The 110139-nt window shown below is 68.3% G+C and carries 102 protein-coding genes, 2 tRNA genes and 3 rRNA genes (2 of these 107 running past the window's edge); 46 read left to right on the top strand and 61 right to left on the bottom strand.

The annotated features are described in order from the left end of the window. From N7L95_RS11475 to N7L95_RS11460, 4 genes are all read right to left on the bottom strand, one after another. On the bottom strand, positions 1–518 hold the 5' portion of the coding sequence (locus tag N7L95_RS11475; protein WP_301259949.1) for a PEP-CTERM sorting domain-containing protein. It extends 94 nt beyond the left edge of the window; the window shows 518 of its 612 coding nt (coding positions 1–518); the start codon lies at positions 516–518; the stop codon falls past the left edge of the window. 146 nt (positions 519–664) lie between these two features. Continuing rightward, positions 665–1696: a serine/threonine protein kinase gene (locus N7L95_RS11470; protein ID WP_301259948.1), complete on the bottom strand. Its 1032-nt coding sequence runs from the start codon at positions 1694–1696 to the stop codon at positions 665–667. Between the two features lie 31 nt (positions 1697–1727). Further along, positions 1728–2495 (bottom strand): DUF2726 domain-containing protein, encoded by a 768-nt coding sequence (locus N7L95_RS11465; RefSeq protein WP_301259947.1) that lies wholly within the window; start codon positions 2493–2495, stop codon positions 1728–1730. A 162-nt stretch (positions 2496–2657) separates the two neighbouring features. Next, a complete protein-coding gene (locus N7L95_RS11460) occupies positions 2658–3389 on the bottom strand; it encodes a GNAT family N-acetyltransferase (RefSeq protein WP_301259946.1) in 732 nt (243 codons plus the stop codon). Between the two features lie 342 nt (positions 3390–3731). On the opposite strand from N7L95_RS11460, the gene rplM reads away from it, so the two are divergent. The 6 genes from rplM (at position 3732) to erpA (ending at position 7436) form a co-directional block, all read left to right on the top strand. After that, positions 3732–4160 carry a 50S ribosomal protein L13 gene (gene rplM / locus N7L95_RS11455; RefSeq protein ID WP_265405198.1) on the top strand — a complete coding sequence of 143 codons (429 nt, stop codon included), beginning with the start codon at positions 3732–3734 and terminating at the stop codon, positions 4158–4160. Between the two features lie 9 nt (positions 4161–4169). Continuing rightward, complete coding sequence (rpsI, locus tag N7L95_RS11450; protein WP_301259945.1) at positions 4170–4562, top strand: 30S ribosomal protein S9; 393 nt, start codon at positions 4170–4172, stop codon at positions 4560–4562. A 162-nt stretch (positions 4563–4724) separates the two neighbouring features. After that, a complete protein-coding gene (gene argC, locus N7L95_RS11445) occupies positions 4725–5765 on the top strand; it encodes an N-acetyl-gamma-glutamyl-phosphate reductase (RefSeq protein ID WP_301259944.1) in 1041 nt (346 codons plus the stop codon). Between the two features lie 28 nt (positions 5766–5793). Next, entirely contained in the window at positions 5794–6504 is a 711-nt protein-coding gene (locus N7L95_RS11440; RefSeq protein ID WP_301259943.1) for a DUF6776 family protein, read from the top strand. Positions 6505–6582: 78 nt separating this feature from the next. Continuing rightward, complete coding sequence (locus N7L95_RS11435) at positions 6583–7023, top strand: bactofilin family protein (RefSeq protein ID WP_301259942.1); 441 nt, start codon at positions 6583–6585, stop codon at positions 7021–7023. A 35-nt stretch (positions 7024–7058) separates the two neighbouring features. Continuing rightward, on the top strand, positions 7059–7436 hold the full coding sequence (gene erpA / locus N7L95_RS11430; protein ID WP_301259941.1) for an iron-sulfur cluster insertion protein ErpA: 378 nt from the start codon (positions 7059–7061) through the stop codon (positions 7434–7436). A gap of 92 nt (positions 7437–7528) precedes the next feature. On the opposite strand, the gene N7L95_RS11425 is transcribed toward erpA, so the two are convergent. The 3 genes from N7L95_RS11425 to N7L95_RS11415 all read right to left on the bottom strand — a co-directional run bounded on the left by N7L95_RS11425 (position 7529) and on the right by N7L95_RS11415 (position 12565). Continuing rightward, complete coding sequence (locus N7L95_RS11425) at positions 7529–8641, bottom strand: anhydro-N-acetylmuramic acid kinase (RefSeq protein ID WP_301259940.1); 1113 nt, start codon at positions 8639–8641, stop codon at positions 7529–7531. A 36-nt stretch (positions 8642–8677) separates the two neighbouring features. Further along, positions 8678–10882 carry a beta-glucosidase gene (locus tag N7L95_RS11420; protein WP_301259939.1) on the bottom strand — a complete coding sequence of 735 codons (2205 nt, stop codon included), beginning with the start codon at positions 10880–10882 and terminating at the stop codon, positions 8678–8680. A 306-nt stretch (positions 10883–11188) separates the two neighbouring features. Beyond that, on the bottom strand, positions 11189–12565 hold the full coding sequence (locus N7L95_RS11415) for a M23 family metallopeptidase (RefSeq protein ID WP_301259938.1): 1377 nt from the start codon (positions 12563–12565) through the stop codon (positions 11189–11191). Between the two features lie 194 nt (positions 12566–12759). On the opposite strand from N7L95_RS11415, the gene tyrS reads away from it, so the two are divergent. The 3 genes from tyrS to dtd are packed head-to-tail and all read left to right on the top strand — an operon-like array spanning position 12760 to position 15476. Beyond that, entirely contained in the window at positions 12760–14073 is a 1314-nt protein-coding gene (gene tyrS, locus N7L95_RS11410) for a tyrosine--tRNA ligase (RefSeq protein WP_435870079.1), read from the top strand. 7 nt (positions 14074–14080) lie between these two features. Further along, a complete protein-coding gene (locus N7L95_RS11400) occupies positions 14081–15016 on the top strand; it encodes a cation diffusion facilitator family transporter (RefSeq protein ID WP_301259936.1) in 936 nt (311 codons plus the stop codon). Positions 15017–15026: 10 nt separating this feature from the next. Then, complete coding sequence (gene dtd / locus N7L95_RS11395; RefSeq protein ID WP_301260130.1) at positions 15027–15476, top strand: D-aminoacyl-tRNA deacylase; 450 nt, start codon at positions 15027–15029, stop codon at positions 15474–15476. 81 nt (positions 15477–15557) lie between these two features. Here dtd and N7L95_RS11390 read toward each other — a convergent pair whose 3' ends face one another. Then, positions 15558–16529, bottom strand: coding sequence for a tripartite tricarboxylate transporter substrate binding protein BugD (locus tag N7L95_RS11390; protein ID WP_301259935.1), 972 nt, complete (start codon positions 16527–16529; stop codon positions 15558–15560). A 142-nt stretch (positions 16530–16671) separates the two neighbouring features. Next, complete coding sequence (locus N7L95_RS11385) at positions 16672–17607, bottom strand: LysR family transcriptional regulator (protein WP_301259934.1); 936 nt, start codon at positions 17605–17607, stop codon at positions 16672–16674. A gap of 118 nt (positions 17608–17725) precedes the next feature. Between N7L95_RS11385 and N7L95_RS11380 the strand changes: the two genes are divergently transcribed. After that, complete coding sequence (locus N7L95_RS11380) at positions 17726–18439, top strand: type 1 glutamine amidotransferase domain-containing protein (RefSeq protein WP_301259933.1); 714 nt, start codon at positions 17726–17728, stop codon at positions 18437–18439. A gap of 378 nt (positions 18440–18817) precedes the next feature. Here the strand turns inward: N7L95_RS11380 and N7L95_RS11375 are convergent, their stop codons facing one another. The 8 genes from N7L95_RS11375 to N7L95_RS11340 all read right to left on the bottom strand — a co-directional run bounded on the left by N7L95_RS11375 (position 18818) and on the right by N7L95_RS11340 (position 27589). After that, positions 18818–20086, bottom strand: a complete 1269-nt coding sequence (locus N7L95_RS11375; protein WP_301259932.1) for a phenylacetate--CoA ligase family protein — start codon at positions 20084–20086, stop codon at positions 18818–18820. Further along, the gene (locus N7L95_RS11370) at positions 20083–20376 is read right to left on the bottom strand and encodes a hypothetical protein (protein WP_301259931.1); all 294 of its coding nucleotides are present in this window, start codon (positions 20374–20376) and stop codon (positions 20083–20085) included. Before N7L95_RS11370 ends, N7L95_RS11375 begins: the two co-directional genes overlap by 4 nt. Before the next feature lie 36 nt (positions 20377–20412). Then, on the bottom strand, positions 20413–21276 hold the full coding sequence (locus N7L95_RS11365) for an ABC transporter ATP-binding protein (protein ID WP_301259930.1): 864 nt from the start codon (positions 21274–21276) through the stop codon (positions 20413–20415). Continuing rightward, positions 21273–22595, bottom strand: coding sequence for an ABC transporter substrate-binding protein (locus N7L95_RS11360; RefSeq protein ID WP_301259929.1), 1323 nt, complete (start codon positions 22593–22595; stop codon positions 21273–21275). The genes N7L95_RS11365 and N7L95_RS11360 overlap by 4 nt, the downstream gene beginning before the upstream one ends. Positions 22596–22674: 79 nt before the next feature. Continuing rightward, positions 22675–23739, bottom strand: coding sequence for a branched-chain amino acid ABC transporter permease (locus N7L95_RS11355; protein WP_301259928.1), 1065 nt, complete (start codon positions 23737–23739; stop codon positions 22675–22677). A 32-nt stretch (positions 23740–23771) separates the two neighbouring features. After that, positions 23772–24701: a branched-chain amino acid ABC transporter permease gene (locus N7L95_RS11350; RefSeq protein ID WP_301259927.1), complete on the bottom strand. Its 930-nt coding sequence runs from the start codon at positions 24699–24701 to the stop codon at positions 23772–23774. 54 nt (positions 24702–24755) lie between these two features. Then, positions 24756–25646, bottom strand: a complete 891-nt coding sequence (locus N7L95_RS11345; RefSeq protein WP_435870078.1) for an ABC transporter ATP-binding protein — start codon at positions 25644–25646, stop codon at positions 24756–24758. Then, positions 25643–27589: an AMP-dependent synthetase/ligase gene (locus N7L95_RS11340; protein ID WP_301259926.1), complete on the bottom strand. Its 1947-nt coding sequence runs from the start codon at positions 27587–27589 to the stop codon at positions 25643–25645. The genes N7L95_RS11345 and N7L95_RS11340 overlap by 4 nt, the downstream gene beginning before the upstream one ends. Positions 27590–27722: 133 nt before the next feature. Between N7L95_RS11340 and N7L95_RS11335 the strand changes: the two genes are divergently transcribed. Together N7L95_RS11335 and N7L95_RS11330 are read left to right on the top strand one after the other, a co-directional pair. Then, complete coding sequence (locus N7L95_RS11335; RefSeq protein ID WP_301259925.1) at positions 27723–28445, top strand: Crp/Fnr family transcriptional regulator; 723 nt, start codon at positions 27723–27725, stop codon at positions 28443–28445. Positions 28446–28587: 142 nt separating this feature from the next. Continuing rightward, positions 28588–30450, top strand: a complete 1863-nt coding sequence (locus N7L95_RS11330; RefSeq protein WP_301259924.1) for a M48 family metallopeptidase — start codon at positions 28588–28590, stop codon at positions 30448–30450. A gap of 25 nt (positions 30451–30475) precedes the next feature. Here N7L95_RS11330 and N7L95_RS11325 read toward each other — a convergent pair whose 3' ends face one another. Continuing rightward, positions 30476–30742: a hypothetical protein gene (locus N7L95_RS11325; RefSeq protein WP_301259923.1), complete on the bottom strand. Its 267-nt coding sequence runs from the start codon at positions 30740–30742 to the stop codon at positions 30476–30478. Next, positions 30739–30948, bottom strand: coding sequence for a transcriptional regulator (locus N7L95_RS11320; RefSeq protein WP_301259922.1), 210 nt, complete (start codon positions 30946–30948; stop codon positions 30739–30741). Before N7L95_RS11320 ends, N7L95_RS11325 begins: the two co-directional genes overlap by 4 nt. Positions 30949–31194: 246 nt before the next feature. Here N7L95_RS11320 and N7L95_RS11315 point away from each other — a divergent pair, with 246 nt between their 5' ends. The 4 genes from N7L95_RS11315 to N7L95_RS11300 all read left to right on the top strand — a co-directional run bounded on the left by N7L95_RS11315 (position 31195) and on the right by N7L95_RS11300 (position 33988). Further along, positions 31195–31518 (top strand): 4a-hydroxytetrahydrobiopterin dehydratase, encoded by a 324-nt coding sequence (locus N7L95_RS11315; protein ID WP_301259921.1) that lies wholly within the window; start codon positions 31195–31197, stop codon positions 31516–31518. After that, positions 31515–32402 carry a phenylalanine 4-monooxygenase gene (gene phhA, locus N7L95_RS11310; protein ID WP_301259920.1) on the top strand — a complete coding sequence of 296 codons (888 nt, stop codon included), beginning with the start codon at positions 31515–31517 and terminating at the stop codon, positions 32400–32402. Before N7L95_RS11315 ends, phhA begins: the two co-directional genes overlap by 4 nt. Before the next feature lie 3 nt (positions 32403–32405). After that, a complete protein-coding gene (locus tag N7L95_RS11305; protein ID WP_301259919.1) occupies positions 32406–33110 on the top strand; it encodes an SDR family NAD(P)-dependent oxidoreductase in 705 nt (234 codons plus the stop codon). Between the two features lie 158 nt (positions 33111–33268). Continuing rightward, positions 33269–33988, top strand: coding sequence for an SDR family oxidoreductase (locus N7L95_RS11300; protein ID WP_301259918.1), 720 nt, complete (start codon positions 33269–33271; stop codon positions 33986–33988). 22 nt (positions 33989–34010) lie between these two features. Here N7L95_RS11300 and N7L95_RS11295 read toward each other — a convergent pair whose 3' ends face one another. Beyond that, positions 34011–34916 (bottom strand): 5'-nucleotidase, encoded by a 906-nt coding sequence (locus N7L95_RS11295; RefSeq protein WP_301259917.1) that lies wholly within the window; start codon positions 34914–34916, stop codon positions 34011–34013. Positions 34917–35081: 165 nt separating this feature from the next. On the opposite strand from N7L95_RS11295, the gene N7L95_RS11290 reads away from it, so the two are divergent. After that, positions 35082–36035, top strand: a complete 954-nt coding sequence (locus N7L95_RS11290; protein ID WP_301259916.1) for a hypothetical protein — start codon at positions 35082–35084, stop codon at positions 36033–36035. Between the two features lie 76 nt (positions 36036–36111). Here the strand turns inward: N7L95_RS11290 and N7L95_RS11285 are convergent, their stop codons facing one another. The 12 genes from N7L95_RS11285 to gspG all read right to left on the bottom strand — a co-directional run bounded on the left by N7L95_RS11285 (position 36112) and on the right by gspG (position 47911). Beyond that, positions 36112–37110, bottom strand: a complete 999-nt coding sequence (locus N7L95_RS11285) for an AAA family ATPase (protein ID WP_301259915.1) — start codon at positions 37108–37110, stop codon at positions 36112–36114. A 186-nt stretch (positions 37111–37296) separates the two neighbouring features. After that, positions 37297–38511: a type II secretion system inner membrane protein GspF gene (gene gspF, locus N7L95_RS11280; protein ID WP_301259914.1), complete on the bottom strand. Its 1215-nt coding sequence runs from the start codon at positions 38509–38511 to the stop codon at positions 37297–37299. A gap of 40 nt (positions 38512–38551) precedes the next feature. Beyond that, entirely contained in the window at positions 38552–39973 is a 1422-nt protein-coding gene (gene gspE / locus N7L95_RS11275; RefSeq protein WP_301259913.1) for a type II secretion system ATPase GspE, read from the bottom strand. 15 nt (positions 39974–39988) lie between these two features. Next, on the bottom strand, positions 39989–42259 hold the full coding sequence (gene gspD, locus N7L95_RS11270) for a type II secretion system secretin GspD (protein ID WP_301259912.1): 2271 nt from the start codon (positions 42257–42259) through the stop codon (positions 39989–39991). Between the two features lie 2 nt (positions 42260–42261). Continuing rightward, positions 42262–43119 (bottom strand): type II secretion system protein N, encoded by an 858-nt coding sequence (gspN, locus tag N7L95_RS11265; protein WP_301259911.1) that lies wholly within the window; start codon positions 43117–43119, stop codon positions 42262–42264. Beyond that, complete coding sequence (locus N7L95_RS11260; protein WP_301259910.1) at positions 43116–43610, bottom strand: type II secretion system protein M; 495 nt, start codon at positions 43608–43610, stop codon at positions 43116–43118. Before N7L95_RS11260 ends, gspN begins: the two co-directional genes overlap by 4 nt. After that, complete coding sequence (gene gspL, locus N7L95_RS11255) at positions 43607–44854, bottom strand: type II secretion system protein GspL (protein WP_301259909.1); 1248 nt, start codon at positions 44852–44854, stop codon at positions 43607–43609. Before gspL ends, N7L95_RS11260 begins: the two co-directional genes overlap by 4 nt. Before the next feature lie 97 nt (positions 44855–44951). Then, a complete protein-coding gene (gene gspK / locus N7L95_RS11250) occupies positions 44952–45926 on the bottom strand; it encodes a type II secretion system minor pseudopilin GspK (RefSeq protein ID WP_301259908.1) in 975 nt (324 codons plus the stop codon). 13 nt (positions 45927–45939) lie between these two features. After that, entirely contained in the window at positions 45940–46608 is a 669-nt protein-coding gene (locus tag N7L95_RS11245; RefSeq protein ID WP_301259907.1) for a PulJ/GspJ family protein, read from the bottom strand. 1 nt (position 46609) lies between these two features. Then, entirely contained in the window at positions 46610–46996 is a 387-nt protein-coding gene (gene gspI, locus N7L95_RS11240) for a type II secretion system minor pseudopilin GspI (protein WP_301259906.1), read from the bottom strand. Further along, the gene (locus N7L95_RS11235) at positions 46993–47532 is read right to left on the bottom strand and encodes a prepilin-type N-terminal cleavage/methylation domain-containing protein (protein ID WP_301259905.1); all 540 of its coding nucleotides are present in this window, start codon (positions 47530–47532) and stop codon (positions 46993–46995) included. Before N7L95_RS11235 ends, gspI begins: the two co-directional genes overlap by 4 nt. Continuing rightward, positions 47459–47911, bottom strand: a complete 453-nt coding sequence (gene gspG / locus N7L95_RS11230) for a type II secretion system major pseudopilin GspG (protein WP_301259904.1) — start codon at positions 47909–47911, stop codon at positions 47459–47461. The genes N7L95_RS11235 and gspG overlap by 74 nt, the downstream gene beginning before the upstream one ends. A gap of 106 nt (positions 47912–48017) precedes the next feature. Between gspG and N7L95_RS11225 the strand changes: the two genes are divergently transcribed. Further along, complete coding sequence (locus N7L95_RS11225; RefSeq protein ID WP_301259903.1) at positions 48018–48542, top strand: general secretion pathway protein C; 525 nt, start codon at positions 48018–48020, stop codon at positions 48540–48542. A 199-nt stretch (positions 48543–48741) separates the two neighbouring features. Here N7L95_RS11225 and N7L95_RS11220 read toward each other — a convergent pair whose 3' ends face one another. After that, a complete protein-coding gene (locus N7L95_RS11220) occupies positions 48742–49716 on the bottom strand; it encodes a nicotinate-nucleotide--dimethylbenzimidazole phosphoribosyltransferase (protein WP_363324870.1) in 975 nt (324 codons plus the stop codon). A gap of 211 nt (positions 49717–49927) precedes the next feature. Continuing rightward, positions 49928–51529, bottom strand: a complete 1602-nt coding sequence (ilvA, locus tag N7L95_RS11215; RefSeq protein WP_301259901.1) for a threonine ammonia-lyase, biosynthetic — start codon at positions 51527–51529, stop codon at positions 49928–49930. Positions 51530–51855: 326 nt separating this feature from the next. Here ilvA and N7L95_RS11210 point away from each other — a divergent pair, with 326 nt between their 5' ends. Next, the gene (locus N7L95_RS11210) at positions 51856–52278 is read left to right on the top strand and encodes an OsmC family protein (RefSeq protein ID WP_301259900.1); all 423 of its coding nucleotides are present in this window, start codon (positions 51856–51858) and stop codon (positions 52276–52278) included. Between the two features lie 51 nt (positions 52279–52329). Here N7L95_RS11210 and coq7 read toward each other — a convergent pair whose 3' ends face one another. Further along, complete coding sequence (coq7, locus tag N7L95_RS11205; protein WP_301259899.1) at positions 52330–52974, bottom strand: 2-polyprenyl-3-methyl-6-methoxy-1,4-benzoquinone monooxygenase; 645 nt, start codon at positions 52972–52974, stop codon at positions 52330–52332. Positions 52975–53246: 272 nt separating this feature from the next. Here coq7 and N7L95_RS11200 point away from each other — a divergent pair, with 272 nt between their 5' ends. The 8 genes from N7L95_RS11200 (at position 53247) to N7L95_RS11165 (ending at position 63116) form a co-directional block, all read left to right on the top strand. Continuing rightward, positions 53247–54272, top strand: a complete 1026-nt coding sequence (locus tag N7L95_RS11200; protein ID WP_301259898.1) for a porin — start codon at positions 53247–53249, stop codon at positions 54270–54272. 351 nt (positions 54273–54623) lie between these two features. Further along, positions 54624–56147: an ABC transporter substrate-binding protein gene (locus N7L95_RS11195; protein WP_301259897.1), complete on the top strand. Its 1524-nt coding sequence runs from the start codon at positions 54624–54626 to the stop codon at positions 56145–56147. Between the two features lie 137 nt (positions 56148–56284). Further along, positions 56285–57268 carry an ABC transporter permease gene (locus N7L95_RS11190; RefSeq protein ID WP_301259896.1) on the top strand — a complete coding sequence of 328 codons (984 nt, stop codon included), beginning with the start codon at positions 56285–56287 and terminating at the stop codon, positions 57266–57268. Between the two features lie 4 nt (positions 57269–57272). Further along, the gene (locus N7L95_RS11185) at positions 57273–58508 is read left to right on the top strand and encodes a M20 aminoacylase family protein (protein WP_301259895.1); all 1236 of its coding nucleotides are present in this window, start codon (positions 57273–57275) and stop codon (positions 58506–58508) included. Beyond that, positions 58505–60073, top strand: coding sequence for an ABC transporter substrate-binding protein (locus N7L95_RS11180; RefSeq protein ID WP_301259894.1), 1569 nt, complete (start codon positions 58505–58507; stop codon positions 60071–60073). Before N7L95_RS11185 ends, N7L95_RS11180 begins: the two co-directional genes overlap by 4 nt. A gap of 64 nt (positions 60074–60137) precedes the next feature. Then, positions 60138–61052, top strand: a complete 915-nt coding sequence (locus N7L95_RS11175; RefSeq protein ID WP_301260128.1) for an ABC transporter permease — start codon at positions 60138–60140, stop codon at positions 61050–61052. Positions 61053–61065: 13 nt separating this feature from the next. After that, on the top strand, positions 61066–62052 hold the full coding sequence (locus N7L95_RS11170) for an ABC transporter ATP-binding protein (protein ID WP_301259893.1): 987 nt from the start codon (positions 61066–61068) through the stop codon (positions 62050–62052). Further along, positions 62049–63116 (top strand): ABC transporter ATP-binding protein, encoded by a 1068-nt coding sequence (locus N7L95_RS11165; protein ID WP_435870077.1) that lies wholly within the window; start codon positions 62049–62051, stop codon positions 63114–63116. Before N7L95_RS11170 ends, N7L95_RS11165 begins: the two co-directional genes overlap by 4 nt. 222 nt (positions 63117–63338) lie before the next feature. On the opposite strand, the gene ybeY is transcribed toward N7L95_RS11165, so the two are convergent. Then, positions 63339–63797, bottom strand: a complete 459-nt coding sequence (gene ybeY, locus N7L95_RS11160) for an rRNA maturation RNase YbeY (protein ID WP_301259892.1) — start codon at positions 63795–63797, stop codon at positions 63339–63341. Next, positions 63797–64759, bottom strand: a complete 963-nt coding sequence (locus N7L95_RS11155) for a PhoH family protein (RefSeq protein ID WP_301259891.1) — start codon at positions 64757–64759, stop codon at positions 63797–63799. The genes ybeY and N7L95_RS11155 overlap by 1 nt, the downstream gene beginning before the upstream one ends. Positions 64760–64844: 85 nt before the next feature. On the opposite strand from N7L95_RS11155, the gene N7L95_RS11150 reads away from it, so the two are divergent. The 4 genes from N7L95_RS11150 (at position 64845) to ruvB (ending at position 69175) form a co-directional block, all read left to right on the top strand. After that, positions 64845–66719 (top strand): sensor histidine kinase, encoded by a 1875-nt coding sequence (locus N7L95_RS11150; protein WP_301259890.1) that lies wholly within the window; start codon positions 64845–64847, stop codon positions 66717–66719. 114 nt (positions 66720–66833) lie between these two features. Continuing rightward, on the top strand, positions 66834–67499 hold the full coding sequence (locus N7L95_RS11145) for a response regulator (RefSeq protein WP_265405137.1): 666 nt from the start codon (positions 66834–66836) through the stop codon (positions 67497–67499). Positions 67500–67527: 28 nt separating this feature from the next. Continuing rightward, positions 67528–68100 (top strand): Holliday junction branch migration protein RuvA, encoded by a 573-nt coding sequence (gene ruvA, locus N7L95_RS11140; RefSeq protein ID WP_301259889.1) that lies wholly within the window; start codon positions 67528–67530, stop codon positions 68098–68100. A gap of 7 nt (positions 68101–68107) precedes the next feature. Next, complete coding sequence (gene ruvB, locus N7L95_RS11135; RefSeq protein ID WP_301259888.1) at positions 68108–69175, top strand: Holliday junction branch migration DNA helicase RuvB; 1068 nt, start codon at positions 68108–68110, stop codon at positions 69173–69175. 22 nt (positions 69176–69197) lie between these two features. Here the strand turns inward: ruvB and N7L95_RS11130 are convergent, their stop codons facing one another. From N7L95_RS11130 to N7L95_RS11105, 6 genes are all read right to left on the bottom strand, one after another. Further along, a complete protein-coding gene (locus N7L95_RS11130) occupies positions 69198–69602 on the bottom strand; it encodes a hypothetical protein (RefSeq protein ID WP_301259887.1) in 405 nt (134 codons plus the stop codon). Between the two features lie 27 nt (positions 69603–69629). Next, a complete protein-coding gene (locus tag N7L95_RS11125; RefSeq protein ID WP_363324869.1) occupies positions 69630–70760 on the bottom strand; it encodes a sterol desaturase family protein in 1131 nt (376 codons plus the stop codon). A 114-nt stretch (positions 70761–70874) separates the two neighbouring features. Continuing rightward, positions 70875–71546, bottom strand: a complete 672-nt coding sequence (locus tag N7L95_RS11120; protein WP_301259886.1) for a histidine phosphatase family protein — start codon at positions 71544–71546, stop codon at positions 70875–70877. A gap of 93 nt (positions 71547–71639) precedes the next feature. Next, positions 71640–72266: a YbhB/YbcL family Raf kinase inhibitor-like protein gene (locus tag N7L95_RS11115; protein WP_301259885.1), complete on the bottom strand. Its 627-nt coding sequence runs from the start codon at positions 72264–72266 to the stop codon at positions 71640–71642. Positions 72267–72309: 43 nt separating this feature from the next. After that, positions 72310–72633 (bottom strand): DUF1840 domain-containing protein, encoded by a 324-nt coding sequence (locus tag N7L95_RS11110; protein ID WP_301259884.1) that lies wholly within the window; start codon positions 72631–72633, stop codon positions 72310–72312. Between the two features lie 3 nt (positions 72634–72636). Then, positions 72637–73872 (bottom strand): class I SAM-dependent methyltransferase, encoded by a 1236-nt coding sequence (locus N7L95_RS11105; protein WP_301259883.1) that lies wholly within the window; start codon positions 73870–73872, stop codon positions 72637–72639. 175 nt (positions 73873–74047) lie between these two features. Here N7L95_RS11105 and ptsP point away from each other — a divergent pair, with 175 nt between their 5' ends. The 6 genes from ptsP (at position 74048) to rrf (ending at position 81585) form a co-directional block, all read left to right on the top strand. Continuing rightward, positions 74048–75841, top strand: coding sequence for a phosphoenolpyruvate--protein phosphotransferase (gene ptsP / locus N7L95_RS11100; protein WP_301260126.1), 1794 nt, complete (start codon positions 74048–74050; stop codon positions 75839–75841). A gap of 431 nt (positions 75842–76272) precedes the next feature. Further along, positions 76273–77803 (top strand): 16S ribosomal RNA (locus N7L95_RS11095). 153 nt (positions 77804–77956) lie between these two features. Then, positions 77957–78033: transfer RNA gene (locus tag N7L95_RS11090), tRNA-Ile, on the top strand. 23 nt (positions 78034–78056) lie between these two features. Then, positions 78057–78132: transfer RNA gene (locus tag N7L95_RS11085), tRNA-Ala, on the top strand. Between the two features lie 304 nt (positions 78133–78436). Further along, positions 78437–81310, top strand: a 23S ribosomal RNA gene (locus N7L95_RS11080). Positions 81311–81472: 162 nt separating this feature from the next. Beyond that, positions 81473–81585: ribosomal RNA gene (gene rrf, locus N7L95_RS11075) — 5S ribosomal RNA — on the top strand. Together the 16S, 23S and 5S rRNA genes with 2 tRNA genes alongside form the textbook arrangement of a ribosomal RNA operon. A gap of 395 nt (positions 81586–81980) precedes the next feature. On the opposite strand, the gene N7L95_RS11070 is transcribed toward rrf, so the two are convergent. After that, complete coding sequence (locus tag N7L95_RS11070) at positions 81981–82910, bottom strand: MBL fold metallo-hydrolase (protein WP_301259882.1); 930 nt, start codon at positions 82908–82910, stop codon at positions 81981–81983. A gap of 158 nt (positions 82911–83068) precedes the next feature. Beyond that, complete coding sequence (locus N7L95_RS11065; RefSeq protein WP_301259881.1) at positions 83069–84760, bottom strand: long-chain-fatty-acid--CoA ligase; 1692 nt, start codon at positions 84758–84760, stop codon at positions 83069–83071. Positions 84761–85054: 294 nt separating this feature from the next. Between N7L95_RS11065 and N7L95_RS11060 the strand changes: the two genes are divergently transcribed. Genes N7L95_RS11060 through N7L95_RS11050 form a run of 3 tightly spaced genes read left to right on the top strand, consistent with a single transcriptional unit; the run spans position 85055 to position 88135 of the window. Beyond that, complete coding sequence (locus N7L95_RS11060; protein ID WP_301259880.1) at positions 85055–85561, top strand: hypothetical protein; 507 nt, start codon at positions 85055–85057, stop codon at positions 85559–85561. A 9-nt stretch (positions 85562–85570) separates the two neighbouring features. Beyond that, positions 85571–87184, top strand: a complete 1614-nt coding sequence (locus tag N7L95_RS11055) for a GMC family oxidoreductase (protein ID WP_301259879.1) — start codon at positions 85571–85573, stop codon at positions 87182–87184. 6 nt (positions 87185–87190) lie between these two features. Further along, a complete protein-coding gene (locus N7L95_RS11050) occupies positions 87191–88135 on the top strand; it encodes an esterase/lipase family protein (RefSeq protein WP_301259878.1) in 945 nt (314 codons plus the stop codon). Here the strand turns inward: N7L95_RS11050 and N7L95_RS11045 are convergent. Further along, entirely contained in the window at positions 88036–88845 is an 810-nt protein-coding gene (locus N7L95_RS11045) for a hypothetical protein (protein WP_301259877.1), read from the bottom strand. The genes N7L95_RS11050 and N7L95_RS11045 overlap by 100 nt on opposite strands. Positions 88846–89294: 449 nt before the next feature. Here N7L95_RS11045 and N7L95_RS11040 point away from each other — a divergent pair, with 449 nt between their 5' ends. Beyond that, positions 89295–89777, top strand: a complete 483-nt coding sequence (locus N7L95_RS11040) for an Lrp/AsnC family transcriptional regulator (RefSeq protein WP_301259876.1) — start codon at positions 89295–89297, stop codon at positions 89775–89777. 153 nt (positions 89778–89930) lie between these two features. Here the strand turns inward: N7L95_RS11040 and N7L95_RS11035 are convergent, their stop codons facing one another. The 6 genes from N7L95_RS11035 to N7L95_RS11010 form a co-directional block, all read right to left on the bottom strand. Further along, a complete protein-coding gene (locus N7L95_RS11035; RefSeq protein ID WP_301259875.1) occupies positions 89931–90545 on the bottom strand; it encodes a methyltransferase domain-containing protein in 615 nt (204 codons plus the stop codon). A gap of 17 nt (positions 90546–90562) precedes the next feature. Then, positions 90563–90838 carry a hypothetical protein gene (locus N7L95_RS11030; RefSeq protein WP_301259874.1) on the bottom strand — a complete coding sequence of 92 codons (276 nt, stop codon included), beginning with the start codon at positions 90836–90838 and terminating at the stop codon, positions 90563–90565. Between the two features lie 91 nt (positions 90839–90929). Next, the gene (locus N7L95_RS11025; RefSeq protein ID WP_301259873.1) at positions 90930–91754 is read right to left on the bottom strand and encodes an HDOD domain-containing protein; all 825 of its coding nucleotides are present in this window, start codon (positions 91752–91754) and stop codon (positions 90930–90932) included. An 83-nt stretch (positions 91755–91837) separates the two neighbouring features. Continuing rightward, positions 91838–92860, bottom strand: a complete 1023-nt coding sequence (locus N7L95_RS11020) for an ABC transporter substrate-binding protein (RefSeq protein WP_301259871.1) — start codon at positions 92858–92860, stop codon at positions 91838–91840. A 34-nt stretch (positions 92861–92894) separates the two neighbouring features. Beyond that, positions 92895–93668, bottom strand: a complete 774-nt coding sequence (locus N7L95_RS11015) for an ABC transporter permease (RefSeq protein ID WP_301259869.1) — start codon at positions 93666–93668, stop codon at positions 92895–92897. Continuing rightward, entirely contained in the window at positions 93665–94423 is a 759-nt protein-coding gene (locus tag N7L95_RS11010) for an ABC transporter ATP-binding protein (RefSeq protein WP_301259867.1), read from the bottom strand. Before N7L95_RS11010 ends, N7L95_RS11015 begins: the two co-directional genes overlap by 4 nt. 217 nt (positions 94424–94640) lie before the next feature. On the opposite strand from N7L95_RS11010, the gene N7L95_RS11005 reads away from it, so the two are divergent. Beyond that, on the top strand, positions 94641–95207 hold the full coding sequence (locus N7L95_RS11005) for a Yip1 family protein (RefSeq protein ID WP_301259866.1): 567 nt from the start codon (positions 94641–94643) through the stop codon (positions 95205–95207). A 97-nt stretch (positions 95208–95304) separates the two neighbouring features. After that, the gene (locus N7L95_RS11000) at positions 95305–96447 is read left to right on the top strand and encodes a mechanosensitive ion channel family protein (protein WP_301259865.1); all 1143 of its coding nucleotides are present in this window, start codon (positions 95305–95307) and stop codon (positions 96445–96447) included. A 248-nt stretch (positions 96448–96695) separates the two neighbouring features. On the opposite strand, the gene fusA is transcribed toward N7L95_RS11000, so the two are convergent. Continuing rightward, positions 96696–98759 (bottom strand): elongation factor G, encoded by a 2064-nt coding sequence (fusA, locus tag N7L95_RS10995; protein WP_301259864.1) that lies wholly within the window; start codon positions 98757–98759, stop codon positions 96696–96698. 217 nt (positions 98760–98976) lie between these two features. Here fusA and N7L95_RS10990 point away from each other — a divergent pair, with 217 nt between their 5' ends. Beyond that, positions 98977–99225: a KTSC domain-containing protein gene (locus N7L95_RS10990; RefSeq protein ID WP_301259863.1), complete on the top strand. Its 249-nt coding sequence runs from the start codon at positions 98977–98979 to the stop codon at positions 99223–99225. On the opposite strand, the gene N7L95_RS10985 is transcribed toward N7L95_RS10990, so the two are convergent. After that, the gene (locus tag N7L95_RS10985; protein ID WP_301259862.1) at positions 99209–99418 is read right to left on the bottom strand and encodes a dodecin; all 210 of its coding nucleotides are present in this window, start codon (positions 99416–99418) and stop codon (positions 99209–99211) included. The genes N7L95_RS10990 and N7L95_RS10985 overlap by 17 nt on opposite strands. 534 nt (positions 99419–99952) lie before the next feature. Continuing rightward, a complete protein-coding gene (locus N7L95_RS10980) occupies positions 99953–101443 on the bottom strand; it encodes an AMP nucleosidase (RefSeq protein WP_301259861.1) in 1491 nt (496 codons plus the stop codon). A gap of 175 nt (positions 101444–101618) precedes the next feature. On the opposite strand from N7L95_RS10980, the gene N7L95_RS10975 reads away from it, so the two are divergent. Beyond that, the gene (locus N7L95_RS10975) at positions 101619–102866 is read left to right on the top strand and encodes an aminotransferase class V-fold PLP-dependent enzyme (protein ID WP_301259860.1); all 1248 of its coding nucleotides are present in this window, start codon (positions 101619–101621) and stop codon (positions 102864–102866) included. A 16-nt stretch (positions 102867–102882) separates the two neighbouring features. Here N7L95_RS10975 and N7L95_RS10970 read toward each other — a convergent pair whose 3' ends face one another. Together N7L95_RS10970 and N7L95_RS10965 are read right to left on the bottom strand one after the other, a co-directional pair. After that, the gene (locus N7L95_RS10970) at positions 102883–103200 is read right to left on the bottom strand and encodes a hypothetical protein (RefSeq protein ID WP_301259859.1); all 318 of its coding nucleotides are present in this window, start codon (positions 103198–103200) and stop codon (positions 102883–102885) included. 134 nt (positions 103201–103334) lie between these two features. Beyond that, on the bottom strand, positions 103335–103997 hold the full coding sequence (locus N7L95_RS10965) for a cysteine hydrolase family protein (protein ID WP_301259858.1): 663 nt from the start codon (positions 103995–103997) through the stop codon (positions 103335–103337). Positions 103998–104103: 106 nt separating this feature from the next. Between N7L95_RS10965 and N7L95_RS10960 the strand changes: the two genes are divergently transcribed. Continuing rightward, positions 104104–105087 (top strand): GlxA family transcriptional regulator, encoded by a 984-nt coding sequence (locus N7L95_RS10960; protein ID WP_301259857.1) that lies wholly within the window; start codon positions 104104–104106, stop codon positions 105085–105087. Positions 105088–105100: 13 nt separating this feature from the next. Here the strand turns inward: N7L95_RS10960 and N7L95_RS10955 are convergent, their stop codons facing one another. The 4 genes from N7L95_RS10955 to icmF all read right to left on the bottom strand — a co-directional run. After that, positions 105101–106120, bottom strand: coding sequence for a metal-dependent hydrolase (locus N7L95_RS10955; protein ID WP_301259856.1), 1020 nt, complete (start codon positions 106118–106120; stop codon positions 105101–105103). Between the two features lie 271 nt (positions 106121–106391). Beyond that, positions 106392–106943, bottom strand: a complete 552-nt coding sequence (locus N7L95_RS10950; protein ID WP_301259855.1) for a hypothetical protein — start codon at positions 106941–106943, stop codon at positions 106392–106394. Between the two features lie 103 nt (positions 106944–107046). Further along, the gene (locus N7L95_RS10945) at positions 107047–108216 is read right to left on the bottom strand and encodes a zinc-dependent alcohol dehydrogenase (protein WP_301259854.1); all 1170 of its coding nucleotides are present in this window, start codon (positions 108214–108216) and stop codon (positions 107047–107049) included. Between the two features lie 249 nt (positions 108217–108465). Next, positions 108466–110139 carry the 3' portion of a fused isobutyryl-CoA mutase/GTPase IcmF gene (gene icmF, locus N7L95_RS10940; RefSeq protein WP_301259853.1) on the bottom strand. It continues 1617 nt past the right edge of the window, so only the last 1674 of its 3291 coding nucleotides appear in the window; its start codon lies beyond the right edge, outside the window; the stop codon is at positions 108466–108468.

The following is a 110139-nucleotide window of genomic DNA, read 5'->3' as shown; positions in this document are numbered from 1 at the left end:
AGGCTCAGACCGACAACCAGGTCATCGTAGTCGGCGTCGGTGGTGGCGCCGTCATTGAAGGCCAGGATGTACTGGAACTTGCCATAGGCCGGCGAGGTCTCGCCCAGGGAAGCGACGTCGATCAGGACGTAGCTGCCATAGCTGGAGCTCGGGCCGCCGTTGGGCACGGTGTCGCCATCGATGGTGTCCTTGAACGTGAAGTCCAGCTTGCCAGCTGCCACGTCGAAGGTGAAGGCTTGGCCCAGGGCGGTTGCCTTGTTGTCGATGACCACATCGCCGAAGGACAGCGTGTTGGTGTGCCACGCGTTGTCCTTGCCCAGGAACGTAGCGGTCAGCTTGCCGCCCAGACCTGCGTCAAGGGCGCCGTTGCGGATGCCGCTGGTCAGCGTGCCGGTGAAGCTCGTCGCGTCGCCGTCGTAGCCGGAGAACGTGATGTTCGAGCCCGATCCAGCAGACAGTTGCGCGCTGGCGGAGCCAGCCACGAGCGCCAGGCCCAGTGCGAGCAAATGACGTTTCATTATTAAGATCCTCCTGAGGGAAGTAAAAGCCCACTTGGGGCGATAACGCATGGGGCAGTCAGGAGCGTATAGAGAGCTGCTAGAAGATGCAGCCCCCGGGTAAGGGTATCTCTAGGGGTATTGTGGGCACGGCTCTCGCGGCGGGGTTACAGGTGCAACGGTGGTTCTTGCATTGCTTGCAACTGCTCACGCAAGCGCACCACCTGTTCAGACCAATAGCCTGAACTGCCGAACCATGGGAAGGCCAGCGGGAATGCGGGATCCTCCCAACGCCGCGCCAACCATGCACTGTGATGGAGCAGCCGCAGAGTGCGCAGCGCTTCTACCAGCTGTAACTCGCGGGGGTCGAAATGCCGGAAGTTCCGGTAACCCTTCAAAACAAAAAACAGCTGGGTTGCCATGGCTTCCGCGTTGCCGGACAACAACATCCACAGGTCCTGCACGGCAGGGCCCATGCGGGCGTCGTCCAGGTCGACGAAGTGAGGGCCTTGTTCGGTCCAGAGGATGTTGCCCAGATGGCAATCGCCATGCAACCTCAGGTGGGGCACCTCGCCGGCCTCGCGAAAGCGCTCGTCGATGCTCTCCAGTGCCCGGTCGACCGCGTCGCGCCAGGCCGGCAGGACTTCAGGCGGCACCATGTCGTGCTGCAGCAGCCAGTCGCGCGAGGCCAGGCCGAAGCTCTCGAGGTCGAGGCGGGGGCGCGCCACGAAGCCTTCCCGGGCGCCGATCGTGTGGATGCGGCCGAGGAAGCGTCCGATCCATTCGAGCGTCGCCGGGTCCTCCAGTTCAGGGGCGCGGCCACCGCGACGAGGGTAGACGGCGAAGTGAAAGCCGTCATGGCGGCCCAGCGTGCCATGGCTGCCGCTGGCCGGCCCAACGAGCGGCAGCGGCGCAACCACCGGCACCTCGTCCTCGGCCAGCTCCAGCGCGAAGCGGTGCTCTTCGTCCAGTTGTGCCTCGCTCCAGCGGCCGGGCCGGTAGAACTTCGCGACCACCGGCGCCCCCTCTTCGAGGAACACCTGGAACACGCGGTTCTCGTAGGAGTTGAGCTGGATCATGCGGCCGTCGCCGCGCAGGCCGACGGCATCGAGGGCGTCGAGAACGGTGTCGGGGGTGAGGCCGGCGTAAGGATGCAGGGCGTCGGGGGCGGGCGGGGGAGGGGGTGTCGGGATCGGCATCACGCCATCCTAACCAGCCGCAGCACCGGCATCAGGCGGGATCTGCCTGTGCCGGGCTCAGCGCAGCCGCTTCGGTGTCCGTGCTGGCGGCACGCGCCGGCGCCGGACCGGCTGCAGGTGCGGCCGCCGTGGCGGGCGCAATGTCCATGAAGCCACTCTCCACCAGGCCGTCGAGGCGGTTGTCGGGCGCGAAGAAGGAGTCCTGCGAGAAGCTGGAGTCCTGCCAGCCACCAGAGCGCTGCTCCCGGCGCTTGCGCACGGTGGTGGCCAGTGTGTCGCGTGCTTCGGCAAAACCCGCCGGGGCGGCGGCCAGGCCCGCCGGGTCGGGTTCGACCAGCCGCTGCACGTCCTGCAGCGAGGGCAGCTCATCGGCGAAGAACCGGAGGTAGCGCACGCGGCAGGCTTCGAGCACGCCGGTCTTGATGGCCGTGGCCCGCCGAGAGGCAGCTTGCCGGCCTTCGATGTCGATCGCCGCCACCACCCGGCCGTTGGGCGTGCAGATCGCAAATGTGAAGTGCAGGGAGCCGATCAGGTCGTGCCAGTAGCTCACACGGCTCGGCTGGGTGGGCTGGGTGAAGCGCGTCAACGGCAGCTTGGCCAGCACCACATGCTGGGGAAAGGCGTCGCGCAACTGCCGGTGCATGCGGCGCTCGTCGGCGGTGAAGACGGGCCGCAGCATCAGGTGCCATTCCTTGGGCAGCGGGCGGCGCCGACGGCGGGTGGACAGCATCCCGGCGGCCAGGCCCAGCATCACCAGGGCGGCACCCGCCAGGGCGGCGATCAGCAGCTCGGTCTGCATGGCGTCATGCAGCGGATGCCGCGGGTCGTGGGGGTTCTCATCAGTCCAGTCGCGTGCGCACGGTGTGCGCGAAGATCGATGGCCCATCATAGGCCGCGACTGGCGGGGCGAATACCGCCCATCCCGGGGATCGAGCCGCCGGGACAGTGCCCGGCCGGGCGATCACTCGATGACGCTGCGCTTGCGGGCTCCGATGCCTGCCCGCACCTCGGCAATGCCTTCGAGCAGGCTCTCCAGGCGCTTGGCGTGGACCTTGATGCGATAGTCCACCTCCGCGGCCTGGCGCTCCAGCATCTGTTCGAGATGGGTGGCCAGGGTGTCACGCGGCAGCTTGAGGTAGGCGGCCGACTCGCTGCCGTCGCGCTCGACCTTCGCACCGGCGCGCCGGGCGATCTTGAGCATCGCGGTGTTCTCGCTCAGCGCGTGGATGTAGAGCGTATCGATGCGGCGGTTGCGGGCGTGCATCACCGCGCGGTCGAACAGTCGCGCTCCCAGGCCGCGGCCCCGTGCGCTGCCAGACACCGACACACCGAACTCGGCCATCGCCGGGCGGCCGACGATCTGCTGCGGCGCGTCGTAGGCGAGGTGGGCCACCGCGATCAAGGCCAGGCGGCGGTTGAAGACGCCGAACACCTCGTCGCGCTCGAAGTTCAGCGAGGCCACGTACTTCTCGATCTGCTCGTCAGTGGCCGCATAGCCGAAGCGCAGGTAGCGGTCGCCCCGTTCCAGCCCCAGCAGGTGCTGCAGAATGCGGCCGCGATGGCGAGGCGCCAGCGAGCGGATCGGCACCCACGCGAAGGGACGCGGCTTGGGGCCGCCGTCCAGGCCTTCGCTGCGATCCCGTCCCGCCGATCCAAAAACCGGCGCACCGAGTGCGTCTGCGGAAAGGCCCATGCTGTTCTCCTACCCCTAGGGTTAACCCTGATGGCCGAATCATATGACAAGTCAGACAGGTGACAACGGCAGAATTGCACGCCATGCAATGCGCATTTGCTCTGCCTCACGTTTAGCGGATATACTCGCGCGCTTTCCCGTTCTCAACCCCGGGGAAGATCTGCCCTGCCTTCGCTTGTCCTTGTCCACTTCGGTGGGCGATGCCGCGGTCGGTGGCAGAGGTGCCTAAGAGGCTGCCGTCGCGTCCCCCGGGGCGCGGCCCAATAAGCAGCGCCGACCGCACCGGTGCTCTTGCGAGATGCGAGGGCGCGCAGGGTTGGACAAACCAACTTGGAATTGCTCATGAAAACCTTCAGCGCCAAGCCGGCCGAGGTGAAGCACGAGTGGTTTGTGATTGACGCCACCGATAAGGTGCTCGGACGAGTGGCCAGCGAAGTCGCTCTCCGTTTGCGCGGCAAACACAAAGCCATCTACACGCCTCACGTCGATACCGGTGACTTCATCGTCATCGTCAACGCCGACAAGATCCGTGTCACCGGCCAGAAGGCCGAACAAAAGGTGTACTACCGTCACTCGGGCTTCCCGGGCGGCATCTATGGCACCAAGTTCAAGGACATGCAGGCCAAGCACCCTGGCCGCGCGCTGGAGAAGGCCGTCAAGGGCATGCTCCCGAAGGGTCCTCTGGGCTACGCCATGATCAAGAAGCTGAAGGTGTATGCCGGTGCGACCCACCCGCACACCGCTCAGCAGCCCAAGGCGCTGGAAATCTAAGGAGCGGCGATGATCGGCAATTGGAATTACGGTACCGGCCGCCGCAAGTCGTCGGTGGCCCGCGTCTTCATCAAGAAGGGCAGCGGCCAGATCACGGTCAACGGCAAGCCGGTGGACCAGTACTTCGGTCGCCAGACCTCGATCATGATCGTTCGCCAGCCCCTGGTGCTGACGAGCAATGGCGAGGCCTTCGACATCAAGGTCAACGTCCACGGTGGTGGCGAGTCGGGCCAGGCCGGTGCGGTGCGCCACGGCATCACCCGCGCGCTGATCGACTATGACGCCGGCCTGAAGCCCCAGCTGAGCCAAGCCGGCTTCGTGACCCGTGACGCTCGTGAAGTCGAACGGAAGAAGGTCGGTCTGCACGGCGCACGTCGCCGCAAGCAGTTCAGCAAGCGCTGATCCCGACACTGCCTGCCGGCAGTACCTCAAAGGCCGCCTTCGGGCGGCCTTTGTCCTTCCCGGGCTGTTCTTCCCCAGGGCAGACCCTAAAATCCCTTCCTCTTTTGACAGCCCGAGGCGCCGCTGCCAGATGGATGCCGGCGCCCCTCGTTGGAGGTTCACATGCTCAAGATCGGTATCGTCGGTGGCACGGGCTACACCGGGGTGGAGTTGCTGCGCATCCTGTCGCAGCATCCGCAGGCGCACATCACGGCCATCACGTCGCGCAAGGAAGCCGGCCTGCCGGTGGCCGACATGTACCCGTCGCTGCGCCGTCGTATCGACCTGGCCTTCGTGACGCCCGACGAGGCGAAGCTGGCCGAGTGCGATGTCGTCTTCTTCGCCACCCCGCACGGTGTGGCGATGGCGCAGGCCCGCGAGCTGCTGGACGCCGGCGTCAAGATCATCGACCTGGCGGCCGACTTCCGCCTGAAGAACGTGGCCGAGTTCGAGCAGTGGTACGGCATGCCCCACACCTGCCCGGACATCCTCGGCGAGGCGGTCTACGGCCTGCCGGAGCTGAATCGCGAGGCCATCAAGCGGGCCCGTGTGGTGGGCAATCCCGGCTGCTACCCCACCAGCGTGCAGTTGGGCTTTGCGCCGCTGCTCAAGACGGCCGGGCTCGTCGAAGCCACCCAGCTGATCGCCAACTGCGCCTCCGGCGTGTCCGGCGCCGGGCGCAAGGCCGAGGTGCACACGCTGTTCCCCGAGGCCAGCGACAACTTCAAGGCCTATGGCGTCAAAGGCCACCGCCATGGTCCGGAGATCAACCAGCAGCTGCGCATGATCGCCGGCCACGAGCAGGTGAACTGCCTGTTCGTGCCCCACCTGCTGCCCACCATCCGCGGCATCCATTCGACCCTCTATGCCCGGTTGACGCCGCAGGGCCAGGCGGCCGACCTGCAGCGCCTGTTCGAGGACTTCTACGCCGGTGAGCCCTTCATCGACGTGATGCCGCCGGGCTCCGCACCCGAGACGCGCTCGGTGCGCGCTTCCAACATCGTGCGCATCGCGGTGCACAAGCCGCAGCCCGACCTGGCGATGGTGCTGGTGGTGGAGGACAACCTCACCAAGGGTGCTTCCGGGCAGGCGGTGCAGTGCATGAACCTCATGTGTGGCCTGGACGAGACCACCGGCCTGATGCTGGTGCCGGTGCTGCCGTGAGCGCGAACCTGTCGACGAGCCCCGAGCCATGCGCTGGAAGCTGATTCGCCGCCGGCTGTCGATCAGCTCGCCGCGCATGACGGTGCGCAGCCACCTGCCCTGGCCACTGCGCTGGGTGGTGCTGGCGCTGACGCTCGGCTTCTCGGCGGCGCTGGCGCTGTGGGCCTTCGAGCTGGGCAAGTCGCTGGCCGGCCTGGACCGTGGCAACCCCGAGGAGCTGCGCCGGCTGCGCGCCGAGGTGGCGCAGCTGCGCGAGGAGCGCGACAAGGCCCAGTCCATCGCCAACACCGCCGAGAGCCTGCTGACGGCCAAGCGGGTGGCGCAGGAGCGGCTGGCCGACCAGGTCAAGGACCTGGAGACCGAGAACCTGGCGCTGAAGAACGACCTCGGCTTTTTCGAGCGGCTGTTGCCCTCGTCCGGCCAGCAGGCGCTGGCGGTGCGTTCGCTGCAGGCCGAGCCCACCGGCCCGGGCCAGATGCGCTACCAGCTGCTGATGATGCAGAACGGCAAGACCCTGCCTGAATTCAACGGCCGGTATGAGGTGACCTTGAGTGGCACGCTGGACGGCCGGCCCTGGAGCCTGCCGATGCCGGGCGGGGCCCGGCCGCTGCAGGTCAAACAGCACCAGCGCGTGGAAGGTGTCATCGACTTCCCGGCGCAGGCCGTGGTAAAACAAGTCCAGGTCCGCGTCACCGACGCGGCCGGCGCCGTGCGAGCACAACAAGCCATCAAGCTCTAGCCCCAGCGCGGGCTGGCGTCATCAAGAGAGCGGTACTGCCCCCCGGCCAAGCCGCCTTCAAACTCGTTGGAGAAACACATGTTCGGCAAGAAAAAGCAGCCGCCCATCCGCACGCTGATCGGCGAGGGCACCCGCATCGAAGGTCGTCTCTCGTTCAGCGAGGGCCTGCGCATCGATGGCGAAATCTCCGGCGACGTGGTCGCCAGTGGCGAGGGCGGCACCATGCTCGTCATCAGTGAAAAAGCCAAGGTGCAGGGCAAGGTCAAGGCCGGGCATGTCATCATCAACGGTACTGTTGAAGGCCCGGTGGAATCGGACGAACTGCTGGAGCTGCAGCCGAAGGCGCGCATCCTCGGCGACGTCCGCTACCACTCGCTGGAAATGCACCAGGGCGCCACGATCCAGGGCGAGGTGCATCCCTTGAAGAGTGAAGCCGTGGCCTCAACTGCCAGCCTTGCCAGCACCAGCAATTCCGCCGCATCGGCCAATGCGCTGAAGCTGGCGTCCAACAACGGATAATTCCGCTGTCGGACCCGAAGTCCCCAGGAGAATTTATGACTGCCGCCGCCGAGACCCTCGCCCCCGTCAACACCGACCTGCCGCCCGCTCCCATCGTCTTCACCGACAGCGCGGCCGCGAAGGTCAAGGAACTGGTCGAGGAGGAGGGCAACCCCGACCTGAAGCTGCGCGTGTTCGTGCAAGGTGGCGGTTGTTCCGGCTTCCAGTACGGCTTCACCTTCGACGAGATCACCAACGAGGACGACACCCAGATGCAGAAGAACGGTGTCACCCTGCTGATCGACGCGATGAGCCTGCAGTACCTGGTGGGCGCCGAGATCGACTACAAGGAAGACCTCGAAGGCGCGCAGTTCGTGATCAAGAACCCGAACGCCACCACCACCTGCGGTTGCGGCTCCAGTTTCTCGACCTGATGAAGCTGAAGTCGGCCTCCCGCCGCCCCTGACCAGGCCGCCTCCGGGCGGCTTTGTCGTTCCGGGTGGCCGTGGTGTTCGCCAGGCGGTGGTCAGGGCGCGTGCAGGCCGCCGAGCACGCGCAGGCCCGCCGCGCCGGTGACTGCCGGGAGATTGCCCGGGGCGCCGTGCAGTCGCTGGCGAGCCAGCCAGGCGAAGGCCGCCGCTTCGACCTGCAGCGGCGGCAGGCCGCGCTGGCCGCTGTCGATCACGGCCACACCGGGCAGCAGGGCGGCGAGGCGCCGCATCAACTCGGCATTGAAGGCGCCGCCGCCACAGACCAGGAGCGCCTCGGCCTGCGCCGCGTGTTCCTGGAGATGGTGGGCGCTTGCCATCGCGGTGAATTCGCACAGCGTGGCTTGGATGTCGACCGGGCTGGCCGGGTGGTCCGCGAGGCGGCGCTCGAGCCAGGCCGTATTGAACAGGTCGCGGCCAGTGCTCTTGGGCGGGGGCGCCTGCAGCCACGGTTCCGCCAGCAGGGCGGACAGCAGGGCCGGCTGCACCCGGCCCTGTGCGGCCCAGGCGCCGTGTTCGTCATAGGGGCGGGCCAGGTGGCGTTGGCACCAGAGGTCCATCAGCGCATTGCCCGGGCCGCAGTCGAAGCCGAGCGTGCGGCCGTCGGCATGCAGCAGGGTGAGGTTGGCGATGCCGCCCAGGTTCAGGACCGCGATGGTGGCGTGCGGCCGGCCAAAGACGGCCCGATGGAAGGCCGGCACCAGCGGCGCGCCCTGGCCCCCGGCGGCCACGTCGCGGCTGCGGAAGTCCGACACCACGGCCACGCCGCTGAGTTCGGCCAGCAGGGCCGGGTTGTTCAACTGGATGGTATAGCCGCTGGCGTCGAATTCCCCCGGGCGATGGCGCACCGTCTGGCCGTGGGCGCCGATGGCCTGGACCGCCCCGGGAGGCAGCCCGGCCCGTTCCAGCAGCGCCTGCACCACGTCGGCATAGGCTCGTGCCAGCTGGTTGGCGGCCAGCGCCGCACGGTGCAGTTCGTTGTCGCCGGGCGTGTTGAGGTCCAGCAGCTGTTGACGAAAGCCGGCCTCGAAGGGATGGGCCACATGGGCCAGTACGCGCAGGGGCGCCGCCCCGGGGCCGAAGTCGGCCAGCACGCCGTCGACGCCGTCCAGCGAAGTGCCGGACATCAGTCCGATGTAGAGATCGTTCATGCGCAGGATTGTGCCGGCGTGGCAGGCGGGTGGCCGTCAGCGTTCCACCAGCGTGGAGAGCGCCTGCGGGTCGCGCGAGGAGCCGCCCACATGCAAGGTGTAGCGGCCGGTGGGCAGCCGCCAGGCATGGTGCAGCGTGTCCCAGGCGGCCAGGCGCTGCTGTGGCACGCTCAGGGTCAGCTCGCGGCTTTCGCCGGCGGCCAGGCGCACCTTCAGCCATGCCACCAGGCGTTGCGGCGGTTCGCCGGCCTGGGCCGGCAAGCCGGCGTAGACCTGTGCCACCTCGGCGCCGTCGCGCTCACCGATGTTCTTCAGCGTGAAGCGCAGCTGCAGGTCGCCATGGCGGTCGAAGCTGGCGCTCAATCCGGAGTAGGCATAGCGGCTGTAGGACAGCCCATGGCCGAAAGGGAACAGCGGCTCGATGCCGCGTGAATCGAACCAGCGATAGCCCATGGCGAGGCCTTCGAGGTAGTACACGTCGAGCTCGCTGGCCGAGATGCGGGGCTGGGGCAGGTCGACTTCGCTGCGCGGGAAGCTGAGTGGCAGCCTGCCCGACGGGTTGACCCGGCCGAGGAGCACGTCAGCGATCGCCTCGCCGCCCTTCACGCCGGGATACCAGGCTTGCAGCACCGCGGCGACATCGCCGAGCCAGGGCATGGTGACGGCCGTGCCGGTCTGCAAGACCACCGCGGTGCGCGGATTGCGGGCGGCCACTGCGCGGATCAGCGCCTCCTGGTCATAGTGGTGGTTGACCGGGTCCGCCGCCGGGCCGGGCAGGGCCAGCGAGGGCAGGTCGAACTGCTCGCTGGTCCACTGCGAGGCGAAGACGATGGCCACGTCGGCGCTGGCGGCGGCCGTTGCGGCGGCCGCGGCGTCGCGGCCATCGAGAAAGCGCACGCTCGCCTGGGGGGCGCCAGCCCGCAGCGCCAGCAGCGGCGAGGAAGGGTAGTACGTGGCGCAGGCACGAAACAGCACCTCCGGGCCGCTGCCCTTTTCGGGCTCCCGGCAGGGCACCGGGTCGATCTCATCCTGCGGCGGCACGCGGGCGGAGCCGCCGCCCGAGATCACGCCCACATCGGCATGCGCGCCGACCACCAGGATGGACTTCACCTGCTCGGCAGGCAGCGGCAGCAAGGGGGTCGCGCTGCCCGCCGGCGGCGTGTTCTTCAACAGCACCATGGACTCCGCCGCGATTCGGCGGGCGAGGGTGTGGCCAGCCTGGCGGTCGATGGGGCGGCGCGGGCCCGGCGGGGCGTCCAGCAGGCCGATGCGATGCAGGGTGCGCAGCTTGCGCCTCACCATGTCGTCGAGCCGGGACAGCGGCACGCGGCCATCCTGCACAGCAGCTTTCAGGCGCTGGTTGAAGTAGGTCGGCATGCCATAGCTGCCGATGCTGTCGTCCAGCGCGCCGGGCTGTTCCTCGTCGAGGCCGGCGAGGGCGGCGCGCTCGGTGTCGGTCACCGCCATGACCCAGTCGCTTTGCACGACGCCCGGATAGCCCCATTCCTGCTTCAGCACGGTGTCGATCAGGTAGCGGCTTTCGCAGGCCTTGTGGCCGTTGACCAGGTTGTAGGCGCACATCACGTTGCCGGGCCGGCCTTCCTTTACCGCAATTTCGAAGGCCAGCAACTCCAGCTCGCGCATGGTCCGCTCGTCGACCACCGAGTTGGACCAGAAGCGGCGGGTTTCCTGGTGGTTGAAGCCAAGGTGCTTGATGGTGGCGATCACCTTCTCTTCCTGCGTGGCCACCGTGCGTCGGGCGGCCAGCGTGCCGGCGAGCACCGGGTCTTCGCCAAGGTACTCGAAGGTGCGGCCGTTGCGCGGCTCGCGAGCCAGGTTGATGCCGGTGCCCAGGCCCACGGCCAGCCCGAGGGTGCGCAATTCGCGACCGATCAGGCGGCCATATTCGGCCGCCAGTTCCGGGTCCCAGCTGGCGGCCAGGGCGATCGGTGCGGGCAGCGGCGTGGCGTTGGAATGGGCCAGGTTGATGCCGCTGGCGCTGTCGACCGACGTGAGGTCGGGAATGCCGAGTCGCGCGATGCCGGGGATGTGGCCGGCGCCCTCGGCCGGGTGGCCGATGCCGTGCACCAGCTGGATTTTCTCGTCCAGGGTCAGCTGGCCGAGCAACTGTGCGGCTCGGAGGTCCGACGGATCCGGTGGCGCACCGCCGGTGCCGCAGGCGCCGAGCAGCGAGACGGTGGCTGCCGTGCAGGCGAGGCGCAGGAAATGAAGGCCGGGCATGGGTGCTCCTCTGTTGAGCCGCACGCAGGCCACGGCGCATCGGCATTCCACCGCTGCCTGCCGCACCTGCGTCACCGATGAGCAGCACAGCGTGCACGGCCTCGCCGCAGGCGGCAAGCCGAGACACTCTTCAGTGAGGGGAACTGCTGGAGGGGAACGGCTGAAGGCGCCAACCCACAGGGAAAAGCCCCGGACGGGGGCTTCTTGTGCGCGGGGCAGGGTGACGCCACGAGGTGGGCGGCGCCGGAGGGCGGCCCGCACCGATGTTCACACCGGCCGGCCTGGTGGCCGGCCGGTGACCGGCACTCAGTCCGCGTTGGCGACGCTGATGCCGCCGGCCGCTGCGGCCAGCTGGGTCTGCATGGCCTTTGCCATTTCAAGGAACTTCGGCCGCGCGGCCGGCGAGATGGTCAGCGCTTCGGAGGCGCGCGCCACCTGCAGCGGATCCACCTGCTCGCCGCCCTGGCGGAATTCGAAGTGCAGGTGCGGCCCGGTGGCCCAGCCGGTGGCGCCGACGGCGCCGATGAACTGGCCTTGCGACACCGTCTGGCCCTTGCGGACATCGATGCGGCTCAGGTGAGCGTAGACCGTCACGCGGTCGCCGCTGTGCTTGATGTAGACCACGTTGCCGTAGCCGTTCTGCATGCCGGCGAACTCCACCACGCCCTCGCCCACCGTGCGCACCGCGGTGCCGGTCGGCGCGCCGTAGTCCACGCCCAGGTGGCGGCGCCACGTCTTGTGGATGGGGTGCATGCGCATCGCGAAACCCGAGGTCACGCGGGAGAACTCCATCGGCGAAGCCAGGAAGGCGCGCCGCATGCTTTGGCCGTTGAAGTCGAAGTAGGCGCCCTTGCCGCCCGGCTCCTGGTACCACACGGCCTCGAACTTGCGGCCGCGATTGCTGAACTCGGCCGCCAGCACACGGCCGGCTGCCTGGTTCCAGGTGATGGGCTCGCCGTCGGCCTCCAGCGCTTCCCACAGCAGGCTGAAGTGGTCGCCGCGCCGCAGGTCGCGTGCGAAATCGATCTCGTTGGCGAACATCTCCGCCAGCTGGCTGGCCACGGTGTCGGGCAGGCGCGCTTCGTCGGTCGCGGCGAACAGCGTGGAGCGGATGGTGCCGCCGCCCAGGCGCACCTGGGTCGTCAGCGGGGCCTGCTCGGTCTTGGCGCGGAAGCCCATCGGGTCGCGCGTGATCGTCAGGCGGGTGAAATGCGTGTTGAAGCGGGCGCTGTCTTCGGCCGGGTAGCGCGCGATGAGCTCACGCAGCTGCCCCATGTCGCCGGTGACCACCTGCACCATCTTGCCGGGCCGGCCCTGCAGCAGCTTGCGCGCGACGCTGTCGTTGCGCAGGAAGGAGGCCGCCTCGGCGTCGGTGACATTGAGGCGGCTGAGCAGCGAGTCGATGGTGTCGCTGCTGCGGGTCAGGTCGCTGCGGGTCAGCTCCAGCAGGTAGTCGTCCAGCGCCTCGACTTGCGCATCGAGCGCAAGCGGCTGCACGTCTTCGGCGACGGTGCGCTGAGGCAGCGGGGGCAGGTCGGTGGCGGTCAGTGGCGCCACGCCGAAAGCCGTGATGCCGGTCCCCAGCAGCAGCGTGACGACGGCGGCGGCAATGCCGCGGTGGTGACGGTGCGCCCACCCGGTGGCGCGGCCGAAACCACGCTCGAAAGACTCCAACGCTTTCAATTTATTCAGTGTCTTTTCGGAGCGCCCGGCAGGGATCGCGAGATCCGCCAGACCGCCCACTGTGTGAACCGACCCCTCAGGCACCGCAGTGACGGCATGACCGTCCACTAGAATGCCGAGGCACCAAGCTTGGGGGCAAAAGTGCGGCGAAGTATAGCAACCGCATTTTCGCGACCCTCATTGAAATAACCCGTATGTCGCTACCTTTTGAACCGTCCGCCCCGGCCTCCGATGTGTCAACAACCGTGACGACGGCGGCGAGCGAAGCTGCTCAGGCGTCAGCCCCTGTCACCAGACACCCGATCACCGACAAAGTTCGGGCGGCACTGACAATTTCTTTGCGAGGTTGCGACGAACTGTTGCCCGAAGCCGAGTGGCTGAACAAGCTGGCCCGGTCAGAAGCAACAGGTGTGCCACTGCGGATCAAGCTCGGGCTGGACCCAACGGCCCCTGACATCCATATCGGCCACACGGTGGTGCTCAATAAGATGCGCCAGCTGCAGGATCTCGGCCATACCGTGATATTTCTCATCGGCGACTTCACGTCGACGATCGGCGACCCGTCCGGCCGCAACACGACCCGCCCGCCGCTGACGGCCGAGCAGATCAAGGCCAACGCCGAGACCTATTACCGCCAGGCCAGCCTGGTGCTCGACCCGGCCCGCACCGAGATTCGCTACAACTCCGAGTGGAGCGACCCGCTGGGCGCACGGGGGATGATCGAGCTAGCCGCCAAGTACACGGTGGCCCGCATGATGGAGCGGGACGATTTCACGAAACGCTTCAAGGCCGGCACGCCGATCTCGGTGCACGAGTTCCTCTACCCGCTGATGCAGGGCTACGACTCGGTGGCCCTGAAGGCCGACCTGGAACTGGGCGGCACCGACCAGAAGTTCAACCTGCTGATGGGGCGCCACCTGCAGCAGGAATATGGCCAGGAGCCGCAGTGCATCCTGACCATGCCGCTGCTGGTGGGCCTGGACGGCGTCGACAAGATGTCCAAGTCCAAGGGCAACTACATCGGCATCACCGAGCCGGGCAACGACATGTTCGGCAAGCTGATGAGCATCTCGGACGACCTGATGTGGCGCTACTTCGAGCTGCTGAGCTTCCGCTCGCTCGAAGAGATCGCCCGACTGAAGGCCGAGTGCGAGGGCGGCCGCAACCCGCGCGACGCGAAGGTGATGCTGGCGCAGGAGATCGTCACCCGCTTCCACAGTGCCCGGGCGGCCGATGAGGCGCTGGCTGATTTCAACAACCGCGCCAAGGGCGGCATCCCGGACGACATTCCGGAGCTCACGCTCGGTGGCGCACCCCTGGGCATCGGCGCGCTGCTCAAGCAGGCGGGCCTGGCGCCCTCCAGCACCGAGGCCAACCGGCTGATCGAGCAGGGCGGCGTGCGCATCGACGGTGCGGTGGTCAGCGACCGCGCGCTGAAAGTCGCGGCCGGCACCTTCGTCGTGCAGGTCGGCAAGCGCAAGTTCGCGAAGGTGACGCTGCAGTCTTGAGCCGGGCATGTCGGTCGCGGGGCACCTGAAGCTGTCGATCGTCGCGGCCGTCGCGACGATCGCGCTGAAGACGGCGGCCTGGTGGTTCACCGATTCAGTGGGCCTGCTGTCCGACGCGATGGAGTCGGTGGTCAACCTGGCGGCGGCGGTCTTCGCGCTGGCCATGGTGACCATCTCGCGGGCGCCAGCCGACCTCGACCATCCCTACGGCCATAGCAAGGCCGAGTATTTCTCCAGCGGCTTCGAGGGCCTGTTGATCCTGGTGGCGGCCCTCGCCATCGTTTGGGCCGCCGTGCAGCGCCTGCTGGCGCCGCAGCCGCTGGCCGAGCTGGGGCTGGGCGTGGTGCTGTCGCTGCTCAGCTCGGCGATCAACGGTGGCGTGGCCTGGCTGCTGCTGCGCGCGGCGCGCCTCTACGACTCGATTGCGCTGGAGGCCGACGGCCGCCACCTGCTCACCGACGTCTGGACCTCCGCCGGCGTGGTGGTGGGCCTGCTACTGGTGCCGCTGACCGGTGCGCTGTGGCTGGATCCGCTGCTGGCGATCGCGGTGGCGCTCAACATCGCGCGCGAGGCGCTCGGGCTGCTGCGCCGCTCCATCGACGGCCTGATGGACCGCGCGCTGAGCGAGGACGAACTGGCCCGCATCGGGGCGGCGCTGGCCGGCCTGGCGGGGCCGGAGGTGCGCTTCGATGACCTGCGCACCCGTCGTGCCGCCGGCGCCAAGTTCTGCCAGCTGCACATGCACGTGCCGGGCGCCTGGCGGCTGGACGTCGCCGCGGCCCGGCGCGAGCAGGCGGAGCGTGCCCTGATGCAGGCAGTGCAGGGGCTGAACGTGACGATCGAGCTGCTGCCCACGCATGTGGAGCCGCTGGGCCACCCCGGCACGGCGGTGGCCCAGCCGCCGCCCGGGCCGGTGCCCCCGGCCGATGCCCCAAACCGATGAGAAGGAAGCCATGCTTGCCGTGATCCAGAGAGTGGCCGAAGCCCGCGTGCAAGTGGCCGGGCGCACCGTTGGCGAAATCGGCCCCGGCCTGCTGCTGCTGGTATGCGCCGAGGTCGGTGATGCCGAGGCCCAGGCCGACCGGCTGCTCGACAAGCTGCTGAAGCTGCGCATCTTCAGCGACGCGGCCGGCAAGATGAACCTCAGCCTGCGCGATGTCGGCGGCGGGTTGCTGGTGGTCTCGCAGTTCACGCTGGCGGCCGACGTGTCGGGCGGCAACCGGCCCAGCTTCGCCCAGGCCGCACCGCCCGCCGAGGGCCGCCGGCTCTACGACCACCTGGTGGCCCAGGCGCGGCGGCTGCACCCGGAGGTTGCCACCGGCGAGTTCGGTGCCGACATGAAGGTGCAGCTGGTCAACGACGGGCCGGTGACCCTGCCGTTGCGCTTTCCGCCCGCTGCATGAAAAAAGCCACCCGGCCCTGCGGCGGGGTGGCTTGTGGCCCACGGGCCGGCCGCACGGTGGCGGCCGGCTGCCGTGCGGCACTCAGTCGGCGTACTGGCCAGCGGCCTTGATGACCGGCGTCCACTTGTTGATCTCGGACTCGACGAACTTCTTGTGTTCGGCCGGATTCACGCGGCCATCGGTCACGATGACGGCGCCCAGCGCTTCCTCGCGCTTGATGAACTCGGGGTCCTTCAGCGCCGCCTTCAGTGCTGCGTTCAGCTTGTCGAGCACCGGCTTGGGCGTGCCCTTGGGCGCGTACAGGCCGTGCCAGATCGCGACCTGGAAGCCCTTGAGGCCCGACTCGTCCAGCGTCGGCAGGTTCTTCAGCGCGTCGGTGGTCAGGCGCTTGGGGCTGGTGACGGCATAGGCCTTCACCTTGCCGCCGCTGATCTGCGGCGTGGTGTTGGTGGTCTGGTCGCACATCAGGTCGACCTGGCCGCCGATCAGGTCGGTCATGGCCGGGCCGGTGCCCTTGTACGGAACGGTGACCATGTCGATCTTCACGGTCGACATGTAGAGCAGGCCGCACAGGTGCGAGGCCGATCCCAGGCCGGCATTGGCCATGTTGATCTTGCCCTTGTTGTCGTTGATCCACTTGTTCAGCTCGCCGTAGTTGTTGGCGGGCAGGGAGGGCCGGGCAATCAGCGTCATCGGCACCTCGTTGACCAGGCCCAGGTACTCGAAGTCCTCCAGGGTCTTGTACTGCAGGTTGCGGTAGAGCGCGGGGGCGGTGGCCATCGCGATGTGGGCGAGCAGCAGCGTGTAGCCGTCGTTGGCGGCCTTGGCCACCTTGGTCTGGCCCAGTGTGCCGCCGGCGCCGCCGACGTTCTCGATGATGATCTGGGCGCCCAGCGGCTTGCGCATCGCTTCGGCCAGGTCGCGTGCGACCTTGTCGGTGGGGCCGCCGGCGGCGAAGGGCACCACAAAGGTCACCGGCTTGGCCGGGTAGTCCTGCGCGACTGCGCCAGTCACAGCAAGGGCCGCAGCGGCAGCCATCAGCAAGCGTTTCATTTGGGGTCTCCCAGGTGAAGCAACGGAATCAGGAAAACGCCGTGATGCTAGGCCCGGGGCCCGCACGGTGCATCACGGAAACTACGTAAAAACATGTCACTTTACGCGGCCCGGTCATTTGTCTGCAGCAACACCCCGCGCCTCAGTTTCCCGCGCTCAGCCCGGGGGTGCTGCCGACGGCCTGAACCAGGAAGTCGACGAAGGCCCGTACCCGCGCCGAGAGGTGGCGGTTGCGAGGGTAGAGGATGGAGAACGGCCGGCTGCGGCCGCCGTGCGCCTGCATCAGTTCCACCAGCTCGCCGCGACGCACGCTCTCCTCGGCGATGAAGTGGTACATCTGCACCAGCCCGCCACCAGCGCGGGCGTAGCCCAGGCAGCCGAGCGGGTCTTCCAGCACCCGCAAGCGACTGTCGGGATGGACGTCGATGTCGACGCCGTCGTCCCGCAAGACCCAGGGCACGGGCCGGCCGGTGCTGGGCAGCACGAAAGCCACGCAGTCATGCGCGGCCAGCTCGGCCACCGAGCGCGGCGTGCCGCGGCGGCGCAAATAGTCGGGCGCGGCGAAGATGCCCAGCGAGGCGTGCTCCAGCAGGCGTGCCACCAGCGTGGCGTCGCGCGGCTGGCCCAGGCGGATGGCCAGGTCGTGGCCCTCCTCGACGAAATCGATGTTGCGGTTGGCGATGTGCAGTTCCACCTTCACCGCGGGGTAGCGCTCGGTGAAGCGCGGCAGCATCGGCAGCACCCGGTAGTGGGCATAGGTGGTGGGCACGCTCAGGCGCAGCAGCCCGGCCGGCTCGCGCTGCTGGCCGGCAATGCTGCGCTCGGCCGCCTCGATCTGGGCCAGCGCCTGCCGGCATTCCTCGTAGTAGGCCTGGCCATCGTCGGTCAGGCGGATGCGGCGGGTGGTGCGGGCGAACAGCCGCACTCCCAGGCGGGCTTCGAGCCGACCCACCGAGCGGCTCACCGCCGCCGGCGTGAGGCCCAGGTGGCTGGCCGCGGCGGTGAAGCTGCCCAGCTCGGCGGCCTTGCAGAACGATTCGATGCTGCCCAGCTGCACCGGCCGGCTGTCTCGTGCCATGAATTACGCGGTGTAATGAATGAAGCTACAGCACGTGACTTTATCGCTCCTCAGCCTCTGAATAAAGTGGCTGCATCGCGGGCCCGCCCCGCTCACCTGCCACTCAAGGAGTTCATCGATGGCCCAGCGCATCCTCATCATCGTCACGTCCAACGCCCGCATGGGCGAGCACGCCAAGCCGACCGGCCTGTGGGCCGAGGAGCTGGCGGTGCCCTACTACGCACTGCTCGATGCGGGCGCGGAGGTCGAGATCGCCTCGCCGCGGGGCGGCCAGGTGCCGCTCGACCCTGGCAGCCTGAAGCCGGCCGGGCAGAACGACCCGGCGGTGGAGCGCCTGCTGGCCGATCCGGTCGCGATGGACCGGCTGGCGCACAGCCGGGTCGTCGCCGAGCTGGACGCCAGTCGCTTCGACGCGGTGTTCTTCCCCGGCGGCCACGGCACGATGTGGGATCTGCCGCTGGACGCCGGTGTGACGCGGGCGGTGGAAGCCGCCTTCGCGGCCGACAAGGTGATCGCGGCGGTGTGCCATGGGCCCGCCGGGCTGGTGACGGCGCGCCGGCCCGACGGCCAGTCCATCCTCGCGGGCCGCCGGGTCAACGGCTTCACCGATGCCGAGGAAGCGGCCGCGGGCCTGGACCAGGTGGTGCCCTTCAAGCTGGAGAGTCGCATGCGCGAGCTGGGCGGCCGCTTCGAGAGCGGCCCGCTGTGGCAGCCCTACGCGGTCACCGACGGTCGCCTGGTGACCGGGCAGAACCCGGCCTCCTCGCGGCTGGTGGCCGAGCACACGCTGGCCTTGCTGGGGCTGGCCGCGGCGCCTGCCACCGCCGGTTGAGCCGGGCTGGCGGGGGGGCGTCGCCGGCCTGTGCACAACTTTGTGGGAAAGTGGTGGGAAGGCGGTGAAAAGCTGCGCTTCACTCCGCCGCAACCCCAGCACTGGCGGGTGTTTTCCCCTCGACAGCGGGCGGTGGACCGAGGCCGCCTCCGTGAATCCACAGCTGGTGTGGATGGCTTTGTGGAAAAGCTGTAGTCGGAACGCGCCGAGCCACTGTTCATGCGGCCTGTCATCAGGCTGCCACAAGTTTGTGCAGGCGCTGCGCGCGGCGCGGGCTGGCAGGCTCAGCCCGGACCGGTGTGCCCGGGGCGGATGGCCGTTGCGGCCGCCAGACCGGCCGGTGCAGCCGGGCTGCGGCCTGGTGATCGAGCGCGCGGCTCAGTCGTAGCGTCGGGCGTCCTCGATGAGCCGGCCGTCGCCGGGCAGGCTGCCGGGCGGCAGCAGCTCCACCTCGCCGCGCAGCCGGGTCAGCTCCCGCAGCGTGGTGGCCAGGCGGGCGGCCAGGGCCTCGTCACGCTCGGCAGCTTCGGCACGCAGCAGCAGGTGGTCCTGCGCCAGCGCGCCGCTGACCACCAGGCGCGCCCGGCCCACCTCGGGATGGCGCTTGAGCAGCTCGGCCACCTGGGCCGGGTGCACGAACATGCCGCGCACCTTGGCCGCCTGGTCGGCCCGGCCCAGCCAGCCGCGCAGGCGGGCATTGGTGCGGCCGGTGGGGCAGGGCCCGGGCAGCAGGGCCGACAGGTCGCCGGTGGCGAAGCGGATCAGCGGGTGGTCGGGGTTCAGCGTGGTCACCACCACCTCGCCCACCTCGCCGGCGGGCAGTGGCGTGCCGCCGCCGGGCTCGACGATCTCGACGATCAGCTGCTCGTCCAGCACCAGGCCCTCGCGCGCCTCGGTCTCGTAGGCGATCAGGCCCAGCTCGGCGGTGGCATAGAACTGGTAGACCGTCACGCCGCGCGCGGCGAACCAGTCGCGCAGCGCCGGCGGGCAGGCCTCGCCGGAGACCAGGGCGCGACGCAGCGGCAGCGCAGCGCCGGCGGCCTCCTCGGCCTTCTCCAGCAGGATCTTCAGGAAGCTGGGCGTGCCCACGTAGCCGTGCGGCTTCAGGTCGCGCATGGCCTGCAGCTGCAACTCGACCTGGCCCACGCCGCCGGGGAAGACGGTGCAGCCGAGCGCGAGAGCGCCGTTCTCCACCATGGAGCCGGCCGGCGTCAGGTGGTAGCTGAAGCTGTTGTGCACCAGGTCGCCGGCGCGAAAGCCGGCTGCATGCAGCGCGCGGGCGATGCGCCAGTAGTCGCTGGCCGCGCCCTCGGGCTCGTAGAGCGGCCCGGGCGACTGGAACACCTTGCCGGCGCCGCGCCCGCTGCCGGTGCCGAGCCAGCCGATGGCCGCGTAGCCGCCGAAGGGGTCGGCGTCGCCGCGCGCCTGGCGCCGCTGCAGCAGCTCGTGCTTGCGGGTCAGTGGCAGGCGGGCCAGGGCCTCGCGCGAGGTGATGCGGTCGGCCTGCACGCCCGCCAGCACCTCGGCATAGGCGCGGGTATGGACCTGGGCGTGCGCCACCTGGGCGGGCAGCGCCGCCATCAGCGCGGCCTCGCGGGCGCCGGGATCGCGGCTTTCCAGCCGGTCGTAGTGGTCGGTGGCGCTCATTCGTCGCTCCAGTGGGCCAGCCGGCGCTTCACCTCGGCGGTGAAGTCGCGCACGTCGGCCGCGCTGGCCAGGGGGCGGCGCTCCCACTCGGGGCTGCGTGCCGGGCGGCGGACCAGGCCGGCCTGCAGCCGGTCGCCGTCCTGCGCCAGCTCGATCACCGGCTGGCCCTGCAGCTCGAAGGCGTTGCCGCGCTCCTGCAGGGGGCGCAACTCCCGCAGGCTGCGCTTGAGCAGCACCAGTGCCTCGGCAGCGTTGAAGGGAGGCGGGGCGAAGAAGTCGTCGTCCATCATGAAAGGCGCTCCGTGGCGGGAGGGGAATCGGGGCGGTCAGGCCAGCCAGCGCTTGCGCCGGCGGTAGCTCTTGACGTCGCGGAAGCTGCGGCGGTCGCCGCCGCCCATGCCGAGGTAGAACTCCTTGACGTCCTCGTTGTCGGCCAGCGCGGCGGCGCTGCCGTCCATCACGATGCGGCCGTTCTCCAGGATGTAGCCGTGGTCGGCATGGCGCAGCGCCATCGCGGTGTTCTGCTCGGCCAGCAAGAAGGTCACGCCCTCGCGCTGGTTCAGGTCGCGCACGATGCCGAACACCTCCTCGACGATCTGCGGCGCCAGGCCCATCGAGGGCTCGTCGAGCAGCACCATGCGTGGCTGGCTCATCAGCGCGCGGCCGATGGCGCACATCTGCTGCTCCCCACCGGAGGTGTAGGCCGCCTGCGAATGGCGCCGCGTCTTGAGCCGGGGGAAGTAGGCGTAGACCTTCTCCAGCGTCTCGGCCACCGCGGCCCGGCCGTCTCGCCGGGTGTAGGCGCCGGTCAGCAGGTTCTCCTCGATGGTGAGGTGGCCGAAGCAATGCCGGCCTTCCATCACCTGCACCACGCCGCGGCGCACCAGCTCGGCCGGCGAGAGCGACTCGATGCGCTCGCCGCGCAGCTCGATGCAGCCCTTGCTGACCTCGCCGCGCTCGCTGTGCAGCAGGTTGCTCACCGCCCGCAGCGTGGTGGTCTTGCCGGCGCCGTTGCCACCCAGCAGCGCGACGATGCTGCCCTCGGCCACCCGCAGCGAGACGCCCTTGAGCACCAGGATCACGTGGTTGTAGATCACCTCGATGCCCTGCACCTCGAGCAGCGCCGGCGCCACGGCGGCCGCGGGCTGTGGCGCGGCGTGGCTGGGCGCCGCGTCGGCCACCGCGCTCATGACTGGCAGTCCGCCGGTGCGCGGCGGTCCAGCTTTTTCTCGGCGGCATAGCGGTCGGCGGCGCTCTTCACCATCGGCTTGAGCAGCTGCTCGTCGGCCTGGTACCAGTCGGAGCTGAAGTTCCACTTCTTGCCGTCCCAGGTGTGCACCCGCACCCAGGACGAGCCCATGTGGTCCGCGCAGGAGGTGCTGACCGGCCGCATCACGCCGGCGAAGCCCAGCGCGTCGAGCTTCTTCTGGTCCAGCGCCAGGTTCTCCAGGCCCCAGCGCACCTGCTCGCCGGTCATCACCTTGCCCTTGCCAAAGCGCTCCTGGGCGCGCTTGACACCTTCCACGCCCAGCATGGCCGACAGCAGCCCGCGCATGTAGAGGACCGAGCCGACCTCTTCCTTCGGCCCGGTGCCCTGGCCCTTGCCGTGCACCTGGGCCAGCACGTTGCGGATGACGGCGGCGTCGGTGTGCGCGCCATGCTGCATGGCGGCCGCGTTGTAGCCGCGTGCGCCTTCGCCGACGTCCTTCACGTCGGGCTCCGCCCCGGCCCACCAGACGCCGTACATCTTCTCGCGCGGGTAGCCGGTGGCCTGGGCTTCCTTCAGCGCGGTGGAGTTCATCACCCCCCAGCCCCACAGGAAGACATAGTCCGGCCGCGCCTGGCGCACCTGCAGCCAGGTGGCCTTCTGCTCGACGCCCGGCGCGGTGACCGGCAGCATCTGCAGCTCGAAGCCGTGCAGCCGGGCACGCTCCTGCAACAGCGGGATGGGTTCCTTGCCGAAGGGCGAGTCGTGGTAGACCAGCGCGATCTTCTTGCCGCGCAACTTGGCGAGGCCGCCTTCCTTCTTCGCCACATGCTGCAGCAGCACGTCGGCATTGACCCAGTAGGTGCCCAACAGCGGGAAATTCCACTTGAAGACGCCGCCGTCGGCCGATTCCGAGCGGCCGTAGCCGGCGGTGATCAGCGGGATCTTGTCCTGCGGCGCCTTCTCGGTCAGCGCAAAGGTGATGCCGGTGGACAGTGGCTGGAACACGGTGGCGCCCTTGCCCTTCAGGCGCTCATAGCATTCCACCCCGCGGTCGGTGGCGTAGCCGGTCTCGCATTCCTCGAAGCTGAGCTTCACGCCGTTGATGCCGCCTTGTGCGTTCACCAGCTTCAGGTAGTCCACATAGCCGTTGGCGAAGGGCACGCCGTTGGGCGCGTAGGCGCCGGTGCGGTAGACCAGCACCGGGAAGAACTGCTCCTTGGCCTGGGCCAGGGCGGCGGTGCTGGCCAGCAGGCTGCCGCAGGCCACGGCGGCGGCGAGGGCGAGGGACGGAAGGGTCATGGGCAGGCTCCTGGTGTCGTTGTGTCGATGGAGTGCAGGCGCGACGAGATGCGCGACGCTGGCGGCATCTGTCTCGGTGTCAATGTGGGAAGGGCCACAGCCTCAGCTTCTCCTTGGCGGTGGACCACAGGCGGGCCAGGCCGTGCGGCTCGGCGATCAGGAAGCCGACGATCAGTGCGCCGAAGATCATGTATTCGAGGTGGGCTGCGGTGGCGGTGGACAGCGGCAGGCCGAACCAGCCCGGCACCTGGTTCAGCAGGATGGGCAGCACCACGATGAAGGCGGCGCCGAAGAAGCTGCCCATGATGGAGCCCAGCCCGCCGATGATGACCATGAACAGCAGCTGGAAGGAGCGGTCGATGCTGAAGGCCGCCGGCTCCCAGGCGCCCAGGTGCACGAAGCCCCACAGCGCGCCGGCCACGCCCACCAGGAAGGAGCTGACCGCGAAGGCGGTGAGCTTGGCATGCACCGGGCGGATGCCGATGACGGCGGCCGCCACGTCCATGTCGCGGATGGCCATCCATTCGCGGCCAATGGCGCCGCGCACCAGGTTCTTGGCCAGCAGCGCGAACACGCCGACCAGCGCCAGGCAGAACAGGTACTTCTGCACCGGCGTCTCCAGCGGCAGCCCGAACACCTGCAGCCCCGAGACGCTGACCGAGCCCGAGGCCGAGTCGTTGGTGAACCACTTGATGCGCAGGAAGGCCCAGTCGATGAAGAACTGCGCCGCCAGGGTCGCCACCGCCAGGTACAACCCGCGGATGCGCAGCGACGGCATGCCGAACAGCACCCCCACCACGGTCGAGCACACCCCGCCGAGCAGCAGCGACAGCAGCAGCGGCATGCCCTCGATGCGCACCTGGAAGTTGTAGGCCGCATAGGCGCCCACCGCCATGAAGGCGCCGCTGCCGAGCGAGATCTGCCCGCAGTAGCCCACCAGGATGTTGAGCCCGAGCGCCGCAAGCGAGAGGATGAGGAATGGAATGAGCACCGCGCGCAGCAGGTACTCCGGCGCCAGCCCCGGCACGACCACGAAGGCCAGCGCGAGCAGCAGGCCGATGAAGAGGCGGTCCTGGCGGATCGGGAAGATCTGCTGGTCGGCCCGGTAGCTGGTCTTGAACTGGCCGTTTTCACGATAGAGCATGCGGGTCTCCTTGGAGCATGCGGGGCGGGCCGTCAGACGCGGTCGATGATCTTCTCGCCGAACAGGCCCTGCGGCCGCACCAGCAGGAAGAGCAGCGCCAGGACGTAGGCGAACCAGATCTCGATGCCGCCGCCCAGCAACGGGCCGAGGTAGACCTCCGACAGCTTCTCGCCCATGCCGATCAGGAGCCCGCCGACGATGGCGCCCGGTACCGAGGTGAGCCCGCCCAGGATGACCACCGGCAGGGCCTTCAGCGCCACCAGCGACAGCGAGAACTGCACCCCGAGCTTGGAGCCCCAGACGATGCCTGCCACCAGCGCGACAAAGCCGGCCACCGACCACACGATGATCCAGATGCGCCCGAGCGGGATGCCGATGGACTGTGCCGCCTGGTGGTCGTCGGCCACCGCGCGCAGCGCCCGGCCGATGGCGGTCTTCTGGAAGAACAGCGCCAGCAGTGCCACCAGGGCGGCCGCCACCAGCGCGGCCAGCAGGTCTTCCTGGCTCAGCAGGATGCCGCCCGGGAAGGTGTCCTCGGCGAGGATCACCGGGTCCTTGGGCATGCCGACGTCGATCTTGTAGATGTCCGAGCCGAACAGCGTCTGCCCGAAGCCGTCGAGGAAGTAGGTGATGCCGAGCGTGGCCATCAGCAGCGTCACGCCTTCCTGGTTGACCAGCCGGCCGAGCACCAGGGTCTGGATCAGCCAGGCCAGCGCCACCATCACCGCCATGGCGGCCAGGAAGGCCAGCAGGTTGCCGAGCAGCCGGCTCTCCAGCCCCAGCCACTGCGGGATCCATTCCGAGAAGCGCGCCATGGCGAGCGCCGCGAACAGCACCATGGCGCCCTGCGCGAAGTTGAAGACGCCCGAGGCCTTGAAGATCAGCACGAAGCCCAGCGCGATCAGCGCGTAGAGCATGCCGGCCATCAGGCCGCCGAACAGCGTTTCTAGGAAAAAGCCCATGGTCTGGCCTTTCTATGGATGCCAAGTCGGGGACGGCGCGAGCGCAGGCCGCGCTCAGTGGCTGCTGCCCAGGTAGGCGCGGATCACCTCGGGGTTGCGTCGCACCTCGTCGGGCGGGCCGTCGCCGATCTTGCGGCCGTAGTCCAGCACCACCACCCGGTCGCTGATGTCCATCACCACGCCCATGTCGTGCTCGATCAGCACGATGGTGGTGCCGAACTCGTCGTTGACGTCGAGGATGAAGCGGCACATGTCCTGCTTCTCCTCCACGTTCATGCCGGCCATCGGCTCGTCCAGCAACAGCAGCTGTGGCTCCATCGCCAGCGCCCGGCCCAGGTCGACCCGCTTCTGCAGCCCGTAGGGCAGGCGGCCGACCGGCGTCTTGCGCCAGGCCTGGATCTCCAGGAAGTCGATGATGCGCTCGACCGCCGCGCGGTGCTCGATCTCCTCGCGCTCGGCCGCGCCCCAGCGCAGCGCCTGGCGCAGCAGGCCGCTCTTCATGCGGAGGTTGCGGCCGGTCATCAGGTTGTCGAGCACGCTCATGCCCTTGAACAAGGCCAGGTTCTGGAAGGTGCGGGCCACGCCCATCTCGGCCACCTGGCGCGGGTTCATCTGCGCGAAGCTGCGGCCGCGCAGGCGGATGGCGCCCTGCTGCGGCGCGTAGACGCCATTGATGCAGTTGAGCATGGAGCTCTTGCCGGCGCCGTTGGGACCGATGATGGCGCGGATCTCGTGCTCGCGGACGTCGAAGCTGATGTCGGTCAGCGCCTTCACGCCGCCGAAGCCGAGCGAGAGGCCCTGTACTTCCAGGATGACCGGGCCGGGCTGCCGGCGCGTCAGCGGGCTGCCGTCGTTAGCGGCCTCGTGCGCCGGCAGCGGGGCAGCGGCGAGGGGCGGCGGCGAGCCGCTGCGCAGGGACGGGGTGGCGGCGGCGGTGGCGGTCATGCGGCGGTCCTCAGGCTGGGGAAGGTGGCGGCGTCGGCCAGGCGGAGATCGGCGGCGGCCAGGCCGCTGCGGCCGTCCTCGAAGCGCACCGCGGTCTCGATGTACTGCGACGCGCGCCCGGCATAGAGCGCGTCCACCAGCACGCGGTACTTCTCGGCAATGTGGCCGCGCCTCACCTTGCGGGTGCGGGTCAGCTCGCCGTCGTCGGCATCCAGCTCCTTGTGCAGCACCAGGAAGCGGGCCACCTGGCAGCCGGCCAGCTGCGGGTCGTGGCTCAGGTCGGCGTTGGCCTGCTCGATGCAGTCGCGCACCAGCGCGTAGACCTCGGGCTTCTGCGCCAGGTCGGTGTAGCCGGCATAGGCCAGGTTGCGCTTCTCGGCCCAGTGGCCGACCGCGTCGAAGTCGATGTTGACGAAGGCGCAGACACGGTCGCGGCCGTCGCCGAAGGCCACCGCTTCCTTGATATAGGGGAAGAACTTGAGCTTGTTCTCGATGTACTTGGGCGCGAACATCGCGCCGTCGCCCGGCCCGCCGCGCAGGCGGCCGACGTCCTTGGCGCGGTCGATGATCTTCAGGTGGCCTTGTGCGTCCAGGTAGCCCGCGTCGCCCGAGCGGTACCAGCCGTCGGCCGTCTTCACCTCGGCGGTGGCCTGCGGGTTGCGGTAGTACTCCTTCAGCAGGCCGGGCGAGCGGATCAGGATCTCGCCGCGCTCGTCCACCTTGAGCTCCACGCCTTCGATCGGCACGCCCACCGTGTCGGCCCGCACCTGGTGGTCGGGCTGCAGGCAGACGAACACCGCGGTCTCGGTGGAGCCGTAGAGCTGCTTCAGGTTGATGCCGATGGAGCGGTAGAAGGTGAACAGGTCGGGGCCGATCGCCTCGCCGGCGGTGTAGGCCACCCGGATGCGGCTCAGCCCCAGGGTGTTGCGCAGCGGGCCGTAGATGAGCAGGTCGCCCAGGCGCCAGAGCAGCCGGTCGGCCAGCGAGAGCCGGCTGCCGTCCAGCCGGGCCGGACCGATCCGGCGCGCCACCGCCATGCAGCGCGCGTACAACCAGCGCTTGAGGCGCCCGGCGTCCTCCATGCGGATGCTCACGCTCGTGAGCAGGCCTTCGAAGACCCGGGGCGGCGCGAAGTAGTAGGTCGGCCCGATCTCCTTCAGGTCGATGGACACGGTGGCGGCGGATTCGGGGCAGTTCACCACGTAGCCGCAGGCGAGCCATTGCGCATAGCTGAAGCAGTTCTGCCCGATCCAGGCCGGCGGCAGGTAGGCCAGCACCTCCTCGCGCTCGGTGAGCCGGTCGAAGGCCGCGCCCGCGCGGGCCCGGTCGATCAGCGCATGGTGGGTGTGCACCACGCCCTTCGGATGGCCGGTGGTGCCGGAGGTGAAGAACATCGCCGCCACGTCCTCGGCCCGGCCCTGCTGCACCTGGGCCAGGAAGAAGCCCGGCTGGTGGTGGTCGTGCGCGCGGCCGCGCTCGATCAGGTGGTCGAGGCTGTCCAGGCCCGCCTCACGGTAGTTGCGCAGGCCGCGGCCGTCGTCGTACCAGATGCACTGCAGCCGCGGGCAGTCGCCGCGCACTTCCAGCAGTTTGTCGACCTGTTCCTGGTCTTCCACCACCGCGAAGCGCACCTCGGCGTTGCGCAAGGGGTAGGCGAACTCGGCGGCGGCGGCGTCCTGGTACAGCGGCACCGGGATGGCACCGAGCGACTGTGCCGCCAGCATCGCTGCATACAGCCGCGGCCGGTTCTCGCCGATGACGGCCAGGTGCTCGCCCCGCTGCAGCCCGGCCTCGGCCAGCCCGCAGGCCAGGCGCCGCACCATCTCGGCCAGCGCCGACCAGCTCAGGGTCTGCCAGATGCCGTATTCCTTCTCGCGCAGGGCCGGCGCCTCGGGGCGGCGGGCGGCGTGCTCCAGCAACAGACGCGGAAACGTGGTGGGCACCGTCGGTCTCCTTGGTAGACGCCCCGGGGGTGGCAGGGCTGGGCCGATGCTAGGCGCGAGTTTGACGCCAGGTTGTCGTTGTGACGACAATCCTAGGGTCGCTCCCCAGGGGAATTACCCGCAGCAGACTGCCATGGTTGACAGTGCCGCCGTCACTCCCTTGCACCGCCGGGCGCGGGCCGCCACGACGGCCGAGTTGCAGGGCATCGCCTGGCTGCAGGCGCTGCAGCCGGCCGACCGCGAGCGTGCGGCGGCCGAGATCCAGGTGGCCGACGCCGGGCCCGGCGAGTTGCTGTGCCGCATCGGCCGCCCGCCCACCTACTGGTTCGGCGTGCTGGCCGGCCTGCTGAAGATGAACAACGACTCCTCGCTGGGCGCGCCGGTGACCTTCACCGGCATCCCGCCCGGGGCCTGGTTCGGCGAAGGCACCCTGCTCAAGCGCGAGGCCTACCGCTACAACGTGCAGACGCTGCGCAAGAGCACGGTGGCCGGTCTGCCGATGGAGAGCTTCCACCGCCTGCTGGACAACAGCATCCCCTTCAACCGCTTCGTGATGCGCCAGCTCAACGAGCGGCTCGGGCAGTTCATCGCCGCCCGCGAGATCGACCGGCTCAACGACCCCGACGTGCGGGTCGCCCGCAGCCTGGCCTCGCTGTTCCACCCGGTGCTCTATCCCGGCGTGGGCAGCCTGTTGCGCATCACGCAGCAGGAGCTGGGCATGCTGGTGGGCCTCTCGCGCCAGCGGGTCAACGAGGCCCTGCGCACGCTGCAGCAGCGAGGGCTGATCCGCATCGAGTACGGCGGCGTGCGGGTGCTCGACCTGGACGGCCTGCAGCGCCAAGTCTTCCACAGCTGAGCGGCACCCGCGTCGATATACTGGCCGCGCCGGCGCGCGCAAGGACAACCGCGTCGACCGGCAGCCGGCGCGCCGCACGGACGGCCCCGGACACAACAACGAGGGCCGGCGCTGCCAGCGCCGGGACCAGAGGGGCGGCCCCATGCAACACGTCGACTTCATGCACCTCGTGCGCCTGAGCGAACAGGCGTGCGAGAGCGACGCGCCCGCCTATCGCCGCAGCGTCTGGTGGTTTGCCGTGCTGGGCTATGCGGTGGTGCTGCTGATCGGGCTGGCCGCCTGCGCCGGGCTGCTGGCGGTCGGCCTGTCGTGGTGGCGGCATGGCGCCTCGGGCTGGAAGGTCTGGGTCGGCCTGGCGGCCGCAGGCCTGCTGTGGGTCTGCGTGCGCGCGGTGTTCACGCGCTTCGACGCGCCCGACGGCGTGCGGCTGCAGCCGGCCGACTCGCCCGAGCTGTTCAAGGCGCTGGAGCGCATCCGCGCCAAGGTGAAGGGCCCGGCCATCGACGTGGTGATGGTCAACGCCGAGTTCAACGCGGCGATCATGCAGCGCCCTCGCTGGGGCCTGCTGGGCCACACCAACTACCTGGTGATCGGCTGGCCCATGTTGTGCGCGCTGGAGCCGCAACGCCTGCTGGCGGTGGTGGCCCACGAGTACGGCCATTTGCGGGGCGAGCACGGCAAGTTCTCGGCCTGGGTCTACCGCACCCGCACCGCCTGGTGGCGCATGTACAGCGCCTACCAGCATGACGAGAGCCCGTTGTCCTGGCTGTTCCGGCGCTTCTTCTCCTGGTACATCCCGCGTTTCAACGCGCGCACCTTCGCGCTCGCGCGGCAGGACGAATACGAGGCCGATCGCATCGCGGCCCGGCTGTTCACCCCGGAGGTGGTGGCCCAGGCCTGGAGCGAGATCGAGATCAAGGCCCGCTGGTACGACGAGGAATACTGGCGCCGCCTGTGGCGCCGCGCGCTGCGCGAGGAGCCGCCCGAGCCGATGCCGCATGCCGACATGGGCCGCTCGCTGCTGGAGCCGCCGCCGCATGCCTTCGCGCAGGAGGCGCTGCGCCTGGCGATGCAGCGGCTGCCGAGCTATGACGACACCCACCCGGTGCCGCGCGACCGGCTGGCCGCCCTGGGCCTGAAGCCGGCCATGCCGGCCTGGTCGCAGTCGAACGCGCTCGCCCTGCTGGGTCGGGGGGCGGCTCGCGTGGCGCAGCATTTCGACCAGCTGTGGTGGCAGGAGATGCGGCGCGATTGGGCCCGCCACCGCGAGCACCTGCGGCAGTGCCGCGAGCGCATCGGCGAGCTGAAGCCGCGCGCCGCTCAGCTGTCGGCCGACGAGTGGCTCGAATGGGCCGAATGCTTCGAGGCGGTCAGCATGGCCGACAGCACGCCGTTCTACGAGCGCGCGCTGGCGTGCGAGCCGGGACACGGTGCCGCCCTGCGCGAGCTGGCGCTGCGCCGGCTTCAGGCGCATCACCCCGGTACCCTGCAGCTGCTGGAGCAACTGCAGGACGGCCATCCCGAGCACGGCTACGCGGCCTGCTCGATGGCGCTGGAATGGCTGGACCGGCAGCAGCATGCCGGCGAGCCGGTGGCCCCCAAGGTCCGGCGCCTGTGGCGCGAGCGGCGCGAGCGCTTCGAGGCGCTGGAGGCGCAGGCCTGGCAGGAGTTCACCTCGACCAACCCCTGCGAAGGCACCTCCGAGGCGAAGCTCAGCCGCGAGGAGCGCAAGCAGCTCACCGGCGAGCTGATCCGCACGCCCGAGGTCGAGCAGGCCTGGCTGGTGGGGCGCCGGGTGGCTGCGCTGCCGCAGCGCGACTACTTCGTGTTGTTCATCCAGCTGCGGCGGCTCGACGAGGCGCTGGGCAGCGAGCTGGTGCAGCAGCTGATGCACCGCCTGCCCTTCACCGGCCAGCTGCTGGTGACGGTGGTGGACCTCTATGTGCGTGAGAGCGACATGAAGGCCGCCGGAGCGCAGCCGGTGTATCGGCGCCGCAAGCGCTGAGGGGCCGGCCGCGGGCGGGCGTTCTTCACCGCTTGATCAGATAGCCCACGATGCCGCCGGCCGCCGCCGACAGCACCGACATCGCCCACTTCTTCTCTTCGGCGCCGGCCCCGGAGGCCATCAGCGTGCGGAAGCACAGCCAGCCGATCAGCGCCACGAAGGCGAGCGCCGCGATGAACAGCGCCACATCCTTGAACAGCCGCACCCCGCGCTCGCCGCGGGTTTCCTCGCGGTCGATGGCAACGCTGAACTGGTGGTTCGGCGGTGGGCTGTTCAGGTCGATGTGGCTCACAAACCGATGATCTCCGTCTTGAGCTTCTGGGTGTCCGGCTCCACCAGGCCCAGCTTGAGGCCCCGGCGTTTGCCTTCGCGGGCCGCCAGGTAGAGCTGCAGCGCCTTGCGCAAGACTTCGGCCTTGCTGCTTTCATCTTCGTCGACCACGTGGTCGAGAGCGTCATTCAAATCATTGGAAAAGGTCACGTTGAACCGGACGGCCATGACTCGCTCCACAAGTGCAATGCGCGGTTTTTACACCAAAACAGCGCCATTTCGGTGGCGGGATGGCCGGGCGGCAGCGTGGTCGGAGGCTCGCGCCGTATTCATGCGGTGAACCGATTCGTTGCGCAGGAAATGTGTGCCAGCGCTGGAACTGACGCCCCGCGACGATCACAACTTGCGCGCTTCGCGGCATAAAGTGCGTGTTTTGATGGCGGGTTTTCAATCCCAGCCTGGAAGGAGACAGACATGAGCACCCCCTTGCAACGCCTGGACGCTGCCGCGGCCCGCGCGCGCCTGACCCAACTGCCGCAGTGGAGCCTCGACGAGCAACGTGGCGCGATCACCCGCGAGTTCCTGTTCGCCGATTTCGCCCACGCGTTTGCCTTCATGAGCCACATCGCCTTGCTGGCCGAACAGCGCAACCACCATCCGGAATGGTTCAACGTCTACAACCGGGTGCGCATCACGCTCACCACCCATGATGTGGACGGCCTGTCCGAGCGCGACCTGGAGCTGGCCGCCCGTTGCGACACCGCCTTTGCCCGCTTTGCCGCACCGGTGGCCGCATGAAGCTCAACGAGAAGCACGGCGCCGCCGCCGGCGCGGCCGGCCGGCCCGAGCGGGCCGACTGGACCATCGACCAGGGCTGGGAGCAGTACAGCGCCGAGGAGCACGGCGTATGGAAGACCTTGTTCGAGCGCCAGTGCAAGCTGCTGCCCGGCCGCGCCTGCGATGAGTTCGTGCGCGGCATGAGCGAGCTGACGATGGACGCCCACCAGATCCCCGACTTTCGTCGCCTCAGCGACCTGCTGATGAAGCGCACCGGCTGGCAGGTGGTGGCAGTGCCGGGGCTGGTGCCGGACGAGGTCTTCTTCGAGCACCTGGCGAACCGGCGCTTCCCGGCCGGCCAGTTCATCCGCAAGCCCGAGCAGCTCGACTACCTGGAGGAGCCCGACGTCTTCCACGACGTGTTCGGCCATGTGCCGATGCTGGTGAACCCGGTCATCGCCGACTACATCCAGGCCTACGGCGTCGGCGGCCTGCGGGCCCAGCAGCTGGGCGTGCTGCCGCAGCTGGCCCGGGTCTACTGGTACACGGTGGAATTCGGCCTGGTGCAGCAGCGGGAGGGCCTGCGACTGTACGGTGCCGGCATCGCCTCGTCCTTCACCGAAAGCGTGTTCTGCCTGGACGACCCGTCGCCCAATCGCATCGGCTTCGAGCTCGAGCGGGTCATGCGCACCCGCTACCGCATCGACGATTTCCAGGAGAGCTACTTCGTGCTCGACAATCTCGAGCAGCTGCTGGAGCTGGCCGACATCGACTTTGCGCCGCTCTATGAGCGGGTCAGCCGCCAGAGCGAGCTGGTGCCGGGTGACGTGCTGCCGGGCGACCGCGTCATCACCCGGGGCACCGGCACCTACCACCGCGCCAAACAACAAAGCCAGGAGCGCTGAAGCATGGATTTTCGTGAGCAAACCGTCGTCATCACCGGTGCGGCGGGACACCTGGGGCGGGCCGTCGCCGCCGCCTTTGCGGCCCAGGGCGCCCGGCTGGTGCTGATCGACCGCGACGATGAGCTGCTGCGGCGGGCGCATGGCGAGCCGTCGGGCGAGCGGCTGTTCATCGCGGCCGACCTGCTCGACGCTGCCCAGGTGGAGGCGGCCTTTGCTGCCGCGCAGCGGGCCTTCGGCCGCATCGACGTGCTGTGCAACGTGGCCGGCGGCTTTCGCATGGGCGAGGCGGTGCACGAGACCTCCGCCGCGACCTGGGACTTCCTGATGGACCTGAATGCCCGCAGCGTCGTCCACGCGGCGCGCGCGGCGGTGCCACGCATGCTGCAGGCCGGAGGCGGGCGCATCGTCAACGTGGCGGCCGGCGCAGCCCAGCGGGGCATGGCGCAGATGGGGGCCTACTGCGCGTCCAAGAGCGCGGTGATCCGGCTCACCGAGGCCATGGCGGCCGAGCTGCGGGAGCAGGGCATCAACGTCAACTGCGTGTTGCCGACCATCATCGACACCCCGGACAACCGCGCGGCCATGCCGGATGCCGACCCCTCCCGGTGGGTGGCACCCGCCGACCTGGCGCAGGTGATCGTCTTCCTGGCCTCGGCCGCGGCCCGCGCCATCCACGGTGCGGCCCTGCCGGTGAGCGGCCTGAGCTGAGCGCCCGCCGCAGGGATAATCGATGCCGCCGGCTCGCCGGCCCGCGGCAATCCCTGCTGCCCGGGCTGTCGGTGACGGCAAGGCGCGAGGCCGGCTGAGCGCCGCCCGCAACACCGACGCAGCACGCCGGCCAAGGCTGGCACAACCTGAATCACCGCATGACAACGGCAGCACCGTGGGCGCTCGTGACCGGCGCGCCCCGCCGCGGCGGCGAGGCCATCAGCCGGGAACTGCACCGGCGCGGCCTCGGCGTGATCCTCCATCACAGCGGCGAGCGCTCGGCCGCGCAGGCGGCCCAGCTGGCAGAGTCGCTCAATGCCGAGCGGCCCGGCTCGGCGCTCGCCTGGGCGGCCGACTTCGGCGCCCGCGACCTGCCGCCGTTGCCTGCCCTGGCGCAGCCGGTGGAAGTGCTGGTGTGCAATGCCTCGGCCTACCAGCCGAGCGAGCTGGGCGACACCCAGCGGCGTGACGAAGACCTGCAGGTCCACCTGCTGAGCCATGCCACACTGATCGAGCGGCTGCGCGCCAGCCTGCGGGCCATCGTGGCGGTGAGCGACATCCATGTGCAGCGGCCGCATGGCGGCCACCTCTGGTACCACGTGAGCAAGGCGGCCCTGCAATCGCTGGTGCTGACGCTGAGCGTCGAGCTGGCGCCGGCCACCCGCTGCAACGTGGTGGCCCCCGGCGCCTTGCCCTGGCCGGCCGACAACCACCTGGAGCCCGAACGCATCCGCGCGGTGCAGGACAGCATTCCGCTGCAGCGCACCGGCAGCTTCGAGGAGCTGGCCCAGGTGGTGGCCTGGCTGGCGCTGGACGCCAGCTACGTCAATGGCGCGGTGCTGCCGCTGGACGGCGGGCGCTCACGCTGGCTGCGCTGAGGCGCCGCCGGCGCCAGTCGGGTCAGGGATTGCTGACACCGGCTGCCACATGGCCGGCGGGCACATGCTCGGCGGCGTTCTCGATGTGGCGCATCTGGTCGTCGAAGAAGAAGTCCGGCTCGAACTCGCGCAGGAATTCGCCCTTGGGCAAGCCGCCGAGGAACAGCGCCTCGTCGACCTCGATCTGCCAGTCCATCAGGGTGCGGATGGCGCGTTCGTGCGCCGGCGCGCTGCGGGCGGTCACCAGTGCGGTGCGGATGCGCATCGTCGGGCTGGCATTGCTCTGCAGCCGGTGCAGGGCTTCCAGCAGCGGCTTGAAGGGGCCGGCCGGCAGCGGGTTGTCGACCCGGCTGGATTCATGCAGCTGGAAAGCGTCGAGCCCGCTGGACTGGAAGACCTGCTCGGCCTCGTCGGAGAACAGCACCGCGTCGCCGTCGAAGGCGATGCGCACCTCGTGCGGGTGCGCATCGGAGGCCCGCTTGGACAGCGGGTAGACCCGCGCCGCCGGAAAGCCGGCCTCCAGCGCCGAGCGCACGTCCAGTTCGTTGACCGACAGGAAGAGGTTGGCCTTGAGCGGCCGCAGGTAGCGGTAGGGCGACTTGCCGCGGGTGAACACGCCACGCTGGATGGGCAGGCCGTAATGCTGCGCCGAGCGGAACACGCGCAGCCCCGAATAGGGGTCGTTGCGCGACAGGATCACCACTTCCACCCGCGGCTTGCCGTCTGCGGTGTTCTGGTTGAAGGCCAGCAGCTTGTGCACCAGCGAGAACGCCACCCCCGGCTTGGCCGGCACGTCCAGCCGCTCCATCTGCAGCTGCATGTAGGCATGGTCGTCGGTGGCCTCGAACAGCTGGTTTTCTTCCTCGAAGTCGAACAGGGCCCGGGAGGAGATGGCCACGACCAGCTGGCCGGCAAGGGTGATGCTCATGCGGCGCGATGATAGTGCCGCCACCCGAAGGCCAAGGAATACCGCCTCACGATCCCCCATTCGAGGGAAGTCCCCCGGTCCACCGCCTGCACTGTGAGATGATGCGCGCCGTTACGTTATGTAACGTTGATCGGCCGAGCAGGCCGGAGCGTGAGAGGGATTGTGATGAAGATGAAGACAACGATGCGCGGCGCCGCCTGCGCGCTGGTGCTGGCGGGCCTGGGGGCGTGCGGTGGCGGCGGCGGTGGCAGCAGCGACCGCGACGAGGCGGCCGCGACCGGGGACCTGACGGCCGAAAACTACGCGGCCTCGACTGACGCCGCCTATGCGACGGTGGAGCTGAGTTCCGAGCTGAGCGCCATGATGTCCGAGACGGTGCAGGCGCAAAGCGTTCCGGCCTCCCGGTCGGCAGCGCTGACGCCTGTGGGCGTGCAGCGCCTGGTGCTCGAGCGCGTGCGCCAAGGCAGCCGTGAGCAAGCCCAGGCGGCCGAGCCGGTGACGCAGCCCTGCGACGGCGGCGGCTCGCTCAGCATCACCGAGTCGGGCTTCGACGACGGCATCAGCCGCGGCGACAAGGTCACGGTGGTGGCCAACGGCTGCAAGGAAAGCGCCGACGACCTGCCGATGACCGGCAGCCTCACCGCGACGGTGACCGCCGCGTCCGAGACGAGCACCTCGGCCTCGTTCTCGCTGGCCTTCCAGTTCAGTGCCTTCGGCAGCAGCGAGCTGCGCTTCAATGGCGGCGTGAACATCTCCGCGACCGGCACCGACAGCGAGAGCCGCGTCTCGATCGACTACAACGGCCTGACCGTCACCTCGGCAGCCGGCACGCAGCAGTGGCGCCACACCGTCGTCGAGCAGTCCGCCAACGGCGGCACGAAGTTGAAGCTGGGCGGCCTGGTGCAGGTCAGGAGCGACTTCTACCGGCTGGAGCAGGCGGCTGATTTCGGCGTCTCCGGAACGCACCTGGTGAGCGGCTCGCTGCGCCTGGTGGACCGCCAGGGCGACTATGCGCTGATCACCGGCGGCGCCGAGGCCCTCAGCTACAGCTTCTTCCCGGCCGGCAGCAGCGCGCCCACCGGCAGCCCGGTGACGCGGCCGCACTCGTCGCTCCAATAAGTACGACGCGGCTCGGCCGCTGCGCAGAAGGGCCGCCCACGGGGCGGCCCTTTTCATGTGCAGGTGCCGGGCTGGCTCAGTGCACGAAGCCGATCGCCTGCTTCTTCGCGCCGAGGTCCGGCAGGTCCTGCTCCGCCACATGATCGCGCCGCGCGAGCTTCGCGTTGCCGAAGGCGGTCATCCAGGCGCGCCGCATCTCGCGCGGCGCCAGCTCGCTCATGCGGCCCAGCACCGCCTCGCGCGGCTCAGGCTCGAAGCGCTGCCCCCAGTCGTGCTCGCTGCGCAAGGTCTTGTACAGCAGCAGCGCGATGCGGCGGGCCGCGTCGCGGTCGGGGGCCGGCACCGTGTAGACGTTCATGCGGTTGAGGATGGGGTCGGGAATCGCGCGCTCGTCGTTGGCGGTGGCGACCCGGATGAGCTGGCTGGCGTCGATCGGCACCTCGGCGAACTCGTCGGTGAAGGCGCCGGCGGTGTCGTGCTCCAGCAGGCTGTAGAGCGCACCCAGCGGGTCGTAGGTGGCTTCGGCGCCGGCCTTGTCGATCTCGTCCACCACCATCACCGGGTTGGCGTACTGGCCGTCCACCAGCGTCTCGAACACCTTGCCGGGGCGCGCGCCCTTCCATTGCGAGGAGGCGCCCGACAGCACCCAGCCGGCCGTCAGCGAGCTCATCGCGACAAAGCCCATGCCGGTGCCCAGCAGCTGGGAGAGGCGGCGTGCGAAGTGCGTCTTGCCAATGCCCGGCGCACCGAGCAGCAGCATGGGCGTGATCTCCAGCGCGTCGCGGCTGTCCTCGCACAAGGCCAGCTGGCGCTTGACGTCGTCCAGCACCTCGGCGAAGTTGGGCAGCTCGTCGTACAGCGCGTCCATCACCGGCAGCCCGGACGGCTTGACCTGGAAGCGCTCCGGCCCGCGCTCCAGCATGCGCTCGTAGGTCGATCGCAGGTTCTCGTGTTCCTTGTGGGGCAGCTTGTCCAGCCGCCGCTCCACATCGGTCAGCCGGTAGACCGCCCGCATATGGGCGATGGGAATGTGGTGGGTGCCGCGCACGGGCACCAGCTCGTTGTTCGAACTCATCTCTCTGACCTCCAGGGGACACCGCAGGTGAGATTCATTGAAGCAAAGCCTATCGGCGTCAGGCCTCGAAACAAACGGGGAAATCCCAGCTTGTTCACCGACACGCGAAAGCATGGCGCGTGCCGGCTTTGGGCGGTGTCGGCGTTACGCCGACAGGGCTGTCGGCGAGCGCGCGAACGGAGGGCGTCAGCGCACCCAGGAGTTGAGCTGGATGATGGGCATCAGCACCGCGAGCACGATCATCATCACGACCAGGCCCATCACGACGATGAGCAGCGGCTCCAGGATGGTGGCCAGCGCCATCGCCCGGCGCTGCACCTCCTGGCCCAGCTGGTCGGCGGCACGGCTCAGCATGTGCGGCAGCCGGCCGGTCTGCTCGCCCAGGCGGGCGAACATCGCGATCAGGCCGGGAAAGCGCTTCTTGCCGGCCAGCGCCGAAGCCAGCGGCGCGCCTTCCCGCACCTGCACCAGCGCGTCCAGCGCATCGGACCGCATCGCGCGGTTGTTGAGCGTCTCGGCGGCCGCTTGCAGGGCCTTCAGGATGGGCACGCCAGCGCCCGCCAGCATGGCCAGCGTGCCAGCGAAGCGCGCTGCGTTGTAGCCGCGGGCCAGGCGCCCCACCATGGGCAGGCGCAGCCAGGCGGCATCGAAGCGCTCGCGGAAAGCCTCGTTGCGCAACGAGAAGGCCAGCAGGCCACCGCCGGCGATCATCATCAGCGCCACCAGCCAGCCCCATTGGCGCACGAAGGCGCTGATGGCCAGCATGGCCACCGTGAGGAAGGGCAGCGTCTGCTTGCTGCTGGAGAACACGGAAGCCACCTGCGGCACCACATAGGTGACCAGGAAGATCACGATGACCACCGCCACCATCGAGACGATGATGGGGTACAGCGCCGCGCCGATCAGCTTGCTGCGCAGCGCCTGGCGTTCTTCCAGGTCGTCGGCCAGCTTCTCCAGCACCAGGCCCAGGCCGCCGCTCTGCTCGCCGGCAGCCACCACGGCGCGGTAGATCTCGTCGAATTCGCGTGGCGCGCTGCCCAGCGCCTTGGCGAAGCTGGAGCCGGCATTCACTTCGCTGCGCAGGTGGGCCAGCAGTTCGCGCTGGCGCTCGTCCTCGGCTTCGTCGCCGAGCGCGGTGAGCGCGCGCTCCAGCGGCAGCCCGGAGGTGACCAGGCCCGACAGCTGGCGGGTCCAGATGGCCAGGCCGGTGGCGTTGAAGGCCTTGCGACGCAGGTTGACGTTGCCGGGCTTGTCGGCCTCGGCCGCCACCGCGTTGACTTCCAGCGGCACCAGTTTCTGCGCACGCAGCTGGGCCCGCGCGGCCTTCGCGTTGTCGGCCTCGATCAGGCCGGTGCTGCTGTTGCCGGCGGCATCGAGCGCTTCAAAACGGTAGGCGGGCATGCGGGGTCGGTGGCCAGGAGGAGGTCAGGGGGCGAAGGGGCTAGTCGCGCGTGACACGCAGCACTTCTTCGAGCGAGGTCAGGCCTGCGCGCACCAGGCGCTCGCCGTCCTCCCGCATGGTGCGCATGCCGGCCTGCTCGGCCGCGACGAACAGCTGCGACTCGGCGGCCCGGCTGTGGATCAGCGCGCGCACCTTGTCGTCGGCCACCATCAGTTCATAGACGCCGGTACGGCCCTTGTAGCCGGTGTTGCCGCATTCGGGGCAGCCCACCGGGTGCCACCGCCCGTTGGCATCCTGGCGCTTGCAGACGATGCAGAGCTTGCGCACCAGTCGCTGCGCCAGCACTCCGAGCAGCGAGGACGACAGCAGGAAGGGCTCCACCCCCATGTCGGTCAGACGGGTCACGGCGCTGGGGGCGTCGTTGGTGTGCAGCGTGGCCAGCACCAAGTGGCCGGTCAGCGAGGCCTGGATGGCGATCTGCGCGGTTTCGAAGTCGCGGATCTCGCCGATCATGATGACGTCCGGATCCTGCCGCAGGATGGCGCGCAGCGCCTTTGCGAAGGTCAGGTCGATCTTGGCGTTCACCTGCGTCTGGCCGATGCCGGCCAGCTCGTACTCGACCGGGTCTTCCACCGTCAGGATGTTGGTGGTGGAGGTGTCGATGCGGCCCAGGCCGGCGTACAGGGTGGTGGTTTTGCCCGAGCCAGTCGGGCCGGTCACCAGCACGATGCCGTGCGGCTGGTTCACCAGCTTGTTGAAGCGCACCAGGGTGTCGCCGCCCATGCCCAGGCCTTCGAGCGTGAACTTGCTCTCGCCCTTGTCCAGCAGCCGCAGCACCGCCCGCTCGCCGTGCGAGGAGGGGAGGGTCGACACCCGCACGTCGATGGCCCGGCCGCCGATGCGCAGCGAGATGCGGCCGTCCTGCGGCAGGCGCTTCTCGGAGATATCCAGCTCGGCCATGATCTTCAGGCGCGAGATCAGCGCGGCATGCAGCGCCTTGTTTGGCTGCACCACCTCGCGCAGCGCGCCGTCGACCCGGAAGCGCACCGAGGAGCTGCGCTCGTAGGGCTCGATGTGGATGTCCGACGCACCGTCCTTGGCCGCCTGCGTCAGCAGCGCGTTGAGCATGCGGATGATGGGCGCGTCGTTGGCGGCCTCCAGCAGGTCTTCCACCGCCGGCAGGTCCTGCATCATGCGGGAGAGGTCCACCGCACTCTCGACCTCGCCGACCACCGCTGCAGCGCTCGACTCGCCACCGGCGTAGGCGGCGGCGATGCGCTGCGACAGCGTGGCCGCGGCCTCGCGCTCGAAGGCATGCACCTCGAAATGGCGCAGCACTTCGGACACTGCCTGTGGCGAGACACCTTCGTCGGCCCACAAAACCAGCCGTTCGCCGTCGTCTTCTAGCAAGACGGTGTGGGCCTTGGCGAAGGCATAGGGCAGGGGATGGCGGGCACCCATGGACGTCAGGCCTCCTCAGTTCGACGGCGGCGTGGCCGGAGCCACCGTGCCAGGCGCCGGGGACTGCGCGGCCGGCGCCTGCGGCGGCGTGGCGGCATCGACCGGGTTCCCGCCCTGCCGCGGCGGCAGCACCGGCGACTCGTTGATCGGCAACAGCAGGCGCTTCTCGGGCTGGCTGTCGTTCTGCTGCGCGCGGATGACGTCGTAGCGGTCCATCGAGATGCGGTTGACCGCCTCCTGGTCGCGCATCACCACGGGGCGCAGGAAGATCATCAGGTTGCTCTTCGCGCGGGTGCGGCTCTCGCTGCGGAACAGGCCGCCGACGAGCGGTGCGTCGCCCAGCAGCGGAACCTTCTGCTGGCCTTCGTCGTAGCGGTCTTCCATCAGGCCGCCCAGCGCGATGATGGCGCCGTCATCGACGATGACGTTGGACTCCACCGCCCGCTTGCGGGTGGTCGGGCCCAGGCTGCCGGTTTCGCCCTTGACGCTCGACACCTCCTGGTAGATCTGCATGCGGATCGTGCCGTTCTCGCCGATCTGCGGCTTGACCCGCAAGGTGATGCCGACGTCCTTGCGCTCGATGGTCTGGAAGGGGCTGCTCGTGCTGGTGCCGGTGTTGGTGTACTGGCCGGTCACGAACGGCACGTTCTCGCCGACGGTGATCTTCGCTTCCTCGTTGTCCAGCGTGACGAGGTTGGGCGTGGACAGGATGTTGGCGCCGGTGTTGTCCTCGAGGAAGCGCGCCAGCGCCGCCAGGCTGTAGACGCTGCCGAACTTCTTGATCAGGCCGAGGTTGAAGCCCGCGCCGATCGACGGCGGCGTCGTCGAACCGCCCTGGCCGGCCGCGGCGATGGACAGGTCGACGATGTTGTTGCCCTTGCCGACCCGGTAGTTGGTACCGCCGATCAGGCCGTACTTGTCGCCTTCCTTGCCGAGCAGGCCTTGCCACTGGAAGCCGACCTCCGCCGCCTTCGTCGCGTTGACCTCGACGATCATCGTCTCGACGTACACCTGCGCCCGGCGCGAGTCGAGCTGGTCGATGACCCCGCGCAGCTGTCGGTACAGCGGCTCGGGGGCGGTGATGATCAGCGAGTTGCTGGCCGGGTCGGCCTGGATGAAGCCCCCCGTGGACGGCTGCGCCGCCGACGTGATCGGCGAGGTGGCCTGCGGCGAGGCGCCGGTGCCCGTGCCGGTGCCGCCCAGCGCGTTGGCATAGGTGTTCTGCACATTGGGCTGCGAGGTGTTGGCGCCGCCCTGGCCGCCGTAGACGTTGGCGCCGCCCTGTCCGCCCTGGCCCTGCATGGCCTGCGCCTGGCTGGCGAAAGCCGCGCGCAGCACCTGCGCCAGGCGCACCGCGTCGGCGTTCTTCAGGTAGACCACATTGATGCCGCTGCCCGCCGCGCCATTGGCGCCCGGCCGGTCCAGGCGGGCCACCAGCGACTTGATCATGTTCATGCGCGCCGGGTTCTGCGCCTTCACCAGCAGCGAGTTCGTGCGCGGCTCCGCCATGATGGAGCCGCTGCCGGCGCCACCGCCCATGCCCTGCGGCATGGGCGCGCCGGGCGGCATGCCCGGGATGCTGCCTTGCTGGTCGGTCAGGCGCTGCACGATGACGGCCAGCTCCGACGCCACCGCGTGCTGCAGCGGGATGATCTCGACATCGGTGCTGCCCGGGATGTCCAGCGCCGCGATGACCTTGGCGAGGCGGCGCAGGTTGTCGGCGTAGTCGGTGATCACCAGCGAGTTGTTGCCGGCGTTCACGTTGATGGTGTTGTTGGGGCTGATCAGCGGCCGCAGCACCGTCACCAGGTTGTTGGCGTTCTCGTGGCTGATGCGGAAGATCTGCGTGATGACCTGGTCGCCGCGTTGCGGCGTCACCGCACCGGCCGAGACGCTGCCGGTCTGCAGCTTCGCGTCCGCCTCGGGCACGATCTTGTAGAGGCCGTCGACCTGCACCATGGCGAAACCCAGGCCGCGCAACGAGGCCAGGAAGCTCAGGTAGGCGTCCGCCCGGCTCATCGGCTGCTCGCTGTAGAGCGTCATCGTGCCCTTGACCCGTGGGTCGACGACGAACTGGCGCTTCAGGATCACGCCCATCGCCCGTGCCACGCCTTCGATGTCGGCATTGACGAAATTCAGCGTCACCTGGTTGGACACCGGCGCGTCGGCGCGCTCCACGGGGGCCTGCTGCGCCAAGGCAGCTGGCATGTTCAAGCCCAGCACCGCGGCGGCGACTGCGGTACACAGCGCTTTCGATGCGATCCGGCCCTGCGACTTCACCTTCATGCTTATCCGATCGAGATGACCGAGCGCTCGCCTTCGCGACGCCCGATGATGTTCAACAGGTTGTTCAGGGCGGCCTCATTGCCTTCGCTGGCACTGGCCTCACCCCGGAACCGAACGCCCTTGGGCGCGATCATGCCGTCGCCCTTCAACTGCAAGGCGCCTTCGGTGGTGCTCAGGTCGAGCATCACCTGTCCTGCGTCATTGCCGGACAGGTGCAGCCGGTAGCTGCCCAACTGTTCCAGCGTGGTCAGCGGCGAGGAAGCATCGAGCACTTCGATGTCCGCGCTGCCTTTCATCTCCCAGCGGCCGGCGGCCTGCTCCAGCACCAGGCCCTGGGGAGAACTGAGCCGCACCGCGCCACCAAGCCGCAAGGTGTTCCACGGCGTGCCCAGGCCGCTGAGCAGGGCGCTCGGCCATTGGCCGATCCAGCCCGGCTGCGGCAGCAGACGCACCTCGCTGCGGCCCAGGCCGGGTCGCACCTGCAAGGTGACGGTGCCATTCAGGCTGCGTTCCTGTTGCAGGCTGACCTGCAAGGCGCTGCCCGCCAGGCCCAGCTTCCATTGCAGGCGGCCGGGCAGGGTGGTGGCGTCGCGACTGTCCGCGCCACCGGTGAGGATCAGCATGGCGCTGCCGGACCAGATGGTGCCATCGGCCTCGGCCAGCAGCACCCGTTGCCCGCTGGCGCTCGACACCGCGTTGGCCAACCAGGCCGCCGGCGCGTAGGCGACCAGCGCCACCAGGCCGCCCAGCAGCCCGCCGGCCCAGGCCCAGCGGCGCGCCGCGGCAGCGCCTGCCCGCAGCGAGCGGGCCGGTGCGGCGCGCTGCGGCGCCGCCTTGGCGAGGCGTGTGCGCAGCTTCATGGAGTGCCCGGCAAGCTCAGCACCAGGGTGCCGGTGTAGCCTTCGGCGCCATGCGAGAGCTTGGCTTCGATGGGCCGTGCGCGCGCGGTCTGGCGCGCTTCGGACAGCCACTGCCACAGCAGGTCGCCGCGCAGGCCGTTGAGGGTCAGTGTCGCCCGGTCGCCCTGCAGGTTCAGCCTGGCCTTGCCTTCCAGCCGTTCGGTGGAGGCTTGCAGCGCACTGCCGGCCGTGCTGGCACTGACGCTCGGCAGGTCCTTCAGCTCCTGCGACTCCTTGGCCAGCTGGCGCATTTGCAGCAACTGCTGGTCGAGCTCGGCCAGCCGTGCCGGCGTCTCGCGCAAGGTGCGCAAGGCCGGCTGCACGCCCACCCACCACAGCAGCGCCAGGGCCACCAGCGCGCCGGCACCGATCACGAGGCGGCGCTCCCGGGTGTCCATCGCGGCCCAGCGGGTGCTGAGCTGCTTGCGCAGTTCCTCGATCTTTGCGTTCATGCAGCCCCTCCGGCGGTGGCTCGCCGCAGCGTCACATTGCTGCCGTCGCGCTTGACGCTCCAGCCCGCGGGCTCGAGCTGGGAACGCAGGGCCTCGATCTCATCGTCGCGCCAGCCTTCCACCGACAGGGTGAGCTGGCCGTTTTCGAAGCCCAGGCGCTGCAGCACCTTGTCCGCCGGCCAGGCGCTGGCGGCGGCTTGCAACATCGGTTCCAGGTCGGTGTCGCCGGGGCGGCCGGCCTTGGCACGCAGCTGCTCGGCTTCGCGCTGCATCTGCACCGGTGCGTCGAGCACCGCGTTGATGTGAGGGAAGGCCTGCTTGAGGATGGTCAGCTGCTCCTGGCGGCGCTGCTCGACCAGGCTGCGCTGATGCCAGGCCCAGGCGTTCAGGCCCAGCAGGTTCACCAGCAACAGCCCCACCAGCCCCCAGCGCATGGGGCGCCACTGGGCGCCGCCGAGCTGGCGCAGCGTGTCGCGCAGGGCGCGCACGCCACGGTGGCGCAGGGCGAAGTCGAACTGGCGCAGGTTCCAGGCAGAGTCGATCGCGCGCAGGGCGATGTCGGCCCGCGGCAACACCACCACCGGCTGGCCCAGCCAGTGCTCGGCAGCCTCGGCGGCGCCGGGCTCGGCGGTCCAGCGGATGTCGGCCGGCGGGGGCTGCGGCAGCCAGGTGCGTGCCAGCGTGCCGCCCGGGTGCAGCACCATCACGCCGTCGGGCCGGGCCCAGACGAGGCGCAGCGCGCGGCTGTCCTCGGCCGCTGCATCGTGCTCGAAATGGCCGCGCGGCGGGTCGCTCGGCTCGGCTTGTGGCACCACGCGGTCGACCACCACGCCGGCGGCTTCCAGCGTCTCCAGCTGCAGCCGCAGCCAGGCCCGTTGTGTCACGGCCACCCAGCCGTCCTGCCCCGGTTGGGCCTGCGGGCTGACGGCGAAGTGCACGTCCTCGCTGTCTTCCAGCAAGGCGTCTTCCAGCAAGCCGGCCAGTGCGGCACGCAGTTTGCCAGGCGGTGCCTTGGGCAGGGTGAGGCGGTGCCAGGCCAGTTCGGTGGCCGGCATCACCGCCACCACGGTGTCGGCCTTGGGCAACAGCGCGGCCGCACAGCGGCCGTGGCTGTGAACCTGGGAGCCATCCTTGCTGAGCACGTGGTCGAACTCGGCAGGCGCACGCAGCCCCGCGTCGGCGCCGGAGGCGGCACGCGGGCCCAGACGAGGGCGGGGCGCTAAAAGTAGGACTAGGACGCTCATGCAGCCTGTGTATAAGGATGGGCGATTGTATGAAGCGAAGTGTGATCAGTGCTCAGGAATCACCCGCTTTAGCACCGAAGGAAATGTTGACCATGCATCAAGGTGTAAGGGCTGCTCCCTGGGTGAAGCTGGCCCGATCGCGCTGGATCACGCTGGTCTGGTTGCCATTGCGCATCACGAGGGAGCGTTCTTCCACCACCTTGTCTTCGATCCGCATGCGGCCCCGCACTTCGAAGTAGCTGGACCTCACGTCGAAGCCGCTGACATCCTGGGGTGCCGTCGCACCGGCCTCCTTGAAGGCGTCCGGCACTGACTTGAAGGGGGCGCGCTGACGAATCTGGATCAGCCGGTCTCCCAACCCCGGATCGATTCCGCCGAGGACGGCGGCCAGCACCTCCCGAGGCGCGGTGTTCAGGTTGACCGGCGTGCGCTTGGGCAGCAGGACGACATAGGGTGCGAGCCGCTTCGCGGCCTTGGGGTCGATGCCGAGCCAGTGCAGCTGGTCGGCCGAAGGCGGCAGCAGCGGTGCCTCGGCGCTCTCCGTGACCGGTGCACTCGCGCTCGTGGCGGGCGCCGCCGCCCGGATCGCGGTGGCGAGCGTGCCTGCGACGCTCGAGTCGATGTTCAGCTGCTCGCACAAGCGACCGAGGGCGGCGATGTCGGCCGCGCCGTCCTTCTCACCCTCGGACACCAGGTTGCGCAAGTTGAAGCGGGACTGGGCATCGGTGATCTGGCCGGCCAGGAAGGCTTCGGGCCCGTCCTCGGCATTGGCGTTGTCCGCGGCCAGGAAGGTGGACAGGCGCGCTTCCGCGAGCGGCACCGCCCAGGGCTCGGACAGGTGGTCGGTCTTGTCGCCGCGCGCACGGCCATCCTCCGCAAGGATCAGCCGCGACCAGGACAGTGCACCGGTCAGGATCCACGACGACTGTGAGCGCGAGCGTTCCGCCACTTCGATCTGCACCGAACGCCATTGGCGCCAGTACATCGCGCTGGCCAGCGTGGCGACCAGCGTCACGATGATCATCGCGGTCAGCAAGGCGGCGCCACGCCGTGGGCGCTGGGGAGCGTTCATGGACGGGGCCTCCCTACTCGGTGCGGACACGCAGCACCGTGTCGCGGGTATAGCTGCCATTGAGGCCGGAGCCGGGCGCCGCCGTCAGCACCAGGCGCACGCCCTGCGGGGGGAGTTGTTCCACCACTGGGTTGCCGGCCGTGCCGCCGGTGCCGGCCCCCTTGCCACTGCCCTCGCCCGGCGGCTTGCTGTCGATGTCGCCGGTGGACTGCGGGTTGGTCCAGGCGTTGTCGCGCCAGAAATAGACCTGCCATTGCAACACGCCGGGCAGGGCGCGCACCGTGCCGGCCTCGTTGCCCAGCAGTTGCTGGGCGCGCATCCACTGCTCCTGCAGGTCGGCCTTGCGCACCACCGGCTGGGCTGCCCAGCGGTTCCAGCTGCCGTCGCGCAGCGTCCACACCACCATCTGCACGCCGTCTTCGGTGCGGCGCGTCAGGCGCAGCGAGGCGCCGTCGAACTGGATGGCCGGCACCTGTTCGGTGTCGTAGAGCGTGGCCAGGTCCGTCTCCCACTGTGCCAGCACGGTGTTCAGCCGCAGCACCCCGTCCAGCCGCGCCTCGCTGATGGTCTTGGTGCGCACCAGGCTGTCGACCCCGCGCCACGCCATGCCGGCCAGTACCGCCAGGATGGTGATGGTGACCAGCACCTCGATCAGCGTGAAGCCGCGCTTCGGGCGTGCCATGTCAGTTGCGGCCCAGGATGGTGGAGAGCGTCAGCAGCGGCTCGCCGGTTTCGGTACCAATGCGGGCGTCGACCCGCCGGAAGTTGGGGTTCGGCGTCGGCCGCACCACCAGGGAGCCGACATAGCTGCGGCCCCCCTGCTCACAGGCGAAGCTCGCGTCACCCACCGAAGGGAACTGCTTGGCCAGCACCAGGCCGCTGAGCTGGTTCTCGGCGCACCACTGGGCGGCCATCATGTCGCTCAGCCGTTCGGCATTGCGGGTCAGCGCGCCACCGGCCTTGGCGCCGGCACCCAGCGCGATGGCGACGATGGCCAGCGCCACCAGCACCTCGATCAGCGTGAAGCCAGCGGCCGGCGAGCGGCGCGGCCCGATCGGCCGGTGCTTCATTGCGGCACCTCGTCGGCCACGATGGCGAAGGGCTGCAGGCCGTCGGTGGCCAGCGTGACGCGGCGATCGCCCAGCATCAGCGTGATGCGCTGGGCCGCGATGATGGGATCAGGCCCGAGCGTCAGGAAGGGGGAACCGATCACCTCGGCCCGGGTTTCGGGGTTGAGCCAGCGTGTGGGCAGTTGCCCATTGTCAGGCAGGCCGACGAAGCGGAAATCGTCGCCAGTGGTGTTGCCTTCGAGTCGCGCCGTCTGCCAACGCACGGACAGGCCCTGGGCGCGCGCCTGGGCGCGGCCCGACTCCAGCAGCGCCGACAGGCGCTCGGCCTCGCGTTCCAGCTGCGTGGCAGACGGGTCGCGAATGGCCAGCGACACGGTGCTCACCACCATGGCAAACAGCGCCAGCACCACCAGCAGCTCCAGCAGCGTGAAGCCGCGGGAGCCGGCCGGACGGAGTCGGCCCTTACTGCCAGGAACCGACGTCGGCGTTATTGCCTTCACCACCGGTTTGCCCGTCAGCGCCATAGCTGAACACATCGATCTCTCCCTTGACGCCCGGGCTCACGTACTGGTACGGGCGGCCCCAGGGGTCGTTGGGCAGCTTGTCGAGGTACGGCTTCCAGTTGGGTGGGATGGGGCTGGCGGTGGGGCGGGCGATGAGGGCCTGCAGGCCTTGCTCGCCGGTGGGGTAGCGCTGGTTGTCGAGCTTGTAGAGCTTGAGCGCCTGCATCAGGTTGTTGACGTCGGTGCGGGCGGCAGTGACCCGGGCATCGTCGGCACGGTCGAGCACGTTCGGCACGATGAGGGCGGCCAGGATGCCGATGATGACGAGCACCACCATCAGCTCGATCAGCGTGAAGCCGCGTTGCAGCGGCCGGGGAAGCGAGGAGGGACGTCGCGGTGTCAGGCGGATCATGGTCACTCGGATAGAGGAAAGTCGTGTGAGGGTCGCTGATGCATTTGGAGCGAAGTGTGTGGCAACGCTTGTCTGGAATCAGCGGGGCTTGAATCATAATCGCCCCATGGTCTCCCGACTGATTGCATTTGTAGTATGGGCGCTGGTGGCTGGCAGCGCGGTGTTCTGGGCCTTGCGCTTGAGCGCCAAGCCGCTGGACGTGCCGCCGCATGCAGCGCCGGTGATGGCGCAGATGGGCCATGGCGCTGCCGTCGAGCGCATGCTCGGTGGCGGGCCCAAGGATGCACCGGAGGCCGCGGCACCGCCGCCGGAGAGCACCCGCTTCCGCTTGATCGGCGTGATGGCCCCCCCCGGTGGCGCCAATGGTGCCGGGGTGGCCCTGCTGTCCATCGACAACAAGCCGCCCAAGGCCTTCGCCCTGGGCGGCCGGGTCGAGGGAGACCTCATGGTGCAGGCTCTTGGCCTGCGCAGCGCGACCATCGGTCGCGGCGACAGTGGCAGCTCCTTCACGCTGGAGTTGCCGCCGCCGGCCCAGGCGCAGACCGGCTCGCTGCCCCAGATCCCGCCGGATCAAGGGGCGGCTCCGGCCGACATGGCGCAGCAACCGCCGCCCGAGGAAGTGCCTCAGTAAGCAAGCTCGCTGGAGTGGCCGGCTGCACCACAGGGCAGCGGCTGCAGGAGGCGCCGTGCGTCCATGGTCGAACCCCGCCTGCGCTGCTGCGTCGATGCGGGGCTGCCGCGGCACTGTGGACGAGCCGGTCGGCGCCAGGCCCGAGCTGGCCGCCGCGACCACCTGACGGAACTTGCCGGGCAGCGGCCCGGCCGGCGACTTACAGCGCAGCCGGCTGCGACGGGCCGGGATCTTCGCCTTCCGCCACGTCGGTGAGCAGTGCAGCGGCGCTGTGCACCAGGGGCCAGGCCAGCGCGGCGCCTGTGCCGTCGATGCTTTCCAGTCCCAGCTCCAGCAGTGGCCCGGCGCGCAGGTACTGCAGCGCAACGCTCAAGCTCTGGCGGCTGTGGCTGCGGGCGAAGACGCAATAGTCGGCCACCGGGGCGGTGATGCGCGTGGCCACCAGCAGGGCGGCGCAGGCCGGCAGGCCGTCGACGATGATCAGGTGGCGCTTGCCGGCTGCCACCAGCATGGCGCCGACCATCATCGCGATCTCGAAGCCGCCGAGGGCCGCCAGGATCTCTACCGGATCGCTGATTCCCTTGTGGCGGCCTTGCGCGCCTTCAAGCAAGACCATCAGGCGGGCCAGCAGATCGGGGTTCATCTGCGGGCCGCTCATCACCAGGCTGCGGATGGGCAGTTGCGCCAGCCGCGAGATCACCAGTGCGGCGCTCTCCTCGCTGCCTTCGCCCACGCCGGCACAGGCCAGCACATTGCCCGGCAGCCGGTCCGCGATCTCCATGCCGGCGCGGATGGCGGCTTGCGCCTGGTCCACCGTCATGGCCGGGCCGACGCGCGGGTTGCGGGTGCCGTGCGCGATCTTGCGGGGCAGCACCGCCGGATGGCGGGGGGTTGCGTCTGCCAGCCCGCAGTCGACCACGCTGAAGCTCAGGCCCTGGGCGCGGGCGAACACCGGCAGCGGCAGGCGGGCGGCGGCGAGGTCGTTCACCAGTGCCCGCGTGGACGCGCCGGTCGGTGTGGTGATGCCGTCCACGGCCAACCCGTGGTCAGCCGCGAACACCAGCAGCTGCGGGTCGCGCAGCCGTGGCTTGAGCGTGTTGCGGATCAGGCCGAGCCGCACGGCCAGCGGCTCCAGCTCGCCGAGGCTGCCGGCGACCGATTGGCGGCGACCCAATTTTTGTTTGAGTGCTTGTTCGAGACGGGCGTGTGCCGTCGGCTCGATCAGCGAGCGATTCTGCGACATGGGTCGAGCCCCGATAGACCTGCAATAACGACGTCGCGTCGCCTCCCTCCACGGAGCGGCGCGGTCGTGGCCCGCGATTGTTTCAGCGGGCGCGGGGGGCGGCAAGGGCGCGGCAGGCCGGCTGGCGACCCGCGGCGACCGTTCAGCGCAGGAACAGCCGGTAGGCCGGGTTGTCGGTCTCTTCGGCGTAAGGGTAGGCCAGGGTATCGAGGAATTCCTGGAAGGCCTTCTTGTCGCTCTTGGGCACCTGGATGCCAACCAGGATGCGACCGTAGTCGGCGCCCTGGTTGCGGTAGTGGAACAGGCTGATGTTCCAGCCCGGGTGCATGCTGGAGAGAAACTTCATCAAGGCGCCCGGCCGCTCGGGGAAGATGAAGCGGTAGAGCAACTCGTCCTTGGCCAGCTCGCTGCGCCCGCCCACCATGTGGCGCAGGTGCTGCTTGGCCAGCTCGTCATGCGTCAGGTCCAGGTTGGCGAAGCCGTGCTTCTTGAACAAGGCCGCGATCTTGGCCGACTCGCCACGGTTGGCGGTGGCCAGGCCGACGAAGACGTGTGCCACCTTGGCATCCGAGATGCGGTAGTTGAACTCGGTGACGCTGCGCTGCTGCAGCAGCTCGCAGAAGCGCCGGAAGCTGCCACGCTCCTCGGGGATGGTGACGGCGAACACCGCCTCGCGCTCCTCGCCCACCTCCGCACGCTCGGCAACAAAGCGCAGCCGGTCGAAGTTCATGTTCGCGCCGCAGGTGATGGCGACGAAGGTGCGGTCCTTGCAGCGGTGCTGTTCGGCGTACTGCTTGATGGCCGCCACCGCCAGCGCGCCCGCCGGCTCGACGATGCTGCGGGTGTCTTCGAACACGTCCTTGATGGCGGCGCAGACCGCATCGGTGTCCACCACCACGAAGTCGTCGACCAGTTGGCGCGAGATGCGGAAGGTCTCCTCGCCGACCAGCTTCACGGCGGTGCCGTCGGAGAACAGGCCGACGTCGCTGAGCTGCACGCGCTTCTTGCCGCGCACCGAGCGCAGCATGGCGTCGGAGTCGTTCATCTGGACGCCGATCACCTTGATCTCGGGCCGCACCGCCTTCACATAGTTGGCCACCCCCGAGATCAGCCCGCCGCCCCCGATGGCGACGAAGATCGCGTCGATCGGTCCCTGGTGCTGGCGCAGGATCTCCATCGCGATGGTGCCCTGGCCGGCAATCACGTCCGGGTCGTCGAAGGGATGGACGAAGGTGAGCCCGCGCTTCTTCTCGAGCTCCAGCGCATGCAGGTAGGCGTCGGAATAGCTGTCGCCATGCAGGACCACCTCGCCGCCGAGCGCGCGAACGCCTTCGATCTTGAGTTGCGGCGTGGTCACCGGCATCACGATGACCGCCTTGCAGCCAAGCCGGCTGGCCCCCAGCGAGACGCCTGCCGCATGGTTGCCGGCCGAAGCGCAGATGACGCCGCGCTTCAGTTGGGCCGGCGTCAGGTTCGCCATCTTGTTGTACGCGCCACGCAGCTTGAAGCTGAACACCGGCTGGTTGTCCTCGCGCTTGAGCAGCACGCGGTTGCCGACCCGCTTCGAGAGGTTGCGGGCCAGTTCCAGCTCCGTCTCGGTCGCCACGTCATAGACCTTGGCGTTCAGGATCTTCTGCAGGTAGTCGGCCGGCTTCAGCGAGCGGGAGGTCGAGCGAGGCGAGGCGGAGCTGTCTCGCTTTTGAGATTTCGGGGTGGCGGTGGGGCGGTTGGCAGCGCGGGCCATCAAGCTTTCTCCAGGAGGCGCGGCATCATACGCCAGCCCGACTGGCCGGCCCGCTGTGGCGCAGCCACCAAGAAAAAGGCCCAAGGCGTTACCGCCTTGGGCCGAATCCACCAAAAGAGGAGGGTGGAGGAGACAAACTGAACTAAATCCTGGCGATGTTCGACAATGGTCTTACATCAGATGAACAGTAGTTTAACGCGACCCGATGGTGCAGCGCAATAAATAAATCACGCTTGCCGATGATTTGCGAGGCGTCATGGACGGCCTGGGCCGCGCCGCGCCGCACAAAATCGAGACTTTCTTCACATCTCTAGAAAATCATACTCATGGAATGCACAGTGAACTGGCTGCCGGCTTCCGGCATGGCTTTCTCGGCCGAAACCGGCAGTGGACACCTGCTGACGATGGACGGCGCACCCGACGGCGGCGGCCGTGACCTGGCTCCGCGGCCGATGGAAACCGTGCTGGCCGGCACCGGCGGCTGCACCGCCTATGACGTGGTGTTGATCCTCAAGCGCGGCCGCCACGACGTGCGCGGCTGCCAGGTGCAGCTGAAGGCCGAGCGGGCGGAAGTGGAGCCCAAGGTCTTCACCCGGATCCACATGCACTTCGTCGTGACCGGCAAGGACCTGCCGCCCGCCGCAGTGGAGCGCGCGGTGCAGATGTCTCACGACAAGTACTGCTCCGCCAGCATCATGCTGGCCAAGACCGCCGAGATCACGACCAGCTTCGACATCGTCGAGGCCTGAGCAGGCTTGCCGGCCGCGACCGCTGCACCGGGTGCGGGGCGTCCTCGACGCTCAGAGATAGTGCGCGGTGGTCGTCATGACCTTGGCGGCGGCCCGCATCATCAGGCGCACCGGCAGGGGCAGGGTCGCCGCGCCGGCCGCTTCGGCCTGGCTGGCGTGGCGCGCCTCGTCTTCCTTCATCTGTAGCACGATGGCGCGTGAGGCGCCGTCGTCCTGCGGCAGCCGCTCCAGGTGGCTGTCGAGGTGGCGTTCCACCTGCCGTTCGGTCTCGACCACAAAACCCAGGCTCACCCGGTCGCCTGCCAGCTTGCCGGCGACGATGCCGATGCCCAGGGCCCCGGCGTACCACAGCGGGTTGAGCAGGCTGGTGCGGTCGCCCAGTTCATCCAGGCGCTGGCGCGTCCATGCGAGATGGTCGGTTTCTTCGCGGGCTGCGGCTTCGAAGTGCGACTTCAGCTGGGCGTCCCGAGTCACCAGGGCCTGCCCGGTGTAGAGCGCCTGCGCACACACCTCGCCGACATGGTTCACCCGCATCAGCGCACCGGCCAGGCGGCGTTCGCTGTCGGTCAACGGAGGGGCGTCGCCGCTGGCCGCGGGGGGCGCGGGACGCGGGCGTGAAGCATGGTGGCTGCCGAAGACCGCGCGTAGGGCGTTGTCAGCCGTGCCGATGATCACGTCGATGGCGTTGGGGCTCATGGCTCGTTCCAAAAATCTCGATGTCCAGCAATCAGGATAACTCGCTAGTCCTGTCCTTTCGATGCGGCCGCCAAGGGGCTGCCTGCCTTGCAGCCCTGCGGATGCTCGTTGTGCTTCAGCAACAACGATGACCGCATGCAGGTTCATCCGCTGGTGACCAGGAAGCGGCTCTGGTGGAATACCTCCAGCTTCCGCCAAGGAGGTCGGCCTGAAGCGCCCCCTAAAACACAACGCGCTCAGGACCTCTTGTTCAAACCTAGGAGATTGCTCCAATGAAAAAGTCACTTCTCGCTCTGGCTTTGCTGGGTGCGTTTGCAGGCGTTGCGTCGGCCCAGTCGGCGGTCACGATCTACGGCAAGGTGGACCTGAGCCTGGCCAAGGGCAATGACGGCACCTCCTCGCTCACCGGCGCACCCACTGGCGACAAGCTGCAACTCATGCAGCAAGCCGGTTCGCGGGTCGGCTTCCGGGGCACCGAGGACCTGGGTGGCGGCCTGAAGGCCAACTTCCAGATCGAGCATCGCTTCACGCCGGACGATGGTGTCGCCAACGCCGTCCACTGGAACGGCATGTCCTGGGTGGGCCTGTCGGGCAGCTTCGGCGAGATCCGCCTGGGCCGCGACTATGCGCCGTTCTTCTGGCCCGCCATCGCGGCCGATCCCTGGGGCTTCGACACGGTGGCGCAGGTCGGCATCGCACACTCGGCCGCCGGGATCGTCGTCTACCGCTATGGCAACCTGCTGAGCTATCGCACCCCGGACATGGGTGGCCTGACGGCGCAGGTGGGCATCGGGCTGGCCGAGAAGGACGACACCGAGCACAACATGGGCTTCAACGTCCAGTACAAGGGCGGCCCGCTCTACGCCGGCTTCGGTTATCACCGTGGGCCGGCCAGCGGCTCCGCTCATCACCTGCTGTCTGCCGCGGCCCTGGGCGCCCTGAGCGCCGACGATCCCGCCACCGCCTGGACCCTGACCGGCTCCTATGACCTCACGGTGGTCAAGCTGATCGGCTCCTTCAGCATGTCCGAAGTCGAAGCGACGGGTGCCGACCTGAAGGCCCGGGGCGTGACGCTGGCCGCCACCGCGCCGCTGGGCGGCGGCGACCTGCGTGCCTCGGCCAACCGCCTCGAGGGCACCAACGGCGCCATCGACGACACCAAGCTCACCAAGTTCAGCCTGGGCTACCACTACCCGCTGAGCAAGCGCACCAAGCTCTATGCCGACGTCGGCACGGCCAAGCAGACCGACCGGGATCGCCGTACCGCGGTGGACCTGGGCATCCAGCACAACTTCTGAGGCGGCCTCGCCCGCCTGCCGGCGGCTTTGTCCGCCGCAGCCAAGCCGCCCGCGCCGGGCGGCTTTTTCTTTGGTGGCCGTCCTGCACCGGATTGCTGACTTTGGGCTGACCGTTGCTGCCAAAACAGCAGCGGCCGCCGCGTGCTGCTGTGCTGTATCAAAACCCGGTTACACCTGGATGTGCGCCCTCGTCTGTATACGCAACAGTTGCGGGCATACCCCTTTGACGACTGGCAAGCGTTTTGCTGAAGATTCGGCTTTTCATCTCAGGAAGTCACTCTAATGGTGCATCGCAAACCGATCGCTGCCGCCGTAGCCGCGACATGCGCCGCCGTCCTCTCGCTGGGGGCGATGTCCGCCGTGCAGGCCAAGACCTTCAAGTGGGCCAGCGCCAGCGACATCCCGTCTTGGGATATCCATTCGCAGAACAACGCCCTGGGCAGCGGCGTCCATGCGGCCGTCTACGAGACGCTGTTCTATTACAACGCCAAGTTCGAGGTGGAACCCATCCTCGCCACCGGCAGCCAGCAGGTCAGCCCGACACAGCTGCGGGTCACGCTGCGCAAGGGCGTCAAGTTCCATGACGGTGCGGACTTCAATGCGGACGATGCGGTCTACTCGCTGAACCGGGCGATGGAGAAGACCTCCAACTACGGCGTCTTCACCCAGGGCATCGACAAGGTCGTCAAGGTGGACGACTACACCATCGACATCATCACCAAGGGCCCCAACCCGGTGCTGCTGCGTCAGCTGACCGAGCTGCGCATGATGGACAAGGAGTGGTCCGAGAAGAACAAGTCCACCGTGCCGATGGACCTCAAGAGCAAGGAAGAGAACTACGCGCACCGGCATGCCAACGGCACTGGCCCCTTCATGCTCAAGAGCTGGGACCAGGATGTGCGGATGGTGCTGACCAAGAACCCGAACTGGTGGGGCAAGGCCAGCGGCAACGTGACCGAGATCGTCTACACGCCGATCAAGTCAGAGGCCACCCGTATCGCCGCGCTGCTGTCCGGCGAAGTCGACTTCGTGCTCGATCCCTCGCCGGCCGACCTGGCCCGCCTGCGCAGCAACCCCGCGCTGAAGGTGGTCGACGGCGTCGAGAACCGCACCATCTTCTTCGGCATGGACCAGTTCCGCGAGGAGCTGCCGGGCTCCAACATCAAGGGCAAGAACCCGCTCAAGGATGTGCGGGTGCGCCGCGCGCTGTACCAGGCCATCGATGCGACCGCGATCCAGAAGAACACCATGCGCGGGTTGAGCCAGCCCACCGGCACGCTGATTCCGCCGCAAGCCAACGGCTGGACGAAGAAGGCCGACGTGCGCCTGCCCTACGACGTGGCCGGGGCCAAGAAGCTGCTGGCTGACGCCGGCTATCCGAACGGCTTCGAGGTCGATTTCGCCTGCCCGAACAACCGCTATATCAACGACGAGGAAATCTGCCAGGCGGTGACCGCCATGTGGGCCCGCATCGGCGTCAAGGCCAAGCTGCGCACCCTGCCGCTGGTGACCTACTTCCCGATGATCCAGCGTTACGAGGCCAGCATCTACATGCTGGGCTGGGGTGTGCCCACCTTCGACGCGCTGTATTCGTTGCAATCGCTGGTGCGCACGGTGGGTGCACAGGGAGACGGCAACTACAACGTCGGTCGCTACAGCAACCCGAAGCTGGACGCCCTGATCGAGCGCATCAAGAAGGAGATCGACCAGACCAACCGCAACCAGCTCATCGAGCAGGCCTTGTTGCTGTCGGGCGAGGAAGTCACGCACATTCCGTTGCACAACCAAGTGATTCCCTGGGCGATGAAGAAGAACATCGAGGTGGTCCACCGCGCCGACAATCGCGTCGACATGCGCACCGTCAAGGTCAACTGACCCGGCGGCTTAGGACGCGGCCCGTGCCGGCCCGGCGCGGGCTGCGTGATCCCCGCCGGCCCGACCTCGGCCGCTGGGGAAGGTTTTTGTGCGGCGGCGCAGGCCACCCCTCGCCGCTGCCGACTGGGACTCTGTAGATGCTGGTTTTCATTCTTCGCCGCCTGTTGCAGGCGGTCATCGTGATGCTCACGGTGGCCTTCATCGCGTTCACGCTGTTCCAGTTCGTGGGCGATCCGGTCACCAACCTGCTGGGCCAGGATGCGACGCCCGAGGACCGCGCGCGCCTGCGCAGCGACCTGGGCCTGGACCAGCCCTTCCCGGTGCAGTTCGCCCGCTTCGTCGGCAATGCGGTGCAGGGCGAGTTCGGCATCAGCTTGCGGCAGGGCCGCAAGGTGTCGAGCCTGATCGCCGAGCGTTTCCCGGCCACGCTGGAGTTGTCCATGGTGGCCGGCGTGCTGGCGCTGGTGGTCGGCATCCCGATGGGGGTCTACACCGCCTTGCGGCGGGGCTCCTTCCTCTCGCAGGTGCTGCTGACGCTGTCCCTGCTCGGCGTTTCCTTGCCGACCTTCCTGATCGGCATCCTGCTGATCCTGGTGTTCTCGGTCACGCTGGGCTGGCTGCCGAGCTTCGGGCGTGGCGAAACGGTGGCGCTGGGCTCCTGGTCGACCGGCTTCCTGACGGCCGACGGCTGGAAGCACCTGATCCTGCCTTCCATCACGCTGGCGATCTTTCAGCTGACCTTGATCATGCGCATCGTGCGGGCCGAGATGCTGGAGGTGCTGCGCACCGACTACATCAAGTTCGCCCGCGCCCGCGGCTTGTCGGACCGGGCGGTGCATTTCGGCCATGCGCTGAAGAACACGCTGGTGCCGGTGATCACCATCACCGGCCTGCAGATCGGGTCGCTCATCGCCTTCGCCATCATCACCGAGACGGTGTTCCAGTGGCCGGGCATGGGCCTGCTCTTCATCCAGGCGGTGACCTTCGCCGACATTCCGGTCATGGCGGCTTACCTCTGCCTCATTGCGCTGCTCTTCGTGCTGATCAACCTGGTGGTGGACTTGCTGTACTTCGCCGTCGATCCGCGGCTGCGCGCCAACAAGCCGCAAGGAGCGCATTGACGCCATGCGTGCCCTGTCCCACGGCGCCGTGAATGGCGTGTTCGGCCACATCGCCCGCTTTCACCCCGAGCTGACCGCCTTCCGGCGCGACCTGCATGCGCATCCCGAGCTGGGCTTCGAGGAGGTGCGCACGGCCGCCCGGGTGGTCGAGGCGCTCAAGCTGACGCGGGTGGACGAGGTCCACACCGGCATTGCCAAGACCGGCGTGGTCGGCGTCATCCACGGCCGGGAGCACGACTCCGGCCGCAGCATCGCCCTGCGTGCCGACATGGACGCCCTGCCGATGCGCGAGGAGAACGATTTCGCCTGGCGCTCCGGCAAGAGCGGCCTGATGCACGGCTGCGGCCACGACGGCCATACCGCGATGCTGGTGGGCGCCGCCCGCTACCTGGCCGAGACACGGCGCTTCAACGGTACCGTCTACCTGATCTTCCAGCCCGGCGAGGAAGGGTATGCGGGCGCCAAGGCGATGATTGCCGACGGGCTGTTCGAGCGCTTCCCGGCGCAGTCGGTCTATGCGATGCACAACTGGCCGCACCTGCCGGCCGGGCAGGTGGGGGTGAGTCCGGGGCCGATGATGGCCGCGGCCGACCGCATCGAGATCACCATCAGCGGCAAGGGCGGACATGGCGCGCACCCACACCTGGCCATCGATCCGGTGCTGGTCGCCGCCCACATCATCACGGCGGCGCAGAGCCTGGTTTCGCGCAATGCCAGTCCGTTCGACAACGCGGTGGTGAGCATCTGCGCGATGCAGGGCGGGGACGTCGGCGCGATGAGCGTGATCCCGCGCCAGGTCAAGCTGGTGGGCACGGTGCGCACCTTCCGGCCGCAGGTGCAGGACATGATCGAAGAGCGCCTGGGCCGCATGGTGGAATCGATTGCGATGGGCCTTGGCGCCAGCGCGTCGCTGGACTACCAGCGCGTCTACCCCGCCACCGTCAACAGCGCCGCCGAGGCGGCCTTTGCCGCACAGGTGGCGGAATCCTTGCTCGGCCCCGAGCATGTGCTGCGCGACATGGCGCCCAGCATGGGCGCCGAAGACTTCTCCTTCATGTTGCAGGTCAAGCCCGGCGCGTACCTGCGCGTCGGGCAAGGCCGCGACGCCAACGACCCGGGCTGCTTCCTGCACAGCGGGCGCTACGACTTCAACGACGACATCCTCCCGCTGGGGTCGGCGCTGTTCGCATCGCTCGCGGAGCAGGGCCTGCCCCTCAACCCAGGAGGAATTCCCGCATGAAGCTCCGACCGACCCTGATCGCCGTGGCGCTGGCTGTTGCCTGCGGCTCCGTGGCAGCCAAGACGGTGCGCATCGCCAACCAGGGCGATGCCGGCTCGATGGATCCACATTCGCTGAACGAATCCTTCCAACTCAGCTTCACCGGCAACATCTACGAGCCCCTGGTGGCGCGCGACAAGAAGCTCGGCCTGGTGCCGGGCCTGGCCACCCGGTGGAGCCAGCCGTCGCCCACCGTCTGGCGCTTCGAGCTGCGCCAGGGCGTGCGCTTCCACGACGGCGCGCCCTTCACCGCGGACGACGTGGTGTTCTCCTTCAAGCGCGCGGCGAGCGAAGGCTCGGACATGCGCAGCTACACCGCCTCCATCAAGGAGGTGCGCGCGCTTGACGATCGCACGGTGGAGATCGAGACCAACTCGCCCTTCCCCATCCTGCCCGACGTGCTCTCGCTGGTCTACATGATGAGCCGCAAGTGGTGCGAGACCAACCGCGCCGAGCAGCCGGTGGACCGGCGCAAGGGGGTGGAGAACGCGGCCAGCTTCCGCGCCAACGGCACCGGCCCGTTCCGCCTGAAGGAGCGCCAGCCCTCGACCCGCACGGTGCTGGTGCGCAACGGCACCTACTGGGACAAGGTCGAGTCCAACGTCGACGAGATCGTCTTCACGCCGATCAGCAACGATGCCACCCGCGTGGCCGCCGTCCTGTCCGGCGAGATCGACGTGATGGAGCCGGTGCCGCTGCAGGACATCGAGCGGCTCAAGGCGGCCAGCAACGTCAAGGTGCTGCAGGCCCCCGAGCTGCGCACCATCTTCCTCGGCATGGACCAGAAGCGCGACGAGCTGCTGCACTCCAGCGTGAAGGGCAAGAACCCGTTCAAGGACAAGCGGGTGCGGCAGGCGGTCTACCAGGCGATCGACATCGAGACCATCAAGACCCGGGTGATGCGCAACGCGGCCACGCCCACCGGGCTGCTGGTGGCCCCCGGCGTGAAGGGCTTCGCACCCGAGCTGAACAAGCGACTGCCCTACGATCCGGAAGCGGCGAAGAAGCTGCTGGCCGAGGCCGGCTATCCGAACGGCTTCGAGGTCGGCATGAACTGCCCGAACGACCGCTATGTCAACGACGGCGAGGTCTGCCAGGCGGTGGCGGCGAACCTGGCGCGGGTGGGCATCAAGGCCAACCTGCAGGCCGAGACCAAGGCCACCTATTTCCCCAAGATCCTCAGCCGCAACACCAGCTTCTACATGCTGGGCTGGACGCCGGGCACCTATGACGCGCACAACGCCCTCAACGCGCTGATCGCGACGCCGAGCGACAAGGGACAGGGCCAGTTCAACCTGGGCAGCTACAGCAATGCCAAGGTGGACGAGCTGACGCACAAGATCCAGTCCGAAACCGATCCGGCACGACGCAACGAGATGATCCGCGAGGCCTTCCGCATCCACCAGGACGATGTGGGCCACATCCCGCTGCACCAGCAGTCGCTGGCCTGGGCGGCACGCCGCAACGTGGAGCTGGTGCAACTCGCCGACAACTTCATGCCCTACAAGTGGATCGTCGTGAAGTGACGATGCGCTCCCCGGGCCACGCCGGGCCACAAGCCCGGCGCGGCTCTTCAACACCCACCCCGTGATGACCACCACCGCACTGCAACGTTTCTTCGACGGCGACGTCTGGTACAGCTTCCGCACCTCCCCGGTGGCGATCCTGGCCGCCGTGATCGCCACCGTGTGCATCGTCTGCGCCATCTTTGCCAACTGGATCGCACCGCACAATCCCTTCGACCTGGCGACGCTGGAGCTGGGCGATGCCCGCCTGCCGCCCGCCTGGATGGAGGGCGGCAAGGCCAGCTACCTGTTCGGCACCGATGACCAGGGCCGCGACATCCTGTCGGCGCTGATGTACGGCGCGCGCATCTCGCTGATGGTGGGCATCGCTTCGGTCGTGCTGTCGCTGTTGATCGGCGTCAGCCTGGGGCTGCTGGCCGGCTTTGTCGGCGGCAAGCTCGATGCCTTCCTGATGCGCATCTGCGACGTGATGCTGTCCTTCCCCACCATCCTGGTGGCCCTGCTGGTGGACGGCGTCGGCCGGGCCATGGTGCCGGACGCGCATGAGCAGCTCGCCTTCGCGGTGCTGATCGTCTCCATTGCCTTGACCAAGTGGGTGGACTACGCGCGCACCGTGCGCGGCTCCACGCTGGTGGAGCGCAACAAGGACTATGTGCAGGCCGCCCGCGTGATCGGCGTCAGCCCGCTGCGCATCATGCGCAAGCATGTGCTGCCCAATGTGCTCGGGCCGGTGCTGGTGCTGTCGACCATCCAGGTGGCGCAGGCCATCATCATCGAGGCGACGTTGTCCTTCCTGGGCGTCGGCATGCCACCCACCTCGCCGTCGCTCGGCACGCTGATCCGCGTCGGCAACGACTTCCTCTTCAGCGGCGAATGGTGGATCACCATCTTCCCGGGCATCATGCTGGTGCTCATTGCGCTCAGCGTGAACCTGCTGGGCGACTGGCTGCGCGACGCCCTCAACCCGCGCCTGCGCTGAGAAGGAGCCTTCCATGACTTCCCCCTTGCTGCAGGTGAAGAACCTGCGCGTCGAGTTTCCCACCCGCCGCGGCACCCTGCTGGCGCTGGACGACGTGTCCTTCGACATTGCCGCTGGCGAGATCCTCGGTGTGGTCGGCGAGTCCGGCGCCGGCAAGTCGCTGACGGGCGCTTCCATCATCGGCCTGCTGGAGCCGCCCGGGCGGGTCGCCGGTGGCCAGATCCTGCTGGACGGCCAGCGCATCGACAACCTGCCCCAGGAGGCCATGCGCCGGGTGCGCGGCCGCAAGATCGGCGCCATCTTCCAGGACCCGCTGACCTCGCTGAACCCGCTCTACACCGTGGGTCGGCAGCTGGTGGAGACCATCCAGACCCACCTGCCGGTGAACGGGGCGGAGGCCCGCCGGCGCGCCATCCAGCTGCTCAAGGACACCGGCATCCCGGCGGCCGAGGCGCGCATCGACCACTACCCGCACCAGTTCTCCGGCGGCATGCGCCAGCGGGTCGTGATCGCGCTGGCGCTGGCGGCCGAGCCGCAGCTGATCGTGGCCGATGAACCGACTACCGCGCTGGACGTGTCCATCCAGGCCCAGATCATCACGCTGCTCAAGCGCCTGTGCAGCGAGAAGGGCGCAGCGGTGATGCTGGTGACCCACGACATGGGCGTGATCGCCGAGACCTGCGACCGGGTGGCGGTGATGTATGCCGGGCGGGTGGTCGAGATCGGGCCGGTGCAGGAGGTCATCCATGCGCCGGCCCATCCCTACACCGCCGGCCTGATGGGCTCCATCCCGTCGGTGGAGGACGAGCGCGAGCGGTTGTCGCAGATCGACGGCTCGATGCCGCGGCTGAACGCCATCCCGCAGGGCTGCGCCTTCAACCCCCGCTGCCCGCGGGTGTTTGACCGCTGCCGCGTCGAGCGGCCTGAACTGCTGGACGCCGGCCGCACCCGGGCTGCCTGCTGGCTGCACGCTGAACAACCCCTGAGGAGAGCCGCATGAACGCGATGCTGAGCAGTGCCCGGGCGGCCACCCCCGCGGGCGCCGCCGACCCACATGGCCGGCACGCGGCCGCTGCGGCCCTGGTGCAGGTGGACGACCTGGCGAAGATCTTCGATGTCTCCGCACCCTGGCTGAACCGGGTGGTGGAGCGCAAGCCCAAGCAGTTCGTGCACGCGGTGGATGGCGTCAGCTTCTCCATCGAGAAGGGCAAGACGCTGGCCCTGGTGGGCGAGTCCGGTTGCGGCAAGAGCACCGTGGCGCGACTGCTGGTGGGCCTGTATGCGCCCAGCCGTGGCGAGGTGCGCTTCGACGGCCAGCCGACCGCGGCTGCCCTGGGCAGCCGGGAGGGCCGCAGCCTGCGCCGGCGCATGCAGATGATCTTCCAGGACCCCTATGCCAGCCTGAACCCGCGCTGGAAGGTGCAGGACATCATTGCCGAGCCGCTGCTCGAGCATGGCCTGCTGAAGGACCCCGCGGCGTTGCGCCAGCGGGTGGGCGAGCTGCTGGAGTCGGTGGGCCTGGCGGCGGCCGACATGCAGAAGTTCCCGCATCAGTTCTCCGGCGGCCAGCGCCAGCGCATCTCGATCGCCCGGGCGCTGGCGACGCAGCCGGAGTTCCTGGTCTGCGACGAGCCCACCTCCGCGCTGGATGTCTCGGTGCAGGCGCAGGTGCTCAACATCATGAAGGACCTGCAGCGCGAGCGGGGGCTCACCTACCTGTTCATCTCGCACAACCTGGCGGTGGTGCACCATGTCGCCGACGAGGTCGGCGTGATGTACCTGGGCCGGCTGGTCGAGGTCGCGCCCAAGCGCGAGCTGTTCGAGCGGCCGCTGCACCCGTACACCCGCATGCTGCTGGACGCGATTCCCGACATCCGCATGACGGGCCGCTCACGCACCCCGGTGCAGGGCGAGGTGCCCAACCCGCTGAACCCACCGCGGGGCTGCGCCTTCCACCCGCGCTGCCCGCATGCCAATGCGCGGTGTTCCAGCGAGCGGCCGGCGTTGCTGTCGCTGCGCGGGGTGAAGGTGGCCTGCCACGCCGTGGAGGAAGGGCGCATCTGAGCGGCAGGCGCCGGGAAGCGCCCGCTGATCGGCATGCTGCCGGCCTGGCGCGACGGGCCGTGCGGGCGTCGGTGACGCGGGTGCGGGCGGGCGCTCCTGCCGCCGGCCGATGATCAAGACACGGGTGCGGTGACGAGCCGGCGCCAGCCATGACACCGGCGCGCGCCGCCCCGGCAGCCCGCGGTCCCGGCAGGCGTGGCGGGGACCGCGCGATGCCGCGGTCTAGCCCGCGTCGCGCGCGTAGGGGTCCTCGTAGCCCAGCGCGAGCAGGATCTCCGTCTCGCGGCCTTCCATCAGCTCGGCCTCGTCCTCGGCCTCATGGTCGTAGCCTTGCGCATGCAGGGTGCCGTGCACCAGCAGGTGCGCATAGTGGGCCTGCAGCGGCTTGCCCATCTCGCGCGCCTCGCGCTCGACCACTGGCGCGCACAGCACCAGGTCGGCCATCACCACGGGTTCGTGGGCATAGTCGAACGTCAGCACGTTGGTGGCGTAGTCCTTGCCGCGGAAGTCGCGGTTGAGGGCTTGCCCCTCCTCGGCGCCGACGATGCGCACCGTGATTTCCGCCGGGGCCTCCAGCGCGGCGCGCATCCAGCGCAGCACCTTGTGGCGCGGCAGCTCGGCACGGTGGGCAGCATCGACGAACTGCAGCGAGAGCTGCAGCTCGGGTTTCGCGGTGGCCATCAGTCCTCCCCGCGCTGCTGCGATGCGTCGTAGGCCTCGACGATGCGGGCCACCAGCGGGTGTCGCACCACGTCCGCTGAAGTGAAGTGGGTCATTGCAATGCCGCGCACCCGGCGCAGGATGCGCTCGGCATCGATCAGCCCGCTCTTCTGGCCGCGCGGCAGGTCGATCTGGCTGACATCGCCGGTCACCACCGCCTTGCTGCCGAAGCCGATGCGGGTCAGGAACATCTTCATCTGCTCGGGGGTGGTGTTCTGCGCCTCGTCCAGGATCACGAAGGCATGGTTGAGCGTGCGCCCCCGCATGAAGGCCAGCGGCGCGATCTCGATGCTGCCTTTCTCGAAGGCCTTGGTCACCCGGTCGAAGCCCATCAGGTCGTAGAGCGCGTCGTAGAGCGGCCGCAGGTAGGGGTCGACCTTCTGCGACAGGTCGCCAGGCAGGAAGCCCAGCCGCTCGCCGGCTTCCACCGCCGGGCGGGTCAGGATGATGCGCTGCACCGCGCTGCGCTCCAGCGCGTCCACCGCGCAGGCCACCGCCAGGAAGGTCTTGCCGGTGCCGGCCGGGCCGATGCCGAAGGTGATGTCGTGGCCCAGGATGTTGCGCAGGTACAGGTCCTGGTTGGGCGTGCGGCCCTGCAGGTCGGTGCGGCGGGTGCGCAGCACCACTTCCTCGCCCTCGGCCGCCCGCGGCTCGCGCCGGCCTTCCGGCTGCATGGCCTCCAGCAGGGCCAGCTGCAGTTCGTCGGCGGGAATCGGGCGGCGGGCGCGGTCATAGAGCGACTGCAGCAGCGCGACGGCGCGCTCGGCCGCCTTCTTGGCACCTTCGATGCGGAAGGACTCGTTGCGGCGGGTGATGCTGACGTCGAACGCGGCCTCGATGGTCCGCAGGTGCTCGTCCAGGGTGCCGCACAAATGGGCCAGACGGGCGTTGTCCAGCGGGATGAAGGCGTGTCGAAGAATCACGAGATGAGAACTCCTGCAGCCCATTGACGATCGGGGCCGCCGCAGCGATTGTCCCCCGGCCGGCGCTCGGGGAGAATCCGCGCCCATGACTTCCTCGTTTCTGATGCGGTGTTGCCGCAGTCGCGCGCCGTGGGCGCTCGCTTCCGGCTGGGCCGCGATCGTGCTGCTCGCGCTGCTCTTCGCCTGGCAGCCGGCCGGCGCCGCCGAACTGCGGCTGCAGCAGGCCGTGGTCGTCGAGGAAGCGCCGTTCGAAGGGCCGGCCCGCCCGCTGCAGCAAGCGGTCACCTTGCCCGACGCGTGGGCCGCCCGTCGGGCGGACTTCGAAGGCACCGTCACCTACCGGGTCCCGTTCGGGGCCCCGCCACCCGCCAACGGCGACCTGCTGGCGCTCTACATCGAGCGCGCCTGCTCCAATGTAGAGGTGCGGCTCAACGGCCAGCTGGTGGTGCGCCACGGCAGCATGACGCCGCCGGTCACGCGCAACTGCTACTACCCGCACATGGTGATGCTGCCGGCCGGCCTGCTCAAGCCCGACGGCAACCAGCTGGAGCTGAAGGTGGTGGGCTACGGGCTGCAACGGGTGGCGGCCCGCCAGCGGGCGGGCGGGTTGTCGGAGCTGGTGGTGGCGCCGCAGTCGGAGCTGCTCGGCCGCTACGAGCGCCAGCTGTTCTGGAACGTCACCATGGGCCAGGTGGTGGGAGTCACCATCGTCGTGCTCGGCTTGTTCATGCTCGGCCTGGCCTGGGCGCGGCGCTCCGAGCCGGCCTATCTCTACTTCGGCTTGCTGCTGGTCGGCTGGGCGGTGCTGGGCTCGCGCATGTGGGTGCGCCACATGCCGCTGGACCACTGGACGGTGGAGGTGCTGATCAGCACGCTCTACGCCCCGGTCATCGCGATGGCGGTGCTGTTCCTGCAGCGCTACGGCGGGCACAGCCACCGGGCGGTCGGCCTGGCCATGCTGCTGCAGTGCGTGCTGGTGCCGGTCTCCATCGCGCTGGCCGGGGACACCCACTTCTTCACCACCATCACGGTCTGGTCCGCGCTCTACGTGCTCGAGATCAGCTGGGCCACGGCCTACTACCTGCGCCATGTCTGGCATGAGCGGCGGCCGGAGTTCTGGCTGATGAGTGGGGTGCTGATCCTGGTGGTGGTGCTGGCGATGGTGGAAACCGCGGTGCAGCACGAGTGGATCGACATGCCGCGGGTGCACCTGATCCATTTTGCGATGCCGCTGCTGTTCTTCGCGGTGGGCCTGCGCCTGGTGCAGCACTTCGTGCAGGCCCTGCAGGCGGCCGAGATGGCCCGTGTGCACCTGGAGCAGCGCATCAGCGAGAAGACGTCCGAGATCGAGCGCAGCTATGCCGAGCTGGCCGAGGCCCGCATCGAGCAGGTGGCCGAGGCCGAACGCAAGCGCATCGCCGGCGACCTCCACGACGACCTGGGCGCCAAGCTGCTGACCATCGTCCACACCAGTGGCGACGAGCGCATCTCGACGCTGGCGCGCGAGGCGCTGGAGGAAATGCGCCTGTCGGTGCGCGGCCTGACCGGCAAGCCGGTGAAAGTGGCCGACGCCCTGGCCGACTGGCGGGCCGAAGTGGTCTCGCGCCTGGGACAGGCGGCGGTGCAGGTGGACTGGATGACGGCCCACGAAAGCGACGAGCGCCACCTGTCGGCACGCGCCTATGTGCAGACTACCCGCATCCTGCGCGAGGCCACCAGCAACATCATCAAGCACAGCGGCGCCACTGCCTGCACCATCCGCTGCGTGATCGACGCGACCGATTTCAACCTGGTGATCCAGGACAACGGCCGCGGCATCCCGCTGGAGCTGGACGGCAAGCTCGACCGCGGCCACGGCATGGCGAGCATGAAGCGCCGCGCCAAGCAGCTGGCCGGGCAGTGCCTGGTGGAGTCGGGGCCGGGCTACGGCACGGTGATCCGGCTGACCTTGCCGCTTTAGCGGAAAGTGTCACTGACGCGGGGTCCGGAGCGCCGCAAAAACGGGCAATTGCGCGGTACCATGGCAGTGGCCGTCCGCGCTGGTGCAGTGACGGCGCTCTGAGTGACTGTTCACATGCATATCCTGCTCCTCGAAGACCTTCCCGAAATCCGCCAGTGGCTGAAGACGCTGGTGACCCAGGTCTTTCCAGCCGCGCGCGTGTCCGAAAGCGCCCGCGTGCACGATGCGCTGGAGCAGATCACCGCGCTGCGCTTCGACCTGGCCCTGATCGACCTGGGCCTGCCCGACGGCTCCGGCGTGGAGGTGGTGGCGGCGCTGCGCGAGTCGCAGCCGGAGGCCCAGTCGGTGGTGGTCACCATCCATGATGACGACGACCACCTCTTCCCCGCGCTGCAGGCGGGTGCCTTTGGTTACCTGCTGAAAGAGCAGGCCAAGGACCAGCTGGCCGAGCAGCTGCAGCGCATCACCCAGGGCGAACCGCCGCTGTCGCCGTCCATTGCGCGCCGCGTGATCGCCTACTTCGCTTCCCAGGCCCGCCACCAGCCGGCCCAGACCGAGCCGCTGCTGCCGCCGGTCTCGCTCACCGACCGCGAGAACGAGGTGCTGCTGCGCGTGGCCAAGGGCTTCACGCTGCCCGAAATCGGCGTGCAGCTGGGCCTGTCGCGCCACACCATCGCCGACTACGTGAAGCAGATCTACCGCAAGCTCAACGTGTCGTCGCGTGCCGAGGCCGCGCTGGAAGCGCAGCGCCTGGGCCTGTTCCGCAAATCGCCGCGCTGAGCCCGCCGCGGCCGCGATAATCCGGCCGATGATTGGACGGCTCACGGGCGTGATCGCGGAGAAGGCCCCTCCGCAGGTGTTGATCGATGTCAACGGCGTCGGCTATGAGGTCGACGTGCCGATGAGCACCTTCTACAACCTGCCCAACCTGGGCGAGCGGGTCAGCCTGCTGACCCACTTCGTGGTTCGCGAGGACGCCCAGATCCTCTACGGCTTCGGCAGCGCCGCCGAGCGCGAGACCTTCCGCCAGCTGATCAAGATCTCCGGCGTCGGCCCGCGTACCGCGCTGGGCGTGCTCTCCGGCATGAGCGTGGGCGACCTGGCGCAGGCGGTCAGCCTCCAGGAGTCCGGTCGCCTGGTGAAGGTGCCGGGCATCGGCAAGAAGACGGCCGAGCGCCTGCTGCTCGAGCTCAAGGGCAAGCTCGGCCCCGACCTGGCGCAGCCGGTGGCGGTGGCCAGCGAGGCGCACGGCGACGTGCTGCAGGCCCTGGTCGCGCTCGGCTACAGCGACAAGGAAGCCGCCGCCGCGCTGAAGGCCTTGCCGGCCGATGTGGGCGTGAGCGAAGGCATCAAGCTGGCGCTGCGGTCGCTGAACAAGTGAGCCTCGCATGAGCATCCAGACCGACGACTTCAGCCCGCCGCCGCGCCAGCGGGTCGTGTCGGCCTCCGCCGGCTCCCCCGGCGAGGAGGTGATCGAGCGGGCTTTGCGGCCCAAGGGCCTGGACGACTACGTCGGCCAGGTGAAGGCGCGCGAACAGCTGGAGATCTTCATCGGCGCCGCCCGCAAGCGCGGCGAGGCGCTCGACCATGTGCTGCTGTTCGGCCCGCCGGGGCTGGGCAAGACGACCCTGAGCCACATCATCGCGCACGAGCTGGGCGTCAACCTGCGCCAGACCTCCGGCCCGGTGCTGGAGAAGCCCAAGGACCTGGCGGCGCTGCTGACCAACCTCGAGCGCAACGACGTGCTCTTCATCGACGAGATCCACCGGCTCTCGCCGGTGGTCGAGGAAATCCTCTACCCGGCGCTGGAGGACTACCAGATCGACATCATGATTGGCGAAGGGCCGGCGGCCCGCTCCATCAAGCTCGACCTGCAGCCTTTCACCCTGGTGGGGGCCACCACCCGCGCGGGCATGCTCACCAACCCGCTGCGCGACCGTTTTGGCATCGTCGCCCGGCTGGAGTTCTACAGCGCCGAGGAACTGGCCCGCATCGTGACCCGCTCGGCCGGCCTGCTGAACGCGCCGGCCGATGCGCAGGGCGCGATGGAGATCGCCCGCCGCTCGCGCGGCACCCCCCGCATTGCCAACCGTCTGCTGCGCCGGGTGCGCGACTATGCCGAGGTGAAGGGCGACGGCCGCATCACCAAGGCCGTTGCCGACAAGGCGCTGGCCATGCTGGACGTCGACCCGCAAGGCTTCGACCTGATGGACCGCCAGCTGCTCGAAGCGGTGATCCACAAGTTCGACGGCGGCCCAGTGGGCCTCGACAACCTGGCGGCCGCCATCGGCGAGGAGCGCGACACCATCGAGGACGTGATCGAGCCCTACCTGATCCAGCAGGGCTACCTGCAGCGCACCCCGCGCGGGCGCATCGCCACGGTGGCGGCCTACCGCCACCTCGGCATGGCGCCGCCCGGGCGGGCGGACGCCGGGGACCTGTTCGGCGCGCCCTGAGGCTGGCCGGCCGGGACCCGGCTCAGATCAGGTCTTCGATCACCAGCCGGCCGTAGCGCTCGGCGATGCAGGCGCCCGCCTCGCGGGCGATCTCGGCGACCCGCCGTGCCTGGGCCGGCTCGGGCGCGAAGACCACCAGCCAGCAGCAGCCCTCGTCGGCCAGCTGCTTGTAGCGGCGCATCAGCCGCACCTCGGTGCCGAATTCGGCTGCACCGCTGGCGCTGGCGAGGCGGCGCTCCATCTCGCTGGCGCCTTCCTCGGCCGAGTAGCGCACGATGTCCTCGGGGTCGAAGCCGGCGTCCAGCAGGGACTGCACCGCCTGTTCGGCCTCCGCCGGCTCGTCGAAGCCGATGACGATGTGGCCGACTGGATTGAAGGCACCGAAGGACAGCGGCATGTCCTCCTTGCTCATCCTCTTGAGTGCCATGGTGAAACCCCCGGAATGGAGAGGGTTTCAGTTTAGTGAGGGTGGCTCCGCTGGCAAGCCGTGGGCAGGTGCCCCTTCTCGCGTCAGGGCACGCGAGGCCGGGCTGCACAGCATGCCCACCAGCACCAGGCCTGCGGTGAGGCCCAGCACGCCGAGCAGGCGCGCCGACAGGCTCAGCAGGTGCGCCTGCCACAGGAAGGCCCCGGTGCCGGCGACCAGCAGCAGGAACAGGCCGGCCGCCAGCCACTGCGCGCGCGGGCTCATTGGCGGGTCGTAGCGCACCACCTTGTCGATCTCGAACGGCGGCTTGGGATCGCTCAGGGCCAGGTCGGCCGGGCGCCAGCCGGGCGGCTTGAACCAGACCCGCAGCTTGTCGCTCCAGCGGCGGGTGCGCCAGCTGTCGCGGGCCAGCTCGGCATAGACCTGCAGGTTCGCCCACAGCGGGTTCCAGCTGCGCAACGGGCCGCGCGTGCCCCAGACGCAGGGGTCGCGATCGTCCTCTTCCTCGAAGGTGCCGAACCAGCGGTCCCAGAGCACCAGGATGCCGCCGTAGTTCTTGTCCAGGTACTTGTCGTTCACGGCATGGTGCACCCGGTGGTTGCTGGGCGAGCAGAAGACCCGGTCGAACCAGCCGAGCCGCCCGATCTGCTGCGTGTGCACCCAGTACTGGTACAGCAGGTCGATCAGCGCCACCGCCGCGAAGACCAGCGGCGGCACCCCCAGCACCGCCATCGGCAGGTAGAAGATCCAGCTCGCGATCCAGCCGCTGCTGGTCTGGCGCAGCGCGGTCGAGAGGTTGTAGTCCTCGCTCTGGTGGTGCACCACGTGGGCGGCCCAGAACAGCGCCGACTCATGGCCCAGCCGATGGTTCCAGTAGTAGAAGAAGTCATAGACCACCAGCGCTCCCACCCAGACCCACCAGGCATCGGCCGGCAGCTGCCAGAGGGCGGCGTGATCGTAGACGGCGCTGTAGATGCCCAGGGTCACCAGGGCCGTGAAGAGGCCGGTGAGCTGGCTCATGACCCCCAGGCCGATGCTGCTGAGTGCATCGTTCAGGCGATAAGTGTTGTGGCCTCGCGCGACGCCGACCGCGTATTCGATGGCGATCAGCAGCAGGAAGACAGGCGTCGCAAGGACGATGATCTGGGCACCTTGCATGGCATTGCACTCCGGGACGGCACAGGCCGGGGCCCCGATCTTGCGTCCGTCCGCGGCGTTTGGGGAGAGGGCGAGACCCGAGCCCTGGCGCTGTCTGGGGGCAAGGCGGTGGCATCAGCCCCGGGCAGTGATGCCCGCGCCGTCAGAGCCCTCATCGAGCGTCTCTGCGGTCAGGTGAGAGGTGTCGGCCCAGCCCACGAGCATGAAGCCCTCGGGTGTGTACAGCAGGCGGTTGATGCTCGCATTGCCCAGCTCCCAGGTGCGTGCGGCCTGCAGGTCCACCCGCGAGGCGGCACGGTAGAGGCAGTCGAGCACACCACCGTGGGCGACCAGCGCGATGGTCTGGCCGCCGTGCTGCGCCGCCAGCCGGCTGGCGCAGGCGATGACCCGCTCATAGAACACGGTCAGCGACTCACCGCCGGCCGGCCCGAACAGCGGGTCGCGCTTGCGCCAGCGCATTGCGCGATCCGGCCAGCGCTCCTCGATCTCGCGGTAGGTCATGCCTTCGAACTCGCCGAAACCGCGCTCGCGCAGCCCGGCATCCCGCTGCACCGGCAGCCCGGCCACGGCGGCGATGGCCTGCGCCGTTTCATGGGCGCGCGACAGGTCGCTGGCATAGATCGCGTCGAGCGATTCCTCGGACAGCGCCTGGGCCACGCGGGCGGCCTGCCAGCGGCCGGTGTCGTTGAGCGGGATGTCGAGGTGGCCTTGCAGGCGGGCATCGAGATTCCAGGCGGTTTCGCCATGCCGGATGGCAATGACGCGGGTCAGTTCGCGGTGAGGCATGCTGTGTCCATCGTGGCGGGCGCGCGGAGGTGCCGCCCGTGCACGATTTTCGCCGACGCCGCCCGGGTGCCGCCGGCCTGCCGCCGCCAAGCTTCAGGCCAGCCGGCGATTCAGCGTGTAGGTGCCCGTGAAACAGGCGTCGCCCAGCACGTGGCCGGCGATGGCGGCGCGCACCTGGGCGCCGGTGAAGGCGCCGTCCACCGGGCAGTGGGGCAGGTCGATCGCGTACAGCGTGTAGACATAGCGGTGGACGCGGGCATCGTTGAATGGCGGGAAAGGCCCGTCATAGCCGAAATACTGCCCGGCACGCTGGGCGTCCTCGGCGAACCAGCCGGTGTAGTCGTTCAAGCCGTGGCGGGCGCCGTGCAGCGTCGACGGCCCCGGCTTGCCACGGGGGGTGAAGCCGCGGCTGAATTCGCCTTCCTCGATCTGCCTCAGGGTGGCGGGCAGGTCCACCATCACCCAGTGGAAGAAGTCGACGCGCGGCAGGTCCTCGGGCACCTCGCGGCCCGGCTGGTTCACGTCATCGCCACGGCTCGGTACGTCCGGGTCGTGGCAGATCAGCACGAACGACTGCGTGCCTTCGGGCGCTGCATCCCAGCTGAGCTGCGGGCTGATGTTGTCGGAAAAGGTCACGCCGCCTTGGTCGTCGAGGCGGCCTGCAGCGTGGCGCACCGGGATGCGGCCGCCGTCCGGCCAACTGTTGCTGACAAGTTTCATCGGGTCTCCTGGAGGGCTGGATCGGGCAGGGAAAGCAGGTGCGTCAGACGCCCCAGACGATGTCGTGGTCCTCGGCATGAGCGCGTCGCATCATCTCGATCAGCGGCCATACCCGCTGCCTCAGCGTGACACCTTCGCGAGGCGGCAGGGAGCGGCCTTCGGCTTCCGCTTCCTCCTCGGCCCGCCGGCGGGCCGCCTCGTCTTCCTGCACGGCGCGCTCCAATGCGGCAATGGCATCGGGCATCTGCGGCGGCTCGATGATGCCTTTGGGGGCTGGTTCCTTGCCGAGGAGGCGGACGATCTGGTCACCGGCCGGGCCGGTCATGATCACGTCACCGGCGGCCTTGGATTTGAATTTGTAGAGCATGCGTCATCCATACATGTAGCTGCGGTTGAACGGGAACTCGCATTGTGCGCCGCGCATCGGCCCGTCGGCCTCGCAGTCGGTGGGCCGTGCGGCAAGTAGCTGGAACAGCGAGAGCCAGCCCCGCTCGAAGCACATGGCGCACCCGGCCAGATAGAGCCGGTAGGCACGCACCGTGCGTTCGTCGACCAGGGCGCGAGCCTCATCCAGGCGGCTCTCCAGCGCATCCGACCAGGCCCACAAGGTGCGAGCGTAATGCGGACGAAGGTTCTCCGCATCCAGCAGCTCCAGGCCCGCCTCTGACAACCGCTGCGCCAGTTGGGAGACATGCGTCAGCTCGCCTCCCGGGAAGATGTGGTGCTCGATGAAGCGGCCCATGCCTGCAGCGAGCCCCCGGTGGTGCAGCCCGCCGGCCGTGATGCCGTGGTTGAGCAGCAGGCCGCCCGGCTTGAGCAGCCGCCGGATCTTGCGGAAGTAGAGCGGCAGGTTGGCCACTCCGACGTGCTCGCACATGCCGACGCTGGCAATGCGGTCGAAGGGCTGGTCTTCCGGCAGCTCGCGGTAGTCCATCAGGTGCACCTGCACCCGGCCTGACAGGCCGCGCTCCGCCAGCAGCCGGCCCAGGTGTGCGGCCTGGTGCTTCGAGAGCGTGATGCCGACCGCCTCCACGCCATGCCGCTCGGCCGCCCACAGCAGCAGGCCGCCCCAGCCCGCGCCGATGTCGAGCAAGCGCATGCCGGGGCGCAGGCGCAGCTTGCGGCAGATGTGGTCGAGCTTCGCTTCCTGGGCTTGCGCCAGCGACAGCTCGGGTTGCGCATAGTAGGCACAGGAGTAGACGCGCCGTGGATCCAGCCACAGGGCGTAGAAGTCGTCGGACACGTCATAGTGGAACTGCACCTGGCGCGCGTCCTGCGCCAGACGGTGGTGGCACGCCGATCCGTACCGCAGCAGCAGCTGCTGCCACCACGCCAGGGGCCGCTGGCGCACCGGATCGCCGACCAGGCGGGAGGCCGCGGCCATCAATGGGCGCATGCTGCCCTCGATGTCGAGCTGCCCCTGCACGTAGGCATCGGCCACCGCGCCAATCTGCCCGCGCGCCACGCTGGCCAGCCAGCGCGGCGTGTGCAACCTGAGGCGCACGTCCGCGGGTTGCCGCCCCGCCCGTCCGCCTGGCCACTCCAGCGCCACGTTGCACGGGAGCTGGGCCAGGCGTTGTTCGATCAAGCCGGTCCATCCGTCCATCGCTTGCCTCCGAGTTCTCTCGTCGAGAAAGCCGCTATAGCGCAGCACCTTCACCTTGGCCGGGGCTGTTTGTAAGCATCAGTGCCGCATCGGGCGTACGCCCCGCCGGGCAAGTTGCCGAGGCAGCGCGTTAAACCCGATGGATGCCGGACGTTTGCGCGCTAGCATCCGGGGCATGACACTGCAGGTCTTCGGATTGCCCGTTTCACGCGGGGTGGCCATCGGCAAGGCGGTCCTGGTTGCTTCCAGCCGCGTCGACGTGGCGCACTACTTCATCAATGCCGACCAGGTCGAGGACGAGATCCTGCGGCTGCGCGACGGACGCGATGTGGTCGCCAACGAACTGGAGATGCTCAAGCGTGGCATGCCCGAGGACGCGCCGGGCGAGCTCTCGGCCCTGCTCGACGTGCACCTGATGCTCCTGCACGATGAGGCCCTGACCGGCGCCACCAAGCAATGGATCGTCGACCGGCACTACAACGCCGAATGGGCGCTCTCGGCGCAACTGGAAGTGCTCGCCCGTCAGTTCGACGAGATGGAAGACGACTACCTCCGGGAGCGCAAGGCAGACGTCGAGCAAGTGGTGGAACGCCTGCTGAGCGCCCTGGCGCGTGGCGCCAGTTCGGCGCTCGTGCCGGCGCCCGGCACGACCTCTGGCGACTGGGGCGGCGAGGAGCCGCTGGTGCTGATCGCCAACGACATTGCGCCGGCCGACATGCTGCAGTTCAAGCAGAGCGTGTTCAAGGGCTTCGTGACCGATGTCGGCGGCAAGACCTCGCACACCGCCATCGTCGCCCGCAGCATGGACATTCCCGCGATCGTTGGCGCCCGCGAGGCCAGCCGCCTGATCCGCCAGGACGATTGGGTCATCATCGACGGCGACGCCGGGGTGGTCATCGTCGATCCTTCGCCGATGGTGCTGGAGGAATACCGGTTCCGGCAGCGCCAGAGCGAACTCGAGCGTGAGAGGCTGGCACGCCTTCGCTACACCCCGGCGGTCACGCTGGACGGGGAGCCGGTGGAGCTGCTGGCCAATATCGAGTTGCCGCAGGACGGGCCAGGCGCCTTCAAGGCCGGTGCCATGGGCGTCGGGCTTTTCCGCAGCGAATTCCTGTTCATGAACCGCAACGGTGAACTCCCCGGCGAGGACGAGCAGTTCGAGGCTTACCGTGCCGCGGTCGAATCGATGCAGGGACTGCCGGTCACGATACGCACCGTGGACATCGGTGCGGACAAGCCGCTGGAGCGCATGTCCATCAATGAACTCCGGCATGAGCACACGCTCAACCCCGCGCTCGGTCTGCGGGCGATCCGCTGGAGCCTGTCCGAGCCGGGCATGTTCCGCATGCAATTGCGCGCGATCCTGCGGGCCAGCGCGCATGGCCCGGTGAAACTCTTGATTCCGATGCTCGCCCACCACAGCGAGATTCGCCAGACCCTGGATGCCATCGCCCGGGCCAAGCAGCAGCTGCGTGACGCCGGCGTTGCTTATGCGGACGTGGAAGTCGGCGCGATGATCGAAGTACCAGCCGCCGCCTTGCTGATTCCACTGTTCCTGCGCTATTTCGATTTTGTCTCCATCGGCACCAACGACCTGATCCAGTACACGCTGGCCATCGACCGGGCCGACGAAAGCGTCTCCTATCTGTACGACCCGTGGCATCCCGCTGTGCTGCGGCTGGTGGCCGGCACCATTGCGCAGGCTCGGGCCGCAGGCAAGGGCGTATGCGTGTGCGGCGAAATGGCCGGGGACAGCAGCTTTACCTCGCTGTTATTAGCCATGGGCCTGCGCTCATTCTCGATGCACCCGTCCCAGATCGCATCGGTGAAGCAACGCATCCTGCGCTCTGACGCGTCAAAGCTGAAACAGCACCTTGAGGACATCATGAGCAGCGACGATCCGCAGGCTCGCTACCGGGAACTGATGGCTGGCGGCGAGGCCGCGCGGCACGTCCTGCCAATGATCTGACGAGGCACTTGCGCGCCATTCCGGAAAGCTGCTATAGTTGCGTTCTTCGCTGATCACGGCGCTGCAGACGAAACGAACCGGGAAGCTGGTGAGTCGGTTGAGGCGGCGGTTTCTGAAAAGAAAGAAAGAAAGTGGCAGCGAAAAATAAATGAGCCGAGTGCTTGACAGGGTTTAAAGAAAACGTCAAAATCTCGCCTCTCTGCTGATAACGACGAAAGACGAAATCAGCGCTGACGACGAAGCTGAGGTGCTGCGAATGCGGCAAGGATAGCAGAGTTGGAGCAGCAAGCTCTTTAACAAATAACAGCCGATAAGCGTGGGCGTTTGAAGGCGAGTGCCAAGATCTGTGGGTGACTGCAGATCAGGTCGAAAGACTTTAAACGCTCATGGAAGTGAAGTTCACTTCAATTCTTTGAGCGAAATTCAAGATCGAACTGAAGAGTTTGATCCTGGCTCAGATTGAACGCTGGCGGCATGCCTTACACATGCAAGTCGAACGGCAGCACGGGAGCAATCCTGGTGGCGAGTGGCGAACGGGTGAGTAATACATCGGAACGTGCCCAGTAGTGGGGGATAGCCCGGCGAAAGCCGGATTAATACCGCATACGACCTGAGGGTGAAAGCGGGGGATCGCAAGACCTCGCGCTATTGGAGCGGCCGATGTCAGATTAGCTAGTTGGTGGGGTAAAGGCCTACCAAGGCGACGATCTGTAGCTGGTCTGAGAGGACGACCAGCCACACTGGGACTGAGACACGGCCCAGACTCCTACGGGAGGCAGCAGTGGGGAATTTTGGACAATGGGCGCAAGCCTGATCCAGCCATGCCGCGTGCGGGAAGAAGGCCTTCGGGTTGTAAACCGCTTTTGTCAGGGAAGAAAAGCTCTGGGCTAATACCTCGGAGTGATGACGGTACCTGAAGAATAAGCACCGGCTAACTACGTGCCAGCAGCCGCGGTAATACGTAGGGTGCAAGCGTTAATCGGAATTACTGGGCGTAAAGCGTGCGCAGGCGGTTGTGCAAGACAGATGTGAAATCCCCGGGCTCAACCTGGGAACTGCATTTGTGACTGCACGGCTAGAGTGCGGCAGAGGGAGATGGAATTCCGCGTGTAGCAGTGAAATGCGTAGATATGCGGAGGAACACCGATGGCGAAGGCAATCTCCTGGGCCTGCACTGACGCTCATGCACGAAAGCGTGGGGAGCAAACAGGATTAGATACCCTGGTAGTCCACGCCCTAAACGATGTCAACTAGTTGTTGGACGGCTTGCTGTTCAGTAACGAAGCTAACGCGTGAAGTTGACCGCCTGGGGAGTACGGCCGCAAGGTTGAAACTCAAAGGAATTGACGGGGACCCGCACAAGCGGTGGATGATGTGGTTTAATTCGATGCAACGCGAAAAACCTTACCTACCCTTGACATGCCAGGAATCCTGCAGAGATGTGGGAGTGCTCGAAAGAGAACCTGGACACAGGTGCTGCATGGCCGTCGTCAGCTCGTGTCGTGAGATGTTGGGTTAAGTCCCGCAACGAGCGCAACCCTTGTCATTAGTTGCTACGAAAGGGCACTCTAATGAGACTGCCGGTGACAAACCGGAGGAAGGTGGGGATGACGTCAGGTCATCATGGCCCTTATGGGTAGGGCTACACACGTCATACAATGGCCGGTACAGAGGGCTGCCAACCCGCGAGGGGGAGCCAATCCCAGAAAACCGGTCGTAGTCCGGATCGCAGTCTGCAACTCGACTGCGTGAAGTCGGAATCGCTAGTAATCGCGGATCAGCATGTCGCGGTGAATACGTTCCCGGGTCTTGTACACACCGCCCGTCACACCATGGGAGCGGGTTCTGCCAGAAGTGGTTAGCCTAACCGCAAGGAGGGCGATCACCACGGCAGGGTTCGTGACTGGGGTGAAGTCGTAACAAGGTAGCCGTATCGGAAGGTGCGGCTGGATCACCTCCTTTCTGGAAAAAAGCACTCAAGTTTGGGCGCCCACACTTATCGGCTGTTGTTGTGTACGACAGCAAGTGAACGTGAACCGGCAGGCGTGAACCTGGCAGGGATGAGAATCCTAGGTTGACGGTGCTGCAGACGCGGTTCGAGCGGAAGTGAAGAGCGGGTCTGTAGCTCAGTCGGTTAGAGCACCGTCTTGATAAGGCGGGGGTCGTTGGTTCGAATCCAACCAGACCCACCAATCCTTCTGCATGAAGCATGTTCGGGGGATTAGCTCAGCTGGGAGAGCACCTGCTTTGCAAGCAGGGGGTCGTCGGTTCGATCCCGTCATCCTCCACCATCACTGATCACTGAAGTCGAACGTTAACGCAAGGGTTCCCTGAGAGCAGGGATGTTTGCGTTAGCGGTTCGAAAGAATGGCTGTTGTTCTTTAACAATTCGTAGAGTCGAATCAGCGTTGTTGACGGAAAGCATCTATGGGATGCACCGTGCCGTCAACAACATTTGATTGCGTCACCAGACTTCAACTCGAAGTAAAGAGCGAGTTTGAAGACGGCATAACGCGTAAATACTCAGAAAACGATCTTCTCGAACGATGAGGAGGTCGAGTCCTTGACGACGTCGAAGAGGCGTCAAAGTTATAGGGTCAAGTGACTAAGTGCATGTGGTGGATGCCTTGGCGATTACAGGCGAAGAAGGACGTGATAGCCTGCGATAAGCTTCGGGGAGCTGGCAAATTAGCTGTGATCCGGAGATTTCCGAATGGGGAAACCCACCCTTAGGGGTATCGCATACTGAATACATAGGTATGCGAGGCGAACCGGGTGAACTGAAACATCTCAGTAGCTCGAGGAAAAGACATCAACCGAGATTCCGAAAGTAGTGGCGAGCGAAATCGGACCAGCCTGCACGTTTTAGCATCGTACTTATCAGAACGGTTTGGAAAGGCCGGCCATAGCAGGTGATAGCCCTGTATGAAAAAAGTGTGGTGTGGAACTAGGCGTGCGACAAGTAGGGCGGGACACGTGAAATCCTGTCTGAAGATGGGGGGACCATCCTCCAAGGCTAAATACTCGTAATCGACCGATAGCGAACTAGTACCGTGAGGGAAAGGCGAAAAGAACCCCGGGAGGGGAGTGAAATAGATCCTGAAACCGCATGCATACAAAAAGTCGGAGCCCGCAAGGGTGACGGCGTACCTTTTGTATAATGGGTCAGCGACTTACATTCAGTGGCAAGCTTAACCGAATAGGGAAGGCGCAGGGAAACCGAGTCCGAATAGGGCGTTCAGTCGCTGGGTGTAGACCCGAAACCAAGTGATCTATCCATGGCCAGGATGAAGGTGAGGTAACACTTACTGGAGGTCCGAACCGACTAGTGTTGCAAAACTAGCGGATGAGCTGTGGATAGGGGTGAAAGGCTAAACAAACTTGGAAATAGCTGGTTCTCTCCGAAAACTATTTAGGTAGTGCCTCAAGTATTACCATCGGGGGTAGAGCACTGTTATGGCTAGGGGGTCATGGCGACTTACCAAACCATTGCAAACTCCGAATACCGATGAGTACAGCTTGGGAGACAGTGCACCGGGTGCTAACGTCCGGACACAAGAGGGAAACAACCCAGACCGCCAGCTAAGGTCCCTAAAATTGGCTAAGTGGGAAACGAAGTGGGAAGGCTAAAACAGTCAGGATGTTGGCTTAGAAGCAGCCATCATTTAAAGAAAGCGTAATAGCTCACTGATCGAGTCGTCCTGCGCGGAAGATGTAACGGGGCTAAGCCAGTTACCGAAGCTGCGGGTGCACAGCAATGTGCGCGGTAGGAGAGCGTTCTGTAAGCCTGTGAAGGTGTCTCGAGAGGGATGCTGGAGGTATCAGAAGTGCGAATGCTGACATGAGTAGCGTTAAAGGGGGTGAAAAGCCCCCTCGCCGTAAGCGCAAGGTTTCCTACGCAACGTTCATCGGCGTAGGGTGAGTCGGCCCCTAAGGCGAGGCAGAGATGCGTAGCTGATGGGAAACAGGTCAATATTCCTGTACCGATGTGTAGTGCGATGTGGGGACGGAGAAGGTTAGCTCAGCCGGGTGTTGGATGTCCCGGTTCAAGCCTGTAGTCGTGCCTGGTAGGCAAATCCGCCGGGCTAAGATGAGAGGTGATAACGAGGCCGCTTGCGGCCGAAGTGAGTGATACCCTGCTTCCAGGAAAAGCCACTAAGCTTCAGCTACACACGACCGTACCGCAAACCGACACTGGTGCGCGTGATGAGTATTCTCAGGCGCTTGAGAGAACTCTGGAGAAGGAACTCGGCAAATTGACACCGTAACTTCGGAAGAAGGTGTGCCCTTAGTAGGTGAACCTGTACAAGGGGAGCCCAATGGGGTCGCAGAGAATCGGTGGCTGCGACTGTTTAATAAAAACACAGCACTCTGCAAAGACGAAAGTCGACGTATAGGGTGTGACGCCTGCCCGGTGCCGGAAGGTTAAGTGATGGGGTGCAAGCTCTTGATCGAAGCCCCGGTAAACGGCGGCCGTAACTATAACGGTCCTAAGGTAGCGAAATTCCTTGTCGGGTAAGTTCCGACCTGCACGAATGGCGTAACGATGGCCACACTGTCTCCTCCAGAGACTCAGCGAAGTTGAAATGTTTGTGATGATGCAATCTCCCCGCGGAAAGACGGAAAGACCCCATGAACCTTTACTGTAGCTTTACATTGGACTTTGAACAGATCTGTGTAGGATAGGTGGGAGGCTTTGAAGCGGTGCCGCTAGGTGCCGTGGAGCCGTCCTTGAAATACCACCCTGGTGTGTTTGAGGTTCTAACCTTGGCCCGTGATCCGGGTTGGGGACAGTGTATGGTGGGCAGTTTGACTGGGGCGGTCTCCTCCCAAAGCGTAACGGAGGAGTTCGAAGGTACGCTAGGCACGGTCGGAAATCGTGCTGATAGTGCATAGGCAAAAGCGTGCTTAACTGCGAGACTGACAAGTCGAGCAGATACGAAAGTAGGACTAAGTGATCCGGTGGTTCTGTATGGAAGGGCCATCGCTCAACGGATAAAAGGTACTCTGGGGATAACAGGCTGATACCGCCCAAGAGTTCATATCGACGGCGGTGTTTGGCACCTCGATGTCGGCTCATCTCATCCTGGGGCTGTAGCCGGTCCCAAGGGTATGGCTGTTCGCCATTTAAAGAGGTACGTGAGCTGGGTTTAAAACGTCGTGAGACAGTTTGGTCCCTATCTTCCGTGGGCGCTGCAAGATTGAGAGAGCCTGCTCCTAGTACGAGAGGACCGGAGTGGACGCACCTCTGGTGTATCGGTTGTCACGCCAGTGGCATTGCCGAGTAGCTAAGTGCGGAAGAGATAACCGCTGAAAGCATCTAAGCGGGAAACTCGTCTCAAGATGAGTCTTGCCGGGGCCTTGAGCCCCCTGAAGAGTCGTTCAAGACCAGGACGTTGATAGGCTGGGTGTGGAAGCGCAGTAATGCGTTAAGCTAACCAGTACTAATTGCTCGTGCGGCTTGACCCTATAACTTTGGTGATCCTTAGCGACATCGAAGTGAGTCAATAGCTTATGCCGGGTGAGGCCACTACAGCGCCTCACCATCCGGTGCGCAATCAAATCCGCTGATTCATACCGACTCTACGAATTGGTCGTCTTGCTCCAGCAGCAAGGCGGCATCCAGTTATGCCTGATGACCATAGCGAGGTGGTCCCACTCCTTCCCATCCCGAACAGGACAGTGAAACGCCTCAGCGCCGATGATAGTGCGGATTCCCGTGTGAAAGTAGGACATCGTCAGGCTGTTATTCCCCAAAACCCCGCCCACTCTCGCAGTCGGCGGGGTTTTGCTTTTGCGGTATTCAAACCCCCGTTCCGCTGCGCCGCGTCAGTAGCGAAAGTAGTGCGTCCCCAGGGCGGCTGGGTCGGCTCGCGTGCGCTTCTTGAGCGTTGCGCTCATCAGGTCCACCCGCGCCGGGTCGCGCCAGCCCAACGCCGTGAACACGCGCTCGGCCGTGCGGGCAGAAGCTGATCAACCGACTCTTCTGGGCATAGCTTCGACTACTGCAACAGCTACGGCTACGGCTACGGATGCGCCTGGCTGCGGCCGGTATCGCGGGGCTCCGGCGATGAAGGCCGCTTCCACGCCGCACCGCCCCTGCTCTTCAGCCGATTCCACCTCCGCCTTCGAGCGGCTCTCAGGTGTCGACCACGTCCCCGCCGTCCATCGTGGCGGCTCCGGTGCGTATCAACTCATCCAGCAGGGACTCGCACCACGTATCGAATGCGGTGCCGTTGAAGTAGCGGGAATGGATTCGGCTGAGAAGCGGCGTCGCCCGCAGCCAGTGGAAGAGTCGCGGGCGCGCTGCCCGGCGCACCTCGATGAGGTGGAACTTGGTCAGCGCTTTGGCTGCATACCAACCATGTCGTTGTGGATCGCGTTCGAAACCCTCCAGGCGGCGATATGCGCGTTCCAGCGCAGCGGCCACATCGGAGAACACCGGTCCATGGCCGGGTATCACGGCGCGCACGTCCAGGCCTGCCATCAAGTCCAGCGTCTCCCGGACCTCCTGCAGGGCGGCGCTCCCGTCGATCTCGGGGAACACCACGCCGAAGCCATTGGCCCACAAGGCATCCGCCGAGATGAGGAGGCGTTCTTCAGGTGCATACAGGATCAGCGAATGCGGATCGTGGCCCGGGGCTCCCAGCACCTGCCATTCGAGCCGGCCGATCTGGTGGCGCTGACCCGGGGCCAGGGTGTCGCGGGCATCGAAACGGGGGCAGTGCTGGCCCGTCGCGGCGAAGGTCAGCGCCGCCGGGTCCCAGCGGCGCACGGCGTCGAATTGGGCGGCAGGCACATACACCGAGCACCCGAAGCGCTGAACAAGGGCAGCATTGCCGCCGCAATGGTCGGAATGCAGGTGCGTGTTGAAGATGCGCCCCAGTGGCGTCCCGTCCAACGCCCGCGCCACCAGTTCGACGGTTTGCGCTGCATGGGTGGCATAGCCGCTGTCGACGAGTACCGCGCCTGCGGGCGACGTATCGTGCAACAGCACGTTGTTGGACGACAGCCAGCCGCGTTCGAAGACAAGGACGTCCGCTGGTAGTCGTGGTGTCGTGGCGGTCACCTCGGCACCTGGCGGGGGCCCAAGGGGCGGCCATGGTCGTGCCGGCGAGCCTACAGGACCTGCTGCTTCCAGCTCGCCGCGCGTGAGCCCGCGCGACCAACTCCCCACCGGGGAAGATGCCGGCCCCGCGTGCCCGGGGGACCGGCGGCGAGCACCGTTCAAGCGGCGACCCTCAGCTCCCGGCGCAGGATCTTGCCGACATTGGTCTTGGGCAGCTCGTCCCGGAACTCGACGAACTTCGGGCGCTTGTAGGCGGTGAAGTTGTCCCGGCAGTAAGCCATCAGGTCTTCCTCGGACAAGGCCGGGTCCTTGCGCACCACGAACAGCTTGACCGCCTCGCCTGACTTCGGGTCGGCCACGCCCACCGCGGCGCATTCAAGCACTGCGGGGTGCAGATTCACCACCTGCTCAATCTCGTTCGGGTACACGTTAAAGCCGGAGACAAGGATCATGTCCTTCTTGCGGTCCACGATCTTCACATAGCCGCGCTCGTCCATCACGCCGATGTCGCCCGACTTGAAGAAACCGTCGGGCGTCATGACCTTTGCCGTTTCATCGGGCCGGTTCCAGTAGCCCACCATCACCTGCGGGCCGCGGATGCAGATCTCGCCGGCCTGGCCCACCGGCAGGTCCTGCCCGTTGTCGTCGCGGATTGCCACCTCGGTCGAGGGTATGGGAACGCCGATCGTGCCCGAGAACTCCTTGAGGTCGAGCCGGTTGCTGGTGGCCACCGGGGAGGTCTCGCTCAGGCCATAGCCTTCCACCACCGGGCAGCCGGTGATCTTCAGCCACTTCTCGGCAGTGGCCTGCTGCACTGCCATGCCGCCCCCATTGCTGACCACCAGTTCCGAAAAGTCCAGCGTGGCGAACTCCGGGTCGTTGGCCAACGCGTTGAACAGGGTGTTCACCGCCGGGAACATGTTGATCCTGTGCTTCTTCAGCGTCTTGATGAAGCCGGGGATGTCCCGTGGATTGGGGATCAGCAGGTTCATCGTGCCGAGCCGCGCGCCCATCATGTAGCACACCGTCAGTGCGAAGATGTGGTACAGCGGCAGGGCGCACACCACCGTCAGCGGCTTGTTGCCCAGCTTGTCCAGCATGGGCTTGAACCACGCCTCGGACTGCAGGATGTTGGCCACCACGTTGCGATGGGTCAGCGTCGCTCCCTTGGAGACACCGGTGGTGCCGCCGGTGTACTGCAGGAAGGCCACGTCATCCGGCCGCAGCGCGGGCCGCTGCAGCGACATGCCACGTCCCTGGGCCAGCGCGTCGTTGAAGCGGGTGACGGTGCGGCCCTGGGTCAAGGGCAGCTGGAACGCCGGCACCATCTTGCGGGCATGCCGCACCACGAAATTCACGATGCCGCCCTTCACCAGCCCGAGCATGTCGCCCATGGCTGCCAGGACGACGTGCCGCACCACGGTCTGGTCGATCACCGCCTGCAGGGTGTGCGCGAAGTTCTCCAGGATGATGATGGCCTCGGCGCCGGAGTCCTTCAGCTGGTGTTCGAGCTCGCGCGGCGTGTACAGCGGGTTGACGTTCACCACCGTGTAGCCGGCGCGCAGCACCGCGGCCAGTGCCACGACGTACTGCAGCACGTTGGGCATCATGATCGCGACGCGGCTGCCGCGCTGGAGCCCGCGGGACTGCAGCCAGGCGCCCAGCGCGGCTGAATGGGCGTCCACATCGGCAAACGTGAGGGTGCGATCCATGCACATGGCCGCATGACGGCCGGCGTACTTGTGGAAGGACTCCTCCAGCAAGGCCGCCAGCGAGTCGTACTGCGTGCAGTCGACCTCATGCGGCACATCCGGCGGGTAGTGGTGGAGCCAGGGCTTGGACGCAGTCACTTGTTCTCCATCAGCAGTTCTCGATCGACTCATTGTTCGCGCCCGTCCAGCGTTCTCCTACGGTAATTGCACTAACGGGCCGTCACCTAGGTGACTCGAACTCGCTGCCAAGTCGATAGCATCAGCCTCCAAACCACGACGAACCGGCGGCGATGGCGGCCGCGCCCCAACCTGCCTGCGCGGCACGCAAAGCCCCTGCCCTTGCCGGGAGTGCGAGTGGTGAGCCGGCCGAATGGCCGCTCTAATGGCCAGCCCCTATGGCTGCGGCTGCGAAGGATGCTTAAGGTCCCTGCCATGCAACGACGACGATGGCTCCAGCTCGGGCTCGCTTCCGCGGCGCTGCTGGCCGTGGCCGGCAGCTCGGCCTGGTTGACCCCCGCCGGGCTCGATGGCCACCGGCTGACGGCGGCCGGCCGCACGGTGCTGCAGGCCATCACGCGCGCGATGCTGGATGGCCGCCTGCCGGCGGCGCCTGGGGCCCTGGACGCTGAACTGCAGGCGCAGGTGGCCCGGGTGGAAGCCCTGGTGGCCGGCATGCCGCAGGCAACGCGAAGCGAGCTCTCGCGCCTGCTTGGCGTGCTGGCCAGCCTGCCGGGGCGCAGCCTGTTGGCCGGGCTGTCGGTGGAGTGGTCGGCGGCCTCGGTGCGGCAGGTGCAGCAGGCGCTCGAATCGATGCGCCACTCGCGGCTCTCGCTGCGCCAGCAGGCCTACCATGCCTTGCGCGAGCTGAGCCAGCTCGGCCACTACACCGCGCCTTCGCACTGGGCGGCCATTGGCTATCCCGGCCCCACCGACCTCTGACACACCGCCATGAGCAAGTTGCCCGACCCCATCCGGCAAGGCCTCGCACGCGGCTGGAAGGTGGCTGGCGGCCCGCATGCCGCGCTGCCGGCCAGCCTGGATTGCGATGTCGTCATCGTCGGCACCGGTGCCGGCGGGGGCATCACCGCCGAACTGCTGACCCGGGCCGGCCTCGATGTCGTGCTGGTGGAGGAAGGGCCGCTCAAGAGCAGCAGCGACTTCAACCAGCGCGAGAGCGAAGCCTATCCCGCGCTGTACCAGGAAAGCGCCGCTCGCAAGACCGCCGACCAGGCCATCACCATCCTGCAAGGCCGTTGCGTCGGCGGCTCCACCACGGTCAACTGGACCAGCTCCTTTCGCACGCCTGCGGCCACCTTGCAGTGGTGGGGCGAGCATTTCGGCCTGGCGGCGCTCTCGCCCGAGGCCATGAGCCCGTGGTTCGCCCATGCGGAGCGTCGCCTGCAGATCGGCCCCTGGCAGGTCCCGCCCAACGAGAACAACGATGTGCTGCGCCGTGGTGCCATCCAGCTGGGGCTGCGCTGGGGGGCCATCCCGCGCAACGTGTCCGGCTGCTGGAACCTCGGTTCCTGCGGCCTGGGTTGCCCGACCAATGCCAAGCAGTCCATGCTGGTGACCACCGTTCCCGCCGCGCTGGATGCCGGCGCGCGGCTGCTGGTGCAGACACGGGCCTTGCGCTTCGAGCACGATGGCCGGCGCGTCCAGGCCCTGCTGTGCGCGCCGGCAGGCAACGATGGGCGGGCTGATGGCGCGGCCACGCTGCGCATCCATGCCCGGCACTACGTGCTGTCGGGCGGGGGCATCAATTCGCCGGCGCTGCTGCTGCGCTCGCAGGTGCCTGACCCCCACGGGCGGCTGGGGCTGCGCACCTTCCTGCATCCGGTGGTGTTTTCGACAGCGACGCTGCCGCAGCCGGTGCAGCCCTGGCAGGGTGCGCCCCAGACCATCTACAGCGACCACTTCCTCCACACGCAGCCCATCGACGGCCCGCTTGGCTACAAGCTGGAGGCTCCGCCGCTGCACCCGACGCTGTTCGCCCTCACGGTGCCCAGCTATGGACGCCAGCAGGCCGAGCGCATGGCCCGCTACCCGCACACCAATGCCTTGCTGGCGCTGCTGCGCGACGGCTTCCACGAGCGATCGCCGGGCGGGCAGGTGCGCCTGCGTGACGACGGCTCGCCGGTGCTGCACTACGAGCTCACCGACGTGGTGCTCGATGGCGCTCGCCGCGCCCTGCTCAGCATGGCCGAGATCCAGTTCGCCGCCGGTGCCGCCGAGGTGCTGCCGGCCCACGAACTGGCCACGCCCTGGACCAGCTGGGCCGCAGCCCGCGAGGGCATCGGTCAGCTGCCGATCGTGCCCTACAAGACCCGCTTCGGTAGCGCCCACGTGATGGGCGGCTGCGGCATGGCGGGTGACGAACGCCTCGGTGTCGTGCGGCCGGACGGCCGCCACTGGCAGCTCGACAACCTCAGCGTGCATGACGGTTCGCTGTTTCCGACCAGCGTCGGTGCCAACCCCCAGCTCTCCATCTACGGCCTGGTGAGCCGCCATGCGAGCGGTCTTGCCAAGGCACTGACCGGCAAGGAGGCTGTGCTAGTGTGAGCGCCCATGCTCGCACGCCTGCAACGCCGCATCACGCTCACCCTCCTCGCGCTGGCCCTCGGCTGGGCGCTGGCTTTCACCCTGCTCGGCCGGCCCGGGCTGGCGGCCCTCGGCGCCGTGCTCATCGCCTTCGGCTATGCCGTGGTGCTGGGCGTGGAGTTCGTCATGGTGGCCGCCGTGCATGGCGACGATCCTGCGCCCCGCGCCACGGCGAGGCAGCTGCTGGCCGCGTGGTGGGGCGAAGTCACGCATTCGCCGTTGATCTTCTGCTGGCGCCAGCCCTTCTTCCCCAACGCGGTGCCCGATGCGCCTGACGCTCCCGGGCGCCGCGGTGTGCTGCTGATCCACGGGCTGGTGTGCAACCGGGGCTTCTGGACGCCCTGGCTGCGGCGCTTCCGCCAGCTCGGCGTGCCCTTCGTCGCGGTGAGCCTGGAGCCGGTGTTCGGCGATATCGAACACTATGTCGACATCATCGAGCAGGCGGTGCGGCGGCTGGAGGCCGGCACCGGCCAGCCGCCCGTGCTGGTCTGCCACAGCATGGGCGGCTTGGCGGCACGGGCCTGGCTGCAGGCCCGCCAGGCCGACACACGGGTGCACCGCATCATCACCATCGGCACGCCGCACCGGGGCACCTGGCTGGGCCGCTTCGCCCGCACCATCAACACCCGGCAGATGCGCCACAACGGCGAGTGGCTGCAGGCGCTGTCAGCGCTGGAGCCGCCCGAACGCTACCGTCGCTTCACCTGCTTCTACGGGCACTGCGACAACATCGTCTTCCCGGCCTCCACCGGCACCTTGCCGGGCGCCGTGAACTGGCACATCGCGGGCACGGCCCATGTGCAGATGGCGTTTCAGGCGCAGGTGTTCCAGGAAGTGCTGGCGTCCCTGGCCGATGGGCCGACGGCGGAGGCCGATGCGCCCCGCCCCGCGGCCCAGGCACCGGCGCGCTGAGCGAGCCAGGCGGCGGCGGCCGTCAGCAGGGCCTGCTTCAGCGTGGGGCCGGCCCAGGGGCCCAGCCAGGGGGCCAGGCGCTCATGGCAGGCGTCGGCCAGCAGGGCCAGGGCATAGAGGGTCAGCACGATGCGCCAGTCGGCGCGGCTGGTGCAGTGGCCTTCCAGGCGCAGCGCGCCGGCGGGGATCAGCAACAGGGGCAGCAACTGCACCAGCAGCAGGCCGCGCAGGTCGCCGGCGCCCTGCGTCACCTGGCCGACGCTCCAGTGCACCGCCGAGGCGGTGGCCAGCAGCAAGGCGCCCAGCACGAGGGGCCAGCGCTGCCAGCGTTCGTCGATGCGTTCGGCCAGGAAGGCGCACATCAGCATCACGCAGGCCCAGGCCCCCGGCACATGGGCCAGCAACAAGCTGGAGTCGTGGCTGGTGGCGCCGTCGTAGATCGCGGCGGGACCCGAGAGCGCCAGGCTGGCGAACAGCAGCTGCCAAGGCAGTGCCATGCGGCGCGCCGACAGCAGGCCCCAGAGGCCGGCGGCGAACAGGTTGAGTGCCGCCAGCACCTGCAGCGCCCGGGCTGCGCCCAGATCGGAAAGGGCGTCGACGCCGCGCCGTGTTTCGCTGATGGGCCCGCAAGCCAGCAGGCCGACGATGAGCGCCAGGGTCATGGCCGACAGCAAGGCCACCGTGCAGCGCTTGGTGAGTGTGGCGTTCATGGCGTCTACCTCCGCTGCGGCAGCGGGGAACTGCCGCGTGAACTGCTCCGAAGGCCTGCAGTGTCCGCCCCGGCCGGCTGGCGAACAATCACTCTTGCGAGGGGGGCCACCCCCATTGCCCTGGGGGGGCAGCAGGCACGCTGCTGGCTCATGCGCACCGGCCGGTGGCGATGCCGGCCCGGACCCTGCCGGTGCCGTCGAACTGGTGCACTGTTGGATCGTTGAAGCGGCACGGCCGTGGGTTGCAAGCTGGAGCGCCGGGCGCAGGCCGGCCGGGTGATCGTGCTTCACCGCAGCGCCACCGGTCGGCGCGCAGGCCTGATGACACGCCGGAAGACAGCCCGCAGCCTGGCGCCGCCGGTGCGGTCCCACCTCTGCCCGGCCCATCCCGACGCCGCCCTGCAGCGGCATCGGGTCGCTCAGACATGAAACATGCACAATAGCTCTTCATGACAGCGCCCATCGAGCTCGACGCCATAGATCGACGCATCCTTCGTGCCCTGCAGGTCGATGGGCGCATGACCTACGACCAACTGGCCGGCGAGGTGCAGCTGTCCCCATCGGCCACGCTGCGCCGCGTCAAGCGGCTGGAGGAAGCCGGCGCCATCGCGGGCTACGTCGCACTGGTGCCGCCCGAACGGGTGGGGCTGGGCCTCACCGCCTACCTGAACGTGCGGCTCGAAAAGCACAGCGAGGTGCACAAGCGCAATCCGATGGACCTGTTCCGGGCCGCCGTGCAGGCCTGGCCGGAAGTGGTCGAGTGCGTCGCACTCACCGGCGAGATGGACTACCTGCTGCGGGTGGTGGTGGAAGACATGGCGCACTACTCCCGCTTCGTGATGGACACCTTGTTGAAGCACCCGAGCGTGGCGGATTGCAAGACGAGCTTCGTGCTGGACCGCGTCAAGAACACCACCGCGGTGCCGGTATGAGGCGAGCGGCGTCGCGCGCAGGCTCGCCCGGAGACGCTCCCGGCCCTACCGGCTGCCGAGTTTCAAGAGGGCGCCGCGGCGGTGGCGCCCTGCAGGCGACGCACCGAGCCGGGTGGCCCGATGCCGCTCCCGGCCCTGCATGCCGGCGCCGCCTCAGCGCCGCAGCAGCACCAGCGCCAGTTCGGTATGGCCCATCGGGTGGGGCTGTTGCTCGTAAGGGGGCTTGGGCCAGAGCCACTGCGGCTCGGGGAACAGCGCCCGCATGGCATGGATGTCGCAGTGGTAGGGCGGGCCCTCGATGGCGCCGGTGGCGGCATTCGGGCGCAAGGCCTGCATGAAGAGCGCATAGAGCCGCCCGTCCGGGCGCAGCCAGCGATGCAACTGCTGCGCATAAGCCACCCAGGCGTCCGGGTGCAGGGCGCACAGGCAGGTCTGCTCGTAGACGGCGTCCAGTGGCTGCGCCGGCGCCCATTCGAGCACGTCGGCCTGCTCCACCCGTGCCGCCAGGCCGCGGCCCTGCAGCAAGGCGCGGCTGCGCTGCACGGCCGCCTCGGCATAGTCCAGCCCGATGACCTCGCAGCCCTGGGCGGCAAGCGTGGCCAGCTCCCAGCCCGAGCCGCAGCCCGGCACCACGACGCGGCTGCCGGCTGCCGGCGCTTCGCCACGCGCCTGCCAGGCCAGGAGTTGCGGGGAGGGGCCGCCGCGGTCCCAGGGTGTCTGCTGGGCGTCGAAGCGGGCTTGCCAGAAGTCGCGGGTGGGTCCTGCCATCGCACCGGTGGGCGGCGTCACTGCAGGGGGCCGACGGCCGGCTGGCGCGACGAGGGCGGCACGCACCGCTCTGGCCCGGCCGGCGGCTCGGCCGCCCAGGTGCTGCGAAGTCCGCGCAGGATGCTGCGGAACTGTGGCGACAGCAGCGGATCGGCCGACAACAGCGCCAGGTTGCTCGCGATGCGGCTGGCCGTCTCCGGCAGCTGTTCGCTGGCGCAGCGGCGATAGTTGGTCATCAGGATCAGGGTGCCGGCCAGCAAGGCTTCGGCGCCGGGGACAGCAGGGCTGGACATCGGTACGGCCTGTCGATGGAAACGTTTTCGATTATGTGGCCACGGGATGCCCGGTCAATGCGGCCGGACCCAACCTGTCACCTCTTGCAGCTTATGGGCTGTCCAGCTCCGCCAGCATCGCAAAGGTCGCGGCTTCCGAGAGGTTGAGCAACTGCGCGATCTCGGCGATGTCGTCCGGCAGCGCGGGATTGTCCCAGTCGAGGGCCGAGTGGCGGGCCAGGCGGATGGCCAGCATCACGTTGCGCACCTGCACGTCCTCGGCATGCCGCTCGTCGGTCACGCGGATCAGGATGTCGGGCAGGCGCCAGGCGCGCAGCAGGGCCTGCTCGAGCTCGTCCAGGGTGACGTTGAGCACCTCGCGCTGCGCGACCGCCGAGCGCAGCCCCGGCTCGGCCCGCTGGCGCTCGACGATGCGCTGCGCGAGCACCGGTGCGTGGCACCACAGCAGCAGTTCGGCCACCGGGTGCATCAGCGCGGCTTCGTGCAGCACGGCGGCGTCGGCGTCCATGCGGTGCACCGCGAAGGCCAGCGAGAAGGTGGCGGCGCGCGAGGCGCGGCGCAGCACGGCGGCCAGCCCGGCCTGGGCCTCGGGCTGGTCGTGCAGCAGGTCGTCGGTGGAGCGCAGCTGCTCGAAGGCGGCAAAGAAAGGCGTGATGCCGAGGAAGACCAGCGCCGCGGTGACGGTCTCGGTGCTCGCTTCGTAGCGCGCCGGCCGCACCCGTGCCACATGGGCCAGCAGCTTGATCGCCAGCAGCGGGTCGCTGCCGATCAGCTCGGCGATGCCATGCGCGTCGAGCTGCTCCTCGACCGCGCGCAGCGAGGCAATGGTCCGGGCCGTGTGGGGCAGGACGGGAATGTCGGCCTGGCTGAAGTGGTCGGTCCAGGCGGCCAGGTCGGGCAGGGCATGCAGCAACATCGAACGGCTCCGAAGCCCATGGTCACAGCACTATCGGCCGCCTGCCGGAAGCCTGAATACGGGTTTACACCAGCCGCCCTCTGTCACTTGGCGCCGAGCGCCCGCTTCACGTCGAGCCCGACCTTGCGGTTGACGAACTGCGGCGTCGCGACCTTGGACAGATCCACTTCGCCGGGCTTGTAGAGGCCGGCCTTCACCATCTGCTCATAGAAGTCGCGCACCCGGGCGTTGTTCATGGCGCCGATGCCTTGCGTCAACGCCTCGCCGGAGTCGACGATGCCCTGCTGCTTCAGCAAGGCGACCGAGGCTTCCAGCTCTTCTTCGCTCATTTCAGGATTGTCCCGGCGCATCGCAGCATTGGCCGCCTTGCGATCGCCATAGAGGTAGTTGTACCAGCCGAGGATGGAGGCATCGACAAAGCGCTGCACCAGCTGCGGCCGCTTCGACACCGTGTCGATGCTGGCCTCGATCAGTGTCGAGTACGTGGAATAGCCATGGTCGGCCAGCAGGTGCACCACCGGTTTGAAGCCGGCCTGCTTCTCGACATAGATCGGCTCGGCCACCGAGTAGCCCTGCTGCACTGCCTTCTTGTTGGCCAGGAAGGGGCCGAGGTTGTAGGTGTAAGGCTTGAGCTGCGCGTCGCGGAAGCCGTGCTGCGACTTGAGCCACTGCCACCAGCTGAATTGCGCGTCCTTGGCGATCAGGGCCAGCGGTGCGTCCTTCAGGCGGGCCCAGTCCTCGTGGCCCTGGCCGGGATGTGCGATGAGGGCCTGCGGGTCCTTCTGGAACATCGCCGCCACCACCACGGTGGGCAGGCCGTTCTTCACGTTGTCGAAGGAGTGGAGCAGGTTGCCGGTCATCAGGAAATCGATCTTGCCGGCCGGCAACAGCGGCCGGTTGTTCACCTGCGGGCCGCCCTGCTGCAGCGTCACATCCAGGCCGTACTTCTTGTAGGTGCCGTCCACCAGCGCCTGGTAGAAGCCGCCGTGGGCGGCCTGGGCCTTCCAGTTGGTGGCGAACACCACCTTGTCCTGGCCGTGCGCCAGCCCGGCTGCGAGCAGCCCGAGGCACAGGCCCACAGCGCGCGGAGGAGGGAAAGTAGCCATGCAAAACTCCCTGTGAAGAAGTGAAGGGGCTCGTTCAACGCTGCGAGGCATGCCAGCGCCCGAGGCACCAGCGCTCCAGCGCGTTGAAGAGCAGGTAGATGGCGATGCCGGTGAGCGAGGTCAGCAGCAGCGCGGCGTACATGCGCGGTGTGTCGGTGCGGAAGCTGGCTTCCTGGATGCGCGACGCCAGGCCGGTCTCGACACCGGCAGCGCCGGCGGTGAACTCGGCCACCACCGCGCCGATGAGGCTCAGGCCGCCGGAGATCTTCAGCCCCGCGATGAAATAGGGCAGGGCCGACGGCACCAGCAGCCAGCGCAGCCGCTGCCACCGGCTCGCGCGGTAGAGCTGGAACAGGTCGCGCAGGTGCGGATCGGCCGAGCGCAGGCCCATCACCGTGTTGGACAGGATGGGGAAGAACGCGACGATCCAGGTGCACAGCAGCAAGGCGGCGGTGGTGCTGTCGACATAGATGATGATCAGCGGCGCGATCGCGACGATGGGCGTCACCTGCAGCACGATGGCGAACGGCATCAGGGCCTGCTCCACCCAGCGCGCGCTGGCGAACAGCGCGGCCAGCAGCGCCCCGCCGACCGCTGCCAGCAGCAGCGCGCCGAACGTCAGCCGCACGGTGAAGCCCCAGGCCTGCAGCAGCGAGTCGCGGTTAACCCACAGCGTTTGCAGCACCTGGCTGGGCGCGGGCAGGATGAAGTGCGGCAGCTCGGCCCACCGCACCACCGCCTCCCACAGGCCGATGGCCACCAGCACGGCCACCGCCGGTATCCAGGCACGGGTGGCGCTGGGCTTCATGCCGGCTGCTCCGCGCCAAGCACGGCCTGCTCCAGTGCCATCGAGACCTGGCTGCACAGCTCTGCGTAGGCGGTGGAGGTGCGCCATTCGCGCCGTCGCGGATACGGCTCGGGCACGCGGATCTCGGCGGTGATGCGCCCCGGCCGGGGACCCATCACCAGCACCCGCTGGCTCAGGTAGACCGCCTCGAACACGCTGTGCGTGACAAAGAGGCTGGTGAAGCGGCCGGCCAGCCACCAGCCCAGCAGGTCGTCGTTGAGCTTCTGGCGGGTCAGCTCGTCCAGTGCGGCGAAGGGTTCGTCCATCAGCAGCAGGCGCGGCTCGCGCACCAGCGCGCGAGCGATGGACGCCCGCATCTTCATGCCACCGGACAGCTCGGACGGATAGGCCCGCGCAAAGCCGGCCAGGCCGACCGAGCCGAGCAGTGCCTCGATGCGCGGGCGCGCCGCCTCGCGGCGGCTGCCGGCAATGCGCAAGGGCAGCCAGACGTTGTCGAACACGGTGGCCCAGGGCATCAGCGTCGGCTCCTGGAAGACGAAGCCGGCTTCCGCCTGCGGCCGACTCAGCCGGCCGGCGCTGGGGCTGTCCAGGCCGGCCACCAGGCGCAACACCGTGCTCTTGCCGCAGCCGGACGGCCCGAGCAGCGAGACGAACTCGCCGGCCTCGATGCTGAAGCGGACGTCGTGCAAGGCCAGCGTGCCGCTGGGAAAGCGCTTGTCGAGATGCTCGGCTTCGATCAGGGGGGCGGTGGGCAAGGCGGCGGTCCTGGCGGCGGCGATGGGCCCCGATTGTCGCGGCGTTCGAGGGAGCGCGGGGAACGCACGGTTTCGGTGCCGCGGGCGGCGCCGGACGTCGCCGAAACAGGGGACAGCGCCTGCCGCATCCCCATTTCAAGGGAGCGCGGCCGCAGCGGCCGGCCGATACGATCGCCGCGACCCGGGCCGCCTGGCCCTTTCGAAGAAAGACACCGACATGAACATCGTCCATCGCGCCCAGCAGTTGATGCTCTCGCCCGACAGCGAGTGGCGCCGCATCGACACCGAGGCCGACGACATCCCCACCCTCTATCGCCGCTACGCCCTGCCGCTCGGTGCGGTCCCTGCCGTGGCCGGCTTGCTGGGGTTCACGCTGGTCGGCATCAGCATCCTGGGCCAGACGGTGCGCCTGCCCTTCTTCAGCACCTTGCTGCAGGCGGCCCTCGGATATGCGGTGGGCATGGCGGCGATCTTCCTGCTGGCGCTGTTGATCCAGGCCATGGCGCCCCGGTTCGGCGGCCGGCCGGACCGGCTGCAGGCCTTCAAGCTCGCGGCCTACAGCATGACGCCCCACTGGGTGCTGGGCATTGCCGGCCTGGTGCCGATGCTCGGTGCGCTGGCCGGCATCGTCGGCGGGCTCTGGTCGCTGTGGGTGCTGCACCGCGGCCTCGGCTTGCTGATGCGGGTGCCGCCGGAGCGGCACCTCGCGTTCACGGCGACGCTGGTGGCCATCCTGGTCGGCCTGTCGCTCGCGCTGGTCGCGGTGATGCGGGTCTTCGGCTGAGGCGGCCGCGCGGCGGCGGCCTGCGGCTCGGGGCAGCGGTCGCCCGGCGCTTGCAGGCAGCAACATGGTGTTGCGCGGCTCTGCTAGCCTCCCCGCGATGACCTTGCTGCACACCCTGTCTCCCTGGATCAATACCGCGTGGGCGGCCCTGGTGGCCGTGGTACTGGCGCTGATCGTGCACCGCGTGGGGCGCTTCGTGGTCCTGCGCATCACCCGCTCCACCACGGTGCTCGACCGCTTCGCCCGCGCGTGTGACCGGCCCTCGCAATTCGTCTTGCCGCTGGCTGCACTGCAGCTGGTCTGGCTGGGGGCGAGCGAGGCGCTGCCGCTGCTCAACAGCGTGCGCCATGTCAACGGCGTGCTGCTGCTCATGTGCATCACCTGGCTGGGCATCCGGGGGGTGCGCGGCATCGCCGACGGGGTGATTCGCCGTCATCCGTCCAATGTGGCCGACAACCTCGCGGCACGTCGCATCCAGACCCAGGTGCGGGTGCTGGCCCGCACGGCGCAGTTCGTGGTGCTGCTGGTGGGGCTGGCGTTGACGCTGCTGACGATTCCCGGCGCGCGGCAGGTCGGCGCGAGCCTGCTGGCTTCGGCCGGGGTGGTCGGCGTGGTCGCCGGCCTGGCGGCCAAGCCGGTGTTCGGCAACCTCATTGCCGGACTGCAGATTGCACTGGCCCAGCCGATCCGCATCGACGACGTGCTGGTCGTCCGCGGTGAGTGGGGCCGGGTGGAAGAGATCACCGGCAGCTACGTGGTGCTGAAGGTCTGGGACGAGCGCCGGCTCATCATCCCGCTGCAGTGGTTGATCGAGAACCCGTTCGAGAACTGGACCCGTACCACCGCCCAGATCACCGGCACCGTCTTCCTGTGGGTGGACTACGGCATGCCGCTGGAGCCCTTGCGTGCCGAAGCGCGGCGGGTGTGCGAGTCGGCGCCCCAATGGGACGGGCGGCTGTGCCTGCTGCAGGTGACCGACACCGCGCCGCACGGCGTGCAATTGCGCCTGCTGCTTTCCTCGCACTCCTCGGGTGACAACTGGGACTTGCGCTGCCTGGTGCGCGAGGCGCTGGTGACGCTGATGCGGCGCGACTATCCGCAGTTCCTGCCCAAGACGCGCGGCGAGCTGGGCCCGGACGCCGCACTGCCTCGCTTCGGGCTGGCCGGGGACCGCGATGCGGCGGCGCCGGCCGCGGCAGCGCCCGCTACGGCGCACCGGTCGGAGGCGCCTGTCTCGTGAAGGACGCGGCGCTGCCGCCGCGAGGCGGCTGGCATGCGTTGCCCCCCGAGCCTTGGAAAGCCTGGTTGCGGTTCTCCACGCTTGCTTACCACCAAGCGCGGCCGGACGTCTGATAATTCCTGGGACTTGATCCCATAATCACCTCTCAGGAAGGAACCCCCGATGAAGGCATGGCTGTACGCCGGCATCGCGGTCATTGCGCTGGCTGCTGTCAGCGCTTCGCGAGCGGACCCGCAGGGTCGCGAACCTCAGTCTTCCTCCTTCACCCGGTACTGGCTCATCAGCTGCTGCTGCATGGCCGGGGGCACCGGGTCGTAGTGAGACAAGGCGGTGGTGTAGCGGCCCTGCCCGCCCGTCATCGCGTTCAGGCGCGACTGGTAACCGTTCAACTCGGACATCGGCACCTGGGCCTTCACCGCCATCAGGCCGGCCGCCAGTGCCCGTGTGCCGCTGACCTGTCCGCGTTTCGACGAGAGGTCACCGGTGATGTCGCCGACGCTGCCCTCCGGCGCCTCGATCTCGATCTCGACCACCGGTTCCAGCACGATGGGCCTTGCCTTCTGCACCGCGTCGATGAACGCCTTGCGGCCTGCCGTCACAAAGGCGATTTCCTTGGAATCGACCGAGTGGTGCTTGCCGTCGTAGACGACCACCCGCACGTCCTTCACCGGGTAACCGGCAATCACGCCACTGTCCATCACCTGCCGCACGCCTTTTTCGACGGCGGGGATGAACTGGGTCGGAATGGCTCCGCCCTTCACCTGGTCCACGAACTCGAAGCCGCACGCATTGCCGCTGGAGCGCGGCAGCGGCTCCACGCGCAGGAAAACTTCGCCGAACTGCCCGGCGCCGCCGGTCTGTTTCTTGTGCCGGTGATGTCCCTCGGCGGGGGCGGTGATGGTTTCCTGGTAGGCGATGCGGGGCGGCCGCACGTTCACTTCACATTTGTAGATGTCGGTCAGGCGCTCCAGCAGCGTGCGCAGGTGCAGCTCGCCCAGGCCGTAGACCACGGTCTCGTTGGTGGCCGCCGCGTGCTGAACCCGCAGGCAGGGGTCTTCGTCGACCAGCTTCTGCAGGATGTCCCACAGGCGCTGCTCGTCGCCACGGCGCTTGGGCTCGATGGCCAGGCCGTGCACCGCGGCCGGGAAATCGAGCGCCTGCAGGTGGATGTGCTCGTCCTCGGCGGCGTCGTGCAGCACGGCGTCGAAGTGGATCTCCTCGACCTTGGCCACCGCGCAGATCTCGCCGGGCCCGGCGCGCGGGACCTCGACATGCTCCTTGCCCTTCAGCAGGAACAGATGCCCGACCTTGAAAGGCTTGCGGCCGTCGCCGACATAGAGCTGGCTGTCGCGGGTGACGGTGCCCTGGTGGACCCGCATCACCCCCATCTTGCCGACATACGGATCGACCGTGACCTTGAAGACATGCGCCAGCACATGCCGGCCGGGATCGGGTTCGGCGCGCAGCGGCTTGGCCTCCGGGCCTTCGCCCTGCAGGAACTGCGGCGGGTTGCCTTCGCCGGGATGCGGCATCAGGCGCACCATCACGTCCAGCAGCTCGGACACGCCGGCGCCGTTGCGGGCGGAGACGAAACACACCGGGATGAGGTGGCCCTCGCGCAGCGCCTGCTCCAGCGGGGCATGCAGCTCGGCGGGGTCGACATCGCCGTCGTTGAGGTAGCGTTCGACGAACCCCGCGTCGACTTCCACCACTTGTTCCACCAGCGCACGATGGGCCTGCTCGACCGAAGAAAAATCGGCCTCGCCGGCCGGGTTGAAGAAGCAGTCCACCACCCGGCTGCCGCCGCCGGCCGGCAGGTTCAGTGGCAGGCATTCCTTGCCGAAGGTCTCGCGCAGCTGGGCCAGCAGCGCCGGCAGGTCGGTGCGCTCGGCATCGATCTTGTTCACGATGAGCAGCCGGCACAGCCCGCGGCGGGCGGCCCAATCCATCATGCGCAGGCTCATCGTCTCGATGCCCGAGGTGGCGCTGATGACCACTGCCGCCGTCTCGACCGCCTCCAGCGCCGTCATGGACTGGCCAAGAAAGTCGGGCGCGCCCGGGGTGTCGATCAGGTGCACCCGGGTGTCGAGGTGCTCCAGGTGGACCACGCTCGAGTTCAGCGAGTGCTGCGCCTTGCGCTCCAGCGGATCGAAGTCGCTGACCGTGCTGCCGCGCTCCACGCTGCCGGGCGACCCGATGGCGCCGGCCTGGTGCAACAGCGCTTCCAGCAAGGTGGTCTTGCCGGACGCCGCGGCGCCGACGAGTGCGAGGGTGCGGATCGAGGCGGGGCCAGGCGAACCGGGCAAGGTCATGGGCACTCTCCTGGAAACTGCAGAGGCAGCGCATGCACCGTGCGTGGCGGGCAAGTCGTGCGACTGCGGGTGGGCCGACCGGTGCGGCACAGCGTAAGGGATGATGCGGCCTCGCACAAGCACCGCCAGCGTGGCCCGGGCGTGCCCACGCCGGCGGGCAGGGGCGGCTGCCGGTATGCCGCTTGCCGCAGCCCCGGGGACGCTTCACGGACCTGCCATGCACCGACATCCCGTTGCCTCCAGCAGCCTCAGCGCCATCGGCTACGACGCGAAGCGGCGTCTGATGGAGGTCGAGTTCCTGACCGGGCGCGTCTACCGCTACCTCGATGTCCCGGCCGAGGCCTGGCAAGCCCTGATGGCGGCTCCGTCGCTCGGGCGCCACTACAACGAGTGCGTGCGCGACCGCTATGAAGCCGTCGAGATCACGCCCGAGGCGACGCGTTCGCCGCCTAGCCGTCGAGGGTGAAGCCCACCTTGAGCGTCACCTGCCAGTGGGCCACCTGGCCGTCGACCACATGGCCGCGCGTCTCGGTGACCTGGAACCAGTGGATGTTCCTCACCGTTTCATGGGCCTTGGCGATCGCACGTCGCACCGCGTCGTCGCTGCCCTCGGTGGAGGAGCCGGTCAGCTCGATGAGCTTGTACACATGTTCCGACATGAACAACTCCTGAAGCCGGGCCAGCATACCGGTGCCCACGTGCCGGCCGGCCAAGACCCTGCCTTGGGTGCGGGCCGCGCCGCTGCAGCGGATGCCGGGGGAGCGGGCGCGGCGGGCCTTGGCATGCGGGCCGGCTGAGTGAGCGGTTGGCGCTGGGTGGCCGGCGGCATGAGGAGAGGACGCCGGGCGGCCGGCGTCGCCGTTGTGCGTTGTGTATGGAAGCGCGGCAGCAGGGGGCCGGCCTTTCGTCTGCCAACGCGGCGCCTGGCTGGACTGGCCCTGCCAGGCGGGCGGGCGTCGCACTCGATAGGCTCAGGGCCGCACGGGCGATGCCGCGCGGTCGGCAAGGCCGGCAGCGGCTGCGGCATACCGTGCCGGCCGGCGGCTGCGCGTGACTGCCCTCCCGTGCGCCGGGTGCCTTGGGCCTCCACAGCCCTGCACCCGGTGGCTTGTTCCGCGGGCGGTGCGGGCCGCTGCCCTCGACCTCCTTCGCCGGCCGCGCCCGTCGGCCAGCGGGCAGGGCGGCGCGGCGGGCTACTGGAAGGCCACTTCGGCAAAGCTGCGCAGCTTGCGGCTGTGCAGCTGGTCCTGCCGTTGCTGGCGCAGGATGTCCACTGCGCGGATGCCGATGCGCAGGTGCTGGTCGACCCGTTCCCGATAGAACTGGTTGGCCATGCCGGGCAGCTTCAGCTCGCCGTGCAAGGGCTTGTCGCTGACGCACAGCAGCGTGCCGTAGGGCACCCGGAAGCGGAAGCCGTTGGCCGCGATGGTGGCGCTCTCCATGTCGAGCGCGATGGCCCGGCTCTGGCTGAAGCGGCGCTCCGGCGTGCGGTGGGGCAGCAGCTCCCAGTTGCGGTTGTCGACCGAGGCCACCGTGCCGGTGCGCATCACGCGCTTGAGCTCGTAGCCCTCCAGACGCGTCACCTCGGTGACGGCCGATTCGAGCGCCACCTGCACCTCGGCCAGCGGCGGGATCGGCACCCACAGCGGCAGGTCCTCGTCGAGCACATGGTCCTCGCGCACATAGCCGTGGGCCAGCACATAGTCGCCCAGCTGCTGCGTGTTGCGCAGCCCGGCGCAATGGCCCAGCATGATCCACGCGTGCGGGCGCAGCACCGCGATGTGGTCGGTGATGGTCTTGGCGTTGCTGGGGCCGACGCCGATGTTGACCATGGTGATGCCACTGCGGTCCTTGCGCACCAGGTGGTAGGCCGGCATCTGCGGCAGCCGCGGCGGCGGCGAGCCGGACAGGTCGTTCTCCGACGGCAGCAGGTGCGCGCGCCGCGTCACCACGTTGCCCGGCTCGATGAAGGCGATGTAGTCGTCATTCGGCGAGTTGTCGGGCGGCGTGGCCATCAGCTCCCGGCCCAGCCGCACGAATTCGTCGATGTAGAACTGGTAGTTGGTGAACAGCACGAAGTTCTGGAAGTGCCCCGGCGCGGTGCCGGTGTAGTGGCGAAGCCGGTGCAGCGAGTAGTCCACCCGCGGTGCGGTGAACAGCGCCAGCGGCCAGGGCTGGCCCATGGCAGGCTCGTAGGTGCCGTTGGCGATGCCGTCGTCCATCGCGGCCAGGTCCGGCAGGTCGAACACGTCGCGCATCAGCAGGCGGCGGCCGGCGGCCAGGCTGCCTTCCAGGTGGTCGTCCTCGAACAGCGAGAAGTGCAGCGGAATCGGCTGGCTGCTGGTGCCGATCTCCAGCGGAATGCCGTGGTTCTTCAGCAGCAGGCTGAACTGCTCGAGGTAGTAGTTGCCGAACAGCTCGGGCCGGGTCAGCGTCGTCTCGTAGGTGCCCGGGCCGGCCACGAAGCCGTAGGCCAGGCGCGAGTCGGCACGGGCCACCGTGTCGGTGTGCACGCGCACGAAGGGGTAGTGCGCCCGCACATGGCCGCCCGGCGTGTCGCCGGCGACGAAGCGGTGCAGCGCCTCGCGCAGGTGGGCAATGTTGGCGTCGTAGATCTCGCGCACGCGGGCGAGGGCGGCGTGGGGGTCGTTGAACTGCGAAGTCGGAAAACTGGGTGCTGACATATGAAGGGGTTTCCGTGGACTGCCTCCCGATTGTGGCGCGGCCGGCCATGCCGGGGCGCGGGCCGGCCTTTCGATTGTGGTGCCGTGCCGACCGACTGTCCGCTGCAGCACGGCTGGCCAGCGCCGGGAGCCGGGCAGAATCGGGCTTCCCTCAGCGCTTCGATTGGATGAACGAATGAGCGAACTGTCGTTTCGGCTGCCCGAGTTCCAGCAGATGCTGTCCACCCTGCCGCCGGTGCCGGCCAGCGGCCTGGCCACCGATGCCACCTTCTGGAAGGCGGTGCAAGGCCTCTACCGGCGCTCGCAGCGGATGGTCAACCTCGAGAACGGCTTCTGGGGCGTCATGCCCGAGCCGGTGCGCCTGATGCACCAGTACTGGAGCGATCGCATCAACGAGGAAAACACGCTGTGGGTGCGCGAGTGCTGGGCTGATGCCCAGGAGGAGGTGCGTGCGACAGTGGCTGCGGCGCTGGGCTGCGGCGTCGACGAGATCGTGCTGACCCGGGGCGCCACCGAGGCGATGCTGGCCCTCATCAGCGGCTACAGGCTGCTGCAGCCGGGCGACGCGGTGCTCTACAGCAACCTCGACTATCCCGCCATGCGGCATGCCATGGCCTGGCTGCGCGAGCGGCGCGGCGTCGAGCCGCTGTGCCTTCAGATTCCCGAGCCGGCCACGCGCGAGAGCCTGCTGCAGGCCTACCAGGACATGCTGCGGCGCCACCCTCGCATCCGGCTGGTGCTGCTGACGCACCTGAACCACGTGACGGGGCTGGTGACCCCGGTGCGCGAGGTGGCCGCGATGGCCCGTGAGGTGGGGGCGGAGGTGATGGTGGATGCGGCGCACTCCTGGGGCCAGATGGACTTCCGCGTCACCGATCTGGACGTGCCCTTCGCCGGCTTCAATCTGCACAAGTGGATTGCGGCGCCCATCGGTTGCGGCTGCCTCTACATCCGGCGCGACCGCCTGGCGGCGATCGACCGCTACCTGGGCGACGCCGATTTCCCGGAAAGCGACATCCGCTCGCGCGTGCACCCCGGCACCGTCAGCTTCGCCGCCTGGCTCAGCCTGCCGGCCGCGCTGGAACTGCATGGTCGCATCAGTGCGGCGGCCAAGCAGGCCCGGGTGCATCACCTGCGCAACCGCTGGGTGGCGGCGGCCCGGGCGCTGCCGGGCATCGAGGTCCTGACGCCCGATGACCCGGGCCTGGTGGCCGGCATCACCAGCTTCCGGCTAGAGGGCCGGACCAGCCGCGAGGACAACGATGCGCTGGTGGCCACCCTGCGCGACCGGCACGGCATCTACACCATGCGCCGGCCGGGCGCAGCCGGCGGCGACGTGGTGCGGGTGACGCCCGGCGTTTTCACCCGCGAGGACGAGGTGGACCGGCTGGTCGAGGCGCTGCCGCAGCTGCTGCAGGGCTGAGCCCGGCAGGCCCGCCTCACACGCCGGCCACCGACGTGGCCGGGGCCAGGGCGGTCAGCCCGGCGTCGACCTGCGCACGGCACAGGTCGCGCAGCGGTGCCGCCGGCACGTCGGCGCAGCGAGAGGCCGCCTCGATCCGCTGGCTGGCGGCGGAATGGACCCGGCCGGCCTGCGCCACCGCGGTGCTCAGCACCTGGTGGAAGGCCGCCAACAGCAGCAGGGCGAGCAGCAGGCCCAGGGTGACAAGGGCCGGCATCGAGCACAACGCCGCCCGGGCCTGCGCCAGGCGGCTGCGGTGGACGGTCGGGGAGGTCGAATCGACGGGGCTGGACATGGGTCGCTCCTGGGCGTCTGCGCTGACCCGCATCGTGGCTCGGCGCGCGTCCGCGCGGTGTCCGCAGTGCGGTGTAGGCCCTGTAGGAAGTGGCCTACGCCCCGGGGCCCCCACGTCTGCGGCCGCGCCCCGCATCAGGCTGCCTGCAGCGGCCGCTGCCCGGCCTGCGCGCGGGCCCGCTGGTTGGACGCCAGCAGATCGCCGCTCCGCAAGGGCTGGCCGGCCTGCACCGCCGCGATCCAGTCCTGCGTGCGAGCCACCGCCGCGAAGCGGGTGTGGTAGACGACGTTGAAGACACGGTGGATTTCTTCGGCTGTCGCGCTGCCAGCGTCGTTGGCATAGGGCAGGGCCCCGGTGGCGTCGACCAGCGTCTCCACCTGCAGGCCGCGGTGCGACGCGTGGTAGATCGTCGACGCATTGCAGTTGTGCGTCATGTAGCCCACCACGGTGAGCGTGTTGACCTCATGCCGGGCCAGCCAGTCGGCCAGGTCGGTGCTGGTGAAGACGCTCGGCCAGGCCTTCTCGATGTCGTGGTCGCGGCTCCGGCGAGCGACTTCCGGGTGCAACTGCCAGCCGGGCGTGCCCTTGTCGAACACCGGGGAGCCGGCGGGCGAGGTGTGCTGCACCACAACCACCGGCACGCCCGCCGCACGTGCGGCGTCCATCGCGGCAGTGATATTGGGCAGGGTCTGTTCGACCGGCGGGTATTCGATCGGAAGGCCGCCGCCGGCGAAGTACTCGTTTTGCACGTCGATGACCACGAGGGCGCGGCGGACGACGGGGGGAGTGGCAGTCATGGGAAGCTCCTGGTTGAGGACATCGGGTGTCGATGGAAGCGAATTCTTCGCCTTCGGGGCGGTCTGCAGAAGTGGCCCGATTGCCATTCAGCGATAGGATCGGGCCATGCCGCACGTCTCCGAATCCACCGCTGCCATGCCCACCCGGGTGGCGGTTCTGGCCTTCGATGGCATCAGCCCCTTCCACCTGTCGGTGCCCTGCCTCGTGTTCGGCGAGGTCGGCGACGAGGTCGGCCCTCCGCGCTTCGAGCTGCAGGTGTGTGCCGAGCGTCGCGGCAGGTTGCGCAGCACCGCCGGCTTTTCCATCGAGGTGAAACACGGGCTGCGCGCATTGCAGCGGGCCGACGTGGTGGTGGTGCCCTCGTGGCACGACGGCGGGGCCGTGGCACCGCCGGTGCTGCTGAGGGCCCTGCAGGCGGCCCATCGCCGTGGCGCCCTGGTGGTGGGGCTGTGCCTCGGGGCCTTCCTGCTCGCCGAAGCGGGCCTGCTCGACGGCCGCCCTGCCACGACCCATTGGCACCTGGTGCCCCGTTTCCGCGAACGCTATCCGCAGGTTCGCCTGCAACCCGAGGTGCTGTACGTGGACGACGGCGACATCCTGACGTCGGCCGGCACGGCGGCAGGCATCGACTGCTGCCTGCATCTGCTGCGCAGCCGGTGGGGGGCGAAGGTGGCCAACCGCGCCGCGCGGCGCATGGTGGTGGCGCCGCACCGGCAGGGCGGCCAGGCGCAATACATCGAGCAGCCAGTGCCCGCGGCGCCGCGCGGCGACCGGCTGGCCGAGCTGCTCGAATGGCTGTCGAGCCACCTGCGCGAGCCGCACAGCCTGGACAGCCTGGCGCAGCGTGCGCTGATGAGCCGGCGCAATTTCTCGCGGCGGTTCCGGGACGCCACCGGCACCACGGTCGGCAAGTGGCTGCTCAACCAGCGCCTGGCGCTCGCGCAACGCCTGCTGGAGGGCAGCGACCGGTCCATCGCCGACATCGCCGAGCACAGCGGCCTCGGCTCGGCGGTGTCGATGCGGCAGCAGTTCGCGGCTGCCTTCCGCACTTCGCCCTCGGCCTACCGCCGCCAATTCCGCGGAGGCTGAGCCGGCGGCAACGTCACTGCAGCGGCGCCAGGCCCTCGTTTCCCAGCGCGCGCTGCCACAGCCAGTGCAGCACGGGCGGCAGGTCGGGGCGTGCTTCCAGCAACCGCGGCATCTGCGGCTCGACCGAGCCGTCGGCCGCCCGGCGGCCCATCGCAAACGTGAAGGTGTAGTACGGTTCCATGCCCATGCGCAGGTCGCTCATGCGGCATTCGCCGTCCTGCTCCCACACCTTGTAGAAACCATGGCTGAACCAAGCCAGGCGCCGGGCATGCCAGCTCCGGGCCTGCAGCTGGCGGTCCAGGGCCGCGTCGCGCCGATGGTGTTGCAGCCGCCAGCTGCCGTTCGCATCCAGCAGCGAGTGGTAGGCCTCGGCATAGCCTTGCGGCGTGATGGCGACCACACGCCACAGCACGGTGTTGAACGGCGTGGGCGTCACCAGCAGGCGGTCGACCGCCACGCCCTGCGCCTGCAGCGCCTGCCGGGCCAGCCGGGTGACGTGGTGCTGCACGGCCACGCCCCAGGCCAGGTAGGCGGTGCTGAGCAGCAGTCCGGCGGCGTTCCACCGCAGGCCGGCCGGCGTGTGCCGCAGCCGCCATGCGCCTGCCACGCCGACCAGCAGCGGCAGGGTGTACAGCGGGTCGATGACGAACACGCTGCCGATACCGAAAGGATGGTCGGTGAAGGGCAGTCCCAGCTGGGTGCCATAGATGGTCATCAGGTCGAGCAGCGGATGGGTCACCAGCGCCGCCCAGACCGCCAGGCACCAGCGGCCCCACCGCTCGCGCTCGCGGTGCAGCACGGCGACGCCCCAGGCCAGCAACGGCGCCAGCAGCGTCTGGTAGAACAGGGCGTGGCTCTCGGTGCGGTGCAGCGTCATGTCGCTGACCGGGTCGCCACGGCTGATGAAGGTGTCCAGGTCGGGCAGCGTGCCGCAGATGCCGCCCCACAGGGCGGCTTTCCAGACCGCCGTGCGGCGGCCCATCACCGCAATGCCGACCGCCGCGCCCAGGGCCAGTTGGGAAAGTGAATCCATGGGCCGCGATTGTGCAGCCCTGCGGCGTGAGGCCCCAACGGCCCGCTGGAGGCTCGGGGCCCGGCTGGGCAGCCAGGCGCTGTGGTGGCTTAGAGCGGCTAACAAAACTCTTCTGGCGTCGTTGCGCCGCCTTGCCGTACCGGTCGTACTGTCTGCGGCGGCGCGCCTAGCCAGAACCGCTGCGCTGAGTTTTGTTAGCCGCTCTTAGACGCGGGTGCCGCCCTTGCTGGCAAGGCGAACCACAGGCGCGCCCCCCGGCGCGCCGGTCCGATCACATCGCGGGCACGCCTTCCTGATAGGGCCGCAGCGGGGCCGGCGTGCGCATGTCGCGCGGCGCATCGAAGTCCGCCAGGGCGGCGCCGCGCATGCTCTCGGGCGAGCGCGGCAGGCCGCTGCGGTGGCTGTAGTCGGGCACCGGAGCCCGCAGCCGGCGCTGCTCGGCCTGCAGCGCGCGGGCGCCGATGACGTCCACCACACCGACCGCGGCTACCGCGGCGAGCGCGCCGGCGGTGCGGTGGGCCAGCGGATCGGCCGGATGCCATTGCGAGGCCAGTGCCGCCGCGTCGAAGGCATCGCCCGCGACGCGGGCCCAGGCCCATGGCGCTGCGTTGCGCGAGGCAAGCATGCCAATGCCGGTGGCGATCTCGCGCAGGCCGCAGGCCCGCATCAGCGCGGTGCGGCCCTGCAGGCCGGTGAGCCGGCCCATGGTCTGTGGCATCAGCAGCTGGGCGACGCCGAGGCCGATGCTGAACCAGCCGAGCCCGCGGCCCAGCGCCGCGGTGGGGGTGTGGCGCGCAAGCTGGCGCCGGGAGGTGAAGGTCATCGCGGGTCTCCTGAGGAATAGGCGCCGCACGGCCCGGGGCGGCGGCGGTCTTGGAACACGGCAGGCCGGGCCGGGCGGGCGTCTTCTGGCGCCCGTGCGCCGCTCACGGCTTCAGCACCACCTTCACGCAGCCGTCCTTCTTGTCACGGAAGGTCTTGTACATCTCGGGGCCCTGCTCCAGCCCGACGGTGTGCGTGATGACGAAGGAGGGATCGATCTGGCCTTCCTGGATGCGGCGCAGCAGGTCGTCCGTCCAGCGGTTCACATGGGTCTGCCCGGTGCGCACGGTGAGGCCCTTGTTCATCAGCGCGCCGAGCGGGATCTTGTCCACCAGGCCGCCGTAGACCCCGGGGATCGACAGCACGCCGCCCGGCCGGCACACATAGATCATCTCGCGCAGCACATGCGCGCGGTCGCTCTCCAGCATCACCGCCTGCTTGGCCCGGTCGTAGAGCGAATCGATGGAGCGCGTGGCATGCGCCTCCATGCCCACCGCGTCGATGCACTTTTCCGGGCCCTTGCCACCGGTCAGCTCGCCGAGCCGCTCCAGCACGCTTTCGTCCTCGAAGTTGATCGTGATGGCGCCGCCGGCCTGGGCCATGCCGAGTCGCTCGGGCACCCTGTCGATGGCGATCACCTGGCGCGCGCCGAGCAGCAATGCACTGCGGATGGCGAACTGCCCGACCGGCCCCGCCCCCCACACCGCCACCGTGTCGGTGGGCTCGATGTCGCATTGCACGGCGGCCTGCCAACCGGTGGGGAAGATGTCGCCGAGGAACAGCACCTGCTCGTCGCTCAGGCCGTCGGGGATCTTCACCGGCGCCACGTCGGCATACGGCACCCGCACATACTCGGCCTGGCCGCCGGGGTAGCCGCCGGTCAGGTGGGTGTAGCCGAAGAGGCCGGCGGTGGTGTGGCCGAAGGCCTTGGACGCCAGGTCCTGCTTGCGGTTGCTGCGCTCGCACACCGACCAGTTGCCGCGGCGGCACTGGTCACACTCGCCACAGCAGATGGTGAAGGGCACGACCACCCGGTCGCCGACCTTCAGCTTGCGGTTGTCCTTGCCCACCTCCACCACCTCGCCCATGAACTCGTGGCCCATGATGTCGCCGGCTTCCATGCCGGGCATGAAGCCGTCGAAAAGGTGCAGGTCGGAGCCGCAGATGGCGCAGCTGGAGACCTTGATGATGGCGTCACGCCCGTCCTCGATGGTGGGGTCGGGCACATGGTCGCAGCGAATGTCCTTCTTGCCGTGCCAGCGTAGGGCTCTCATGCGTACTCCTCGTTCCGGGGGGATGGACAAGCGGGCCGAGACCGGCCCCGAGAGTCGCCCGGCCTGCCGCGGGCGGAGGCTGCGCCCCGCCACGGCGGGCCGGGCTGTCGGGCTGGCCGCAGCGGGCCGGCCGTTGTCCTGCCATCCGGCAAGTGCCGCGCCTGCCCTGACGCGGCGCGTCGGGGGGCCGGCGAAGGTGGACGGTTCGCAGGTGATGCAGCGGCGCCGCCGGGCGGCGGCGCGAAGGATTTACATGTTGCGGCGGTACTGCCCGCCCACTTCGAACAGGGCCGCCGTGATCTGCCCCAGCGAGCAGACGCGCACCGCGTCCATCAGCACCTCGAAGACATTGCGGTTCTCGATCACCGCCTGGCGCAGCCGTTGCAGCTGTGCCGGCGCGGCGTCGGCATGCCGCGCATGGAAGTCCTGCAGCCGCTGGAGCTGCGACTGCTTCTCGGCCTCGGTGGAGCGGGCCAGCTCCAGCGTCTCGGGCACGGTGTCGCCCTGCGGGTTGCGGAAGGTGTTGACACCGATGATGGGCAGCTCGCCAGTGTGCTTGAGCATCTCGTAGTGCATGCTCTCTTCCTGGATCTTGCCGCGCTGGTAGCCGGTCTCCATCGCGCCGAGCACGCCGCCGCGCTCGGCGATGCGCTCGAACTCGGCCAGCACCGCCTCCTCCACCAGCTCGGTGAGCTCGTCGATCACGAAGGCGCCCTGGTTCGGGTTCTCGTTCTTCGCCAGGCCCCATTCCCGGTTGATGATGAGCTGGATCGCCATGGCCCGGCGCACGCTTTCCTCGGTCGGCGTGGTGATGGCCTCGTCGTAGGCGTTGGTGTGCAGCGAGTTGCAGTTGTCGTAGATCGCGATCAGCGCCTGCAGCGTGGTGCGGATGTCGTTGAAGGCGATCTCCTGCGCATGCAGGCTGCGGCCGCTCGTCTGCACGTGGTACTTGAGCTTCTGGCTGCGCTCGTTGGCACCGTACTTCTCGCGCATGGCCACCGCCCAGATGCGGCGGGCCACGCGGCCGAGCACGCTGTACTCCGGGTCCATGCCGTTGCTGAAGAAGAAGCTCAGGTTGGGCGCGAAGTCGTCGATGTGCATGCCGCGCGCGAGGTAGGCCTCCACGAAGGTGAAGCCGTTGCTGAGCGTGAAGGCCAGCTGCGAGATCGGGTTGGCCCCGGCCTCGGCGATGTGGTAGCCGCTGATGCTCACCGAGTAGAAGTTGCGCACCCGGTGCTCGACGAAGTACTGCGCGATGTCGCCCATCACCTTCAGGCTGAACTCGGTGCTGAAGATGCAGGTGTTCTGGCCCTGGTCCTCCTTGAGGATGTCGGCCTGCACGGTGCCGCGCACGTTCTCCAGCACCCAGGCGCGCAGCCGCGCCGCCTCGGCGGCGTCGGGCTCGCGGCCGTGCTCGGCGCGGTGGCGCTCCAGCTGCTGGTCGATCGCCGTGTTCATGAACATCGCCAGGATGGCGGGCGCCGGGCCGTTGATGGTCATGCTCACCGAGGTGCTGGGCGAGCACAGGTCGAAGCCGTCGTACAGCGCCTTCATGTCGTCCAGCGTGGCGATGCTGACGCCGGAGTTGCCCACCTTGCCGTAGATGTCCGGCCGCAGGTCCGGGTCATGGCCATAGAGCGTGACGCTGTCGAAGGCGGTCGACAGGCGCTTGGCCGGCATGCCCTGGCTGAGCAGCTTGAAGCGGCGGTTGGTGCGGAAGGCGTCGCCCTCGCCGGCGAACATGCGGGTCGGGTCCTCGCCCTCGCGCTTGAAGGCGAAGGTGCCGGCGGTGTAGGGGAAGCTGCCGGGCACGTTCTCCAGCAGCAGCCACTTCAGCAGCTCGCCCTGGTCCTCGTACGCGGGCAGCGCCACCTTGCGCAGCCGCGTGCCGCTGAGCGTGGTGTGGACCAGCGCGGTGCGGAT

The organism is Eleftheria terrae, from assembly GCF_030419005.1.
Taxonomy (GTDB): Bacteria; Pseudomonadota; Gammaproteobacteria; order Burkholderiales; family Burkholderiaceae_C; genus Caldimonas; species Caldimonas terrae.
The sequence above is the reverse complement of the archived record's forward strand: the minus strand, read 5'-3'. Positions and strand labels throughout refer to the sequence as shown.

What these genes read in the sequence shown, in the direction of transcription:
- N7L95_RS11470 (WP_301259948.1), bottom strand. Translation starts at nt 1,696, where the DNA reads ATGCCGATCCCGACACCCCCTCCCCCGCCCGCCCCCGACGCCCTGCAT.
- N7L95_RS11465 (WP_301259947.1), bottom strand. Translation starts at nt 2,495, where the DNA reads ATGCAGACCGAGCTGCTGATCGCCGCCCTGGCGGGTGCCGCCCTGGTG.
- N7L95_RS11460 (WP_301259946.1), bottom strand. Translation starts at nt 3,389, where the DNA reads ATGGGCCTTTCCGCAGACGCACTCGGTGCGCCGGTTTTTGGATCGGCG.
- rplM (WP_265405198.1), top strand. Translation starts at nt 3,732, where the DNA reads ATGAAAACCTTCAGCGCCAAGCCGGCCGAGGTGAAGCACGAGTGGTTT.
- rpsI (WP_301259945.1), top strand. Translation starts at nt 4,170, where the DNA reads ATGATCGGCAATTGGAATTACGGTACCGGCCGCCGCAAGTCGTCGGTG.
- argC (WP_301259944.1), top strand. Translation starts at nt 4,725, where the DNA reads ATGCTCAAGATCGGTATCGTCGGTGGCACGGGCTACACCGGGGTGGAG.
- N7L95_RS11440 (WP_301259943.1), top strand. Translation starts at nt 5,794, where the DNA reads ATGCGCTGGAAGCTGATTCGCCGCCGGCTGTCGATCAGCTCGCCGCGC.
- N7L95_RS11435 (WP_301259942.1), top strand. Translation starts at nt 6,583, where the DNA reads ATGTTCGGCAAGAAAAAGCAGCCGCCCATCCGCACGCTGATCGGCGAG.
- erpA (WP_301259941.1), top strand. Translation starts at nt 7,059, where the DNA reads ATGACTGCCGCCGCCGAGACCCTCGCCCCCGTCAACACCGACCTGCCG.
- N7L95_RS11425 (WP_301259940.1), bottom strand. Translation starts at nt 8,641, where the DNA reads ATGAACGATCTCTACATCGGACTGATGTCCGGCACTTCGCTGGACGGC.
- N7L95_RS11420 (WP_301259939.1), bottom strand. Translation starts at nt 10,882, where the DNA reads ATGCCCGGCCTTCATTTCCTGCGCCTCGCCTGCACGGCAGCCACCGTC.
- tyrS (WP_435870079.1), top strand. Translation starts at nt 12,760, where the DNA reads ATGTCGCTACCTTTTGAACCGTCCGCCCCGGCCTCCGATGTGTCAACA.
- N7L95_RS11400 (WP_301259936.1), top strand. Translation starts at nt 14,081, where the DNA reads ATGTCGGTCGCGGGGCACCTGAAGCTGTCGATCGTCGCGGCCGTCGCG.
- dtd (WP_301260130.1), top strand. Translation starts at nt 15,027, where the DNA reads ATGCTTGCCGTGATCCAGAGAGTGGCCGAAGCCCGCGTGCAAGTGGCC.
- N7L95_RS11390 (WP_301259935.1), bottom strand. Translation starts at nt 16,529, where the DNA reads ATGAAACGCTTGCTGATGGCTGCCGCTGCGGCCCTTGCTGTGACTGGC.
- N7L95_RS11385 (WP_301259934.1), bottom strand. Translation starts at nt 17,607, where the DNA reads ATGGCACGAGACAGCCGGCCGGTGCAGCTGGGCAGCATCGAATCGTTC.
- N7L95_RS11380 (WP_301259933.1), top strand. Translation starts at nt 17,726, where the DNA reads ATGGCCCAGCGCATCCTCATCATCGTCACGTCCAACGCCCGCATGGGC.
- N7L95_RS11375 (WP_301259932.1), bottom strand. Translation starts at nt 20,086, where the DNA reads ATGAGCGCCACCGACCACTACGACCGGCTGGAAAGCCGCGATCCCGGC.
- N7L95_RS11370 (WP_301259931.1), bottom strand. Translation starts at nt 20,376, where the DNA reads ATGATGGACGACGACTTCTTCGCCCCGCCTCCCTTCAACGCTGCCGAG.
- N7L95_RS11365 (WP_301259930.1), bottom strand. Translation starts at nt 21,276, where the DNA reads ATGAGCGCGGTGGCCGACGCGGCGCCCAGCCACGCCGCGCCACAGCCC.
- N7L95_RS11360 (WP_301259929.1), bottom strand. Translation starts at nt 22,595, where the DNA reads ATGACCCTTCCGTCCCTCGCCCTCGCCGCCGCCGTGGCCTGCGGCAGC.
- N7L95_RS11355 (WP_301259928.1), bottom strand. Translation starts at nt 23,739, where the DNA reads ATGCTCTATCGTGAAAACGGCCAGTTCAAGACCAGCTACCGGGCCGAC.
- N7L95_RS11350 (WP_301259927.1), bottom strand. Translation starts at nt 24,701, where the DNA reads ATGGGCTTTTTCCTAGAAACGCTGTTCGGCGGCCTGATGGCCGGCATG.
- N7L95_RS11345 (WP_435870078.1), bottom strand. Translation starts at nt 25,646, where the DNA reads ATGACCGCCACCGCCGCCGCCACCCCGTCCCTGCGCAGCGGCTCGCCG.
- N7L95_RS11335 (WP_301259925.1), top strand. Translation starts at nt 27,723, where the DNA reads ATGGTTGACAGTGCCGCCGTCACTCCCTTGCACCGCCGGGCGCGGGCC.
- N7L95_RS11330 (WP_301259924.1), top strand. Translation starts at nt 28,588, where the DNA reads ATGCAACACGTCGACTTCATGCACCTCGTGCGCCTGAGCGAACAGGCG.
- N7L95_RS11320 (WP_301259922.1), bottom strand. Translation starts at nt 30,948, where the DNA reads ATGGCCGTCCGGTTCAACGTGACCTTTTCCAATGATTTGAATGACGCT.
- N7L95_RS11315 (WP_301259921.1), top strand. Translation starts at nt 31,195, where the DNA reads ATGAGCACCCCCTTGCAACGCCTGGACGCTGCCGCGGCCCGCGCGCGC.
- phhA (WP_301259920.1), top strand. Translation starts at nt 31,515, where the DNA reads ATGAAGCTCAACGAGAAGCACGGCGCCGCCGCCGGCGCGGCCGGCCGG.
- N7L95_RS11305 (WP_301259919.1), top strand. Translation starts at nt 32,406, where the DNA reads ATGGATTTTCGTGAGCAAACCGTCGTCATCACCGGTGCGGCGGGACAC.
- N7L95_RS11300 (WP_301259918.1), top strand. Translation starts at nt 33,269, where the DNA reads ATGACAACGGCAGCACCGTGGGCGCTCGTGACCGGCGCGCCCCGCCGC.
- N7L95_RS11295 (WP_301259917.1), bottom strand. Translation starts at nt 34,916, where the DNA reads ATGAGCATCACCCTTGCCGGCCAGCTGGTCGTGGCCATCTCCTCCCGG.
- N7L95_RS11290 (WP_301259916.1), top strand. Translation starts at nt 35,082, where the DNA reads ATGAAGATGAAGACAACGATGCGCGGCGCCGCCTGCGCGCTGGTGCTG.
- N7L95_RS11285 (WP_301259915.1), bottom strand. Translation starts at nt 37,110, where the DNA reads ATGAGTTCGAACAACGAGCTGGTGCCCGTGCGCGGCACCCACCACATT.
- gspF (WP_301259914.1), bottom strand. Translation starts at nt 38,511, where the DNA reads ATGCCCGCCTACCGTTTTGAAGCGCTCGATGCCGCCGGCAACAGCAGC.
- gspE (WP_301259913.1), bottom strand. Translation starts at nt 39,973, where the DNA reads ATGGGTGCCCGCCATCCCCTGCCCTATGCCTTCGCCAAGGCCCACACC.
- gspD (WP_301259912.1), bottom strand. Translation starts at nt 42,259, where the DNA reads ATGAAGGTGAAGTCGCAGGGCCGGATCGCATCGAAAGCGCTGTGTACC.
- gspN (WP_301259911.1), bottom strand. Translation starts at nt 43,119, where the DNA reads ATGAAGCTGCGCACACGCCTCGCCAAGGCGGCGCCGCAGCGCGCCGCA.
- N7L95_RS11260 (WP_301259910.1), bottom strand. Translation starts at nt 43,610, where the DNA reads ATGAACGCAAAGATCGAGGAACTGCGCAAGCAGCTCAGCACCCGCTGG.
- gspL (WP_301259909.1), bottom strand. Translation starts at nt 44,854, where the DNA reads ATGAGCGTCCTAGTCCTACTTTTAGCGCCCCGCCCTCGTCTGGGCCCG.
- gspK (WP_301259908.1), bottom strand. Translation starts at nt 45,926, where the DNA reads ATGAACGCTCCCCAGCGCCCACGGCGTGGCGCCGCCTTGCTGACCGCG.
- N7L95_RS11245 (WP_301259907.1), bottom strand. Translation starts at nt 46,608, where the DNA reads ATGGCACGCCCGAAGCGCGGCTTCACGCTGATCGAGGTGCTGGTCACC.
- gspI (WP_301259906.1), bottom strand. Translation starts at nt 46,996, where the DNA reads ATGAAGCACCGGCCGATCGGGCCGCGCCGCTCGCCGGCCGCTGGCTTC.
- N7L95_RS11235 (WP_301259905.1), bottom strand. Translation starts at nt 47,532, where the DNA reads ATGTGTTCAGCTATGGCGCTGACGGGCAAACCGGTGGTGAAGGCAATA.
- gspG (WP_301259904.1), bottom strand. Translation starts at nt 47,911, where the DNA reads ATGATCCGCCTGACACCGCGACGTCCCTCCTCGCTTCCCCGGCCGCTG.
- N7L95_RS11225 (WP_301259903.1), top strand. Translation starts at nt 48,018, where the DNA reads ATGGTCTCCCGACTGATTGCATTTGTAGTATGGGCGCTGGTGGCTGGC.
- ilvA (WP_301259901.1), bottom strand. Translation starts at nt 51,529, where the DNA reads ATGGCCCGCGCTGCCAACCGCCCCACCGCCACCCCGAAATCTCAAAAG.
- N7L95_RS11210 (WP_301259900.1), top strand. Translation starts at nt 51,856, where the DNA reads ATGGAATGCACAGTGAACTGGCTGCCGGCTTCCGGCATGGCTTTCTCG.
- coq7 (WP_301259899.1), bottom strand. Translation starts at nt 52,974, where the DNA reads ATGAGCCCCAACGCCATCGACGTGATCATCGGCACGGCTGACAACGCC.
- N7L95_RS11200 (WP_301259898.1), top strand. Translation starts at nt 53,247, where the DNA reads ATGAAAAAGTCACTTCTCGCTCTGGCTTTGCTGGGTGCGTTTGCAGGC.
- N7L95_RS11195 (WP_301259897.1), top strand. Translation starts at nt 54,624, where the DNA reads ATGTCCGCCGTGCAGGCCAAGACCTTCAAGTGGGCCAGCGCCAGCGAC.
- N7L95_RS11190 (WP_301259896.1), top strand. Translation starts at nt 56,285, where the DNA reads ATGCTGGTTTTCATTCTTCGCCGCCTGTTGCAGGCGGTCATCGTGATG.
- N7L95_RS11185 (WP_301259895.1), top strand. Translation starts at nt 57,273, where the DNA reads ATGCGTGCCCTGTCCCACGGCGCCGTGAATGGCGTGTTCGGCCACATC.
- N7L95_RS11180 (WP_301259894.1), top strand. Translation starts at nt 58,505, where the DNA reads ATGAAGCTCCGACCGACCCTGATCGCCGTGGCGCTGGCTGTTGCCTGC.
- N7L95_RS11175 (WP_301260128.1), top strand. Translation starts at nt 60,138, where the DNA reads ATGACCACCACCGCACTGCAACGTTTCTTCGACGGCGACGTCTGGTAC.
- N7L95_RS11170 (WP_301259893.1), top strand. Translation starts at nt 61,066, where the DNA reads ATGACTTCCCCCTTGCTGCAGGTGAAGAACCTGCGCGTCGAGTTTCCC.
- N7L95_RS11165 (WP_435870077.1), top strand. Translation starts at nt 62,049, where the DNA reads ATGAACGCGATGCTGAGCAGTGCCCGGGCGGCCACCCCCGCGGGCGCC.
- ybeY (WP_301259892.1), bottom strand. Translation starts at nt 63,797, where the DNA reads ATGGCCACCGCGAAACCCGAGCTGCAGCTCTCGCTGCAGTTCGTCGAT.
- N7L95_RS11150 (WP_301259890.1), top strand. Translation starts at nt 64,845, where the DNA reads ATGACTTCCTCGTTTCTGATGCGGTGTTGCCGCAGTCGCGCGCCGTGG.
- N7L95_RS11145 (WP_265405137.1), top strand. Translation starts at nt 66,834, where the DNA reads ATGCATATCCTGCTCCTCGAAGACCTTCCCGAAATCCGCCAGTGGCTG.
- ruvA (WP_301259889.1), top strand. Translation starts at nt 67,528, where the DNA reads ATGATTGGACGGCTCACGGGCGTGATCGCGGAGAAGGCCCCTCCGCAG.
- ruvB (WP_301259888.1), top strand. Translation starts at nt 68,108, where the DNA reads ATGAGCATCCAGACCGACGACTTCAGCCCGCCGCCGCGCCAGCGGGTC.
- N7L95_RS11130 (WP_301259887.1), bottom strand. Translation starts at nt 69,602, where the DNA reads ATGGCACTCAAGAGGATGAGCAAGGAGGACATGCCGCTGTCCTTCGGT.
- N7L95_RS11125 (WP_363324869.1), bottom strand. Translation starts at nt 70,760, where the DNA reads ATGCAAGGTGCCCAGATCATCGTCCTTGCGACGCCTGTCTTCCTGCTG.
- N7L95_RS11120 (WP_301259886.1), bottom strand. Translation starts at nt 71,546, where the DNA reads ATGCCTCACCGCGAACTGACCCGCGTCATTGCCATCCGGCATGGCGAA.
- N7L95_RS11115 (WP_301259885.1), bottom strand. Translation starts at nt 72,266, where the DNA reads ATGAAACTTGTCAGCAACAGTTGGCCGGACGGCGGCCGCATCCCGGTG.
- N7L95_RS11110 (WP_301259884.1), bottom strand. Translation starts at nt 72,633, where the DNA reads ATGCTCTACAAATTCAAATCCAAGGCCGCCGGTGACGTGATCATGACC.
- N7L95_RS11105 (WP_301259883.1), bottom strand. Translation starts at nt 73,872, where the DNA reads ATGGACGGATGGACCGGCTTGATCGAACAACGCCTGGCCCAGCTCCCG.
- ptsP (WP_301260126.1), top strand. Translation starts at nt 74,048, where the DNA reads ATGACACTGCAGGTCTTCGGATTGCCCGTTTCACGCGGGGTGGCCATC.
- N7L95_RS11060 (WP_301259880.1), top strand. Translation starts at nt 85,055, where the DNA reads ATGCAACGACGACGATGGCTCCAGCTCGGGCTCGCTTCCGCGGCGCTG.
- N7L95_RS11055 (WP_301259879.1), top strand. Translation starts at nt 85,571, where the DNA reads ATGAGCAAGTTGCCCGACCCCATCCGGCAAGGCCTCGCACGCGGCTGG.
- N7L95_RS11050 (WP_301259878.1), top strand. Translation starts at nt 87,191, where the DNA reads ATGCTCGCACGCCTGCAACGCCGCATCACGCTCACCCTCCTCGCGCTG.
- N7L95_RS11045 (WP_301259877.1), bottom strand. Translation starts at nt 88,845, where the DNA reads ATGAACGCCACACTCACCAAGCGCTGCACGGTGGCCTTGCTGTCGGCC.
- N7L95_RS11040 (WP_301259876.1), top strand. Translation starts at nt 89,295, where the DNA reads ATGACAGCGCCCATCGAGCTCGACGCCATAGATCGACGCATCCTTCGT.
- N7L95_RS11035 (WP_301259875.1), bottom strand. Translation starts at nt 90,545, where the DNA reads ATGGCAGGACCCACCCGCGACTTCTGGCAAGCCCGCTTCGACGCCCAG.
- N7L95_RS11030 (WP_301259874.1), bottom strand. Translation starts at nt 90,838, where the DNA reads ATGTCCAGCCCTGCTGTCCCCGGCGCCGAAGCCTTGCTGGCCGGCACC.
- N7L95_RS11025 (WP_301259873.1), bottom strand. Translation starts at nt 91,754, where the DNA reads ATGTTGCTGCATGCCCTGCCCGACCTGGCCGCCTGGACCGACCACTTC.
- N7L95_RS11020 (WP_301259871.1), bottom strand. Translation starts at nt 92,860, where the DNA reads ATGGCTACTTTCCCTCCTCCGCGCGCTGTGGGCCTGTGCCTCGGGCTG.
- N7L95_RS11015 (WP_301259869.1), bottom strand. Translation starts at nt 93,668, where the DNA reads ATGAAGCCCAGCGCCACCCGTGCCTGGATACCGGCGGTGGCCGTGCTG.
- N7L95_RS11005 (WP_301259866.1), top strand. Translation starts at nt 94,641, where the DNA reads ATGAACATCGTCCATCGCGCCCAGCAGTTGATGCTCTCGCCCGACAGC.
- N7L95_RS11000 (WP_301259865.1), top strand. Translation starts at nt 95,305, where the DNA reads ATGACCTTGCTGCACACCCTGTCTCCCTGGATCAATACCGCGTGGGCG.
- fusA (WP_301259864.1), bottom strand. Translation starts at nt 98,759, where the DNA reads ATGACCTTGCCCGGTTCGCCTGGCCCCGCCTCGATCCGCACCCTCGCA.
- N7L95_RS10990 (WP_301259863.1), top strand. Translation starts at nt 98,977, where the DNA reads ATGCACCGACATCCCGTTGCCTCCAGCAGCCTCAGCGCCATCGGCTAC.
- N7L95_RS10985 (WP_301259862.1), bottom strand. Translation starts at nt 99,418, where the DNA reads ATGTCGGAACATGTGTACAAGCTCATCGAGCTGACCGGCTCCTCCACC.
- N7L95_RS10980 (WP_301259861.1), bottom strand. Translation starts at nt 101,443, where the DNA reads ATGTCAGCACCCAGTTTTCCGACTTCGCAGTTCAACGACCCCCACGCC.
- N7L95_RS10975 (WP_301259860.1), top strand. Translation starts at nt 101,619, where the DNA reads ATGAGCGAACTGTCGTTTCGGCTGCCCGAGTTCCAGCAGATGCTGTCC.
- N7L95_RS10970 (WP_301259859.1), bottom strand. Translation starts at nt 103,200, where the DNA reads ATGTCCAGCCCCGTCGATTCGACCTCCCCGACCGTCCACCGCAGCCGC.
- N7L95_RS10965 (WP_301259858.1), bottom strand. Translation starts at nt 103,997, where the DNA reads ATGACTGCCACTCCCCCCGTCGTCCGCCGCGCCCTCGTGGTCATCGAC.
- N7L95_RS10960 (WP_301259857.1), top strand. Translation starts at nt 104,104, where the DNA reads ATGCCGCACGTCTCCGAATCCACCGCTGCCATGCCCACCCGGGTGGCG.
- N7L95_RS10955 (WP_301259856.1), bottom strand. Translation starts at nt 106,120, where the DNA reads ATGGATTCACTTTCCCAACTGGCCCTGGGCGCGGCGGTCGGCATTGCG.
- N7L95_RS10950 (WP_301259855.1), bottom strand. Translation starts at nt 106,943, where the DNA reads ATGACCTTCACCTCCCGGCGCCAGCTTGCGCGCCACACCCCCACCGCG.
- N7L95_RS10945 (WP_301259854.1), bottom strand. Translation starts at nt 108,216, where the DNA reads ATGAGAGCCCTACGCTGGCACGGCAAGAAGGACATTCGCTGCGACCAT.